The 98,678-nt window shown below is 57.4% G+C and carries 102 protein-coding genes, 1 tRNA gene and 7 pseudogenes (1 of these 110 running past the window's edge); 51 read left to right on the top strand and 59 right to left on the bottom strand.

Features of this window, described 5'->3' with window-relative positions; translation table 11 throughout:
* On the bottom strand, positions 1 to 410 hold a 410-nt coding region (locus AB4O41_RS28910; protein WP_460145668.1), incomplete at its 3' end, for a Bax inhibitor-1 family protein.
* A 123-nt stretch (positions 411 to 533) separates the two neighbouring features.
* Between AB4O41_RS28910 and AB4O41_RS28905 the strand changes: the two genes are divergently transcribed.
* The 7 genes and pseudogenes from AB4O41_RS28905 (at position 534) to AB4O41_RS28875 (ending at position 4,770) form a co-directional block, all read left to right on the top strand.
* Positions 534 to 621 (top strand) — tRNA-Ser (locus tag AB4O41_RS28905).
* A 111-nt stretch (positions 622 to 732) separates the two neighbouring features.
* Entirely contained in the window at positions 733 to 1,620 is an 888-nt protein-coding gene (locus tag AB4O41_RS28900) for a DUF6538 domain-containing protein (RefSeq protein WP_460145667.1), read from the top strand.
* An 85-nt stretch (positions 1,621 to 1,705) separates the two neighbouring features.
* Positions 1,706 to 2,095, top strand: a complete 390-nt coding sequence (locus tag AB4O41_RS28895; protein ID WP_460145665.1) for a site-specific integrase — start codon at positions 1,706 to 1,708, stop codon at positions 2,093 to 2,095.
* A 52-nt stretch (positions 2,096 to 2,147) separates the two neighbouring features.
* Positions 2,148 to 2,687 carry a site-specific integrase gene (locus AB4O41_RS28890; protein ID WP_460145663.1) on the top strand — a complete coding sequence of 180 codons (540 nt, stop codon included), beginning with the start codon at positions 2,148 to 2,150 and terminating at the stop codon, positions 2,685 to 2,687.
* A 146-nt stretch (positions 2,688 to 2,833) separates the two neighbouring features.
* Entirely contained in the window at positions 2,834 to 3,403 is a 570-nt protein-coding gene (locus AB4O41_RS28885; protein WP_460145662.1) for a hypothetical protein, read from the top strand.
* A 117-nt stretch (positions 3,404 to 3,520) separates the two neighbouring features.
* Positions 3,521 to 3,733, top strand: a pseudogene (locus AB4O41_RS28880) (replication endonuclease); the annotation flags it as partial.
* A gap of 80 nt (positions 3,734 to 3,813) precedes the next feature.
* Entirely contained in the window at positions 3,814 to 4,770 is a 957-nt protein-coding gene (locus AB4O41_RS28875) for a hypothetical protein (protein ID WP_460148465.1), read from the top strand.
* Between the two features lie 531 nt (positions 4,771 to 5,301).
* Here AB4O41_RS28875 and AB4O41_RS28870 read toward each other — a convergent pair.
* The gene (locus tag AB4O41_RS28870) at positions 5,302 to 5,655 is read right to left on the bottom strand and encodes a hypothetical protein (RefSeq protein ID WP_460145661.1); all 354 of its coding nucleotides are present in this window, start codon (positions 5,653 to 5,655) and stop codon (positions 5,302 to 5,304) included.
* 490 nt (positions 5,656 to 6,145) lie between these two features.
* Here AB4O41_RS28870 and AB4O41_RS28865 point away from each other — a divergent pair, with 490 nt between their 5' ends.
* The 4 genes from AB4O41_RS28865 to AB4O41_RS28850 all read left to right on the top strand — a co-directional run bounded on the left by AB4O41_RS28865 (position 6,146) and on the right by AB4O41_RS28850 (position 8,519).
* A complete protein-coding gene (locus AB4O41_RS28865) occupies positions 6,146 to 6,313 on the top strand; it encodes a hypothetical protein (protein ID WP_460145660.1) in 168 nt (55 codons plus the stop codon).
* 121 nt (positions 6,314 to 6,434) lie between these two features.
* Positions 6,435 to 6,806 (top strand): plasmid mobilization protein, encoded by a 372-nt coding sequence (locus AB4O41_RS28860; RefSeq protein WP_460145659.1) that lies wholly within the window; start codon positions 6,435 to 6,437, stop codon positions 6,804 to 6,806.
* Positions 6,787 to 8,226, top strand: a complete 1,440-nt coding sequence (locus AB4O41_RS28855) for a hypothetical protein (RefSeq protein ID WP_460145658.1) — start codon at positions 6,787 to 6,789, stop codon at positions 8,224 to 8,226. The genes AB4O41_RS28860 and AB4O41_RS28855 overlap by 20 nt, the downstream gene beginning before the upstream one ends.
* Positions 8,227 to 8,261: 35 nt before the next feature.
* Positions 8,262 to 8,519: a hypothetical protein gene (locus tag AB4O41_RS28850; protein ID WP_460145657.1), complete on the top strand. Its 258-nt coding sequence runs from the start codon at positions 8,262 to 8,264 to the stop codon at positions 8,517 to 8,519.
* 367 nt (positions 8,520 to 8,886) lie between these two features.
* On the opposite strand, the gene AB4O41_RS28845 is transcribed toward AB4O41_RS28850, so the two are convergent.
* Positions 8,887 to 9,336 (bottom strand): hypothetical protein, encoded by a 450-nt coding sequence (locus tag AB4O41_RS28845; RefSeq protein ID WP_460145656.1) that lies wholly within the window; start codon positions 9,334 to 9,336, stop codon positions 8,887 to 8,889.
* A 34-nt stretch (positions 9,337 to 9,370) separates the two neighbouring features.
* Positions 9,371 to 9,820, bottom strand: coding sequence for a hypothetical protein (locus tag AB4O41_RS28840; RefSeq protein WP_460145655.1), 450 nt, complete (start codon positions 9,818 to 9,820; stop codon positions 9,371 to 9,373).
* 144 nt (positions 9,821 to 9,964) lie between these two features.
* Here AB4O41_RS28840 and AB4O41_RS28835 point away from each other — a divergent pair, with 144 nt between their 5' ends.
* Positions 9,965 to 10,390 carry a helix-turn-helix domain-containing protein gene (locus tag AB4O41_RS28835; RefSeq protein WP_460145653.1) on the top strand — a complete coding sequence of 142 codons (426 nt, stop codon included), beginning with the start codon at positions 9,965 to 9,967 and terminating at the stop codon, positions 10,388 to 10,390.
* A gap of 397 nt (positions 10,391 to 10,787) precedes the next feature.
* Here the strand turns inward: AB4O41_RS28835 and AB4O41_RS28830 are convergent, their stop codons facing one another.
* From AB4O41_RS28830 to AB4O41_RS28820, 3 genes are all read right to left on the bottom strand, one after another.
* Positions 10,788 to 11,342, bottom strand: coding sequence for a DUF2971 domain-containing protein (locus AB4O41_RS28830; RefSeq protein WP_460145651.1), 555 nt, complete (start codon positions 11,340 to 11,342; stop codon positions 10,788 to 10,790).
* A gap of 18 nt (positions 11,343 to 11,360) precedes the next feature.
* Positions 11,361 to 12,224 carry a hypothetical protein gene (locus tag AB4O41_RS28825; protein WP_460145650.1) on the bottom strand — a complete coding sequence of 288 codons (864 nt, stop codon included), beginning with the start codon at positions 12,222 to 12,224 and terminating at the stop codon, positions 11,361 to 11,363.
* 80 nt (positions 12,225 to 12,304) lie between these two features.
* Positions 12,305 to 12,925, bottom strand: coding sequence for a hypothetical protein (locus AB4O41_RS28820; RefSeq protein ID WP_460145649.1), 621 nt, complete (start codon positions 12,923 to 12,925; stop codon positions 12,305 to 12,307).
* Between the two features lie 857 nt (positions 12,926 to 13,782).
* On the opposite strand from AB4O41_RS28820, the gene AB4O41_RS28815 reads away from it, so the two are divergent.
* Both AB4O41_RS28815 and AB4O41_RS28810 read left to right on the top strand, forming a co-directional pair.
* Entirely contained in the window at positions 13,783 to 13,992 is a 210-nt protein-coding gene (locus AB4O41_RS28815) for a hypothetical protein (RefSeq protein ID WP_460145648.1), read from the top strand.
* A 95-nt stretch (positions 13,993 to 14,087) separates the two neighbouring features.
* Positions 14,088 to 14,522, top strand: a complete 435-nt coding sequence (locus AB4O41_RS28810; protein ID WP_460145647.1) for a type II toxin-antitoxin system HicB family antitoxin — start codon at positions 14,088 to 14,090, stop codon at positions 14,520 to 14,522.
* A 103-nt stretch (positions 14,523 to 14,625) separates the two neighbouring features.
* On the opposite strand, the gene AB4O41_RS28805 is transcribed toward AB4O41_RS28810, so the two are convergent.
* Positions 14,626 to 15,240 carry an FMN-dependent NADH-azoreductase gene (locus AB4O41_RS28805; RefSeq protein WP_460145646.1) on the bottom strand — a complete coding sequence of 205 codons (615 nt, stop codon included), beginning with the start codon at positions 15,238 to 15,240 and terminating at the stop codon, positions 14,626 to 14,628.
* 139 nt (positions 15,241 to 15,379) lie between these two features.
* Here AB4O41_RS28805 and AB4O41_RS28800 point away from each other — a divergent pair, with 139 nt between their 5' ends.
* Positions 15,380 to 16,279, top strand: a complete 900-nt coding sequence (locus tag AB4O41_RS28800; protein WP_460145645.1) for a LysR family transcriptional regulator — start codon at positions 15,380 to 15,382, stop codon at positions 16,277 to 16,279.
* Positions 16,280 to 16,527: 248 nt separating this feature from the next.
* Positions 16,528 to 16,722 (top strand): AbrB/MazE/SpoVT family DNA-binding domain-containing protein, encoded by a 195-nt coding sequence (locus AB4O41_RS28795; protein ID WP_460145643.1) that lies wholly within the window; start codon positions 16,528 to 16,530, stop codon positions 16,720 to 16,722.
* Positions 16,723 to 17,049: 327 nt separating this feature from the next.
* On the opposite strand, the gene AB4O41_RS28790 is transcribed toward AB4O41_RS28795, so the two are convergent.
* A complete protein-coding gene (locus AB4O41_RS28790; RefSeq protein WP_460145641.1) occupies positions 17,050 to 17,265 on the bottom strand; it encodes a hypothetical protein in 216 nt (71 codons plus the stop codon).
* 276 nt (positions 17,266 to 17,541) lie between these two features.
* Here AB4O41_RS28790 and AB4O41_RS28785 point away from each other — a divergent pair, with 276 nt between their 5' ends.
* On the top strand, positions 17,542 to 17,772 hold the full coding sequence (locus AB4O41_RS28785; RefSeq protein ID WP_460145640.1) for a hypothetical protein: 231 nt from the start codon (positions 17,542 to 17,544) through the stop codon (positions 17,770 to 17,772).
* Between the two features lie 9 nt (positions 17,773 to 17,781).
* Here the strand turns inward: AB4O41_RS28785 and AB4O41_RS28780 are convergent, their stop codons facing one another.
* Positions 17,782 to 19,104: an aminotransferase-like domain-containing protein gene (locus AB4O41_RS28780; protein WP_460145639.1), complete on the bottom strand. Its 1,323-nt coding sequence runs from the start codon at positions 19,102 to 19,104 to the stop codon at positions 17,782 to 17,784.
* A 128-nt stretch (positions 19,105 to 19,232) separates the two neighbouring features.
* On the opposite strand from AB4O41_RS28780, the gene AB4O41_RS28775 reads away from it, so the two are divergent.
* The 3 genes and pseudogenes from AB4O41_RS28775 to AB4O41_RS28765 form a co-directional block, all read left to right on the top strand.
* On the top strand, positions 19,233 to 19,643 hold the full coding sequence (locus AB4O41_RS28775; RefSeq protein ID WP_460145638.1) for a VOC family protein: 411 nt from the start codon (positions 19,233 to 19,235) through the stop codon (positions 19,641 to 19,643).
* Positions 19,637 to 20,266 (top strand): LysE family translocator, encoded by a 630-nt coding sequence (locus tag AB4O41_RS28770; RefSeq protein ID WP_460145636.1) that lies wholly within the window; start codon positions 19,637 to 19,639, stop codon positions 20,264 to 20,266. The genes AB4O41_RS28775 and AB4O41_RS28770 overlap by 7 nt, the downstream gene beginning before the upstream one ends.
* 110 nt (positions 20,267 to 20,376) lie before the next feature.
* Positions 20,377 to 20,487 (top strand): annotated as a pseudogene (locus AB4O41_RS28765) (type II toxin-antitoxin system RelE/ParE family toxin); the annotation flags it as partial.
* Here the strand turns inward: AB4O41_RS28765 and AB4O41_RS28760 are convergent.
* From AB4O41_RS28760 to AB4O41_RS28725, 8 genes and pseudogenes are all read right to left on the bottom strand, one after another.
* Positions 20,477 to 20,869: pseudogene (locus tag AB4O41_RS28760) on the bottom strand (LysR substrate-binding domain-containing protein); the annotation flags it as partial. The pseudogenes AB4O41_RS28765 and AB4O41_RS28760 sit on opposite strands and share 11 nt — an antisense overlap.
* A 673-nt stretch (positions 20,870 to 21,542) precedes the next feature.
* Positions 21,543 to 22,049: an AMP-binding enzyme gene (locus AB4O41_RS28755; RefSeq protein WP_460145635.1), complete on the bottom strand. Its 507-nt coding sequence runs from the start codon at positions 22,047 to 22,049 to the stop codon at positions 21,543 to 21,545.
* A 36-nt stretch (positions 22,050 to 22,085) separates the two neighbouring features.
* A pseudogene (locus AB4O41_RS28750) lies at positions 22,086 to 23,215 on the bottom strand (NAD(P)/FAD-dependent oxidoreductase).
* Entirely contained in the window at positions 23,208 to 24,830 is a 1,623-nt protein-coding gene (locus tag AB4O41_RS28745; RefSeq protein ID WP_460145634.1) for a methionine--tRNA ligase, read from the bottom strand. Before AB4O41_RS28745 ends, AB4O41_RS28750 begins: the two are co-directional and overlap by 8 nt.
* Before the next feature lie 4 nt (positions 24,831 to 24,834).
* Entirely contained in the window at positions 24,835 to 25,962 is a 1,128-nt protein-coding gene (locus tag AB4O41_RS28740) for an NAD(P)/FAD-dependent oxidoreductase (protein ID WP_460145632.1), read from the bottom strand.
* Positions 25,959 to 26,312 carry a cupin domain-containing protein gene (locus tag AB4O41_RS28735; RefSeq protein ID WP_460145630.1) on the bottom strand — a complete coding sequence of 118 codons (354 nt, stop codon included), beginning with the start codon at positions 26,310 to 26,312 and terminating at the stop codon, positions 25,959 to 25,961. Before AB4O41_RS28735 ends, AB4O41_RS28740 begins: the two co-directional genes overlap by 4 nt.
* Before the next feature lie 16 nt (positions 26,313 to 26,328).
* Positions 26,329 to 27,669: a lysine N(6)-hydroxylase/L-ornithine N(5)-oxygenase family protein gene (locus AB4O41_RS28730; RefSeq protein ID WP_460145629.1), complete on the bottom strand. Its 1,341-nt coding sequence runs from the start codon at positions 27,667 to 27,669 to the stop codon at positions 26,329 to 26,331.
* 98 nt (positions 27,670 to 27,767) lie between these two features.
* Positions 27,768 to 29,141: an MFS transporter gene (locus tag AB4O41_RS28725; RefSeq protein WP_460145628.1), complete on the bottom strand. Its 1,374-nt coding sequence runs from the start codon at positions 29,139 to 29,141 to the stop codon at positions 27,768 to 27,770.
* Positions 29,142 to 29,281: 140 nt separating this feature from the next.
* On the opposite strand from AB4O41_RS28725, the gene AB4O41_RS28720 reads away from it, so the two are divergent.
* The gene (locus AB4O41_RS28720; protein WP_460145627.1) at positions 29,282 to 30,010 is read left to right on the top strand and encodes an ArsR/SmtB family transcription factor; all 729 of its coding nucleotides are present in this window, start codon (positions 29,282 to 29,284) and stop codon (positions 30,008 to 30,010) included.
* Between the two features lie 15 nt (positions 30,011 to 30,025).
* Here the strand turns inward: AB4O41_RS28720 and AB4O41_RS28715 are convergent, their stop codons facing one another.
* The 3 genes from AB4O41_RS28715 to AB4O41_RS28705 are packed head-to-tail and all read right to left on the bottom strand — an operon-like array spanning position 30,026 to position 32,617.
* Positions 30,026 to 30,682: a glutathione S-transferase family protein gene (locus tag AB4O41_RS28715; protein WP_460145626.1), complete on the bottom strand. Its 657-nt coding sequence runs from the start codon at positions 30,680 to 30,682 to the stop codon at positions 30,026 to 30,028.
* The gene (locus tag AB4O41_RS28710; protein WP_460145625.1) at positions 30,679 to 32,166 is read right to left on the bottom strand and encodes an FAD/NAD(P)-binding protein; all 1,488 of its coding nucleotides are present in this window, start codon (positions 32,164 to 32,166) and stop codon (positions 30,679 to 30,681) included. Before AB4O41_RS28710 ends, AB4O41_RS28715 begins: the two co-directional genes overlap by 4 nt.
* A 16-nt stretch (positions 32,167 to 32,182) precedes the next feature.
* Entirely contained in the window at positions 32,183 to 32,617 is a 435-nt protein-coding gene (locus tag AB4O41_RS28705; protein ID WP_460145624.1) for a nuclear transport factor 2 family protein, read from the bottom strand.
* 175 nt (positions 32,618 to 32,792) lie between these two features.
* Between AB4O41_RS28705 and AB4O41_RS28700 the strand changes: the two are divergent.
* Positions 32,793 to 33,060: pseudogene (locus AB4O41_RS28700) on the top strand (MFS transporter); the annotation flags it as partial.
* A 288-nt stretch (positions 33,061 to 33,348) separates the two neighbouring features.
* Here the strand turns inward: AB4O41_RS28700 and AB4O41_RS28695 are convergent.
* Complete coding sequence (locus AB4O41_RS28695) at positions 33,349 to 33,609, bottom strand: hypothetical protein (protein ID WP_429580580.1); 261 nt, start codon at positions 33,607 to 33,609, stop codon at positions 33,349 to 33,351.
* A gap of 165 nt (positions 33,610 to 33,774) precedes the next feature.
* Between AB4O41_RS28695 and AB4O41_RS28690 the strand changes: the two are divergent.
* The 3 genes and pseudogenes from AB4O41_RS28690 to AB4O41_RS28680 form a co-directional block, all read left to right on the top strand.
* A pseudogene (locus tag AB4O41_RS28690) lies at positions 33,775 to 33,843 on the top strand (transcriptional regulator); the annotation flags it as partial.
* Positions 33,844 to 33,861: 18 nt separating this feature from the next.
* Positions 33,862 to 34,062, top strand: a complete 201-nt coding sequence (locus AB4O41_RS28685) for a hypothetical protein (protein WP_460145623.1) — start codon at positions 33,862 to 33,864, stop codon at positions 34,060 to 34,062.
* Positions 34,063 to 34,116: 54 nt separating this feature from the next.
* Positions 34,117 to 34,281 (top strand): hypothetical protein, encoded by a 165-nt coding sequence (locus AB4O41_RS28680; RefSeq protein ID WP_460145622.1) that lies wholly within the window; start codon positions 34,117 to 34,119, stop codon positions 34,279 to 34,281.
* A gap of 579 nt (positions 34,282 to 34,860) precedes the next feature.
* Here the strand turns inward: AB4O41_RS28680 and AB4O41_RS28675 are convergent.
* A complete protein-coding gene (locus tag AB4O41_RS28675; RefSeq protein WP_460145620.1) occupies positions 34,861 to 35,199 on the bottom strand; it encodes a hypothetical protein in 339 nt (112 codons plus the stop codon).
* 249 nt (positions 35,200 to 35,448) lie between these two features.
* On the opposite strand from AB4O41_RS28675, the gene AB4O41_RS28670 reads away from it, so the two are divergent.
* The 4 genes from AB4O41_RS28670 (at position 35,449) to AB4O41_RS28655 (ending at position 38,513) form a co-directional block, all read left to right on the top strand.
* On the top strand, positions 35,449 to 35,982 hold the full coding sequence (locus tag AB4O41_RS28670; RefSeq protein WP_460145619.1) for an HD domain-containing protein: 534 nt from the start codon (positions 35,449 to 35,451) through the stop codon (positions 35,980 to 35,982).
* Positions 35,983 to 36,080: 98 nt separating this feature from the next.
* A complete protein-coding gene (locus AB4O41_RS28665; RefSeq protein WP_460145618.1) occupies positions 36,081 to 36,872 on the top strand; it encodes an XRE family transcriptional regulator in 792 nt (263 codons plus the stop codon).
* A 108-nt stretch (positions 36,873 to 36,980) separates the two neighbouring features.
* Entirely contained in the window at positions 36,981 to 37,526 is a 546-nt protein-coding gene (locus AB4O41_RS28660) for a hypothetical protein (protein ID WP_460145617.1), read from the top strand.
* Between the two features lie 312 nt (positions 37,527 to 37,838).
* A complete protein-coding gene (locus tag AB4O41_RS28655; RefSeq protein ID WP_460145616.1) occupies positions 37,839 to 38,513 on the top strand; it encodes a polysaccharide lyase family 7 protein in 675 nt (224 codons plus the stop codon).
* A 105-nt stretch (positions 38,514 to 38,618) separates the two neighbouring features.
* Here the strand turns inward: AB4O41_RS28655 and AB4O41_RS28650 are convergent, their stop codons facing one another.
* A complete protein-coding gene (locus AB4O41_RS28650; protein ID WP_460145615.1) occupies positions 38,619 to 38,864 on the bottom strand; it encodes a DUF3079 domain-containing protein in 246 nt (81 codons plus the stop codon).
* 213 nt (positions 38,865 to 39,077) lie between these two features.
* Between AB4O41_RS28650 and AB4O41_RS28645 the strand changes: the two genes are divergently transcribed.
* From AB4O41_RS28645 to AB4O41_RS28630, 4 genes and pseudogenes are all read left to right on the top strand, one after another.
* A complete protein-coding gene (locus tag AB4O41_RS28645) occupies positions 39,078 to 39,608 on the top strand; it encodes an iron transporter (protein WP_460145614.1) in 531 nt (176 codons plus the stop codon).
* Positions 39,609 to 39,941 carry a cupredoxin domain-containing protein gene (locus tag AB4O41_RS28640; RefSeq protein ID WP_008067071.1) on the top strand — a complete coding sequence of 111 codons (333 nt, stop codon included), beginning with the start codon at positions 39,609 to 39,611 and terminating at the stop codon, positions 39,939 to 39,941. It begins immediately after the preceding gene.
* A 21-nt stretch (positions 39,942 to 39,962) separates the two neighbouring features.
* Positions 39,963 to 40,817: an FTR1 family iron permease gene (locus AB4O41_RS28635; RefSeq protein WP_460145613.1), complete on the top strand. Its 855-nt coding sequence runs from the start codon at positions 39,963 to 39,965 to the stop codon at positions 40,815 to 40,817.
* A pseudogene (locus AB4O41_RS28630) lies at positions 40,805 to 42,183 on the top strand (4Fe-4S binding protein). Before AB4O41_RS28635 ends, AB4O41_RS28630 begins: the two are co-directional and overlap by 13 nt.
* Before the next feature lie 39 nt (positions 42,184 to 42,222).
* Here the strand turns inward: AB4O41_RS28630 and AB4O41_RS28625 are convergent.
* The 12 genes from AB4O41_RS28625 to AB4O41_RS28570 all read right to left on the bottom strand — a co-directional run bounded on the left by AB4O41_RS28625 (position 42,223) and on the right by AB4O41_RS28570 (position 58,469).
* Entirely contained in the window at positions 42,223 to 43,842 is a 1,620-nt protein-coding gene (locus AB4O41_RS28625; RefSeq protein ID WP_460145612.1) for a methyl-accepting chemotaxis protein, read from the bottom strand.
* 94 nt (positions 43,843 to 43,936) lie between these two features.
* Positions 43,937 to 44,632 carry an anaerobic ribonucleoside-triphosphate reductase activating protein gene (locus AB4O41_RS28620; RefSeq protein ID WP_460145611.1) on the bottom strand — a complete coding sequence of 232 codons (696 nt, stop codon included), beginning with the start codon at positions 44,630 to 44,632 and terminating at the stop codon, positions 43,937 to 43,939.
* On the bottom strand, positions 44,629 to 44,796 hold the full coding sequence (gene nrdD / locus AB4O41_RS28615) for an anaerobic ribonucleoside-triphosphate reductase (protein WP_460145610.1): 168 nt from the start codon (positions 44,794 to 44,796) through the stop codon (positions 44,629 to 44,631). Before nrdD ends, AB4O41_RS28620 begins: the two co-directional genes overlap by 4 nt.
* Before the next feature lie 32 nt (positions 44,797 to 44,828).
* Positions 44,829 to 46,844 (bottom strand): ribonucleoside triphosphate reductase, encoded by a 2,016-nt coding sequence (locus tag AB4O41_RS28610; protein ID WP_460145609.1) that lies wholly within the window; start codon positions 46,842 to 46,844, stop codon positions 44,829 to 44,831.
* Between the two features lie 144 nt (positions 46,845 to 46,988).
* Complete coding sequence (gene moaA, locus AB4O41_RS28605) at positions 46,989 to 47,981, bottom strand: GTP 3',8-cyclase MoaA (RefSeq protein ID WP_460145608.1); 993 nt, start codon at positions 47,979 to 47,981, stop codon at positions 46,989 to 46,991.
* A gap of 25 nt (positions 47,982 to 48,006) precedes the next feature.
* The gene (locus AB4O41_RS28600; RefSeq protein WP_460148451.1) at positions 48,007 to 48,882 is read right to left on the bottom strand and encodes a peptidylprolyl isomerase; all 876 of its coding nucleotides are present in this window, start codon (positions 48,880 to 48,882) and stop codon (positions 48,007 to 48,009) included.
* Positions 48,883 to 48,975: 93 nt separating this feature from the next.
* Positions 48,976 to 49,656: a respiratory nitrate reductase subunit gamma gene (gene narI / locus AB4O41_RS28595; protein ID WP_367375201.1), complete on the bottom strand. Its 681-nt coding sequence runs from the start codon at positions 49,654 to 49,656 to the stop codon at positions 48,976 to 48,978.
* Positions 49,649 to 50,404: a nitrate reductase molybdenum cofactor assembly chaperone gene (gene narJ, locus AB4O41_RS28590; protein WP_038982853.1), complete on the bottom strand. Its 756-nt coding sequence runs from the start codon at positions 50,402 to 50,404 to the stop codon at positions 49,649 to 49,651. The genes narI and narJ overlap by 8 nt, the downstream gene beginning before the upstream one ends.
* Before the next feature lie 2 nt (positions 50,405 to 50,406).
* A complete protein-coding gene (gene narH, locus AB4O41_RS28585; protein WP_038982852.1) occupies positions 50,407 to 51,945 on the bottom strand; it encodes a nitrate reductase subunit beta in 1,539 nt (512 codons plus the stop codon).
* A 1-nt stretch (position 51,946) separates the two neighbouring features.
* Positions 51,947 to 55,720 carry a nitrate reductase subunit alpha gene (locus tag AB4O41_RS28580; RefSeq protein WP_460145606.1) on the bottom strand — a complete coding sequence of 1,258 codons (3,774 nt, stop codon included), beginning with the start codon at positions 55,718 to 55,720 and terminating at the stop codon, positions 51,947 to 51,949.
* A 69-nt stretch (positions 55,721 to 55,789) separates the two neighbouring features.
* Entirely contained in the window at positions 55,790 to 57,187 is a 1,398-nt protein-coding gene (locus tag AB4O41_RS28575) for a NarK family nitrate/nitrite MFS transporter (RefSeq protein ID WP_460145605.1), read from the bottom strand.
* Entirely contained in the window at positions 57,165 to 58,469 is a 1,305-nt protein-coding gene (locus AB4O41_RS28570) for an MFS transporter (RefSeq protein ID WP_460145604.1), read from the bottom strand. Before AB4O41_RS28570 ends, AB4O41_RS28575 begins: the two co-directional genes overlap by 23 nt.
* Before the next feature lie 304 nt (positions 58,470 to 58,773).
* On the opposite strand from AB4O41_RS28570, the gene AB4O41_RS28565 reads away from it, so the two are divergent.
* The 4 genes from AB4O41_RS28565 (at position 58,774) to AB4O41_RS28550 (ending at position 62,454) form a co-directional block, all read left to right on the top strand.
* Entirely contained in the window at positions 58,774 to 60,576 is a 1,803-nt protein-coding gene (locus tag AB4O41_RS28565; protein WP_460145603.1) for a HAMP domain-containing protein, read from the top strand.
* On the top strand, positions 60,573 to 61,220 hold the full coding sequence (narL, locus tag AB4O41_RS28560) for a two-component system response regulator NarL (RefSeq protein WP_048392499.1): 648 nt from the start codon (positions 60,573 to 60,575) through the stop codon (positions 61,218 to 61,220). Before AB4O41_RS28565 ends, narL begins: the two co-directional genes overlap by 4 nt.
* A gap of 86 nt (positions 61,221 to 61,306) precedes the next feature.
* The gene (locus AB4O41_RS28555) at positions 61,307 to 61,981 is read left to right on the top strand and encodes a Crp/Fnr family transcriptional regulator (RefSeq protein ID WP_367375195.1); all 675 of its coding nucleotides are present in this window, start codon (positions 61,307 to 61,309) and stop codon (positions 61,979 to 61,981) included.
* A 74-nt stretch (positions 61,982 to 62,055) separates the two neighbouring features.
* The gene (locus AB4O41_RS28550; protein ID WP_460145602.1) at positions 62,056 to 62,454 is read left to right on the top strand and encodes a putative zinc-binding protein; all 399 of its coding nucleotides are present in this window, start codon (positions 62,056 to 62,058) and stop codon (positions 62,452 to 62,454) included.
* Positions 62,455 to 63,027: 573 nt separating this feature from the next.
* Here the strand turns inward: AB4O41_RS28550 and ubiT are convergent.
* The 7 genes from ubiT to norR all read right to left on the bottom strand — a co-directional run bounded on the left by ubiT (position 63,028) and on the right by norR (position 69,812).
* The gene (gene ubiT, locus AB4O41_RS28545; protein WP_460145601.1) at positions 63,028 to 63,498 is read right to left on the bottom strand and encodes a ubiquinone anaerobic biosynthesis accessory factor UbiT; all 471 of its coding nucleotides are present in this window, start codon (positions 63,496 to 63,498) and stop codon (positions 63,028 to 63,030) included.
* Positions 63,492 to 64,382, bottom strand: a complete 891-nt coding sequence (locus AB4O41_RS28540) for a U32 family peptidase (RefSeq protein WP_460145600.1) — start codon at positions 64,380 to 64,382, stop codon at positions 63,492 to 63,494. The genes ubiT and AB4O41_RS28540 overlap by 7 nt, the downstream gene beginning before the upstream one ends.
* A 10-nt stretch (positions 64,383 to 64,392) precedes the next feature.
* The gene (gene ubiU / locus AB4O41_RS28535; RefSeq protein WP_052964423.1) at positions 64,393 to 65,388 is read right to left on the bottom strand and encodes a ubiquinone anaerobic biosynthesis protein UbiU; all 996 of its coding nucleotides are present in this window, start codon (positions 65,386 to 65,388) and stop codon (positions 64,393 to 64,395) included.
* 132 nt (positions 65,389 to 65,520) lie between these two features.
* On the bottom strand, positions 65,521 to 66,756 hold the full coding sequence (locus AB4O41_RS28530; protein ID WP_460145599.1) for a molybdopterin molybdotransferase MoeA: 1,236 nt from the start codon (positions 66,754 to 66,756) through the stop codon (positions 65,521 to 65,523).
* Positions 66,753 to 67,307, bottom strand: coding sequence for a molybdenum cofactor biosynthesis protein B (moaB, locus tag AB4O41_RS28525; RefSeq protein WP_008075064.1), 555 nt, complete (start codon positions 67,305 to 67,307; stop codon positions 66,753 to 66,755). The genes AB4O41_RS28530 and moaB overlap by 4 nt, the downstream gene beginning before the upstream one ends.
* A 249-nt stretch (positions 67,308 to 67,556) precedes the next feature.
* The gene (pdxH, locus tag AB4O41_RS28520) at positions 67,557 to 68,204 is read right to left on the bottom strand and encodes a pyridoxamine 5'-phosphate oxidase (RefSeq protein ID WP_460145598.1); all 648 of its coding nucleotides are present in this window, start codon (positions 68,202 to 68,204) and stop codon (positions 67,557 to 67,559) included.
* Between the two features lie 78 nt (positions 68,205 to 68,282).
* Positions 68,283 to 69,812, bottom strand: a complete 1,530-nt coding sequence (gene norR / locus AB4O41_RS28515) for a nitric oxide reductase transcriptional regulator NorR (protein ID WP_038982827.1) — start codon at positions 69,810 to 69,812, stop codon at positions 68,283 to 68,285.
* A 154-nt stretch (positions 69,813 to 69,966) separates the two neighbouring features.
* Here norR and ytfE point away from each other — a divergent pair, with 154 nt between their 5' ends.
* The gene (ytfE, locus tag AB4O41_RS28510; RefSeq protein WP_460145597.1) at positions 69,967 to 70,641 is read left to right on the top strand and encodes an iron-sulfur cluster repair protein YtfE; all 675 of its coding nucleotides are present in this window, start codon (positions 69,967 to 69,969) and stop codon (positions 70,639 to 70,641) included.
* Between the two features lie 75 nt (positions 70,642 to 70,716).
* Here the strand turns inward: ytfE and AB4O41_RS28505 are convergent, their stop codons facing one another.
* Positions 70,717 to 71,154 carry a hypothetical protein gene (locus tag AB4O41_RS28505; RefSeq protein WP_367375187.1) on the bottom strand — a complete coding sequence of 146 codons (438 nt, stop codon included), beginning with the start codon at positions 71,152 to 71,154 and terminating at the stop codon, positions 70,717 to 70,719.
* 28 nt (positions 71,155 to 71,182) lie between these two features.
* Entirely contained in the window at positions 71,183 to 72,373 is a 1,191-nt protein-coding gene (locus AB4O41_RS28500; protein WP_460145596.1) for an NnrS family protein, read from the bottom strand.
* A 592-nt stretch (positions 72,374 to 72,965) separates the two neighbouring features.
* Between AB4O41_RS28500 and AB4O41_RS28495 the strand changes: the two genes are divergently transcribed.
* Both AB4O41_RS28495 and AB4O41_RS28490 read left to right on the top strand, forming a co-directional pair.
* Entirely contained in the window at positions 72,966 to 73,649 is a 684-nt protein-coding gene (locus AB4O41_RS28495) for a Crp/Fnr family transcriptional regulator (RefSeq protein WP_008075049.1), read from the top strand.
* Positions 73,646 to 73,846: a protein DnrP gene (locus tag AB4O41_RS28490; RefSeq protein ID WP_460145595.1), complete on the top strand. Its 201-nt coding sequence runs from the start codon at positions 73,646 to 73,648 to the stop codon at positions 73,844 to 73,846. The genes AB4O41_RS28495 and AB4O41_RS28490 overlap by 4 nt, the downstream gene beginning before the upstream one ends.
* 23 nt (positions 73,847 to 73,869) lie before the next feature.
* On the opposite strand, the gene AB4O41_RS28485 is transcribed toward AB4O41_RS28490, so the two are convergent.
* From AB4O41_RS28485 to AB4O41_RS28460, 6 genes are all read right to left on the bottom strand, one after another.
* Complete coding sequence (locus tag AB4O41_RS28485) at positions 73,870 to 75,711, bottom strand: VWA domain-containing protein (RefSeq protein WP_460145594.1); 1,842 nt, start codon at positions 75,709 to 75,711, stop codon at positions 73,870 to 73,872.
* Between the two features lie 78 nt (positions 75,712 to 75,789).
* A complete protein-coding gene (locus AB4O41_RS28480) occupies positions 75,790 to 77,217 on the bottom strand; it encodes a cbb3-type cytochrome c oxidase subunit I (RefSeq protein WP_460145593.1) in 1,428 nt (475 codons plus the stop codon).
* A gap of 3 nt (positions 77,218 to 77,220) precedes the next feature.
* Complete coding sequence (locus AB4O41_RS28475) at positions 77,221 to 77,661, bottom strand: c-type cytochrome (protein ID WP_030130714.1); 441 nt, start codon at positions 77,659 to 77,661, stop codon at positions 77,221 to 77,223.
* Between the two features lie 174 nt (positions 77,662 to 77,835).
* Positions 77,836 to 78,093, bottom strand: coding sequence for a cytochrome C oxidase subunit IV family protein (locus AB4O41_RS28470; protein ID WP_460145592.1), 258 nt, complete (start codon positions 78,091 to 78,093; stop codon positions 77,836 to 77,838).
* Positions 78,094 to 78,104: 11 nt separating this feature from the next.
* Entirely contained in the window at positions 78,105 to 78,692 is a 588-nt protein-coding gene (locus AB4O41_RS28465; protein ID WP_460145591.1) for a cytochrome c oxidase subunit 3, read from the bottom strand.
* On the bottom strand, positions 78,676 to 79,467 hold the full coding sequence (locus AB4O41_RS28460; RefSeq protein ID WP_367375180.1) for a CbbQ/NirQ/NorQ/GpvN family protein: 792 nt from the start codon (positions 79,465 to 79,467) through the stop codon (positions 78,676 to 78,678). Before AB4O41_RS28460 ends, AB4O41_RS28465 begins: the two co-directional genes overlap by 17 nt.
* 199 nt (positions 79,468 to 79,666) lie before the next feature.
* Between AB4O41_RS28460 and nirS the strand changes: the two genes are divergently transcribed.
* The 11 genes from nirS to AB4O41_RS28405 all read left to right on the top strand — a co-directional run bounded on the left by nirS (position 79,667) and on the right by AB4O41_RS28405 (position 88,700).
* On the top strand, positions 79,667 to 81,349 hold the full coding sequence (nirS, locus tag AB4O41_RS28455; RefSeq protein ID WP_460145590.1) for a nitrite reductase: 1,683 nt from the start codon (positions 79,667 to 79,669) through the stop codon (positions 81,347 to 81,349).
* A 24-nt stretch (positions 81,350 to 81,373) separates the two neighbouring features.
* Positions 81,374 to 81,691 carry a c-type cytochrome gene (locus tag AB4O41_RS28450; RefSeq protein WP_460145589.1) on the top strand — a complete coding sequence of 106 codons (318 nt, stop codon included), beginning with the start codon at positions 81,374 to 81,376 and terminating at the stop codon, positions 81,689 to 81,691.
* A gap of 16 nt (positions 81,692 to 81,707) precedes the next feature.
* The gene (locus AB4O41_RS28445; RefSeq protein WP_460145588.1) at positions 81,708 to 82,034 is read left to right on the top strand and encodes a c-type cytochrome; all 327 of its coding nucleotides are present in this window, start codon (positions 81,708 to 81,710) and stop codon (positions 82,032 to 82,034) included.
* Positions 82,031 to 83,209, top strand: coding sequence for a cytochrome D1 domain-containing protein (locus tag AB4O41_RS28440; protein ID WP_460145587.1), 1,179 nt, complete (start codon positions 82,031 to 82,033; stop codon positions 83,207 to 83,209). The genes AB4O41_RS28445 and AB4O41_RS28440 overlap by 4 nt, the downstream gene beginning before the upstream one ends.
* 1 nt (position 83,210) lies before the next feature.
* Entirely contained in the window at positions 83,211 to 83,669 is a 459-nt protein-coding gene (locus tag AB4O41_RS28435) for an Lrp/AsnC family transcriptional regulator (RefSeq protein WP_460145586.1), read from the top strand.
* Entirely contained in the window at positions 83,666 to 84,181 is a 516-nt protein-coding gene (ahbB, locus tag AB4O41_RS28430) for a siroheme decarboxylase subunit beta (RefSeq protein WP_460145585.1), read from the top strand. The genes AB4O41_RS28435 and ahbB (AB4O41_RS28430) overlap by 4 nt, the downstream gene beginning before the upstream one ends.
* Positions 84,174 to 84,617, top strand: coding sequence for an Lrp/AsnC family transcriptional regulator (locus tag AB4O41_RS28425; protein WP_460145584.1), 444 nt, complete (start codon positions 84,174 to 84,176; stop codon positions 84,615 to 84,617). The genes ahbB (AB4O41_RS28430) and AB4O41_RS28425 overlap by 8 nt, the downstream gene beginning before the upstream one ends.
* The gene (ahbB, locus tag AB4O41_RS28420) at positions 84,592 to 85,095 is read left to right on the top strand and encodes a siroheme decarboxylase subunit beta (protein ID WP_460145583.1); all 504 of its coding nucleotides are present in this window, start codon (positions 84,592 to 84,594) and stop codon (positions 85,093 to 85,095) included. Before AB4O41_RS28425 ends, ahbB (AB4O41_RS28420) begins: the two co-directional genes overlap by 26 nt.
* 26 nt (positions 85,096 to 85,121) lie before the next feature.
* Positions 85,122 to 86,300: a heme d1 biosynthesis radical SAM protein NirJ gene (gene nirJ / locus AB4O41_RS28415; RefSeq protein WP_460145582.1), complete on the top strand. Its 1,179-nt coding sequence runs from the start codon at positions 85,122 to 85,124 to the stop codon at positions 86,298 to 86,300.
* Between the two features lie 70 nt (positions 86,301 to 86,370).
* Positions 86,371 to 87,210, top strand: coding sequence for a uroporphyrinogen-III C-methyltransferase (gene cobA / locus AB4O41_RS28410; protein ID WP_460145581.1), 840 nt, complete (start codon positions 86,371 to 86,373; stop codon positions 87,208 to 87,210).
* Positions 87,207 to 88,700 (top strand): cytochrome D1 domain-containing protein, encoded by a 1,494-nt coding sequence (locus tag AB4O41_RS28405; protein WP_460145580.1) that lies wholly within the window; start codon positions 87,207 to 87,209, stop codon positions 88,698 to 88,700. Before cobA ends, AB4O41_RS28405 begins: the two co-directional genes overlap by 4 nt.
* 900 nt (positions 88,701 to 89,600) lie before the next feature.
* On the opposite strand, the gene AB4O41_RS28400 is transcribed toward AB4O41_RS28405, so the two are convergent.
* From AB4O41_RS28400 to hemN, 8 genes are all read right to left on the bottom strand, one after another.
* Positions 89,601 to 90,344, bottom strand: coding sequence for an SDR family NAD(P)-dependent oxidoreductase (locus AB4O41_RS28400; RefSeq protein WP_460148449.1), 744 nt, complete (start codon positions 90,342 to 90,344; stop codon positions 89,601 to 89,603).
* A gap of 127 nt (positions 90,345 to 90,471) precedes the next feature.
* Complete coding sequence (locus tag AB4O41_RS28395; RefSeq protein WP_460145579.1) at positions 90,472 to 90,999, bottom strand: nitrous oxide reductase accessory protein NosL; 528 nt, start codon at positions 90,997 to 90,999, stop codon at positions 90,472 to 90,474.
* A 31-nt stretch (positions 91,000 to 91,030) separates the two neighbouring features.
* The gene (locus tag AB4O41_RS28390) at positions 91,031 to 91,861 is read right to left on the bottom strand and encodes an ABC transporter permease (protein WP_063340241.1); all 831 of its coding nucleotides are present in this window, start codon (positions 91,859 to 91,861) and stop codon (positions 91,031 to 91,033) included.
* Entirely contained in the window at positions 91,858 to 92,781 is a 924-nt protein-coding gene (locus AB4O41_RS28385) for an ABC transporter ATP-binding protein (protein ID WP_460145578.1), read from the bottom strand. The genes AB4O41_RS28390 and AB4O41_RS28385 overlap by 4 nt, the downstream gene beginning before the upstream one ends.
* Positions 92,778 to 94,070: a nitrous oxide reductase family maturation protein NosD gene (locus AB4O41_RS28380; RefSeq protein WP_460145577.1), complete on the bottom strand. Its 1,293-nt coding sequence runs from the start codon at positions 94,068 to 94,070 to the stop codon at positions 92,778 to 92,780. Before AB4O41_RS28380 ends, AB4O41_RS28385 begins: the two co-directional genes overlap by 4 nt.
* 27 nt (positions 94,071 to 94,097) lie before the next feature.
* A complete protein-coding gene (gene nosZ, locus AB4O41_RS28375) occupies positions 94,098 to 96,017 on the bottom strand; it encodes a TAT-dependent nitrous-oxide reductase (RefSeq protein WP_460145576.1) in 1,920 nt (639 codons plus the stop codon).
* Positions 96,018 to 96,072: 55 nt separating this feature from the next.
* On the bottom strand, positions 96,073 to 98,253 hold the full coding sequence (gene nosR, locus AB4O41_RS28370) for a transcriptional regulator NosR (RefSeq protein ID WP_460145575.1): 2,181 nt from the start codon (positions 98,251 to 98,253) through the stop codon (positions 96,073 to 96,075).
* A 109-nt stretch (positions 98,254 to 98,362) separates the two neighbouring features.
* A protein-coding gene (gene hemN / locus AB4O41_RS28365; protein ID WP_460145574.1) for an oxygen-independent coproporphyrinogen III oxidase crosses the window boundary here: on the bottom strand, positions 98,363 to 98,678 show its end. Its footprint extends 1,073 nt past the window's final position; 316 of the gene's 1,389 nt are visible here — the last part of the coding sequence; the start codon falls outside the window, past its right edge — the gene reads right to left on this strand; the stop codon is at positions 98,363 to 98,365.

Below are 98,678 nucleotides of genomic sequence, written 5' to 3'. Positions count from 1 at the left end.
AGGAAGCTCATGTCCTTGCGGGTAATCAGCACGTAAGCCGACAGACCACCAAACACCAGCGCAGTCATCGCGAAGGCCGAACTGACCACCTCAGCGCCGCCCTGCATACCCAGGTAACGATTGAGGATAGGGCCGAGCAGGAAACCCATGAAACCGGTCAGCGCGAACGCAGAAACCAGGCCCCACGCCGAGTCACGGAGTTTGTTGGTGAGAAAGAAAAGGCCGTAGAAGCCAATCAGCACCACGAAGATATTCGGGTAGCCGACACGCATCTGCTGCGCGACAAACGCCATCACGCCGCTGAATGCGAGGGTGAGAGCGAGTAAGCCGTAAGTGTTGCGCAGGACGCGGCTAACCTCTAGCTGCTCAGCCTGCACGCTGTTATTAACTGCGTAATCCTGTTCGCGCATGGCGACACTCCTGTTGGTTTGAAACGTTCAGTCGCAAAGATCATAACAGACGCCCTGTAACAAGCTACGCAGAGAGTTTGACAGTGTGTTTCATTCAGGTATTATGGCGCCCGCAACGCAAACGGAGGTGTGGCCGAGTGGTTTAAGGCAACGGTCTTGAAAACCGTCGACTGTAACAGGTCCATGAGTTCGAATCCCATCGCCTCCGCCATCTTTAGAATAAGCCCTTGATTTTCAAGGGCTTTTTCGTTTCTGAAATTCAAGAAGCACACATCCGTGTGCACAGTTGTGACCACAGCCCCTGACCTCCGGAGCTGCTGCCATGTCACGACACCCTCGCCTTTCGCTCATTCGCAATTCGTATTATTTTCGTGCACGCCTTCCTGTGCGGCTTCGTCGTGCGCTAAGGATCAGCGAGATTAGAGTCAATCTAAAAACAGACAGCCGCCGCGAAGCAGTCAATCGTGCTGGCCTCTATCATTTTTTGTTCGAACAAATGACCGGCCATATGACAGATTCTGAGCAGTTGCACATCCTTGAACAGGACATAGCACGTGGGGAGGCCGAATTCGACGAGCGATCTTCACAATTGAAGACGGCCGAAACCCAGCTAAAGCAGCTAATTTCATGGATAAAAAACATCAATGCGGAGCAAATCACATCCATCAGGCTTCAGGAGTATGCGAATTTCGTTAAGCATCACCTCAACGCCTCGCTGATGGAGAGTGAGGGCATTAAATCCACCGAAGTCCGAGCGCTCGTTCACTCGATGCGCTTAGCTATGGAATATCTGGAACCCGACGATGAAACTGACAGACAAACACCGTTAGACGAAGGTGAGCTAATAGCTTACAAACGGAAATTTAAAAGTGAATTCATGCAACTCTGGCAGAAGCAAGTTCAAAAAATCAAAGCCAATCGAGTTCCTGAATCAACGCTCGTATTGACGACGCCCCATCAAGTGAACTTGATGTCCTTGCCAACGCCAACTAAGCATGTAAGTTTCCTTCAACTTCACGAAGAAGAGCTTGCTTCAGAGCTAGTTAAATCGCTAAACCGCCAAAACTCGACGAACGGGGAGTATTATAGATACGCCGAAAAATTCGATATCCTGCTCGATGGCCTTAGCGTTTGCGAGCTGACCTTAGATCGAATTAAATTTCTTTTACAAAGACCTGCTAACGTTAAAAAAAAGCAAAGGGACCACTAAGCGCTACACTACTCGTGATGACCTGATCACTTTAGACCCGGAAAAAACGCTAGCACTCGAAACGATAGTAAAGCACGCCATCAGGTTGAATACACTTCTCGCATTTGCAAATCAGAACAATTACATTAATTTGGATTTGAATAAGGTTGATAAAGCCTCACTCGGCTCGTTGATAAACGCTAAAACAAAAACCGAAAAACACGATGATGAGGATAATGCAGCCCCTTTCACAGATGATGAAATCGCGAAAATATTCGACAGCTATTTATACAGCAAAGAGAAATCGCGGAATATCAGGACAGTATTCCCCTATCAGTACTTTTTTCCGTTTTTGGGCGCATTCACAGGCTGCCGCATAAACGAGCTTGCTCAGTTAGACGTAGATGACATAGTCACAGATAGCCCATATCCACATATCAAAATCGAAGGAGACATTGATTCGAATGTTCCTGGCTCCCGATCACTAAAAAAATGAGCCAAGTAAAAGAAAAATACCCATCCATCCGAAACTCATTGAAATAGGTTTTTTGGATTACGTCGCGCAAAGAAAAGCTTCTAAAGAAAAGAAGCTTTGGGATGGATTAAGCTGGAAAGAAAAAGGCCATTACGGAGCACTTGCTACACAGTTTTTTTGCAGACTGGACGGCCCTGGTGGATATCTTCATCACTTAGGCATCCACCAGATGGCCAATGATAAAAAGAATTTTCACTCATTCAGGCACACGCTAATCACCAAGCTACGCAATGAAGCCATTATTAATTTAGATAGTAAGAACACCGAAACGCTTATCGAATCAATTACCGGGCATGCTGCGAAGCTTAGAAACACTTCTGACGATTACGGAATTCATACACTTGAACGAAAACTGGAGGTCATCAGTAGAATTTCGTATGGAAGTGAGATGAATGTGATGAACTATGCATCATTCTACAGACGCTACAAGACGTTAATTACCCATAGCGTCGCGAGATTCAAGAGAGGGCCACGACCAAAAGCTCGCCCGACTAAAGATCAAGCCAACCTACAAATAAAGCAAAATGAAAAAATTTCAATTAATTTAATTTAATATCAATAATACCACCAGCAAAATACTACTGAAAAGGCGCTTACACAGCGCCTTTTCCATTACTTAATAATTAAAATATTTCAAGCATCCCAGAAAAATAAACATCACAGAATAGGTTACAATAATGAAAACAATAAATAGACCTTATGAACCTCAACCCAATCCACCCACCAACCGCTTCCAATATCCAGCACCTGCTAATCGATGAAGATTCAAAGCAAAAGCTTATTGCAAGTCGCCTATTCACAGACGAAGAGATATCTCTGCTGTCAGATGGAATTCTCCCTGAAGCTCCGTCCAACAATAAGCCACTCGGATTACGCTTGTGCAATCCACAGCAGATAGCGGGGATCACAAACGATATCGTACTGGCTAACAGCCGTGAAATAGACCGATTGAACTTTATTGAGATGCTCAATCTGATTACACCGCAAGAGCTGGCAGCACGCCAGGAGTCCTTTGTTAAAAACTTACATATCAATGAAAGCAATGAATCTAAACGAGGAATTTCTTTTGCGTTGCCCACACCGCAAGCCATAAAACGCGCCTGTGATTTTCGCGCCGTAAAAAGACAGCTGGTGAAGATCGCGAATGAAGAACGCATTAATGAAGAAGCTATTTCGCGCAGGTTGGTGGCACGACCAACCAACCCTATTGTTCAGACAGAACACTCGCTTTTCGTAAGCAGCAACAGGAAATCACAGAAGAAACCCTGAAAAAAATGTACATCAGTGGAAAACACACTGATCAGTTAATTACGCTTGCAGATTTAGCAAAAACCAAGAACTACAAAAATTCAGCAGACTTTATCACCTTACAAAAACATTGAACAAATGGCTGATGACGCTGGGTTTACCGGGTATTTCATTACATTCACCGCCCCAGCGAACTTTCATCCAAACCCGTTGATGGGCAAGCGCAGCTACGACCAGTCGAATATTAGAAATGCTCATACCTACATTCAGAATGGCTGGAAAATGCTTCGTGCAAGGTTAGCAAAAGCAGGTATTCCACTTTCCACGACCACTTTCTTTGGTCTACGCACTGTAGAAATGCATAAGGATGGCTGCGCTCACTGGCATCTCATGGTATTTACTACTCCAGAATTTTTTCGACCTTTTGTGATTTGGCAAATCAGATATTCCCAAATTACAATCAATGGGATTATAGAACTATCGACAAATCCAAAGGTAATGCGGCCAGCTATATTTTCAAATATATCGCAAAAGCAGTTGACAGTTCCCAATTCAATCACGAGAAACTCAAGGGAGATGATTATGACAATGAGCGGCTCGAACTGGATCAGTCCGATTTGGTTCATGCTGCGCGAGTAAGCGCGGCCCTAAAAGCGCAGAGAATCAGACAATATCAATGCTTTGGCGTAGGCAACGCGCTAACAAAATACCGTCTCATCAACAAAATACAAGAACACATTGACACATTCGAAAGTGACATTGTCAGAACCACCCTAATTGCATGCAGAATGTATAACGACGGCACACGAAACAAGAACGGAAGAAACCTGCTCGGTTTCAAAAACTTAGTAAATACTTTCACTGATAAAATACGATTAGTGAAAGAACAGTATGTTAACAGATTTGGGGAAACCGCACTGCGGGTCACAGGGATACAATTTTCTTGCGACTACATATATGAGCTTCCCCGCTATGAAATACACACCAGTCTGCCCGACTTTATAGAATCAGAAGTGATGAAGCTGTACGATTCCGCCCCCATTCTTGCTGCAATAAGAGACAGCAGAGCGATGGATGAAGAGCTTGACAACTTGGAACGAGAAACTTTTAGGATGAGTATGCATGCAGCAAATGACGACGATGTAGATAGCGATTATTTTAAAGAGCATGAAGACGCATTAGTTACAGTTATTTATAGTGATCCAAGTAAAGCTTACCGCCCACAAGGGGCGAATGATAAACGCCCCACAGCTTCTGACCTACTCAAGATTGTCAAAGAGACAAACACCAGACGATATAATGTCAATTACATTGACGTTCCGGCCATGCCAATTCACAAACCACCATTAGACAAAGACGAAATCTTAGCTCTTTTGTCAAACTGGTAAACATTGTCAAAGACACTGACAGTTACCGCCCACTCCGCTGGGCGAATTCGACCAGTATGGGCGGTTTTTTACCTACAGGAATTCCACTGAGCGTGTTCAACTTCGACATCAGTGCGACACGCACAAAAAGCATGGTCATGTAAAGACCATGCTAGATCGCGATTACGATGAAGAGCATTAAGTGAAGTGAGAGTACTGCTTTTTCATTTCTAAACCACCTATGCGGCGGTGCGAATTTCTAAACCACTTATTCAGCGGTCAAGGCAGCTCTCACTTCCTTAATACTCCTGATTTCTGATGCCTATGCTAGTAACCGTTTTCAGAGATTGCCAATTGAATGTTCGGATCAAATCAGCCATTGACATTGATAAGATCTATGTCAATCACACAAACAATTTATTTCATCTATACATCGATGCAAACACCTCTGGGGGCTTCTCCCCTGCCCCCCGATAGCACCACAGCAACAGGTGGCCGAAAGCCCGGCCACCCGTCGCTGAGGTGCTCTACAATAAGAGCATTGCGACACACTCAGGTACTCAGGGTCATATGAGACTTATAGTCGCTGACCATCCGGAAAAGCTCTCGATCCGTCGCGAGAACCTCCCTCAACAGCCGTGTGACGTGTGGAGTAGTGGCCGGGCAAAGGCCGATAAAATCGCGCATCTCCGTACACAATTCCTGAGCCACTATCATCTGATCCCACCAATCATTCACGGCTTTCTCCGACGCCTTCAGATCCGTGAGGTGCAGTTCGCCGGTGGTATGCATGCCAACCCCACACATTCCAGCAATGAAAGCATAGACATCTGCTCGTGTTGTTAAAAGACTACGGCGTGTCTCAGCCAACGTGAACGGTGGATTCGCTTCGAATTCCACATTCACCGGTCGCAGCTCCCGAACGTTGGATTCTCGCCGAATAAGGGAAACGACCTCACGCACCCTTCGAGAATAAAACCCATCCAGAACGAGCGTTCGCACCACGAAGCCCTTGAGCTTACTGCTCAGCCCCCAGGTAATGGCTTTAGACCACTGTCCGCCATCTCCTTACTCAGTAAAATCTCACAAAACCTTTTTACTATCAATAAATTGCCCGTGACAACAAATAACTCTTTAGCCACGGAAAACGTGCAGAGGTAACGATCATCGATCAACTCTATATTCAATCCGGGAACTATCGCGCTCATTACCTACCCCCTTATTAGATGACTCAATATAGGAGCCTAAACTTTAAATGCCCAATGAAAACTTTTATCTGCAACTAAGAAATCGATAGCAGGGCTCTATGTCAACCATACAAACAATAGTCGCAGCAAATAATATGACGAAAATGGTGATATAATAAGATCATAAAAATAATAAGAGCTAAAAGATTATGGCCAAAGACTTGAAAGACAAAGAAACCATAGACATGTTTGATGTTCTATATCCAAAATTAAAGCCCGGAAGAAAAGCCTTGTTCGGCGAGCCTATGTCAGCAGCACAGCGGTCGCGAAAATACCGGGCAGAAAAAAGAAATCGAGATGAGGCGTTATCTTCATGAACAAGGCTACTCACTGCCCGTACTACGTACGGTTCGTGATGCCTCGCTAGGGTTTCACCCTAGGACCCCTACAAATGGGGTTCCCCATGCCCCTATAAAAACAATAAAAAACGGGTAAACCATGAAAATTGAAAGCCGCAACACGTCTGAGCGGATTGAGATCCGAGTAACATCAGAGCTGAAGCAAATCCTCAAGGAAAAGGCGGAGGAGGCGTATATGTCCGTCTCTCAGCTATTAATCCAAAGCGCACTGCACTCGAAAATCAGGATTACGGTTTCGTCCAAACCAGAAAACACGACCGAGATTCTGAAACTAACGGCTGCCGTCAATAAACTTGGCGCTCAGCTCAACATTATTGCGAAGCACTGCAATTACCACAAAGCCGCTTCGGATACCGACTTGATACTCCGGGTTCTGATCGTTATCGAAGGCGAGATGCTGAAGCTCAGAGACATCGTACTGGGGGAGCCGAATGCTGCACGGCTTCAGTAAATACGGCACCGGAGGCGGTGCAGGGCCAGTTGAATACTTTTTGGGCGCGCAGGCATACGACAAGGAGAAAGGTGCCTGGTACAAGCGCGATCCGCTGCCTGAAGTGATTGAGGGTGATCCGCAGACGATGGTCCGGATGATTGACGCTCTTCCTTACGTGCACAAATACACAAGCGGCGTTCTGTCATTCACTGAGGCCGATGCAGAGCGTCTCAAGGCGCTGGAGGGGACTCGCTTCGAGGAAGCCATTTATGACATTACGTCACGCTTCAAGGACATGCTCTTTGCTGGCATCAGAGAAGAGCACCGGCACATTCTTATCGTTGCTCAGATGCATCTTGGCCGTCTCGAAATGCACTACGTCACACCACGCTGCAATTATGAGATAGACCGAGCTTGGAACCCTGCTCCTCCAGGCAAGAAGAAATTCGAACAGATGGACGCGTTCGTTGACGTTGTAAATGTGAAGTACGGCCTCGATGATCCAAGAGACCCACTAAGAACTAGAGTAATTAAGCTCCCTCAATGGTTACCAGATGGAGAAAAATACACGCGTGAGAAACTGCACAGCGTTTTTAAACAGGCGGTAATCGATGGAGTTATTGAAAGCAGAACAGAACTATTGGAACTATCAAAAAAAGCTGGATTCGAGATTACGCGCATAGGTAGCAACTACATATCTATGAAGCCACCTGGACATGAAAAAGCATTTAAATTCAAAGGAGAAATATACGATGCCAAATTCACTAGCAACACTCAGTTTGGAAGTACAAAAGCAGAAAGCGCAAAACGAAAAGCTTTTCTTGCAAAACCAGCAGTTGCTGCAAGATATAAACAAGCAGTCAGCGAACGTCGAACTTTTGTCGAAGAGCGCTTCAAAAAAATACTCGCAACTGTTAGAGCTAAAGAAGACAATCAAGTATCACAATCATTTGGGCGCGCTTCACTTACGTCTTTCAAGGGTCTGTATGATCGTAAACTCTCTACTATCAGTGATGTTCCTCACGCTAATAGCTTGCATCGTAGGGACCATAAATTAATCCAATCTGGTAAAGGAAACAGTCGCACCGTTAGAGATTCGGACCTCAGAGGTTATGATGAAAATTACACAACTATGCATGGCTCTGGACTTACTTTGGATGGAGCTACACTCGATAAGATCGGAACTGAAGCTGCTACATTGGCTAAGCAACCAAACTTAATCCCCATAGTGGTTTTTCCCTCAGAATACTCTTCAGTCCCCCCCACACCAGCTGACATTGGTGCCGTGAATGGAAGTATGGATAGTGGTGATTCTGAAGCTGATAAGATCGTAAATAAAAAAAGATCTGAATTCGGATCACTGAACAACAAATTGAGACAAATAGAAGCAGCGAATAAAAGAATAGCGGCGGTTATTCTCCAATCTGAGCTGCGTTAAGTCCGACAATATAATAACAAGAAAAGGTGTGCGATATGACAAGCGTTCCATTAGAAGTAAGTGTTGCTGAGTTTGCAAAGGGAGTTGATGATATTTTTGAACGACAACTGAAGCTTTTGGATGAACTTCGCGAGTCGTTTAGGCTCATCGCGGAAGCTATGCAGAAAAGCTTGCATCCCCAAGAGCTGCCACCTCTGGAAGAAATCGGAGTAAACAACAATTACTTCCATAGAAAAGTCACAACTTCGGAAGTTAGTAGAACAAAATCCCCGAGCCCGCCCGTTCAGTTCTAAGCGATAGACCTCTCACTAGATCTCGAAACCAAAAGCTAATCGCGCCTGGAAATCATCGAATAAAAAAAGCCCCGTCAACAGGCAGGGCTGTGCGCTTTACAGTCACGCTATGTATTATCGACCGTGCTCAGCCATCTTGTTGCGAGGGTCGGTCGCAACGCCTTTGTTCGCCGGATCAAGTTCATCCGCACCAGCATAGGCTTGTGCCGCGCTGATTGGGCGACCGGAACAACCTACCGAAGGCAATATAGCCCAGGCCAAGGAAAGCGACTGCCAGCAGAGATTTAAGTGTTTTCATACGATCTAACGTTTCTTCCTTAGTTGTGATTGTAACGCTTTCTGTGAGGTTTAATAAGGTAAATACCAATTAACTTGAAGGGTCACCAAACGCAAGCCGCGCCTTGAAATGATCCTTTAATATTAAATATGCTGCGCTGAGTCCAATCAGAGCAAATACAACGACTGACATTAATATTGAGTGTGTAGCTTTCAAAATCACGATAAAGAAAGGACTCATCAACAGCGCAATGGCAAGTCCAAACATGCAAACCAAAAAAATCGGCCATGCCCTGCTCTCACTGATCACTTCACCATCTTCAAGCTGAATCGCATAAAGAGTGTGCGTTCCAAAAACTCTACGAACGAGTGCTAACTTTACCTTCGCACCGACTTTCAGAAATGATCGAGTATAATCATTGCAACTTACATTTTTAATACGCTTACCATTTATCTTCACAAACGAAAGCGTTCTTTCGCCTTGATCATAACTCCCAAACCCGATTTCTTCGATTAAGCCATCACAAATCACGAGTGCCATATTACCCCCAATGCATACTGACGTCTGTTGTTACTTACTTGCAAAGCAACGCATTCACTTTATCGAACCCCTCGACTTTAAAAACGTACCCGACAGGTGATTTTCGACCCACAATACCTTTGGTAGTGATCACCAAATCACGCGCTCCCTGGAGGGAAGTTGCGAGCCTACTACCAATAGGGGCTTGTAACTCGGCTCGCTTCAAGTCTAGCGACCATGTTTCGGTGAACTCTGGCTTGCGGTCGATTTTGAATGTCAGATCGAAAACCTTGTGGTTTCCGTTTGCAAACCCAAGCATGTAGGGCAAAGCCTCAAGATTCATGGCGCGCTCACCGATGAAACATGAGATTGATAGCCGAGGATTTCCATAATTGGGAACACCCAATGTTCCGATGGCAGGCGTCATCGCGGAGCTGAAGTAACCTTTTTTTCCCCGGCTTGGCTGAGTAGCCGTTTCCGGTTTTGGTGCGAATCCAATTACCAAAGATGGTGCCTCCCATGCTAGTAGCCTTCGCACGACATGAGGGGGCAGCTTTACCCGCCAAGATATCGCAAGCATCAGCAGATGCCGGGGACGGGACCACCAGTACCCCGATAAAAATGGGAGCCAGGTAAGCAGTTATTTTCAATGATGCCTTTAAATGGAATAGCACCGAATCACCCTTATTCACGTCCGGATGTCGAATCTGTAGCCGGATGCTTAGGAGAAGCCGCCGCGCTAATTGTCATCAGCTCACAGCGGTTGCCCAGGCCTATCGCCAATGATGGCCATACGCAATCATCGCACAAAAACCCGTTTTGGGATAATCCTTTTTCAGGATTATTAAGTAGGTCAGCCCACTCACGACGCCCCCAAGTGACCTCGACCTATTCAGATTCCTATCAGCTATTGCTTAAGCACCTTTTTGACGCGCGCAAGAAAGCAGGACTCACACAAACAATGCTCTCCGAGCGTTTGAGCAAACCACAGTCATTCGTGTCGAAATACGAGCGAGGAGAACGCAGGCTGGATGTAATTGAGTTTTTGAGAGGTGTGCCAACTACTTGGGGCTGACCCTCACGAGATGATCCGGAACTTGATGGAATAATCTTAAGTGATTGGAGTGCGTCAGCTCTACATGAGCGGCAACCACCGGCTTGGGAGGTTACCGCTCAATGGAAAGCTCAGTTCTCGACTACATGAGGCCTGAGTTCCCTTTCATTCTCTCAGCCCCAACTTTTTCGCCCGCAAATACGACGTATAGGTGAACTCTTCAAAAGGACTCGGAACTCAGTTGTGCTTCTGGAGCCTTGGTAAAGGCGGACGCTTTCGTTCCTGACCTGCCAGGACAAGGCACACAATTTCTAATGACTCCTTGTCAATATCGGGGCCAAAGTAGACGCCTTTAAGTGCTTCGACAGGATAGATGTACTGAGTTCCCGCTACGCTATGCAGCGCTCGCCATTCATTTTCATAGCACCATGGTTTCGACTTTGTACAAGAAGAGTTCGGCCACGTGGTCGAACTCTTTGTTCAGTAGGATGCTCGCGACATCAAGTTGAGGGAGGGTCGACAAATACCTTACAGGCTTTACTCTGGAGAATGGTTCGAATCTTGTATCAAACTCAAGACAGATTCCTCGATATTGACTTCCATAGTGCGACCACATCAGTAGATCGTCGTTTCTCTCAGAGAAGCAGGTGACCCCGCGATTCTTAAGGAATGCGTCAGTTGCTTGTTTGATCGCATCATGCGCTGCGCGCAGCAGCATCTCGCGTAGTTCCTGAGTGGTCTTCGTCTTGAACTCGCGCCGCGCTTGGTCGGTGATCCTCTCTTGAGATAGATAGGCAGCCCGCACAGCCTCCGTTTCTTCGTTTGTCGGTGACTTGATGTTGGGCGTGAGTGCGCAGTCGTACGGATCATTGAAGGATAACGGCGATCCAAAGTACAAGATCTGCCCTTTGATATTCTGCAAAGTCCGCACTGTGAGCGGTTCATACTTATAGAGACGCAACGGTGTCGGCATTCGGGGCCTAACGTCAAGTTAAGGGGCCGCGGAATGCGGCCCCGGTGAGCGAAACGAACGACTTGGATCGTTTGTGCTGCTTATGATCTCTTTGGTTGAATATGTAATAAAACTCAATAAAGAAAAGCATTTCAGAGAATTTATTTCTGTGCCGTAATCCAAGTGCTTTCGATGACCATGAACTATGCCGTTTCTATTTGGGGCTTTGCTTTTAGTCTGGGGGGTGCTTTTCGATATTCCAACGTTGTGGTGATTTTTTAGCTTGAACGGCTCTAGAAACACATCCGTCAGTATACTTGTTTCGATCTGTCCACTGTCCACTAGCGCCTTTATTTTTTCCTCAGTTTTATTCTCGGCAAACAGAAAGCTTTTCAATGACTCACAGCAAATCCCGTCGGCCTGAGCAAGAAATAACGGTATGGAAGCTATATAATTTCCTGACTTGTGCAGATCAAAAGCGGCTTCTAATATGTGCGTACGATTTTGGCAGAGCCCCAGTATTTTTTGTGTTATGTCTTCCCAATTTTCATTTAAGTGCATACTCATTAGCTCATCGATTGAGCTTGGTTCTGTTTCGGGCGTGTAGAAGAAAGTAAACCAGTTTGGATACCAGCCGTTCTCTGCCATCACTGTTACATCTTCTTTCCGTGCTTCTTGCCAGCGCTGCGCCGCCTCTAACACTTTTGCGAGAGCGGTGTTAACTTGCTTAAATAATGGCTGATAAGCCGTGGAGATTTGTTTAACAGCGGATTGCATGACCTCATTATGCCTTTGAATATATGGCGGTATGGCCATATTTAAGCGTTTGGTTATCTGCCGTATAGGAGCTGTAATTCGCTCAACCCGTTCAATTCGCTCAAAGAACTTTTCAAAATTTTTCATAACTTAAGACACATAACGTTTAGGTTAATGGCCCGCAATAGGCGGTCCCAAAAAGCGAAGCGAGCGATTTGCACCGCTTGTTAGACCTTACCTGCATTAAGTGACAGGACAACGCTGTGCTTTTGAATAGTTTGACTGTCGTACCACAGCACTTCCATGCCGGCGTCATCCCGCAGCTTCAAGAAATAACCAGTAGATGGATGAACGTCACTGGAGGAGTGACTAGTGATTAGTGCCGATAACTGCGGCAAGTGATAGATAAATAAAGCTATTTCTATCTCGGATAGCTCAGCATCAGCTTTTGATAGCCGTAGGCTAGTGCCAAAGTATTCGTTTGGTATAGGGATGAAGAGAACGATCTCGGTTTTGCTCTTAAGCTTGCGCCCCAATTGCCCTATAGCTCCCACGAGGCGTTTAATTTTTGTACCTGCTGCTACGACCGCTGAGATTGCTTTAGCGCGACCACGCCATGAGTCTTTAGCAGACTCTTTTACGATCTCCGCAACGTAAAGAGCTGCATAAGCCATTAAGCCTTGCTGCCACCAAGAAAGGTCGCCCACAAGCTTGATCCACGACGGTGGATCTACGGATTTGAACTCGTAAAGGCTGGAATCAACTTCAACGGCGAAATCTTCAGACAGCTCAGCCTTGAAAGCCTCAATAGCGTCATCTGGAATATCGGTGGTTCTTAGGATCTTCATGCAAGGGCCTAACTACCATTAGGTGACATTCCATGTCGCGCTTCTTATCGCGAATGGCGTGTCGTATAACATTCCTTGTCGTCCTGTAAGTCCTTGTCTAGCTTAGAGATGGTCGCGGCAAATGCGACATCGCTCAGGGAGAAACGCGACGTAGATGACGGCAAGCCCTGCTGCCCTTTAGAGTCAAAAGCAGTTCAGCGATGCTACCCATTTGCCATTACCGTGTCCACCGTTCACTTTTGGTTTCTCTGCTGGTCGTTACTACGGCATGTACTGGTCAAGTCGAATGCAAACGGTTGGTCAGCACGAATGCAATTGACTAGGCAATGGTGATGCAAATTCTGGTCGAGTGCGATGCAAATACGCACCTTGGCATTCGGAAGGGTGAATTTCCCGGCTCCCTAGTCAGCAGAAAAACAGCCGTAGGAAAAAAGTCGTAGTCATTCTTTGGCAGCGCCATTAGCTGTCATTTGTTCCGTCACGCTGGTGCTTGATGATTAGGCCAATCGAGGCGTAGTATTGGTCCGTTTTCGACCCACAGATGTGGGCACAATTGTGGTCACACCTTGCTTTTTACGAGCGCTACGCAATTGATTTTAAAGGGTTTTTATTTTTTATGGCAGAGGTGTTCGAATCCCATCGCCTCCGCCATATTTGTACCGACAAAGCCCTGATTATTCAGGGCTTTGTTGTTTCTGGGGTTTGAGCGGCACCCCTTGTTTTTAGCATGCGTTACAAAACTATTTGGTAACCGTTACAAAACTTTCCAATTTTCGCCCTCCTCCGGCGTCCTGCCGATCATTAAACATCCTTCATGTAACGCGATGCTACGCTGTCCTCAAAACAGAGGATTTGCGATGCCACATTCAGACCTATCCCCCTCCCTGCTGTACAAGATCAACGAAACCCAACTCGCCCTCGAAGCCGCCATCATGGAGCTTTCGAGTTGGGTCGAAGCCCGCGGCTCGGCTGACGTCGCCGACAACGTGCGCGGTGCCCTGGAAACGATCAGCAAGAACGAGGAGTTCGTCACCATGACTCTAGCGATGCTAATGGCACCGGAGTGATCTACCCCATGGTCCGTATGCCTACCTGAAGGACGTTCTCACGTGCCTACCGACGCGCGCGAGTGAAATTACTGCGATTACTCCGAGGAGTAACCATGCACGACTATGCAATCCGCTTCGAGGAAGACAGTGCTCCAGGACTTGCCACGTTTTGCCGCGACCTTCCAGAGCTCAATAGCTATGGCGATGATCGGGAGAGCGCAATCAGCGAAGCCTTGGACGCGATCGAGACAACCCTATCCATTTACGTTGATCAGCGACGAGTCATACCAGTAGCGTCTGCGCCGGAGGCTGGTGAGCACGTAGTCCGCTTGCCAGCGGTAACCGTGGCGAAGATCGCGCTATGGAACGCCATGATGGAGCGAGATATGCGCAAGGCTGACTTGTGCCGGTTGCTCGGCGTGCACCAGGCCCTGGGTGATCGCCTAGTGGACTTTTTACACACATCAAAGATTGAACAATTAGAAGCGGCTTTGAAAGCTTTTGACTTACGCCTCTTGGTAACCGTGCAGCCGTACCACATCCGCTAGGTCAAATACATCCGGAATGGAGAGTGCAAGAGTTTCGAGTGCTTGTCTGTTTAACCACACGAGGTCGATTGAGCAGAATCGTATGGGCTATGAGAATTGCTTTCTAAACCAGCGACTGTTGAATTTGATGATCAAATGTATCTAGAAAATCGTGCATGCCGATGTCTCCGAGATCTACAGCTTTAGCGCCGCCGGCCGCAATAAAGGTGACGTCAGTGATACCCAGGACGTTCAGTATCAGTTTCAAATATTGGGTCGCAATATCACGGTCTCTAATCGGGGAGTCGTTGGTGTATACACCTCCCGAGGCGAGCAGCACCGTTGCCTTTTTACCGGTCACCAGCCCTTTACCATCAAAGCCCAACGTCAGGCCTTTACGTACCACGTGATCCACCCACGCCTTGAGCGCCGCAGGGACGTTATAGTTGTAGACCGGCGTTGAAATAACCACGTGATCGGTTCCCAGCAACTCGGCCGCAAGCTCATCGGATAGCTGCAACACGGCTTTCATTTCAGGCGAATGTTGGATTTCCGGAGTGAAGTAAGCCTGTAACCAGGGGGCCGTCACGAACGTTAGCGAAGTGTCCGCTAGATCCCGTATTTTGATGGCGCCCTTAGGGTGTGCAGCTTCCCACGCAGCCAAAAATCGGCGAGTGAGTTGCCGGGAGATTGAAGCATCCCCACGTGGGCTGGTTTCAATGGAGAGAAGCCTGGACATGAAAGTAACTCCTGCGCGGTGACGCGGCGGTATGTTTTGCGTTGTCGCTTTAAGCGATGTGCGACACACTCTACCCAATGCGATCTCTACGCAGGAGTGATGTAAATATGATTGAATCCATCTGTTTAAGTGATGGGTCATGATCGGAAATCTCAGCTTGGATCAGTTGCGGATCCTTGTAACCATTGCTGATACAGGCAGTTTCTCGGCAACGGGACGTCACCTGCGGCGTGCTCAATCTGCCATTAGCCAGTCGATTTCCACACTTGAGTCAGTTCAAGGTGTGAGGCTGTTTGATCGCAGCGGCCATCGTCCAACACTCACTGAGGTGGGTAGAGTGCTAGTGGTTCAAGCACGCGCAGTGCTGGCAAGCGCTGCTCAGTTTGAAGCAATGGCCGCAAGCACGGCAGCAGGGGTTGAGCCGGAGTTGGCTCTTGCAATAGACCCTTTAGTCCCTAGCGCACCGCTCATCGAAAGCCTGCGCGCTCTCCGTGAGGCTTTTCCGCATCTGGCAGTGAGTTTTTCTACAGAAGGCTTAGGTGGCGCAGAACGCCGATTGCGCACCGGCGATGCGGCACTGGCGCTTTGCACGTTGATTCCGACAGTGCCCGACGATGTCACCGCACGGCCGCTGCTCAGCGTCGACTTGAGGGCAGTAGTAGCCAGCGGGCATCCCTTGGCCATGTTAGGCCGTCTGGCAACAAGTGCAGACCTCAAGCCTTATGTGCAACTGGTACTTTCCGATCCTGTTTCTCCTGACGGCCCTAGCTATGGGGTGACGGGCATTCACCAGTGGCGGTTTGTAGATTTGGCACGGCGGCTGGATTTTTTACTCGCCGGGTTCGGTTGGTGCCGAATGCCAGAACATTTGATTGCGGATCATCTGGCCTCAGGACGCCTCCTGCCGCTTGAGTTAACCGCCGAACTTCAGCGCACACCAGACTCACTTACGATCTACGCAGCGCACATGCAAAATCGCGCTTTAGGGAAAGCAGGCCGATGGCTTCTGAACGATCTGACCCGTCGTCTGTGCATGTGATGATACGAAGACGACTAACATCAGCGCTTTGGTTATCCCGTTGGCCAAGGGCTGATGCGGTTCATCGAACCGATTGTGCAGGGACTGCCCGGGTCGTGATCGTCTGTGCGTGTTTCGCAAGCCAAGGTGTGATGCCTGTCCGCTTACAGTACCTCTGAGCGTGTGCAACTCGAACGTTGCTCGCTGCGCTCTGAGCCTATAAGCAAAAACACGTTACCATTGCCGACTCAAAGCAATGGACACCACACGTGAGAAAGCCATTTATGAAAATCGTCATCGAAGAATGGGATGGTGACGGTGCAATCCGAATTCCCGATGAGGCGTTGCAGGAATTGGAGCTTGATGTTGGCGACACGCTGTATTTGATAGAGGCATTTGTCGGCAACACGCGCTGCCTCGTCCTATCAAAAACACCTCAAACTTCGACCCCTATCGCAATGTGATCTACCTACTACTCACCCGGAGCTGTTGACGCCGATGCCAAGTTGACCCGCGTGCCGACGGTCTCGCTAGCATGTGCGTACCCGCACCTGAAACCGCTGCATGCCTAAGCAAACTGCAGGTGGCATCTGACGCCTATCATTCAGGATCATCTACGGGTAGCAGCCCTCCTCTTATGCAGCCTGTCGATGCAGGGTCAGGATGACTACTCCGAAGCAGATGAACCGAGCCAACTACCCGGTGACCCGCCGGGATAGCTCGGGACGGGTCAACACACCCTTGGCCCAAGAGACCAGTGCGGCATGACTAAGAAACGTCACCGAGTCCAATCACGCGAGCCTTATGGCTCCGCCCTGGATATCGTCGCGCGCCATTCGTAGGTCAATAGCGTCCTGGTTGAGTCGGTGAATCATGTTGAGCAACCGTTGGCGTAGCACTTCGTCTTGGAGCTGCTCAGCAGCACGCATCACATCAAGCGCCGCTGCCTCATTGTTGGTGGCAACGGCGTCGAGCAGTTTGCGCATGCTTCTTGATGGTCGATTCATCTCCAACTCCCTGGATTTCAGTGACGCGAATCATATGGCCTGAATGTTTCATCAGTATTTCAGCTGCACGAACTGGCTTGAATCACCAGCTCGGGCTCATTTGATGCTAGCAGGAGGGATAAAGCATGCATTCATGTGGCGTGTGCAGATCAGTCGTAGAAGGACAGATCACCCACGATAGTCGCTCTGCTGCTACTTTTAAAAAAGCTGGTGAGAATCGAGAACGTTAGGGAATATTTTTCTACACCTCAGACGACCAGGGGTGGAGTCAGAAAAATGCGCTATTTAATAATTCTGATGTTACTGCTGAGTTCCTCATTGGCTTGTGCTGGTGGCCGCGATGATAATTGGTGGATTCGCCAAAGCTACGAACTGAAGCTCACCTTCATGGTGGGCATGATTGATGGAGCCCAGACCGGAAGCACATTTTCTGCGGGGGTCGTAAACGAGAGCTTAGCGCACGTCAGTAGCAATAATCCCACGTGGCGAAAGAACATGATGGTATGAAAACTCGAACTAATAGCCGCAGGCAACTCTCACTTTTTTCAGGGCGAGTTCAAGCGTTTCAACAGGCACCGATCCCAGCGCCACGCGCAGCGCATTAGGCGCATGGGATGCAGCAGAAAACGGCTCTGCTGTCGTGACCAAAATGTTGTCGCGCCGCAATGCAGAAGCAATGCTCTCGGCCCGCATGTCTCCGGGCAATGGTAGCCACAGGAAGTAGGCGTTTGGATGCGCGACCAGGTTGATGCCGCCGAAAATGCGGCGCGCAAGTCGTTGTCTATTCGCGGCGTCTTTGCGCTTCAATTCTTCCAGGTCATCCACCACGCCTTCTTCGATCCAGCGACACCCCAGTTCGACGGTGATCGATGGCGAACTCCATGTGGAGGCTCGCACGGCTTGCTCGAGCGCAGGGATGAGCGATACAGGCGCTGCGATGAATCCGATTCGCAAGCCCGAGGCGACGCTTTTGGAAAGGCCGGAAACGTAGATCGTGCGATTCGGTGCGAGCATGAACAACGGCTTCGGTGCTGGTTCGGCTAGAAACGCATAGGCGCCGTCCTCGATCAGCGCAAAATCGTGTTCCTCGGCCAGCGCAACCAAACGCTTACGGTCGGCGGCCGGCATGATCGATCCCAGCGGATTGTGTAGGGTTGGCATTGCATAAAACGCGCGTACCGGACGCCGCTTGCAACTTGCCGCGAGCGCGTCGAGATTGGTCTTGCCATCAGCCAACGGTATAGGCAGAAGCTCAATGCGATGGGCGACGGCCAGCGCTTTAATGCCCGGGTAGGTGAGCGCGTCGACAGCGAGTACATCGCCCGGCTTGAGCATCGCCATCATCGCGAGCGCCAGCCCTTGCTGCGCGCCATTCACGATCAACACCTGCGATCCGGGGACTCGAATCCCTCGATTGCGAAGATGTTTCGCAGCGATTTCTCGTTCATGCGGACGCCCGCCATGGGGGGCGTTGCGCAACAAGGCGTCCAGATCGCCCGACGATGCGAGGCTGCGCAGTGCCTGCCTCAGCATCTCTGCTTGCCCGGGAACCGCTGGATTATTGAAGGTCAGATCAATTATTCCAGCTTCGGATGCCGGTTGCAGACCGAGGTCGCGTGGAAGAGATGTGTCGCGCACGAAGGTGCCACGCCCCGTTTCACCCACCACCAGGCCCATCGATTCCAACGTGCGGTAAACGCGAGCTGCTGTCGCAAGCGCAATGCCATGTTCGTTCATCAATGTGCGTACCGTCGGGAGTTGGGTTCCAGGGCGCAAACGTCCGCTACGAATGTTTTCCGCTACCTGATCAGCAATGGTTTTGTACCGTGGCATCGTCATTGAATGTACCTAGAACAATTCTTTGTGTGTATCAAGTGGCGAGCGTAGGCTCCACTACCTCACAAAACAAGGAGGCGAGCTCGGCGCGCAGGACGTAACCGTTCCAGTGGCGTCGAATCGATTGAGACATGTTCAGTCACGTTACTGTGGGATGCACCGACCTCGAAAGAGCATCGGCGTTTTATGACGCCGTGCTTGCGCCACTCGGGCTGATCCGCCGCGCGGTGACCCCGGACGGAGGCCCCGCCTCGGCTTGCTGGGTGCATCCGACGCGCACACTGCCCAGGTTCTATGTCTACTTGCCGCGTGATGGCCTTGCGGCCACGCCGGGCAATGGCAGCATGCTCGCGTTTCATGCCGAAACGCCCGACAGCGTACGCGCGGCCTACACAGCGGGGATTCTGCAGGGTGGTACTGATGAAGGCACTCCCGGTGAGCGGCCCTGGTATGGCGAGGGCTACTACGGTGCCTACCTTCGAGACCCTGATGGCAACAAGCTTCACATCGTCTATCGCGGCGATCTGGAGCACACATGGTAGATCTATCGACGCTACTGCTGTTTGCGGGGGCGGTGTTGCTGTTGCTGATGTCTCCCGGCCCCAACATGGCCTTCGTGATTGCGCACGGCGCGAGCTACGGTTGGCGTGGCGGCGTCGTTGCTGCATTGGGAATTGGCGCAGCTGACCTCGTATTGACCGCGCTCACCGCAGCCGGTCTCACGGCCGCAATAGCGCAGTGGCCACCGTCGTTCGACCTGATCCGCTGGGCCGGTGCGTTCTATCTGCTCTGGATGGCCTGGAAGGCCATACGGGTTCGTGCCGGACTTCCACTACACTCCGCCATCCAGGCCTCGCTAATGTCGGTGTTCATACGTGCGATGCTGAACTCTTTGCTCAACCCGAAAGCGCTGCTGTTCTTCATGGTGTTTTTGCCGCAGTTCGTTGTTCGGGGCAATTCTCCGGTCGCACAGCAAATCGTGACGCTGGGGCTGGTGTTGACACTGATCGCGACCTTTTTCCACGTCGCGCTGGGCCTGGTGGGGGGAATGATCCGGGGTTACGCGTCCCACAAAGGCGAGTCCGCGAAGTGGCAGTCGCGGGGCCTGGCATTCGTATTGGTGTTGCTCGCGGTTCGACTGGCGTTCACGTCGCGGCCGGCATGAATTCTGAGTCGGACAGGGATGAGCCCATGCAAAGCCTTAACATTAAGCACACTGACAGGCAGCGCTGGTTAGCGCTGTCCAGGATCAACACGCTCTCGGCGTTATCGCAGATCGTGCAAATCGGTACGATTGACATCCTCAGGCTCTCCCAGGCGCAGTTCGGCGATCAAGCACGCCAGCGCTACCAGACACTGATCCTCGCGGCGCTGCGCTGTAGAGCAAATCATCGATGTAACTGACAAAGCTGTGTTCACGCAGATCTTCGCGATTGTGAATCGTTGGATGAAGAGTCAGGTACTCCGGTGACGCATACAGTTTGAGTACGTAATCGGTGAGCTTTGTGATGATAAACGGGCCGCGCTCCGGGCGCTCCAGCGTGATGACAATGTCGGCCTAACGTCGAGACAGATGCACCATGCGTGGTATCGCCAGCAGATCGATCCCAAGGTTTGGATAGCGTCGAGTCAATTCCGCGAGTTGCGCCGCCAGCATTAATGAGCCATAGCCCTCAGTTGCCCCAATTCGAGCATGACCGGACAGAGTGTCGGTCTGCTCGACGCGCTCACGCTCAATGGCTGAGCAGGCACTTTCCATCGCCTCCGCCATATTTGTACCGACAAAGCCCTGATTAGTCAGGGCTTTGTCGTTTCTGGGTTTTGGAAAAACCTGCTAACCCACACTTCAGCCCACCCCCTGGATGAAGTTTTGCTTTTCGACCAGCGGCTAGTTTTCGAATGACCTCTCGCTGCTTCATCTACGGTCGGTTCAGACCCGCTAACACGGGAAGCGCCGGAACAAAAGTACAGATAGCACTCCTGGATCAGGCCGAACGGCTACAAATGTCGCCAAGCGACACCAGTGTCTACCTAGAACGCCTGAGTTTCAGCGAAGAGGACCAGACCGTGGAGTTCGACCAGGAATTCTGGCGCCCCGATGCGCTGTCAATCGCAATGGAAATCCGTTGCCCAGGGATAGCCTGAGGCTTATCGAGCTGCGCGAGCTGCTCCCGAAACGCCGCCAGTAAACGGACCAAATAATCCTCCTGACGGTCAGGCGCCTGCCTTGGCACTCTCCTTAAGGATCTGGCTGGTTGGCATCCGTTTATGAGCAACCAGCCCTGAGTCCTGGAAGCAGCACCTTCATCAGGTCACAGAGGGTTCGAGCTCCTGTTCTACGATGGCAAGCGCCTCTGCAATCCGCGTCGGAATACATGACTCCAAAACAAGGGCACCGGAAACTTTTAGCTTCAGTTTTGCACTGAGCAAGCCAGCCGCCATCACCACAAGGGCTGAGTTTCCCCCAAGTCGAAAAAATCATCCCTATGATCAAAATGCTCACGCCCCAACAATTGGGCAAAGACTTGGCAAATCTGCGCCACCCGCAACCTGTGCTCTTGCAGGGAAACAGGAGCAAACACCGATGGTTCAAGTGCGCGCCTCTCACTGCTCAGCGTATTGTCACGAGATGGGGCGGGAAGATTCGACCGATCAAACTTGCCATTGGGCAGCAGTGGAAAACCCGACAGCACGATATAGAGATCAGGAATCATATATGCCGGTAGCTGCTGACTCAGCATCTGGTGCAACTGATCTTTATCAAAAGGCCTGCTGACCACTATGTAAGCTGCCAGCATCTCCTCCCCTTGGCCTTCAAAGCTGCGCGCCACGACCACCGCCGCATCGATTCCGTTGATACTTTCCAGCTCACGCTCCACCTCGCGAGAACCGATACGGTTTCCACGAATTTTCAGTTCGGCCTCCCCTCGGCCAATCCATTCCAGCAAGCCTCCCTCATGCATTCGGACCTTATCAGTCAGCGCCTACCGCAGGAATCGCTCCATCGCGAAAAGCGCCAACGACTGGGGCACCTGCCCTTTCATCACCCAATGCGCAATGCCCTGCCCAAACAGCGGGGCAAATTTGAAGCCATGCCCGCTGAGCCCGGCCGCCACGATCAATCCAGGCATTCGCGGATCGGCACCGACAATCGGGTTACCATCGGGTGTGCTATCAAAGAACGACACTCGACGCCCCAAGGGTTGCGCGCCCTCCAGTCTGCCCAATCGCCTGACTGCCCTATCTCGATAACTACGCACAGTGGCGTCACTCATGCGGCGATCAAAAGCGTCCGGATCGATTGCATAACTATCGGACGCTAGCAACGAGCCGATGAAGTAGGTTCCCGGACTGTCCGGGCGCAGGTAAAACCCCGCACTGCGATCACCGTATCCCGGCATAAGCTGATCTTGATCTGGGGACGCCACGGTGACAATGCCCACGCATTGTCGCGTGGCGCTGATTGGCAGCGGTACCCTGCAATCCGCCGCCAGCACGGCCGCCCAAGGTCCGGCGGCATTGACAACATTACTGCTGGCGATAAACCCGCTGTCCGTTTGCACCCCAGCCACTCGCCCCGCCCGGCAGACAATCCGTCTTACTGCCCGGCCCTCTTCGATTACCGCTCCGCGGCTGCGCGCGCCTGTCGCGAAGCTTTGGGCGGTCCGAATCGGGTCACAATATCCAGCATCAGGCTCATGCACCACTCCTACCAAGCCATCCGTCCGCAGGTCAGGAACCAGCACTTGCGCCTCGGCCGGTGATAGCCATCGCACCGCAGCCCCATGCGCTTGCAATAGCGCAACATTAGCCTCGGTCGCCTGTTGCTCTTGCCTGGAAATCGCGGTCAAGAAACCTGTTGGTCGATAGCCGCACTCCCCGGATAGTGTTGCGACCAATCACGGTAAGCCCGTACGCCTTGGGCTGCCAGCTGGCTCAGTGCCGGGTCGGCATAGTATTGGCGCACGATCCCCGGCGAAGCGCCTGAAGACCCCGAGGCAATTGCACCTTTGTCTAGAAGGCGAACTGAAAGTCCAGCCTGTACCAGATGCCAGGCAATGCTGCAGCCGGTGGTCCCGGCGCCTATCACGATTACATCGGCATATTCATGCATCGTTGGTCGCGCGCTCAAGGACCACGCTATGTGGCAAGCAAGGGTGCAACAACGCCGGGGACAGCGGCAGGAAGCGGCTACGTGACAGGGTGGACTCCCTAGGCTGCGATGCGGCGAACAATGACTGCAGGGCCGGTAATCCATCATGGCCCAAACATTGCCACAGATACTCGGACAGTCGCGGCATGATCGGGGCCCCCAGGTAAGCCAAACCTTTGAGCCAGGCATAGGCCTGCTCCTGTTGCATGACATCCAGGTCCGGTCGCTGCATCCACTGGTGCAGCACTTCCCAGGCATTGCGCACCGAAACCGCATCCAGTTGGAGTGCTTGATCCAACTGGGCGACAGCCGTCTCAAGGGCCGGCCGCAACGCCGATGGGATCGTCAGCATTTGCCCGGCACCGATGCTGGCCAACGCCATGTCGATTCGGCCGTCGAGCGCCCCTGCCAAGTCCACGTTGACCACCTCGACAAACTCTTCCACAGCGAAGTTAGTCTCACCACTTTCAGGGCTTTCGCGACACAGGAAATACCGCACGCCGTCACTGCTGGCCGGGGTCTTTTCCACAATGTCAGCGGCCCAGACCACATGCAGGCGGCTGGTGGAAAACTTAGTGCCCTGCAACTTGTAGAAATAGTTAGTGAGAACGTAATCAAACGACTGGTGATCCTGCAGGGCGTCCATGACTGCGACACTACCGGCCAGCAACAACACCGCATTGTCGATACCGAAACTGACCAATGTCGTGAAATCGCTGTTGCACAGCATAGCGTGGCCGTGATCAGGATCCTTCTCCTGGGAACAATCAGCGCAGGTCAACGCATATTCCCAGCCAGACTCAAACAAAACCCGAGGGTTGGCAAAGCGATCCGGGCTCCAGGCGACGCCCCAGTCACCCGGTGCGGTCAGGCGGATCAAATTGTTTTCCCGTTCCAGGAACCGTGAAATCACCTCGATAATCGACGGCGGCGCACCCGATGCATGCATACGCCGCAGCAGGTTGTCCGGATTCGCTACCTTCAGAAACAGACTCTCTACCTCGACCCATTTCAGGGGGCTGTCGCCCATACGCGGCTGAGGATTGAGCATGGCTTCCGGGCGGAACAGCGCACCACAGGCTTCGCAGAAGTAACCACCGGCACCTGCCTGGCAGTATGGGCACTGCCCCAGCAACCAGGCGCCGGCCAAATAGCGGTTGGTTTCAGGGCAATACAGTACCCGTTCAGTCACTGTCTCAGTGACGCCCGACGCCACCAGACGCTCAACTGTGCGCTGAGCATTGCGGGCGTGACGTTGCGCATAAGGGCCTTGTACCAGATCCAGAAAGTCGTCGACCTGCACATCCATTGCCCGCAGATCGTTTGCAATCTGCCGGTGATAGTCGCGAACAACCTCTTCCGGCGAGCGCTGCTCTTGCAAGCCCTTCCAGAGAACATAGGAGTCGAAGCCGTCGACCGCCGATACGACGTCGACACTGTGGCCCTGAGTCCGCAGGTAGCGACCCAGTATATCCATGCGCAGATAAGGCCCGGCAATGTGTCCCAAGTGAAGGCGACCATTTGGGGTCGGCGGAATCGGCATCAGGAAGAATTTTTTTGCAGTGATAGGCATCATCTTTTCAGTCCATAAAAACAGGCGGATGTGTTTGGCCATGGGCAGTGACACGGTCGGGACGATGGGCGACGATCAACTCAAGGGCCTCGCTGGCAATCCCAGGGGCCAAGCGAAATCCCGCTCCGCTGCCGGCACCGGCAACGACCACATTGGTCGCGTAGTCCAGAGTCACCAGGGATTCGCCGCCAGGGCTGTAGCTGTCGCAGAACACCCGGCCACCCCGACACCGACCAACGAGGTCGGGCAGATACTTCGCCAGGACGGTTTTAGCCACCTGAACATCGTGGTCGTTGATCTCCAGTTGATGTTTGCGCGGCGCAACATCCCACTCATCGCAGCGAAAGCTGAACAACCATTGATTACGCGCCGCAAGCGGCATCAGGTAGGCATCGGACTGTGGGAGAAACAATGCCGCAGCGTCAGGAGGTGGAGTACCGTCTATATGCAGGGCCACCACCTTCTTGACCCGAAGCCCGTGTTGGGCGGCAATCGACCCAAAGGGGGACTCGTTGATCCAAGGGCCCATCGCCACCAGGGTTCGCTGGGCATAGATGATGGAATCGTCTGACAAGGTGAGCCGCGTCGTCCCGCTGTCGACGTTATCGATATGGCTGACGCCCAACCCTTCGATACAGCTGACATTAGCCGATGCAAGGCTGTGACTAATCAACATCCGCGCGATCAAGGGCGGCTCGTAGCTTTCGGCCGAACCGCCACTCAAAAGGCTTTGCGCGGCGTCGACATTGAGCCTTGACCCCAGGCGATCGCCCAGCGCAAGCGCTGACACATCGGCAGACTTGACGTCGAAATCGACTACCGCACGCTGAATATCGGCCGCAAACCCGCCATCGGCGAGCCAAAACACCGGCGCTTGCGTGGTACGGATGGAAAACCGGTCGCGAAACGCCCGGTAAAGCCTGGCACTCTGCCCGGCTAGCCGACGTTCCCGCTCCGATCTTCCGGTCGCCAGCAGCACGCCTGCCGAGTGAGAGGTTGCACCGTCGCCGATCCGGTAGCGGTCAATCAACAGGATTTTCCAGTCGGGGTAGCGCTGCACTGCATGGTGCAGGGTCCAAGCACCAATAATGCCGCCACCGATGATCACTAGATCGAAATCTTGCGTCATGCTCATGCCCACCACACTGAAAATACCTGAACTTGGCCCGCGCCGTTATTGCGTGCGAAGTGCGGCTTAAAGGGTGAAAAATAAAGGCTCTCGCCGTTTTTCACCCTATGCCAGATGCCGTCATAGAAGACATCCAGATCACCTTGAGAAATGAACCAGATCTCACTGACGGCGTGCTTGTCTTCCTCCGTCCCGCAACCAGGATCAAGGGTGAAACGTGACGACAGCATGGGCGCGTTGGCCAGTTTGCCAGCGTAGTTGTGCATGAACAGACGTACGCCTTGCTGTGTTACCTGTTCTTCGGTTTCGCGAATCACCGGGGCATTGCCCTTGGGGGTTAGTGTTATCGGGTCCATTGATAAGCTCCTGGATCTAGTTGGCCACCGCGCTCAGGCGGTCAAAGCGGGCATCCGTGACCTCATCAAAGACCTCACTTGCTCCCCATTGAACAAAGGCCTCAGGTTCGACAAGGTCATACAGGGCTTGCCCGCAAATGCTGTTGATGATTTTCGCGCAACGCCAAGGGATTAACCCCAGGTTCGGGTCGGCAATGCCCTTTTGACTGCGGGCGGCGTTTTGCACATAGATGGCCGAACCCTGGGGGCCATCCCACGCGATGGAATAGTCATCCTTGACCACGTATTCGCCCTCACGTCTGGTAATCCGCGCCTCAAGCCCCGCCAGGCATTCAGGCACCTGATAGGCGTAGCCCGTACACAGCACTGCAGTGTCAGCGCTCAGTTCTTCGCGCACCTGACTGTGCCCATGGATCATCGCCAGGCTCCAATGATTGTGGCGCTGGTGAATAGCCGTCAGCTCGCGGCCCGGCAATAGGCGGATCTTGCAGGGGTGCTGCAACACGTTTTGAAGTTCGTACATACGCCGATAAATAGACTGCAATAGCGATTGCGAGATGCCGTCACTGGCCAGTTTCTGTTCGGCCAGCAGTGGCTGGCGCACATGCTGGGGCAACTCGAAGAAGTGGTCGCTGTACTGCGGGGTGTACAGCTCGTTGGTGAAAGGCGATTCATCCAACGGGGAAAAATTCCAGCGCCGCGACACCCAGGTCACACTGGCTGGCAGCGCGCTGGTATCGGACAGCAGGTGCTGGATGATCTCCGCCCCGGTCTGGCCGCCACCGATTATCACCACGCGCTTGTCTTTGAGGGAGCGATTACGGGTCATATATTGCGACGAGTGAAAAAGCGTGTCCCCGACAAAAGGTTTCGCGCATTCCGGTACCAACGGCTGCTGCCCGGTGCCCAGCACCAGGTTGCGTGCCGGCTGAACCCAATGGTCGCCCTTGAGCATAAACAGACCATTTTCAAATTCAACTGAGCGCACGTCGCTATTGAATTGCAGGCTTGGCAATTGGCTGCTGGCCCAGCGGTAGTACTGGTTGAATTCGCGCCTGAGCACTTGATCAAAATTGGCGTTGATAAAACTCAGCAGCTGCTTTTTCTTGGCAAGATAGGCAAGAAATGAAAATGGATTGGACGGATCCACAAGACTGACCAGGTCTTTGAGGTAGTGAACTTGCAACATCGCCTCAGGCACCATCATCCCGGAGTGCCACTGAAATTCGCTGCTGCGCTCAAAGAACTTAGCCGTTATTTTCGGATACGGTTGAGCCAGCGCAGCCAGGCTCAAATTGGCTGGCCCAATACCGATACCCGCCAGATCTATTACTTCAGCCGCAGAGTGCAAGCTCATGATCATTATCCCTAGTGATGATGTTTTTCAGGTGCAGCAACGCCTCACGACATTCGCAGACGCGTGCTGAGCGACTTCTGTTTACAGGTGGAGGTAAATCAGCTTCCCACGGTTTGGGCCGCCGGTGTTTTCAGCACCAATGCGGACACCGCCATGGCCAGCAACGACAAGCCAATCGCAACGCTGACTGCGATATAGATGGCCTCGTTGAGCGGTTGGATCGAGGTCAGCAACGCGCCGAATATCGCGACGCCGAACGCGGAGCCACTCTGTCGACTGGCATTGAGCGTACCGGCCGCCACCCCTGCCTTAGCGCGGTCAACCACGCTCATCAGTGCCGAAGTGGCGGCCGGGGTGATGATCCCGGCGCCAAAACCCACGGCCGGGTAACACAGTGCGATCCGCCAGTACAGCGCGTCACTGGCCAGGGCGAACAGCCCGATGAATCCCAAGGTGTACAACCCGAACCCGGTGCATAGCACAGCTCGGGGCCCATAGGCACGGGTCAACCGGCCGCAGGTGAAACTGCCGAGAGTGACCATTGCCGTCAAGGGCAGGAATGCCAATCCGGTATCCAGGGGCGACCATCCGCGATTCGTCTGGAAATACAGGCTCAACAGAAAGAACAGGCCGTAGAACACCAGCGCGGAAATCAACGACAGAAAGGTTGCACCTGTGAACACCGGGTTGCGGAAATAGTGCAACGGAAGCATCGGATCCTTATGCCGGCTTTCAGTCACCAGGAATACACACCAAGCTGCACAGGCCAGGATTACGCCCGCATACACCCATTCGGAATTCCACCCCAGCTTTGCCCCTTCGATCAGCACCGCCACCGAAGTGGCCAGGGCGACGATGGCGGCGACCTGGCCGGTGAAGTCCAGATGGCGATTAGGTGCCAATGGAGGCGAAGGAGGAATACGCGACGTCAGCCATACGCCGACCAGAGCGATGGGCACATTGATCAAAAAGATACTGCGCCAGCCAAACAACTCGATCAGCACGCCGCCAACAAGAGGCCCGGCCGCCATGGCAATACCACCACAACCTGCCCAGACACCGATGGCACTCGCCCGTTGATGGGTCTGCGGGTAGGCATTGTTGATCAGCATCAGTGAGCATGGCACCAACATGGACGCACCCACCCCCTGCAGCACTCGGGCAGCAACCAGTTGAAGCAGGTCAGTTGCCAGACCACATAGTGCAGAAGCAACCGCAAACAAGACCAGACCAAGGCCGTAGATCTTTCTTGCCCCGCAACGGTCGCCCAATAAACCGCCCGTCAGCAGTAAACTGGCGAACGTCAATGTATAAGCGTTGATCACCCACTGCAACCCGGTGATATCCGAATCAAATGTCTGAGAAATGGATTCCAGTGCCACGTTGACGATTGAAGTATCGAGAATGACAACGACGTAACTGAGGCTTGTAGCGATCAGAACCTGTCGTTGGTAGCTACTCTTGATTTCCATGACTTCGCATTTCCTTTCCCTGGCGGCGGATTGACTATAAGCAGCTTTTTGCAAAAAATGCTTCGGGGCGTGTCGAACTGTGTCTAGTTATGTCATCCTGAAAGCCGAGGTGATCCGACACACCCATGGAGTTCAAAGGAATGACCCAGCCTAAAATTTCTTCCATCGCCTACTTAATCGCTGAACCCGTGCGGGCGGTCATCCTGATCACCCTGTCCGACGGTGGCTCGTTGTCAGCCAGCGCACTGGCGGACGCCGCCGGTGTCACACCACAGACCGCCAGTTCGCACTTGGCAAAACTGCTCGATGGCGGACTGCTGACTGTTGAGATAAAGGGGCGCAACCGTTTCTATCAATTGGCAGGCCCCGACGTTTCCCATGTATTGGAAAGCCTCGCAGCCGTCTCCCCACAAACCAGTTCCTGGCGCAGCCTGCCCAACCGCGCCGCCCATGAGCTGCGTTTTGCCCGTTGTTGCTACGATCATCTGGCCGGTCAAGTTGGCGTCGCGGTGGCTCAAGGCATGCTTGAGCGCGAGTTCATCGTCGAGTGCAATGAGCGTGAATATGCGCCTACCCCTCGCGGCATTGAATGGATGCAATCCCTCAATCTGGACAGCAGCGAGCTGTGTTTAGAAGCTCATGGCCAGGCTCGCCGATGCCTGGACTGGACCGAAAGGCAGCACCACATAGCCGGACCGCTGGGTGCACACCTGCTGGATACCTTCTGCAACCTGGGCTGGATGCGCCGATCCACAGGCACTCGCGCCGTGACCATCACCGGTGATGGCTGGAGAGCGCTCAAGCACCATTTAGGAGTCCAACACTTGCATGATCTTGAAACGCTGGCGCGCCCGCTTGTTTCTGCCTGAAACCGGCTATGCAAACTACTGCGCAGGCGAAAAAAACCTCTCGATTTCGCGGATGCGGCGCTCTTGGTCCAACCCTGTCGCCTGCCACGCCACAATGTTGTTCACTCGCTCATACCACGCAGCAACGTGGGGATACTCAAGAAAGGGAGCCTGGGTGCGCGGGATATGGCTCAACGGCGCGGCCAGATCGAAATCCGCCAGCGTCAATGCATCGCCCACCACGAATTGCCGAGTACGCAGATGCTCATCCAAAACAGAGGTATAGCGATTGATTGCCCGCAATGCTTCCCCAACCAGCGATTCATCCTCGACATGCCCTTTGAGGCGCTCCATGAAACGTTGCTCAATCAGTACCGTTGGCCCGCGGCGGAAATGCTCGGCAGCCCAGAACATCCACTTTAGGGTTTCGTACTTCGCGTTGCCCGCGGGCAATAAGGGCGCCCCCACCTTCTCTGCCAAGTAAATCATGATTGCAGAGGCCTCGAACAACACCACGTCGCCGTCGACGAATGTTGGGATCGTGCCGTTCGGATTGAGCGCCAGATACTGCGGCGTGCGGTTCTGTCCGCTGAACAGATCGAGGAAGACGAACTCGACTTCCAGGTCCAGGTAAGCGGCCGTCGCCAGAACGCGACGGGTATTGCTCGAACCTCTGTCGCCATACACCTTCATACTGCTGCTCCCACTGCGCACTGATCCATTGGCCTTGTACTGTCTTGCAAATCACTAATCATCTGTGCCGTCTCGCTGGCTTGGCGCACTGATTGGTAAACCGAGTTGACCATGGGTGCCGCGAGATAGGAAGCCACACCCAGCATCCAGACTCTTTCCGGGCGGCTGGATCCTGGCAGGCTGACTTGCAGCTGCGCCGATACATAGGGCGGTGTGCACGGCATCAACGGGTCCACCTGCAATTCAAGGCCGTCGTGGGTGGCATGGAAGTGCTGTTTGTGAAAACCAGTGGCGCATACCACGGCATCCACCTCTTCAATACCATCATGGCTGTCGTAAACCCGCCAGTTGCCCTGCCACTCAAGTTTCTGCGGCACCTGCGAGGCAAGTTGCAGGAGACCTTCATCGATGAATCGCAGCAAAGTGGTTGCCGTTTGCAGCGGTACGGCAAATAGATAGCGGCCAACCGCCTCCCAGCAATTTTGCAAGGCGGCAACCCGCACCGTCGGCGGGGCATTGCGCAGCTTCATATCGGCAAGATCCATGCAATGCACCAGAAGGTTTTGCCAGTCTGTCGCGCCACCGCTGGCCAAGGCCACTTCGCCGCGCAATCGTTGCGTCGGGTCAGTGGCCCGATCAACCTGCTCGCGTAGCGAGCGGCCGCTGATCGCCTTGGCAGAGCGCGCCACAATGCGCAGTAAATGCCAATACAACCGAGGACTCTCAAGGTTCAGCTGCGCAAAACGCACTTCATCCAAGGCCACTTTGCAGACCCGCGGTGTGCCCGTGCGCACCCCGGGCAAGCGTCCGGATGGCGAGGCCATCAATACTTGGTGGCCGGCTCCGCACAGTAGCAACGCGCTGTCGATCGCCGAAAGCCGGCTGCCCAGGACCAATACCCGGGAGGGACGCTGGAAGAAATCAAGCAAGCGTTTTGCGGGATAAGGCGTGGAAAAAATACCTGGCGCACCGGCCTGCGCACTGACTAGGGGCGGCACGAAGGCAGTGCCATTTCCCGTGCAAATCAGCACGTCCGACGCCTCGATAGCGTCTCCTTCGTCCAACTGTAACTGATAGTTGCCCTGGGCAATCACCTTGATACGACGCACCGCAGAACAAATGACCCTGTGCTCGATGCCCCTGACCTGGGCGAGATCGCGATACTGGGCATACCGCTCCCTCAGGTAATCCGAGACCCAGGAGCGCGGAACAAAAGCATCTTCGTCGACAGTGATCCCCTGCTCCTGGAGATAGTGCAGGAAGTCATTCATGTCCTCGTCAAGAACCGACATGGTCTGCACCGAGGTATTGCACAAGAAAAGGTCATGGGACGTGTTGAAGGCCATCGAGTTGGCGATGCCGTCGGAGTCGACGATCTCGATGCTGCTGACCGTGCCTGACCGTACAAGCTTGATAAAAGCGGCTACACCGGTCACTGCCCCACCAATAATGGCTACTTTTTTGCCGCTCGGATTTTGATGCATAGCTGTCCCCTGCACCCTAGAGCGCCTGCGCCTTGGCCAGTGCCGGCAATAGCAATCGTATGCCATACCAACCCCAGTACACACGGTGACAGGTGATCAATCCGTTATCGATTTCCATCATCTCCATGAGGTCGATCTGTTCGCCCTTAGGGGTTTTCCGCGGGTATTCCCAGGTCAGTTGCCTGCCGTTGATGAACGCTTTATCACTGCGATACCACTCGGCGAGGTCACTGGGGAATCGACGCACACTGTCCTCCATGAACCTTTGTATATTGGCGCGCCCCATTAGTATGCCACTGCCATGTTCGGGATAGACCGCCAGCACCAGCGGTGTTTCGAATACCGCGTCCTCAGCGTACAGGGCCGCTGTCGCAGTTAGATCGCGAACTCGGACCGTTGCGTGCCACGCTTCATAGATATGGATTAATCCGGGATCGATGGACGAGGTCATGGTCTCTCCTGAGATGACGGGCAGCGCTGTAAGATGGCAGGACTATAATTGCCTCCAGGTGCTATATGTTTCGACCTGGCCCGAAGTGTCATGTCCGAGGCGCTGGCTGGTTGCACCCTATGCAACAGGCCTTTGTCATTCAGAAGCTTTTCAGAAAGCAACAGTTTGACTTAACGAAACGGTCACGCACGTCAGTGTTTCCATGCTGTCGCTGATGTTGCTCATCCTGGGTCTGGCGGGCCTTGCGGGAACTTTCCTTTGAAGCGTTCTTGAAAAATAGCCTGCATCGAACCCTCGTCGTCATCCCTATCTTGATGGCGGTGATTGCACTGGCGCTTGTTTCATTCGGTAGGTCGGCGGTCACCACGACTGTCTTGCTGGGCTTCTGGGGACTGGTTGCGACTGCTGCGCCCGTGGGATGGTGGACATGGCTGGCAAGAACGTAAGGCCGCTCTACCAATAAGCTCATTTCTACTTCCTTGTGATCTAGCACTGCTCCGAATCATCAAGCAATAGCCCACAAATACACTTCACGCCAGCCGACGAGGATTCCCTATGTCCGCGCATCAGAAGTTACCCAAGTTCATCCATGTCCAGCCGAGAGCAGTGGCTACCGATCAACAAGGCAGACCAGGTGCGGCTGATCGGCAACAGCGTCTGTCCGGACGAAGCCGAGGCACTTGTCGCCGCCAACTCTGCCCACATCACAGTGCTACAAACCCTCACCTTTTTCACGTGCTCTCCACAATTAGTTGATGCTTTGTAGTCTCGTCACGCGTAATCGCAGGTACTACGCCCGGCCGAGAGTGGATCATCAAGTATTGCTGGGTGCGCTCGGTATCAAAGACCTGATTTGCTGCCTCCATTTCCTCTATCAACTGCCCATTGACTGAGTAGTAGCCACAGTTCGGGCATTTAAACTCATCGAAACTGCCTACGGGAAAAGCTTTCTCGGCGGTATCACCACAAACAACGCAGACAGCGATGCTCATACGCACCTCCTTTTAAATCATCTATCAACTGTAGCTGTGCCCCATCATTCCCTCCACTACCCGGGTATGACCCGGCATAAGCGGCTGAAGCCCTCCTCCCCACCGGCACCTCTACCCGCACAGAGCGTACTTCCGGTCTCGGCCGGCGCGCGCCGGTCTCATGCAGACGATATCGTCGACGGCGACATGTACGCGATCAACCACAACGGTCAGCTTCGCGTGAAGCTGGTCTACCTGAAGAAGGGTTGATCAATGCCAAAGAAACATCAGGAAAGCAAAGCAGCGACTGCTGCTGACATTGAGCGCTCTATCCAGGCGCTGAACAAAATGGCTGAACGCCTCTGGGGCGATGGCCGGGAAGCTGAGGCGAAAGCCCTCCTTAATGCCTTGGATGCGTTAAACCGGGCGTTGGATCGGATCAGGATTGGAGAGAGCCGCAAGGTTCTTCATTGAAACGCACACGTCCCGGCTGAAGGCCGGATGTATACACAGCGAGGTAGATGGCTGATGGGGCTGCTCGAATTTTTATCCGACCTTCTCGGTGGGCTCGCTAATCTTCAGCCTTACGAAAAGCCTCGCAGGGTCTTCACGCGCGGCTTTGTTGCATTCTGCGTGCTAGTGGCTGTTTTTGAGCTGATAGCGTTGAACCAGTTCTATGGCACGGGCGGCTGAATCATTGCCGCCCCTGAGGTTGTACGGCTTCGAAAACATACAAACAAATTAAAAGGATTTTAAATGCGATTCACCCCAGTACTACTAGCGCTTGCCCTTGCAGGTTGCGCCGGCAAGCCTCCCCAGCTTTCCGAGGGTGCTCAGGCGAGGCTGGATGCGCCCATGCCCAGATCTGAAAAGCAGCGCGTTTGGGAGTGCGCGGGAACGAGTAACGTAATCGAAGGCCAAAAGTTCGTTCTCAAATTGCAGGGCAGACCAGTAGATTCGGCCGGCGAAATCTGGTCGACCCGGGAACGAGCGAAGCGCTTGGGCTGCACTCAGGCAGAGATGGACGCGCCGGATATGGGGAGATGGTCGAGCCCGTCAGTGTCTCCTCGCCCGCGCTGATCGGAGATCTGCTAGCGGCTCCTGCGGATAAGGTGAAGGAGGGATCGTCTATAGGGACTCGGTGAGCGAGAAGTATCCGCTTACTTATCGACTGACAGATTGACCGCCATTGAGCCCGCCGTCGGCCTATAACCGCCCACCTGCATCACCAAAGCGAATCGTGAGCAACGAGCGCCAGCAAGGCGAACCGAACTACTTTGGGCCGTAGCTTTTGCACATATCCTGCGCCATGGCCGCCATACCCGAGCTGTTCAGGGATTGCATCATAAGTCCGACCTCACCTTTGTAAGCAAGGTCTGAGCTCACTTTTCGGATTTCGGCCCTGGTTGCTTCGTCCATCTTGGGATCGCTGGCCATAGCATTTTCGATAGAGCCATTTAAGCCAGGGTTTGCCTTATTGCAGAGCTGCCCCATTGCAACAAGCGTTACGGCAACTTGATGCGTATCAACGGTTTGATTCGCGAAAGAGCTGCTGGCGAAGCCAAAGCTCACAAGGGACATGCACAGCGTTGCGTTCCTTAATGAAAACATTCAACAGCTCCTGGGACGTTCAAATAAATAAGTATGTTCTAGGCCACCCTGGAGGCGCGCATGTCAGCACAACGCAAGGCTCAGTTCCAATTCTGCCGCCTCCGGCGAGCGAAGACGACCTTGGCTGAGATTGATTGGCTGGAAGCGAAGGCGGAAAACCTGATGCGGCTTCGTCGTCAGTTGAGGTATCCGTGCAGATGCGCGTCCAAGCCTATAAAGTAGCCACCTCCAAACAAGGAGGATGGAATATTGCTCATCAAAATTGAGCTGCTGGACGAGCTGCTTCAGCGCTACGCCGGGTACCTCGGCAATGACTTCACCGGATACCGAAATCATGTGTACCGAGTCATCAACTTTTGTTGCTCGCTCAACATGCTGGATGCTGTAGACCTGGAAAAAATAGTTGTGGCCGGGGTATTTCATGACCTTGGCATATGGACGGCCAAGACGTTTGATTATTTGCCCCCGTCAGAGCAATTGGCAAAAGACTTCCTTCGGGAAATCGATAAGCTGGGTTGGGCGGAAGAAATTATCTCGATCATTCACAACCACCATAAAATAACTCGGTCCCATACCGATCCACAGAACCTTGCAGAGGTTTTTCGGAAAGCCGACTGGATCGACGTATCCCATGGAGCGGTTACTTTTGGACTCTCGCGACAGAAGCGACGTGAGGTGTTTTCGGCCTTTCCTGATGCAGGATTTCACTTTCGCTTAGTTCAGCTTTCGCTCAAGCGACTGCTAACGAACCCACTGAGTCCACTGCCAATGATGCGGCTCTGAATGTAGTCATTCACTCCACCCTTGATAGCAGCAGCGCTGCTCCCACTGGCAACAAATTACCAGCAGCGCTATTTGCTGAAATATCATACCCTGTCGCCATGAAAACACGCCGCCCCCTCACCCCTGAAGAAGTCGCCGAAAGCATCAGGCTCAAGGCTATTTACGACCAGCGAAAGTCTGCTGCCAAAGCGGCTGGATCAAACCTCACTCAAGCGGACGTGGCTGAGGCCTGCGGATGGTCTGGCCAAAGCGCCTTCAGTCAATATGCAACCGGCAAGGTTCCACTGAACGTCGAGGCACTCCTGAAACTGGCAAAAGCCTTGCGCTTCGATGCCAATGAAGTGAGCCAACGCCTGATGTCGACCGTTGCCAGCGTCCAGCCTTCCGAGCGCATCCAGCCCAGCGTATTGATGTCGGACATCCAACCTTGGGATGACGACACTCCCCTGGATGACGATGAGGTCTACGTTCCCTTCTTACGCGAAGTGGAACTGGCGGCCGGATCAGGCCGTTTCGTGATTGAGGAAAGTGACAGCGCCCGGCTGCGCTTTTTCAAGAAAGACCTTCGCCATAACGGCGTTCAGTTCAGCAACGCGAAGTGCGTGGTTGTCAGCGGCAACAGCATGCTGCCAGTACTGCGTGACGGCGCGACTGTAGGCATTAACGTCGGCAAGAGCTCACTGGGCGATATCGTTGACGGCGACATGTACGCTATCAACCACAACGGTCAGCTACGGGTGAAGCAGGTTTACCGCCTACCGATGGGCATCCGCCTGCGCAGCTTCAATCGCGACGAGCATCCGGATGAGGACTATACCTTCGCAGAGATCCAGGAACAGCAAATCGTGATCCTGGGCCACGTGTTCTGGTGGGGGATGTTTGCCCGCTGATTGGCGTTCACATGCCCGGTAGGCGATGTATACGCAATGATGCACCCGGACTGGCAACGGTCAGCAGTTTTATGAAAGCAACCCACTCTTTATGGATACGGAAATTCAATGAAAAACCCTAAGCTTTTGTTCTCCCTGTCATGCGCCATTGCCATCTCGCTGCTGAGCGGCTGTGCAGCTTCCGTAAAAAGCGGCGGCACTGAAACGCTGGCTATCCAGGAATCAGCCAAGCAAAACCTGGTCGTTAATTTCCAAGGGAATAGCAAGGTTCAGCAGAACGAAGACTGGCCTCGCTTAAAGCAGGAATGGAATGCGGCCCTGCAAAACGAAGCCGCTCGAGCGGGCTACAGCCTTTCCGAGACTCAGGCATTAAGCCCCTCCGGCAAAGACGGTGTTGACATCAAGATCAACGTGACCAACTTTCGATACCTGACGCCAGGTGCGCGTTACGGCGCCGGCGTGATGGTCGGTAACGCCTGGGTCAACTCAAGCGCAGATTACTCAGACTTGAAGTCGGGGCGCCTGATTGGCACCCGGACCTATGACACGTCATCGTCTGCGTGGGAGGGTGTCATGTCAGCCATGACCAAAGAGCAGGTTGAAGCTATTGCGCAGCAAATCATAAGCGACATAAAAAACGCCAAGGCGAAGTAACCCTCGCGCTCGACATGTGTTTGAGGTTGCAGCTAAAAAGCCGAAGCATCGAAAACCCGCCTGGCGCGGGTTTTTTTACGCCCAGCAAAAATATTATTAGCAGCGCTATTTACATAAAATATAAGCACTGCTACTTTTACCTTCAAGGATCGAAACGAGGTGTTAGCTGAACGGACACATGACCCGGAACGCGAGCAACGATGAAAGCATCACTTCTGTCCATTCATCGAGTGGGCAGTGGGATGTAGGCCTACATCAAATGTAAGGCTCAACTGAGCACAGGGTGACATCAAATGAAATAGGGAAATGACCATGACCGTAGACATCAGCAACTACACAATCGCTACACCGCTTCCTATCTCCGACACCAACCCCATCGCACTTGAGCTCATCGGCTGGAGGGCGCTGCTTGAATGTCCGGAAGTCATTTCGATGCTTCCAGATGGCACGCTGCAAATGACGGCGCCGACGCTCGGCGCTTCGAGCAAAAGCACGCAGCGCACGCGCTGCGAGTGGAAGGAGCCGGGTTATTGGCTGTTCGCCAGCGCTGCCGACCACTGGAACCGACAAGAAATGCGGCTGACGAAGGTCAACTCGCTGCAGAAGGTCGTGATCAGCCAGATTCATGTGCAGGGTTCAGAGCGACCACCTGTAAAGGTGTTCTGGAACAAAGGCCGGATCACCATGGGGTTCCGGTCGAGCTATCTTCAAGAAGACCCGGTGAACACGACGGTTCTGGAAGACGTGCCGCTCGGGGCACTGTTCAAAATCAACATTCACGCCAATTCGAGCGGCGCAGTGTCCGTTTCGGCGAGCTGTAACGGGGTCAAATCGACTTCCGCAATCATGCGTCTCGACAACACCTGGGACACGAAAACGCTGGCCTTCCACGGAGGTGTGTACAACCAGATCGACTACTCCGACACCACCGACCCCGAAGACGGTTCGGTGTGCATCATCAGCGACCTTTCCATCACCCACGCTTGATATGAAATCGGACCTGTAGGAGCCAGCGGTGCGGCGATCCGACTTGCCGGCGAAGGCGTCCTTAAGCGCGCCTTCGCCGGCAAGCCTGGCTCCTACAAAAACGGATCAACTCTTCGCGGGCAGCGCATCATCGGGCAGTGATTGGAAGCCATCCGCCGCCTTGTCTGTAGTAATGACCGCATCAATGCCCCAATCGCTTGGCAGGTGCCAATCCTCTCCAAACATCTCCGCCGGATGCATCGTCCGTTCGGAACCATTGCCGCACGCCAGGGACTTAGCCGGACAATACAGGTCGCATCCCCAACAGATCCGCTCGGGGTGCTTGGGGTTGACGGGGAAGTTCTTGGCCATACCGATCTCCGATCATTGAGTGGCGTTCTTCCAACCTACAGCCCTTGCGCAACACCAGCCTTGATACATATCAAGAATCGATATCGAGCCCCTGCGCAATCCCGAACACGCCAATGTCAGTTCTAAATGCTCAAAACTTGATAACAATCATTATTGTTCGCAGCAAAGCTTCCTAGACTCGGGCTCCTACTCGTCAGTGTTCAGGAAGCTATTATGCGTACCCCTTTTTCGCTATCACTCGCCCTGCTCTTGCTCACACCACTGGCTCACGCCAAGGAATACCCGATCGGGGAGCCACAGTTGTGTCCCGGGCTGGAAGTCGGGGCGGTGTATTTGCAACCGATAGAAATGGCACCTGCGGGGATGATGCGCGCGACCGCGGATTCCGACGTCCACCTGGAAGCCGATATCCGGGCCACTGCGGACAATCGGCAGGGCTTTCAGGAAGGTAGTTTCGTGCCCTACCTGAACGTCTCTTTCAACCTGAAAAAACAAGGCAGCGACCCCGAGATCAAGGGCGATTTCCACGCCATGGTGGCCAATGACGGTCCGCACTATGGCGATAATGTGAAGCTGCTTGGCCCCGGTAAATATCAGCTGACGTTCACCGTCCTGCCACCTGGCGGTCATGGCTCCCTCGGGCGCCACACCGATAAGGAAACCGGTGTAGCACCCTGGTTCGAACGCTGTGAACTGCACTACGAATTCATCTACGCCGGCATCGGTAAAAAAGGCGGCTATTGAATGAAGCGCCTGCGCATTGCCTGGCTGATCCTCGCCGGAGCCGTCGTGCCTGTGACGGCTTATGCCCAGTTACCCAGCTTTGAGCTGAGCCTGCGCGATGGTCACTTCACACCGGCCTTGCTCGAGGTGCCGGCCGGACAGCGTTTCAAGATCGTTCTGAAAAACGTCGGCCAAGGGCCGGCCGAGTTCGAGAGCACGCCGTTGCGGGTTGAAAAAGTCCTGTCGCCGGGTGTGACGACCTTCGTGGTCATTCACCCTCTGAGGCCCGGCCACTACCCTTTTTTCGACGAATTCAATCCGCAATTGCCCGAGGGCGGCATCCTCGCGAAATAACTGTTAGCGCATGGAGTTTTCATGAATCAATCAATGTTCATCGTCTGGCGCGAAAGCGTCGAGGCGTTGCTGGTGATCGGTATTCTCCAGGCCTGGGCCAGCCAGCAAGGCCAACGTAATCGTCTGGTCAAATTCCTCTGGGCGGGTGTGGTGCTGGGGTTGATGCTCTCAGGCCTGCTGGCGGCGTTGATTCTGTTTGCCGGTGAGGCCATGAGCGGGTCAGCCAGCGAATGGTTCCAGGCCACCCTTGCACTGGTTGCCAGCCTGTTGATGGTGCAGATGGTGAGCTGGATGCGCCGCCACGGGCGCAGCCTCAACCACGATCTGCGACGACATGCCGATAGCCACCTGGCCCGGCAAGGTGGCGCAGGTTTATTACTGTTGGCCATGCTCGCCATCAGCCGTGAAGGCAGCGAAACGGTGGTATTTCTCTATGGCGCCGGCGCCCGGTTGCGAGGTCCGCAGCTCGGTTTGTTTGCTGTCGGCGGCGTATTGGGACTGGTGCTGTCGGCGCTGACCATCACGCTACTGCACAGCAGTCGCCGATTCATTTCATGGCAGCGATTCTTTGCCATCAGCGAAGTCATCTTGCTCATGCTCGGCGCGGCGTTGCTGGTCAGCGGCACCGAGCGAATCGGCGGCCAATTGCTCGCCCTGGATTTGCCGGACGTGGTTTATCGCATCGTTGGCGAAGCGCTTTGGGACAGCAGCACATTGCTGAGCGACAGCCATGGATTGGGTGGCTTTCTTGCAGGTTTTGCCGGTTATCGGGCAAGCCCCAGTGGCCTGACCTTGTTGGTGTGGATCGGTTATTGGCTGGCTGTCGGTGGCTGGCTACGGCAACGGACTGCGGAAAATCTGCCATGCCCGACCTGAGCCGACGCAATCAATGGCTCCAGCGCCTGGGTGACGGGATGCGTCGCCATGCGCCCGTCATCCGTGCGGTGCAGTGGGCTGTTGTAGTGTTTTACGCGGTGCTGTTGGTGACCCCGGCGCTGTTGCCGCTGCCGGACAGCCAGGCGCGGATACTCGACAACCTGACCTTGCTCGCGCAGTTTCTATTCTGGGGGATCTGGTGGCCGTTCGTGTTGCTGTCGATGGTGTTCTTCGGCCGACTCTGGTGCGGCGTACTGTGCCCGGAAGGTTCGCTCAGCGAATGGGCCAGCCATTACGGTAAAGGCCTGGGTGTGCCGCGCTGGTTACGCTGGGGCGGCTGGCCAACCTTGGCGTTCTGCCTGACGACCCTCTACGGCCAGTTGATCAGCGTCTATGACTACGCCCAGGCCGCGCTGTTGATTCTGGGCGGTTCGACCGTGGTAGCGGTCGTCGTCGGGTTGTTGTTCGCCCGGGGCAAGCGGGTCTGGTGCCGTTACCTGTGCCCGGTCAGCGGCGTCTTCGCCCTACTCGCAAGGCTGGCTCCGGTGCACTTCCAGGTCGATGAGCAACGCTGGCTAGAAAACGCCGCACCGCGCCTGCCGCCGCCCAACTGCGCCCCTCTTCTCGATATCCGACGACTGCAAGGCGCCAGTGATTGCCACGCCTGCGGACGCTGCAGCGGGCAACGCGGGGCCGTTCAGCTGATCGCCCGCTCCAGCAATCAGGAGATTCTTCACGCGACGGCGCAGACGCTGTCCCCTTGGGACACACGCTTGCTACTATTCGGCGTGATCGGCTTGGCCATGGGCGCGTTTCAGTGGACGGTCAGCCCATGGTTTGTTGCCCTCAAACAAACCCTCGCCCAATGGCTGGTCGAACACAACCAGTTCTGGGCCCTGCAGGACAACGCCCCCTGGTGGCTGCTCACTCATTACCCGCAGCTCAACGACAGCTTCACCTGGCTCGACGGTTTCAGCATCGTCACTTACCTGAGTTTGAGTTCGATCGTGCTCGGCACGGCGTTGATGCTGCTTCTGCGTCTGACGGCCCGACTGGCGCGAGATCGCACTTTGTATCAGCCCTTGGCATTGACACTAACGCCACTAGGGGGGCCGGACTGTTTCTCGGGCTGTCGGCAACCACCGTCAAATTGCTGCGTTATGAAGGTCTGCTACTGGAGTGGGTGCAACCGGCCAGGGCCTGTCTGTTATTGGCGGCGATTGGCTGGAGCCTGCTACTGGGCTGGAAACGGCTGGATCGCGAAGCCATTTCCCGGGTTCGGCGCTTGTCCGGTGGCGTTTGCCTGATCCTCGCCAACGGATTGATCGGGTTTGGCTGGTGGTTGCAATTCTGGGGCTGGGCCTGAGCGCTTCGGCGTCCTTATCCAATCACCAGCCCGGAACAACTATACTTTAAAACGTGCCACTGTCTGGTGCAGAGCCCCCGCCATTTGTGCCAAGTCGTGGCCGGCGGTGTGAGTATGTCGGGCACCCAACAAGACCTGCTCAGACAAATTACGAATGCCCATCAGGTTGCGATCCACTTCACGCGCGACCAATGCCTGCTCCTCCGTGGCACTGGCAATCATCATGTTGCGCTCGTTGATCTGTGAGATTGACCGAGTAATTTCATCCAGGGCGTCGCCCGACCGTCGCGCCACTTCAAGGGTGGCCCGCACCAGGTGACTGCTGCTTTGCATGGCGGTCACTGCATGGCCGGTATCCAGACGAATGTTGCCAATCATCTGCTCGATTTCCTGCGTTGACTCCTGAGTGCGATGGGCCAGGGCGCGCACTTCGTCGGCGACCACGGCAAAGCCGCGTCCGGCATCACCGGCCCGCGCCGCTTCAATCGCCGCATTGAGGGCTAACAAATTGGTTTGCTCGGCAATGCTGCGGATCACATCCAGCACCTTGCTGATGTCCTGCACCCTGCCGGCCAGTTGCTCAATGCGCAGTGAAGTATCGGTGACGCCATCAGCCAGTTCGCCGATGGAAACCACTGTTTCCTGAACCTGTTCACGCCCGCGCTGCGCGGTTTGCTCGGACTGTCGCGAGGCCTCTGAGGTGCTGACCGCATTACGCGCCACCTCATCCACCGCCGCCGTCATCTGGTTCACGGCCGCAGCCGCCTGTTCGATCTCAAGCCCCTGCAATTGCAGATTGCTGCTGGTCTGGCTGCTGACCGCACTCAGTTCTTCGGAGGAACTGGCCACCTGATCAACCGAGGTCGCGATGTGCTTGACCATGGTATTCAAGCTTTGCTGCATCTGGTGCATGCTCATCATCACACTGGCGCCGGCACTTGAACTCACCGGCACCTGAATCGTCAGGTCGCCCTCGGCAATTTGACTCAAGACTCGTGCCGCATCATCGGGCTCGCCACCCAGTGGCCGAGTCACGCTGCGTGTGACGATGACTGCGGCGGTAATGACCAGCGCCAGGCAGAACAAGAATAATCCGAGCATGTTGCGTCGCGCATCGCTGTACAGTTCTTGCGCCGAGTGTTCACGGTCGGCGAATATTTTTCCTTGCAGCGCCATCAGCTCATCCAGGCTTTTGTAAACGTCGGATTCGGCCGGAATGACCTTTTGTTTCAGCTGCGCCATGGCGTCATCGACAGCCCCTTGCCGGATCAATATCTGCACTTGAGTGAACGCCGAAACATAAGCCTCGCGATTCTTTCTCAACGCGGCATAAGCGGCTTTGCCTTCGGGTAAATAGAACAACGGCTCAAGCGTTTCGAGTGCCTGAGTAATCCGTTTCCTGGTGGTGTCGATGGACTGCTGCACTTGCTGGTTGTCTTTATTGATCAGCAAATCCCGGGTGTTCCTGGCGTTATCGCGCACGCCGGTGGCAATGACCATGATCGGTTCGATCTTCGGCCAGTCCTGTTTGACGATCACAACGGACTGATCCTTGAGCGTTGCCAGATCGTGCAACGCGTAAAACGCCATGCCCATCAGAGTCAGCGGTGCAATTGCAAAACCGATGATAATCCGTTGTGCCGTACTTAATTTGGCCATATCAAATGCTCCCTGTTTAATACCCGCCTGTGAGGCAGTGCATTTGAAAACCGTAAGGGTGAGTATCACGTCCAACGCTGATCCGCAGCCTCGGTTACCCCCGCAACACGAATGTTGGAAACAACTCGCGCATGGAGTCCCAAAGATCCGGCAACAAGGCTTGTGCCGAAACGCTCGGCAGCAGTGGATCGAACATCCGCTCGGTGCGAACCAGTTGCACGGCGAAGCGTTTGACGCCAAGCGCATTCAAGCGTTTTGCCAGAGTCAGAAGACGCGCCGGTTCGAACAGATGCCAATGCACGGTGGTGCGACATTCGTAGTCGACACCACTGGCCAGCAGATGTTCGAGGCTGCGCCAATTGGCGGTTCCACTGCCCTCGACCCGGGTGATGGCCTGGCAATCCTCGGGCAACGCCTTGACGTCGAAACCGACCCAATCCGCGCCGGTCAGTGCCTTGGCGAACGCGGAAGGTTTGATCCCGGCGCTGTGCAGTCCGATGCGAAATCCCATGTCCCGCACTTCATCCATGGCACCGAGCAAGCAGTCCTGCAAGGTTGGCTCACCGCCGCTGAACACCACGGCATCGAGGAGGTCCTGACGACGTTGCAGAAACGCCAACACCCGCCGCCAATCCACTTCCTCACTGCCACGAGGGGGAATCAGCTGCGGGTTATGACAATAACGACAACGCCAGGCGCAACCCTGGCAAAACAGCACGCAGGCGAGCTGTCCCGGATAGTCGATAGTGGTCAGGGGCACCATGCCCCCGACCCGAAGCATTCGACTCATTGGCGCCCGGCCAGTGCCGCGCTTTCAGTGAAGTGCGCCCGCTCACGGTGCTCCGACTGTTTGCCCGGATTGAACGCCGACACAGGACGGTGATAACCCATTACTCGGGTCCAGACTTCGCAGCGTTGACGTTGAGTCTGGGGCAGTGTTTGCGATGCAGTCATGGTGAAGCTCCTTGCGGTTGAGTGGATAAAAATCAATGAACGGCGCCGGCTTTCTGTTCTTGCAGCAACAGAACCTCGTCGCACTTGGGGCAGAACTCATGTTCGCCATCGAGGTAGCCGTGCACCGGGCAGATGGAGAAGGTCGGGGTCACGGTCAGGTACGGCAGGCGGAAGCGGCCAAGGGCTTTGCGCACCAGTTGCTTGCAGGCCTCGGTCGAAGAAATTCGCTCGGCCATGTACAGGTGCAAGACCGTGCCGCCGGTGTATTTGCATTGCAGCTCGTCTTGAAGTTCCAGCGCCTCGAAGGGGTCTTCGGTGTAGCCCACGGGCAGTTGCGAGGAGTTGGTGTAATACGGCGCTTGCACACTGCCGGCCTGGAGAATATCGGGATAGCGCTTGAGGTCTTCCTTGGCGAAGCGGTAAGTGGTGCCTTCTGCCGGTGTCGCTTCCAGGTTGTACATGTGGCCGGTTTCTTCCTGGAAACGCAGCAACGTGGCACGCACATGATCGAGCATCTTCAGGGCAAACTGCCGGCCGTGCTCGGTGTGCATGCCCTCCTCGTCGCCGGTGAAATTGCGCAGCATTTCATGCATGCCATTGAGGCCGATGGTCGAGAAGTGGTTACGCAGGGTTCCCAGGTAACGCTTGGTGTACGGGTACAAACCGGCATCCATGTGGTGCTGAATGACCTTGCGCTTGACCTCCAGGCTTTCCATCGCCAGTTCCATCAGCGTGTCCAGACGCTGCAACAAACCACTGGTGTTGCCCTTGAACACATAGCCCAAACGGGCGCAGTTGATGGTCACCACGCCGAGTGACCCGGTCTGTTCCGCCGAGCCGAACAAACCGCCACCGCGCTTGAGCAACTCGCGCACATCCAGTTGCAAGCGACAGCACATCGAACGTACCTGATTGGGCAGCAGGTCCGAATTGAGGAAGTTCTGGAAGTACGGCAAGCCGTAACGCGCCGTCATCTCGAACAAACGGTCGGCGTTTTCGCTGTCCCACGGAAAGTCATGGGTGATGTTGTAGGTCGGGATCGGAAAGGTGAACACCCGCCCTTTCGCATCGCCGGCCTGCATTACCTCGATGTAGGCGCGGTTGAGCAGGTCCATTTCGACTTGCAGGTCGCCATAGGCAAACGGCATTTCTTCCCCGCCGATGACGGGTATCTGCTCACGCAAATCCTGCGGGCACACCCAGTCGAAGGTCAGGTTGGTGAACGGCGTCTGAGTACCCCAGCGCGACGGCACGTTGAGGTTGTAGATGAACTCCTGAATCGCCTGCCGCACCTCCTGATAACTCAGCTGATCCTTGCGTACATAGGGCGCCAGGTAGGTGTCAAATGAACTGAACGCCTGAGCACCGGCCCATTCGTTTTGCAGGGTGCCGAGGAAATTCACCATTTGCCCTAAAGCGCTGCTCAAGTGCTTCGGCGGACCGGCTTCGACACGCCCCGGCACACCGTTGAGCCCCTCGTGCAACAGGGTGCGCAGCGACCACCCGGCGCAATAACCGGCGAGCATGTCCAGGTCGTGCACATGCAAATCCGCCTCGCGGTGGGCCTGACCGATGGCCTCGCTGTACACCTCGTCCAGCCAGTAATTGGCAGTGACCTTGCCCGACACGTTCAACACCAACCCGCCCAGGGAATACCCCTGATTGGCGTTGGCCTGAACCCGCCAGTCTTCACGGTCCAGGTACTCGTTCATCGAGGTCGCCACTTCGACCATGGTCCGGCGGTCACGACGCAAACGCCCGTGTTGTTCGCGGTAGACGATGTAGGCGCGCATGGCGAAGAAGAAACCGGCGTCCATCAATACCCGTTCAACACGGTCCTGGATCTGCTCGACATGCAGCCTTGGCAGTCCGTCCAGCCGAGCGAGTACCGCCTGAAGCAAACCTTCAACCTCAACCTCGGTGTACTCCCCGGTTGCCTTGCCGGCGGCAATCAACGCCTGGCGGATCTTGTCGGCATCGAAGGCGACCAGACTGCCATCGCGCTTGTGCAAGCGGTTACATCCTACTGAGATCAGCGTGCTCTGCATTCGGCCTCCAGATACTACATATAGATGTTTATAGACAAACAAACACAACATGCAGTGAAGACTACGGACAAAGGGCTGATCTGCAATTGATCGATATCAAGATTTGGCGGTGAAAAAAACATCCCAAAGACGGCGAGGATCAGCTCAACCGCCACTCATGTTCATGAACCGCACTATCTGCACCTCCCCTTCGGGGCTGAAGTCGTGGCGCAACGGCTTGCCGCGCAAGGCCTTCTGCACCGCATTGATCAGCGGTTGATCATCCAGCGGATAACGCCGCAGCAACCCTCTTAAATCCAGAGCATCGTCCTGCCCCAGACAAAGCAACAGCTTCCCTTCCACAGTCATCCGCACCCGATTACAGCTGCCACAAAAGTTGTGACTGTTGGGTGAAATGAAACCGATCCGGGTATCGGGATGGCGTTCCAGGCGCACGTAGCGTGCCGGTCCGCCGCTGTTTTCAGTGCTGTCGAGTAACCGATGCTGGCTGGCGATCAGCGCCCGCACTTCTTCGCTGGAACAAAACGATTCGCCCCGGGAACGGCCGACGTCGCCCAAGGGCATTTCTTCGATGAAGCTGATATCGATGCGCTGATCGATGGCGTATTGCACCAACGCCGGGACTTCATCGAAGTTGCGCCCTTTCATCACCACGCAGTTGAGTTTGATCCGCTCAAACCCCGCATCCCGCGCCGCTTCGATGCCGTTGAGCACCTGATCGAGATCGCCGATGCGAGTGATCGCGCGGAATTTCTGCCCGTCCAGGCTATCGAGGCTGATGTTCATCCGCTTGACCCCCGCCTCTGCCAATGGCCGGGCCAGGCGGCTCAGTTGCGAGCCGTTGCTGGTCATCACCAGTTCGCGCAAACCGGGTAGCGCGGCGATGTTGCGGCACAGTTCGACAATGCCCGGACGAATCAGCGGCTCGCCGCCGGTCAGGCGGATTTTGCGTACGCCCAACCCGACAAACAGCGTTGCCAGACGCTGCAACTCTTCCAGCGTGAGCACCTGCTGACGCGGCAGGAAGGTCATGTTTTTCGCCATGCAATACACACAGCGAAAATCACACCGGTCCGTCACCGACATCCGCAGATAATCGATCTGCCGTCCAAAGCCATCCTGCATTACAGCGTTCATCACATCTCCCGGTTTGCCTCGATGCTCACTGCACCAGCGGTGAGTCGGCGCCCTGCAAGTGGATGCCGCGAATATCCGCTGCACCGATCAGGGTTTGCAGGTATTGCACCAGGGCTTTTTGCCAGACGCCTTGCTGCAACTGCGTGCGGATCGCCGTCGACACCACTTCATAGGGCAACGGCATGCCTTCGATCCGCTGGTCGACACTGACCACATGCCAGCCGTAGCGACTTTCCAGCGGTTTGCTGGCCAGGCCCGGCGCCAGAGTGAACAGCTGACGTTCCAGTTCGGGCACGGTCTGGCCCTTGCTGATTTGCCCCAGGGAACCACCCTGAGCCTTCGACGGACAGGCCGAATATTTCACGGCCAGCTCGGCGAAACTGCCAGGGAAATCCTCCAGACGTTGCAGCAGAACTTTCGCCTGATCATGCGCAACGGCGCGCGCCTCTACATCATCCGGCGCACACTCGAGCAGGATGTGCCGAACCGCCAGCAACGGTGCGCTGTGAAAGCGCCCACGATTATTTTCGTAGTAGCGCAGACTGGTTTCCTCGTCGCACTGCGGCACGTGCACCTCGCGTTCGAGCAACAAGCGCGTGGCCGCTTCTTCTTCGTTTTCCCCCGCGCCGATCTCCAGCGACACGCCGAGTTCGACAATGCGCTGCTGCAACAGCTCGCGGATCACCAGCGCCCGGGCGGCCAGATAGACCGCCTCTTCGCGGCTTTCGGCCGGGTGATATTGCAGCTCCTGGGCCATCGCTTCCGGGGTGATCGACACCTCATTGACGCTGATGATCGGCCACTCCTGTTCGCTGCTGGCGATCAACTGCGCCGGAGCATCACCGGCAGCCGCCGGCTCAGTCGGGAGTGCTTCAAACTGCGCCTCTGCGACCGGCGCGATGTCGAGAACGTCCTCGGCTTTTTGGAAGATCCGCAGCCACCGCTGCCGCCGTTACCACCACCACATCCACATCCACCTGACATGATTGTCTCCTCAGTACTTCTGACGAACGATTTGATAACGACGCCCCAGGTACCAGATCGGTGCGCTGATCATGTGTACGAGACGGGTGAAGGGGAACAGCACAAACAGGGTCAAACCGAGAAACACGTGCAACTTGTAGGTCAGCCCGACCGGTGCGATGGACGCCGCCGCTTCCATCGGCCGCAACAGCACGGTGTTCTGCGCCCAGTTGGCGAGCATCACCATCACCGAGCCATCCATATGCGCGGTGGATGCCGCAATCGTTAGCAGACCGAGCAGTAACTGCGCCAGCAACACCAGCAGAATCAGAATGTCCGAAGGGCTGGAGGTGGCACGGACCCGAGGATCGGTGAGCCGCCGATTGACCAGCATCAGCAAGCCGATCAAGCACAGCAGGCCAAAGAATCCGCCGGAGACCATCGCCAGCAACTGCTTGTTCTCAGTGCTGATCACGTGGTGATAGACCGACGCAGGCGTCAGCAGCCCGACGAAGTGCCCGGCCAGCACGAACAGCACACCGACATGGAACAAGTTGCTCGCCACGCGCATCCCGCGCTGATTGAGCATCTGGCTCGAACCTGCCTTCCAGCTGTATTGCGACAGATCGAAGCGTGCCCAACTGCCAATCAGGCAAATGGCCAAAGCGACATAGGGATAGATCCCGAACAACAACAGGTTCCATTTAGACATTGCCTACCTCCTTGGCTGGCGCGGCGGCCAACCCTTCATGCTGAAAATCCACCCAGTGCAACGGCACCGCGCTTTCTTCCCGAGCCTTGCCCGGTGCGCTTGGCAGTCCACTGCAACGGTCCTGCTGTTCGGCCTGGAGGAAGTCCACGGCCTCCTCTTCCCAAATCTTGTCGAGGGCTTCGAGGGAGTCGTCGCGCGGTTCCGCCGCCACCTGCGCTCGCAGGTCGGCCACCGCCTGATGCGGTTCGGCCCCGGCAATTTGCAGCAACGCCCGGAAGCAGCTGGCATAGGCGCTTTCGCGCTCTTCCAGACGTGCCGCGAGCAAGGCCAGCAAGTGCGAAACATCCGCCAGGCCCTCGCGGGCCTCGATGTCTTCGCGGGTAGACAGGAACTCCAGGTACAGCGGGATGTAATCGGGCAGCTCTTTGACGCCGATGGCAAAACCGGCTTCTTCGTATTGCGCCATCATGTCGACCATCGCCTGACCACGGTCGCGGGACTCGCCGTGCACATGCTCGAACAGCAGCAGCGACAGCGAACGCCCTCGGCCGAACAGCGCACCGTAGTGCTCCTGCCCGTCCATCAGGTCATTGGCGCAGATCAGCTCGAGCAATTCGAACAACGCGCCGCGTTGCTTGGGGCTGATTTCCCGGGACTGGATAATCGCCTGCTCCAGTTCGTCGCGACCGCCAATCAGCGTCTCGGTCGGGTAATCGAGCAGCAGCGAAATCACTTTGAGAATTTGCATGCTCATTCCTCCCACAACTGGACGGTTTTCAGGATGTCGCGGCGGTTGGCTTTCTTCGCACCAAACATGTTGGTGTCGGAACTGCCGCTGCAGCCGCTGCCGAAACTGAAGCCGCAACCGGAGCGCTCGGCAAAGGCGTCACTCATGGCGTCTTCACGGTGCGCGCTCGGTACCACGAAGCGGTCTTCATAGTTGGCAATCGCCAGGTAGCGATACATCTCCTCGACCTGGGCCACACTCAAGCCGACATCCTTGAGCACTTGCAGGTCCTGAACGCCATCGACTTGCTCGGAACGTTTGTAGGCGCGCATCGCCAGCAAGCGTTTAAGCGCACGCTTGACCGGTTTTTCATCACCGGCGGTCAGCAGATTCGCCAGGTACTTGAGTGGAATACGCAGGCTGTCGACGTCCGGGATCACCCCGTTCATGCCGACGGTTCCGGCAGTGGCGGCGTTCTGGATCGGCGACAGCGGCGGTACGTACCAGACCATCGGCAAGGTGCGGTATTCCGGGTGCAGCGGCAGTGCGAGTTTCCAGTCCACGGCCATTTTGTAGACCGGCGAGCGCTGGGCGGAATCGATCACCGACTGCGGTACGCCATCGGCCAGGGCCTGACGAATCACCGCCGGGTCATTCGGATCGAGGAAAATCTCCAGTTGTTTCTCGTACAGGTCCTGCTCGTTGGCGGTGCTCGCCACTTCGCTGATGCGATCGGCGTCATACAGCAGCACACCGAGGTAACGGATGCGCCCGACGCAGGTTTCCGCGCAAACGGTCGGCATCCCGGCTTCGATCCGCGGGTAGCAGAAGATGCACTTCTCGGACTTGCCACTCTTCCAGTTGAAGTAGATTTTCTTGTACGGGCAGCCGCTAATGCACATCCGCCAGCCACGACATTTTTCCTGGTCGATCAGGACAATCCCGTCTTCTTCACGCTTGTAGATCGCCCCGCTCGGGCACGACGCGGCGCACGTCGGGTTGAGGCAGTGTTCGCACAGGCGCGGCAAATACATCATGAAAGTGTTTTCGTATTCGCCGTAAATGTCCGCCTGGATCTTGTCGAAGTTCTTGTCCTTGCGACGCTTGGCGAATTCGGTGCCGAGGATCTCTTCCCAGTTCGGGCCCCATTCGATTTTTTCCATGCGCTTGCCGGAAATCAGCGAGCGCGGACGTGCAGTCGGCTGATGCTCGCCCAGCGGCGCGGTGTGCAGGTGCTGGTAATCGAAGTCGAACGGTTCGTAGTAATCGTCGAGGCTCGGCAGATCCGGGTTGGCGAAAATGTTCGCCAACACGCGGAATTTACCGCCGATGCGCGGGTTGATCGTGCCGTTGGCATTGCGGATCCAGCCGCCCTTCCACTTGTCCTGGTTTTCCCATTCTTTCGGGTAGCCGATCCCGGGTTTCGATTCAACGTTGTTGAACCAGGCGTATTCCATGCCTTCGCGGCTGGTCCAGACGTTTTTGCAGGTGATGGAACAGGTGTGGCAACCGATGCATTTGTCCAGGTTCAGAACCATGCCGATTTGTGAGCGAATCTTCATCTCAGTTCTCCTCGATATCGGTCGGCAGTGGACGCGGCAGGTCATCGCCACTTGAACCATCGAGCCAGTCGACTTTGGACATTTTGCGCACCACGACGAATTCATCGCGGTTGCAACCGACCGTGCCGTAATAGTTGAAACCGTAGGCCTGCTGGGCATAGCCGCCGATCATGTGGGTCGGCTTGAGCACGACGCGGGTGACCGAGTTGTGGTGGCCGCCACGGGTCTTGGTGGTTTCCGAACCTGGCACGTTCACGATCCGTTCCTGTGCGTGATACATCATCACCATGCCGTCCTTGACGCGCTGGCTGACCACCGCACGGGCGGTCAGTGCACCGTTGACGTTGAAGCATTCGATCCAGTCGTTGTCCTCGATGCCGGCGCTTTTCGCGTCGTTCTCCGAGAGCCAGACAATTGGCCCGCCACGGCTGAGGGTCAGCATCAGCAGGTTGTCGCTGTAGGTGCTGTGGATGCCCCATTTCTGGTGCGGAGTGATCCAGTTCAGGACGATTTCCTTGTGGCCGTTGCTGCGCTTGCCTTTCACCCCTTCGATGGTGCGGGTGTTGACCGGCGGGCGATAACTCATCAGTTGCTCGCCGAACGCCTGCATCCACGGGTGATCCTGGTAGAACTGCTGGCGACCGGTGATGGTGCGCCATGGGATCCCTTCGTGAACGTTGGTGTAGCCGGCGTTGTAGCTGACGTGATCGTCTTCGAGACCCGACCAGGTCGGGCTGGAAATGATCTTGCGCGGCTGTGCCTGAATGTCGCGGAAACGAATCGCCTCGTGGGCCTTGGACAGCGCCAGGTGGCTGTGGTCGATGCCGGTGAATTCCGACAGCGCGGCCCAGGCCTTGACGGCAACATGGCCGTTGGTTTCCGGCGCCAGGGACAGAATCACTTCGGCGGCATCGATTGCCGTGTCGATTTTCGGACGGCCGTGGCTGATACCGGCATTGCCTTCTTTGTGATTGAGTTCACCGAGGAATTTCACTTCGGTTTCGGTGTTCCAGTTAATGCCCTTGCCACCGTTGCCGTGTTTTTCCAGCAATGGCCCGAGGGACGAGAACTGTTTGTAGATGTTCGGGTAGTCACGCTCCACCACGTGCAGGTTGGGTGCGTTTTTACCCGGTTCCGGGGCCACGCCAGCACTTTTCCAGTCGGTGCCGCCAAACGGTTGGGCCAGTTCGCCAACGCTATCGTGCATCAGCGGGATGGTCACCAGGTCCTTCTCAACGCCCAGATGCCCTTCGGCCATGCTGGAAAACGCCTTGGCGATGCCTTTGTAGATTTCCCAGTCGGAACGCGATTCCCACGCCGGGTCGATGGCGGCCGACAACGGGTGAATGAACGGGTGCATGTCCGAGGTGTTCATGTCGTCTTTTTCGTACCAGGTTGCGGTCGGCAAGACGATGTCGGAATAGACGCAGGTCGACGACATGCGGAAGTCCAGCGTGGTGACCAGATCGAGCTTGCCGATAGCGCCCTCGTCCACCCATTCGGCTTCTTCGGGTTTGCAATCGCCGACCTGGCCGATGTCTTCGTTCATCACTCCGTTCTTGGTGCCGAGCAGGTACTTGAGCATGTACTCGTGGCCCTTGCCCGAGGAGCCCAGCAGATTGGAACGCCAGATGAACATGTTGCGCGGGAAGTTGACCGGGCTGTCCGGCTGTTCGCAGGAGAAGCGCAGCGAACCGTCCTGCAGCGACTTGACCACGTAGTCTTTCGGGTCCATGCCGGCCGCAGCCGCATCACGGCAAATGTGCAAAGGGTTAGTGTTGAGTTGCGGTGCGCTGGGCAACCAACCGGCGCGTTCGGCGCGGATGTTGTAGTCCAGGGCATGCTCGGGAAACTGTGATTTATCGGCCAGTGGCGAGAGCACGTCGTGCATGCTCATCTTCTCGTGGCGCCATTGCGAACTGTGGGCGTAGAAGAAACTGGTGCCGTTCATTTGGCGAGGCGGACGGTTCCAGTCCAGGCCGAATGCCAGAGGCAGCCAGCCGCATTGCGGACGCAGTTTTTCCTGACCGACATAGTGCGCCCAACCGCCACCGGTCTGGCCGACACACCCGCAGAGCATGAGCATGTTGATCAGCCCGCGGTAGTTCATGTCCATGTGGTACCAGTGGTTCATCGCCGCGCCGACGATGATCATCGAGCGACCCTTGGTCTTGTCGGCGTTGTCGGCGAACTCACGGGCAATCTGGATCGCTTTCTCACGGCTGACGCCGGTGATCTGCTCCTGCCAGGCCGGGGTGCCCGGCACCGAGGCGTCGTTGTAATCCTTGGCCACGTTATCGCCGCCGAGGCCGCGGTCGATGGCCAGGTTGGCAGCCGACAGGTCGAATACGGTGGCGACTTTGGCTACGCTGCCGTCCGCCAGGACCACGTTATGCACCGGCACGCGGCGGTATTGCACGGCATCGCCGGCCACGTGCTGGAAGTGCTCGTGGGATTCGCCGGCAAAATACGGGAACGCTACTTCGGCAACGTCATCGCCGATCAGGCTCAGCTTCAGATCGATCTCACGGCCTTCGCCGCCTTCACGCGGCAGGATGTTCCACTTGCCCTTCTCACCCCAGCGATAACCGATGGAGCCTTGAGGGGAAACCAGTTCGCCGCTGACATCCAGCGCGATGGTTTTCCATTCCGGGTTGTTTTCCTGGCCGAGGTTGTCGGTCAGGTCACTTGCACGCAGGAAGCGATCCGGCTGGTAACCGGCGCCCGGTGCCTTGTCGACCATTTGCTTGAGCAGCACCAGCACCGGCAAATCGGTGAAGCGCTTGGCGTAGTCGGTGAAATAGGCGCTCGGTTTGTCCAGGTGGAATTCTTTGAAGATCACATGGTTGAACGCCTGCGCCAGCGCCGCGTCGGTGCCCTGCTTAGGGTTCAGCCACAGGTCGGTGAGCTTGGCGACTTCCGAGTAGTCCGGGGTGATCGCCACAGTCTTGGTGCCCTTGTAGCGGACTTCGGTAAAGAAGTGCGCATCCGGGGTCCGGGTCTGCGGAACGTTGGAGCCCCAGGCAATGATGTAGTTGGAGTTGTACCAGTCGGCCGATTCCGGCACGTCGGTCTGCTCGCCCCAGACCATCGGCGAGGCCGGTGGCAAGTCGCAGTACCAGTCGTAGAAACTCAGGCACGCGCCACCGATCAGCGACAGGTAACGCGCACCTGCTGCGTAGCTGACCATCGACATGGCCGGAATCGGCGAGAAGCCGACGATCCGGTCGGGGCCGTACTGCTTGATGGTGTAGACGTTGGCCGCGGCGATGATCTCGTTGACTTCCTCCCAGTTGGAACGAATGAAGCCACCCATGCCACGCTTGCTTTTATAGGAGTCGGCCTTGGCCTTGTCCTCGACGATGCTGGCCCAGGCTTCCACCGGCGCCATGGTCTGCCGCGCATCGCGCCAGAGCTTGAGCAACGGCTTGCGGATTTTCGGGTACTTGAGCCGGTTGGCGCTGTAGATATACCAGCTGTAACTGGCACCACGCGGGCAGCCACGGGGCTCATGGTTAGGCAGATCGTTGCGGGTACGCGGGTAGTCGGTCTGCTGGGTTTCCCAGGTGATCAGGCCGTTCTTGACGTAGATTTTCCACGAGCAGGAGCCGGTGCAGTTCACCCCATGGGTGGACCGTACGATCTTGTCGTACTGCCAGCGAGAACGGTAGACGTTCTCCCAGTCGCGCGACTCTTTTCGGGTCTCTCCATGACCGTCGGAAAACTCGTTTTGCTTACGGTTGAAAAACCGCAATTGATCCAGTAAATGACTCACGGTGTAGTCCTCTCAGGCTTTGTCGCGGAGTCTGTGCCCCGCCCACGCAATGGTTGAATTCGGGTCGTATCAGCAGGGTGTCGCGGCGCCTTTGCGCGCGTACCACCACCAGGTCACCACGATGCAGCTCAGGTAAAAGCCGACGAACATGTAGAAGGCCATCTCCGGGCCGCCGGTCAGGGCCATCGAAGAGCCGAAGGATTTGGGAATGAAGAACGCACCGAAGGCGCCCATGGCCGAACTGAAGCCCAGGACCGCAGCTGATTCCTTGCCGGCATCCTTGAGCGCCTGTTCGCGCACTGCCGGTGGTTTTCCGGCCGCGGCTTTTTCATGTTGGGTGCGGAAGATCACCGGAATCATCCGGAAGGTGGAGCCGTTGCCGACGCCAGTGGTGATGAACAGCAACATGAACAGGCCGAGGAAGCCGTAGAAGTTGCCGCCGGTACCGTTCTGCGGCAGGAAGTGCATGACGCCGAAGACCATCGCGATCATCGCCACGAAGTTCCACAAGGTCACTTTCGCGCCACCGAGCTTGTCGGCCAGCCAGCCGCCCAATGGACGTACCAGCGCACCGACCAACGGGCCGAGGAAGGCAAACTTCAAGGCAATCACATCAGGGAAGGAGGTTTTGATCAGCAGCGGAAACGCGGCGGAAAAACCGATGAACGAACCGAAGGTCGCCAGGTACAACCAGCACATCAGCCAGTTGTGTTTGCGCTTGAAGATCACCGCCTGTTCGCTGAAGGAAGCGCGGGCGCTGGACAGGTCATTCATGCCGAACCAGGCCAGCACGGTCACCAGGACAATAAACGGCACCCAGATGAAACCGGCGTTCTGCAACCACAACTGACCACCGTCCGGCAGTGCTTGCGGCGAGCCGCCCATGAAGCCGAACACACCGAAGGTAATCACCAGCGGTACACAGAACTGCATCACCGAGACGCCCAGGTTACCCAGCCCGGCGTTGAGGCCAAGGGCCGTGCCCTGCTGCGACTTGGGATAGAAGAAGCTGATGTTGGACATGCTCGAGGCAAAGTTGCCGCCACCAAAACCGCAGAGCAAGGCAATCAACACGAACACGCTGTAGGAGGTGCTCGGGTCCTGCACGGCGAAGCCCATCCAGATCGATGGCAACAGCAGCGACGCGGTGCTCAGGGCGGTCCAGCGACGGCCACCGAAGATCGGCACCATAAAGGAATAGAAGACGCGCAAGGTTGCACCGGACAACCCCGGCAACGCCGCCAGCCAGAACAGCTGGTCAGTGGTGAAGGTGAAGCCGATGGCGTTCAAACGCACGATCACCGTGCTCCAGACCATCCACACCGCGAAGGCCAACAACAGCGCAGGAATGGAAATCCACAGGTTGCGAGTGGCGGTCTGTTTGCCGCTACTTCCCCAGAACGCGGGGTCCTCGGGGCGCCAGTCATGAATGACCGGGCCTTTGTCAGGCTTTTGCAGAACGGACATGTTCTTCTCCTAGGGCAATACTGGAAATCGGGGACGGGGTCAGCAGCGGCGCTTTACCCAGCACCGGGCTTTTGCGTATTTCGCTGAAGTACATCCAGGTGAGGGAGACCCAGACCACGCCGTACATCAACATGAAGCAGGAAGAGCGCACGCCGGTGAGGTCCACCAGGGCGCCAAACAGGATCGGCAGCACAAAACCACCCAGGCCACCGGCGAGGCCGACGATGCCGGACACCGCACCCATGTTTTTCGGGTAGTCATTGGCGATGTACTTGAAGACCGAGGCCTTGCCGAACGCGAAGGCGATGCCCATGACGAACAGCAGCACGGTGAACAGCGCGGGATTGAGGCCGATGTGGAAATCCAGCGGGCCGTTGATGGTCTGCACTTGCAGTTGAGTTTGGGGATACGAGAGCAGGAACAGGCAGATCCAGCTGACCCACAACACCCACCAGGTCACGCTTTGCGCGCCCCAGCGATCCGACATCCAGCCGCCGACGGCGCGCAGCACGCCACCGGGCAGGGAAAAACAGGCCGCCAGCAGCGCCGCGCTTTGCAGGCTGAAACCGTATTCCTGCACGTAGTACTTGGTCATCCACAGTGCCAGGGCGACGTAGCCGCCGAAGACGATCGAGTAGTACTGGCAGTAGCGCCACACCGCAGGGTCTTTCAGCGAGCGCAGTTGTTCACGCAAGCTGGCGCCGGTGGCACTGCGGTGATCCTTGTTTTCGGCACTGAGGAACCAGAACAGCAGCGCGGTAATGAAGAGGATCGCGCTAAAGACTTTCGGCACCAGTTGCCAGCTGCCGACAGCAATCAGTGCCGGGGCGAGAAACTTGGTCACCGCAGCCCCGGCGTTACCGGCGCCGAAGATGCCCATGGCGAAGCCTTGATTCTCCTTGTCGAACCATTTGGCGACGTAAGCAATCCCGACCGAAAACGAGCCGCCGGCCAGGCCGACGAACAAGCCCAGCACCAAAAACTGCCAATAGGCGGTGGCGTGGCTGATCAGGTACAGCGGTGCGACGCAAGACAGCATCAGCAGGAAGAACACGCTGCGCCCGCCGAAGCGGTCGGTCAGCAAACCCAGCGGTAAACGCACCAACGAGCCGGTCAGCACCGGGGTCGCGGCCAGCAGGCCGAACTGGGTTTCGTTGAGCTGGAGCAGTTCCTTGATCGGCACCCCGAGCACGGCAAACATCATCCAGACCATGAAGCACACAGTGAAGGCCAGCGTGCTCATGCCCAGCACCAAGCCTTGTCGTACACGCGGTTGGTTCACAATGCTCTCCAGTCAGTTAGCCATGCCGGCAGACTAGAGAGGCCAACCCCGCAAAAACTTGATCCATGTCAACGAAGCCCTAGGGGGCATAGGCCTATGCTTGTGCGGTCTACCTCTAAGGAGGTAGTTCGAGACAACCTTAAAACCCTTTATTTATCAGCTTGTTAAGGGTTTTAACCGATGCTTTTGCTGACAAGGAACCGTCGGCAACTCTTTAGAGGTAGCGCGCCCGGGATCGGCGGCAAAAACCCACTTTGGTGCTGCACATGCTCTGCTTTCCTTATTTCTTCCGGGACCTGCGCTGATGATGCGCTGGTTGCGCAGCTCCCTGCCCGCTCGCGCCGGGCTGGCGGTAATCCTGATCGCCGTGCTGGCGCTCGCCAGTTCGTTGAGCGCCGGGCTGATCGCCTGGTTCAGCCAGGGTGATGCCGCCGCCATCAACACCGCAGGCTCGGTGCGCATGGAGACCTATCACCTGAGCTGGAAACTCGCCGCGGGTGCAACGCCCTCAGAAATCACCGCCATCACCGACAGCCTGCAAACCCGTCTCACCAGTCAGTCACTCAAGGCCGTGCTGGAAGATGGCCCGACCGCCGCCCTGCAAGTCAGCTATGGGCAAATCCAGCAACAATGGAACGAGAATTTACGCCCGGCACTTGAGCGCGACGATGCTGCGGCCTTTCAGGTCCAGGCCCACTCCTTCGTTGAGCAACTGAACCAATTCGTCAATCTGTTGCAGCGCCAGAGCGAACAAAAGCAAGGCTGGCAACAGGCGATCCAGGGCATGGCCCTGTTCACCACCATGATCGTCCTGCTGATCGGGTTATATGAGTTGCAGTACGGCGTCGTCACCCCTTTGAAAGAGTTGGTGGATGCAACCCAGCGCTTTCGTCGCGGCGACTTCAAGGTGCGGGTCAACCATCAATCCCAGGACGAACTGGGTCAGTTGGCCATGAGCTTCAATAGCATGGCCGAGACCATCGAAGAGTCGCATCGCACTCTGGAAAGTCAGGTCCTGCAAAAAACCCTGAACCTGCAACAAGCCAATGCCGCCCTGGAGCTCCTGTATCAAACCAGCCGAAGCCTGGCCACACGCCTGGCCAATGCCGAAGGCCTGGATGAATTGATTCGACGCTTCCAGCAACGCCTGCCCGGCTTGCGCCTGTCGCTGTGTCTGCAAGGCCAACTGCAGGCACCGGCCCAGCAGTTGCTCGCCCTGCATGGCGCGAGCATCCGGGAAGTCTGCGCCAGTAGCGACTGTGCAACCTGCGAGCGGCACCCTAAAACTAACCCGCAAATCTTCAGCATCAGCAACCAGGGCAGTGAACTGGGTGAACTCAAGGCGCACTTTGTCGACAGTCATCCTATGCAAGCCTGGGAAACCCAGCTGATCCAGGCCCTGGCCAATCTGATCGGCACCTCGCTCACGCTCAAGCGCCAACGGGAACAGGATCATCGCCTGCTGCTGCTCGAAGAACGCACGATCATCGCTCGCGAGCTGCATGATTCACTGGCCCAGGCCCTGTCCTACATGAAGCTGCAAGTCAGCCGAATGCAGACCCTGATGCGCCGGGGCGAACCGACCCAGACCCTGGAAAACGTCACCGCCGAATTGCGCGAGGGACTGAACAATGCCTACCGCCAGTTACGCGAGTTGCTGACCACGTTTCGCTTGCAGATTCACGACGCGGGACTGGTGCAGGAACTCAAGGACACCGCCGAAGAGTTCTCCCGGCGCGGCGAGTTTCAGATGCATCTGCACGTCGACACGCTGGCCTTTCAGCTATCGGCCAGTGAACAGATCCACATTCTGCAGATCACCCGCGAGGCGCTCTCCAACTGCCTGCGCCACGCCCATGCGCAAAACGCCTGGCTACAACTGCGCCAAGACGGCGAGACGGTCAGATTGTCGATCGAAGACGACGGTCGCGGCTTCAGCGGCAACGTCGACCAACGCGAACACCACGGCCTGAACATCATGGATGAGCGGGCTCGCAGCTTGCACGGCCAGCTGCAGATCATTTCCAGGGAACCCCAAGGCACCCGTGTCCAACTGGAATTCCACCCGGAATTTCTCGGACAGCAAACAGAAGGCAGCACCCCATGAACCCGTCCCCACAACACAGAATCCTGCTGGTAGACGACCATCCGATGATGCGTCACGGCATTCGCCAGATGCTCGAACTCGAAGATGATTTCCTGATCGTCGGCGAAGCCAGCCAGGGTGAAGAAGCACTCGGCCTGATTGAGCCGCTTCGACCGGATCTGGTCTTGCTCGACAACAACATGCCGCAAATGAATGGCATCGAAACCCTGCGCCGACTACGGGCCATGCACTACACCGGCAAAGTGCTGCTGTTTACCGTGTCGGACGCCGAAGACGATATTCGCGATGCGCTGCGTCTGGACGCCGACGGCTATCTGCTCAAGGACATGGAACCGGAACTGTTGATCCAGTACATCCGCGATGCCTTGAACGGCGCCTTGGTGATCAGCCCGGGGCTGACCCAAGTGATGGCGCAGGCGCTACGTTCTCCGCCACGCCAGGCCGTGGTGGAATTGACCGAGCGTGAACGTCAGGTGTTGAAAACCATCGCCAGCGGCTTCAGCAACAAGGTCATCGGGCACAAGCTGGGCATCACCGAAGGAACGGTCAAGGTCCACGTGAAAAACCTGCTGCACAAACTCGGCTTGCGCTCGCGGGTAGAGGCGGCGGTGTGGGCCATGGAGCATCTGCGCAGTGCGGGCTGACAGGCATTCCTCTTTGGAGGTAGGCCTGCAGAGGCATAGGTCATTTGGCCTGCGCTCTCTACTATGACGGTCAGCGGAGGTACGCCATGCTGACCCACCCTTCCATCGTTTTAACGTTACGCCGTCATCATCTGTTCAGCCAACTCCCGGAGAAAATCTTCGAGGAAGTCTGCAGCCTGGCCATGCTCAAACGCCTGAGTTGTCACAGTACGCTCATGCATCAAGGGGATCCGGCCAGGCGTTTTTTCCTGCTGGTCAGCGGCCAGGTCAAGTTGTACCGGCTCACCGGCGAAGGCCAGGAAAACCTGGTGGAGATCATCCAGCCCGGCCAGACCTTTGCCGAAGCCCTGCTGTTCAGCCAGGCCCGGCTCTACCCGGTGAGCGCCACCGCACTGAAGGACAGCGTGCTGGTGAGTATCGAGGGCAACCATTACCGCAATGCCCTGGAGGACCAGCCGAAAGTCTGTCTGGCGATTCTCGCGAGCATGAGCGTTCACCTGCACCTGCGTCTGCGTGACATCGATACCTTGACCATGGCCAGTGCGAGCCGTCGGGTGATCAATTTTCTGTTCCAGGAACGCCATCCGGTTACCGGCCAGATTGTCTTGCAGGTGTCCAAACGCCTGGTGGCGTCGAAGCTGGGGATTCAGCCGGAAACCTTCTCGCGGATTTTGCATCGCCTGGTGGAGTGCGGCCTGATCGCCATGGAGCGTCGCCATATCAGCATCCTCGCTGAAGAGGAGCTGGCGGCTTTTCAATAGTCGGAATTGACCATCATCAAGGCGCAATGCCACGCACCTTGCACACTGGCAGAGCCCATCCACGGAGAGTGCAAATGCCCCGTTCAACCCTGCCTTTGGTTTACTCCTGCTCAGGCTGTTCCAACGTTGCTCAACTGGCCAATTCCCTGGCGGTGCGACTGGACCGCAGCGGCCTGGCTGAAATGTCCTGCATCGTCGGTGTTGGCGGGCATGTGGCGGCGTTGGTCAACAAGGCACGCTCGGGGCGCCGGATCTTCGCGCTGGATGGCTGCCCGTTGCAATGTGTTGAAAACTGCCTCAAGCAGCATGGGCTGCATGCTGATGTGCATCTGATTCTGAGTCAGTATGGGCTGCGCAAACGCTATGGCGAGGACTGCACGCAGGCGCAGAGTGATGAGTTGTTTGAAGGGATCAGCCAGTTGATTGCCAGTGATGCTCGCCAGCATGTAAGCCGCCGGGAAACGATGGCCTGAAGAACAACAAAAACCCTGTGGAGGCGAGTACCGCAACAGCAAAAGCGAGGCGGCCTACCGGCCGGCCTGCTTCCTCGACACCTGCGCGTACACCTGATCATTCCCACGCTCCGCGTCACCCGTGCGCAGGACTCAAGTCTTGCGTCGCGAGCGGAACGCGGAGCGTGCCCGGCGGCATTCCCACGCAGAGCGTGGGAACGATCAGTGTGGGAACGACTCCTGTTGCTTTGGCTCTGGCTGTTGATCTGGCTTTGGCTTTGGCTTTTGATCTTGATCTTGACCTGCCCCATCGGAAGGCCGAGCGCAGGTTCTGCGCAGTGGGCACCGCGGCAAGGATGCCGCGGTAGCCGCCCCCGGCCATGGATGGCCGATGGCGGCGGGCCCACGGAGCAGGACCGGAGTGAGGGTATGGCGAGCCTAGGCGAGCCATCGTACGTCAGGGGCGAAAAGCGTTTGGTTACTTGGCGCTTTTCCAAGTGACCCGCCGTAAGGGCGGAACCATTAGCAGCCGTTACCGCAGAAATGGATATGTACGGGAGCCGCGAGCCAGCGCCCACAGTTGAACCACGCCGATTACCCCGCCGCCAATCCCTTCCCCGCCCGCTCCAGATTGCGCCACAACCAAACAGGCAACACATCAGGATCCAGACTGTCGATCAGATTCTTCAACGCCAACCCCAACTCCGTATCCCCCTCAATCACCAAACGCCGGCGGAAAAACAATGTATCCGGATCTTCCTGACGACTCGCCAGCAATAAAAACTCCCGCCAATTACCACTGATCGTCACATGCGCCATGGCATGCTCGGCAATCCGCAACCCTTTACCACTGAGCGTCAGATACCAGGACAACCCCAAATCCGGAATCCGCAAACACAACCAACGCCCACGCAACACCTCGAACTCACCATCGCGCAACGGCCCGGCAAGACAACGATTCAGCGCCTGTTGCAACCCCAGACGCTGCACGGCAAAAGGCACCCGGCGCACCAACGGCAACAACCGGTCAGCACCTTTCAACAGCCATTTTTTCCGATTCAACACAGGCCGACCTCCTCGACGCGCAGCATGCCGGCCTGGCCATGCCAATAACCATTGCACCCTTCGACGAACAGCGGCGGTGTCTCGCCCAGACGAACCCGTTGATACGCCTCGACCACTTCGGCCATGCCCTGGGCACGAGGACTCAAGCGCAACAGATCGGCACCGCAGGCCACCAGCCCGGAGTAATCGGCCAACAGATTGGTCACCTCGGCCGACATCGTTTGAATACCGTTGATGGTGAACAGCGCCTGCCCTTCCTGACTGGTCAGTGGCAGGCCGTCGGGGTAGTTGATGCAGCAAAACTGGCAGTCATCCTTGGGCCGGTTTTCCGCCCGAGCCGTAAAGCAGCGGGCAGAATAGGCCAACGGCAAATGCCCATAGGCAAATATTTCAACTTCCGGCACTGCATGGCCCAGTTCGCGTACCTGTTCGATCACATCACCAATCAGCGCCGCCGAACATTCCACGGGCGGCACCCAGCGAGTCATGCCGCTGTCGAGCAATTGCGCCAATGAGTGACCGTTGTACAAATTGAGAGCCGGGCCACCCACGAATGGCAACTTGCGCTCGGCCAAAAACTGCACCGCGCCCATGTCGTTGGCTTCCACCAGCAATTGGCCGTTGTCGCACAGCCGGCGCAGGCTAGAGAGTTCGGACGCCGCTTCGATCAGCGTCAGGCTGGAAAGCACCAGTTGTGCCTGGCTGCATTCCTGCAACTCACGGCCCAACCCCAGCCATTGATCCAACGAAAAAGCCCGACGTTTCGAGCACACGGTTTCCCCCAGGTAAATCACATCCAGGGGCAAGGTCGACATCTCGGCGTAAAAGTTGCTGAGTTGCTCTTTGTCCCAATAAAACAGGACCGGTCCCAGGCTGAGTTTCATGTCGAATCCCTCATTGCCATGATCGATGGTAAGCACCCAGAGTGGTCTGGCTGCCTTCGGACAAACCGGCCAGCACCTGACGCCATTCCTCCTTGACCCGAAAACTGCCTGGTGCGCCACGATGGGCGTCCAGTGCCGCGCGCCAGACACGGGTGACTTGTTCGACATAGGCCGGGCTGCGTTGACGACCCTCGATTTTCACCGCTTCGACGCCGATGGCCGTCAGTTCCGGCAGTAAGTCCAGGGTGTCGAGGCTGGTGGGTTCTTCCAGCGCATGAAAGCGTTTGCCGCCGACCAGGAAACGGCCTTTGCACAGGGTCGGGTAACCGGCGGGTTCGTCAGGTGTGTAACGGTCGATCAGCACTTCACTGAGCCGTGCGCTCAAGCCTTCAGCGTCTTCGCTCCAGCGCACCGCTTTGGCCGGCGAACAGACGCCACAGAGGTTCGGCGACTCGCCGGTGATGTAGGAAGACAGATGGCAACGCCCTTCGGCCATGATGCACAAGCTGCCGAAGCCAAACACTTCGATGGGCACCGGGCTGCTCGCGGCGACCTGGCGCACTTGCGCCAACGACAACACTCGCGGCAGCACCGCGCGTCGAATGCCATAGCGCTGCGCATAAAATTCCAGCGCCGCAGCATGGGTCGCCGAGCCCTGGACCGACAGGTGCAAGGCCAGTTGCGGGTGACGCTGGCTGGCGTAGTTGAGCACCCCGGGGTCGGCGGCGATCAGCGCATCGACGCCGAAATCGGCGGCGCGATCGACCGCCCGCTGCCAACGTTCCCAGCCCTTGGGTTGCGGGTACGTGTTGACCGCGACGTAGAGTTTGCGTTGATGTTGGCGGATGTGAGCGACGGCGGCGTCGAACTGTTTGTCGTCCATGTTCAGCCCCGCGAAATGCCGGGCGTTGGTGTCATCGCGAAAGCCGACATAAACGGCATCGGCGCCTTGGCGCACCGCCGCTTTAAGCGCAGGCAGGTTCCCTGCCGGGCAGACCAGTTGCATGGGTAATCCTCATGAAAAAACGCATCCGGGCCATCGCCTGATGCCCATGACGCGAAGGTCCGGGGCGATCAAAAAAGGCGCTGCCAGTCTAGCCAGACCGGCAGGCACGGCCTTGACGGCAATCAATTGCCATCAATGCATCAGGTCGGCGAAGGACAGGAACATCACCTTGTCGTGCTTGAGCACTTGCTGCTCGCACTCGATCACCGCCAGCCCATCGGCCCAGCACGCGGCGGTCAACATCGCCGAGCTTTGCTGAGGGTGCAGTTCCACGCTCAACTGGCCGTCGGCGCCGGGCGTCAATCGGGCCCGCAGGTACTGCCGACGCTTGTTACGCTGCAGCCAGTCGAACCCGGCTGGCACGGCCAACGGCACCGGCAGTACGTCAGTCACGCCTTGGGCCCTGAGCAGGAACGGACGCACCACCACCAACGCGGTGATCAGCGCCGCCGACGGATTTCCCGGCATGCCGATCCACGGTTTACCGGCCACTTCGCCAAACGCCAGTGGCTTGCCCGGCTGGATGGCCAGCCGCCAGAAATCGACGTTGCCCAGTTCCTCGATCGCCTGTTTGAGGTGATCTTCCTCGCCCACCGACACGCCACCGGAACTCAACAGCAAGTCGCATTCCGAAGACGCCAGACTCAAGGCATGCCGGCTGGCAGCCAGCTCATCGACCATGACGCCATAGTCATGCACCTCAACGCCCCAGCCGCGCAACAACGCGGCAAGGCAATACCGATTGCTGTTGTAAATCTGCCCCGGCGCCAACGAATCGCCCGGCTCACGCAGTTCATTGCCGCTGCTGAGCAGGCACACCTGCAGCGGCCGATAGACCTCGACCCGCGCGATCCCGGCGCCGGCCAGCAACCCCAGTTCTTGTGCGCGCAGACGTTTGCCGGCCTTGAGCAATAGATCCCCGCGACGAACTTCCTCGCCCTCCTTGCGCACGTGATCGCCCACGGACACCGACGGGAACCAGACGCGCTCGCCCTCGACCCGACAGCGCTCTTGCGGCACTACGGTATCGGCGCCCGGTGGCAATGGCGCGCCGGTAAAGATCTGCACCGCGTGCTGCGCGAGCAAGGGCGAGCTCGCTTGATCTCCCGCCGCAATGCGCCCGCCAATCGACAAAGAGCCTCCCGCCTGAGGCAAGTCAGCCGCCCTGAGGGCATAGCCGTCCATGGCACTGTTGTCCCAGGCCGGCAGGCTCACCGGGGAATGAATGTCCGCCGCCAGCACCCTCCCTATGGCTTGATCCAGACGAACCATTTGCGCCAGGGGTGGCGGCGGTGCCTGGTCCAGCAGACGGCTGATGGCCTCGTCCACCGGCATCAGGTTGCCCATGTCGCACACCCGCCCGGTCATGAGCGTGTCCCGCAGGCGTCGATGACCCGCTGCGCTTGCGGTTTCAAATGCGGGGCGAAATTGCACGGGCCGGTGCGACTGTCCAATTGTTCGAGCAGGATTTTGTTCCAGGCCGTCCGGCAGGCACCCGGCGAGCCTGGAACGCAGCACACCAGCACGCCGTTACTCATGCCGGCCAATGCCCGGGACTGCAGGCTGGACATGCCGATCTCCTCCAGAGACACCTGGCGGAACAGTTCGCCGAAGCCTTCCACATGTTTGTCCAGCAATGGCAAGACTGCTTGCGGTGTGTTGTCGCGAGCGGTGAAACCGGTGCCGCCGGTCATCAAAACCACTTGCACCGTGGGGTCGGCGATCCACCGGGAAACGGTGGCGCGGATCTGATAAATGTCGTCCTTGACCAGATCGCGATCGATCAACACATGCCCGGCCGTTTGCAGCAAATCCGTCAGGGTCTGTCCCGAAGTGTCGGTGTCAAAAGTGCGCGTATCGCTGATGGTCAGTACAGCAATGTTCAGGGGTTCAAACGTGCGTTGCGCCAGATGGGCCATATCCAGGTCTTCCCGTAGATGAGGGTATGGCCCAAAGCCTGAACCGGAATAGCGAGCGAGCCTATTCCTCCAAGGAGGTACCTCGTCGGGGACATAGAGAGAATGTGCCGGGCACACAAAACCTGTGGGAGCGGGCTTGCTCGCGAATGCGGTGTGTCAGACAACATTGATGTCGACTGACACACCGCATTCGCGAGCAAGCCCGCTCCCACATTGTCCTCCATCGCTACAGGTTCTGCGCAATGGGGCTTAAGGCGCCAACCGGCTGCGTTTCCACAGACCATCACGCAACCGGTAATCGAGTCGATCATGCAAGCGGTCAGCCCGCCCCTGCCAAAACTCCAGACGTTCAGGGCGCAGGCAGTAGCCGCCCCAGTGCTCGGGGCGCGACACAGTCTGGCCAACGAAGCGCTTGATGGTTTCAGCCAGCATGGATTCCAGCGCTGCACGACTGGCCAGCGGGCGGCTCTGCGGTGAAGCCCAGGCACCCAGGCGACTGGCCATGGAACGGGAATCGAAGTACGCATCCGACAACGCCGGATCGAGCCTCGACACCTGCCCTTCGATACGCACCTGACGCTCCAGTCCCGGCCAGAAAAACGTCATTGCGGCGTAGGGATTGGCGGCCAGTTGCTGCCCCTTGTCGCTCTGGTAATTGCCGAAAAAAGTGAAACCTTCATCGCTCAACCCCTTGAGCAGCAGAACCCGGCAGTGCGGCCGCCCTTCAGGGTCGACCGTCGCCAGCACCATGCTATTGGCCTCGACAGGTGCGCACTCGGTGTCGCGGGCTTGTTGCAGCCACTGCCGGAACATCGCCAGCGGATCGTCCAGCGCCGCCTCATCTTGCAGGCCATTGAGGGTGTAATTACGGCGCATCTGAGCCAGGGAAAGCGGCATGACGGTGATCTCCGAAAGGTTTTACGCAGTGTGCGAGGCACTGCGCAAAGCCACCTTGACCGCCATCAACACTGTCGCCTACTTGAGACGCAGACGCCGCGCCAGTTTGTGCAGGTTGCTGGGGTCGACTTCCAGAATCCGCGCGGCGCTGGCCCAGTTTTCCCCGGACAGGCTCAGGGCCTGGAGGATTTTCTTGCGCTGGTAATCGTCGACGGCTTCGCCCAAGGGCTGGAACGGCAGATCTGCCGTCACGTCCGGGGATGGCTCGACCACCGCCCCCGATGCCGCCATCGCGCTGTCGAGATCGAGAATTTCAGGCTCCAGCGTCATGATCAACGCGCGACTCGTCCCGCGACTGAGCTGCTTCAACGCCGCTCGGCTGATTACATGTTCCAGTTCGCGCACATTGCCCGGCCAGGTATAAAGCAGCAGCGCGCGTTCGGCCGCCGGCGACAGGCGCAAACCACGCAGGCCGAGCCGCGCCCGATTGAGCTCAAGGAAATGCCCGGCCAGCATCAACACATCGTTACCGCGCTCGCGCAGGGGCGGAATCGGCACCGGATACACCGAGAGCCGGTGATACAGATCGGCGCGAAACAAGCCGTCGCGGATGCTGTCCGGCAGGTGTCGGTTGGTGGCGGCGATGATCCGCACATCGACGTGCAGCGGCTTGTCGGCACCGAGGCGCTGGATCTCGCCGTTCTGCAGAGTGCGCAGTAACTTCGCTTGCACGGCCAATGGCAACTCCCCGACTTCATCGAGAAACAGCGTGCCTCCGTTGGCGGCATCGAAGCGTCCGGCACGGTCACTGGTGGCGCCGGAAAAGGCGCCTTTGACATGCCCGAACAACTCACTCTCTGCCAGCGACTCCGGCAAAGCGGCGCAGTTAACGTGTATCAGCGGTTTGTGATGGCGCCTTGAAAGGCGATGCAAGCGCCGGGCGAACAGCTCTTTGCCGACGCCGGTCTCGCCCAACAGCAATACCGGCAGATCGGAGTCGGCCAGTACATCCAGCTCATTGAGCAACTGATGCAACACCTCACTCTGCCCGAGGATCTCGCCCTCCTCGACCGGCATTCGCAAGTCCTGGGGATCGCTGCGGGACAGACGCAAGCTGCGGTTTTCCTGCTCGAGCCGCGTGACCCGCACGGCGGCTTCGATCTGCAAGGTGCAGCGCTTGAGCTCTTCCCGCGCCCGGCTGTCGAAGGTCCCGGCGTGCAGCGCATCGAGGGTGATCGCGCCCCAGATCCGTCCCTCGACATACAGGCTCACGCCCATGCAGTCATGCACCGGCAGCGGTTCGCCGACGTGGTTGTCGAGCAAGCCGTCGTAGGGGTCCGGCAAGCGACTGTCGGGTTCGAACCAGGTCGGCTCGCGCGACGCCATGATAGCCGCCAGCCGAGGATGCTGGGCGATGACGAACCGGCGCCCCAACGCTTCATGGACCAGCCCCACCGTCGCAACGGGCCTGAGGCTGTCGTCATCCAGACGCAACAAGCCCACGGCACCACTGTTGAAGTATTCGCGCAGGGTCTGGACCAATCGTTGCAATCGTACGGCATTGGGCAACTCGACGATCAGGTCGGCTGCCAGGCTTTCTCGCAGCATGGTAGTAAACACCCTCTATGGTTGGATTCACCCTAAAGCGTCAGGGTGACTATCACCACAACTAAAAAATAATCGATGCTTTTCAATCACTTAAATATGGCATGCCGGATGCAATGGATCAGGGGAACCGTTGAAACCCAAACAAGGAACCCTGATGAGCCAGACCCTATTGGAACAAAGCCTCGGCCAACTGGCCTGCGACATTCCCGGTGCCACCCGGATCTTCCATACCTTCAAACTGGACTTCTGTTGTGGCGGGCATAAAAGCCTGCGTGAAGCGGCCCTTGGCAAAAACCTCGATCCGGTCCTGATTGCCGACGCCCTGAACATTCTGCAAGACGCCGGCGAAACCCAGCACGACTGGCGCAACGAACCTTTGGAACTGCTGATCGCCCACCTTCTGACGCGCTACCACGCCCGTCATCGCGAGCAACTGCCGGAACTGATCCGTCTGGCTCGCCGCGTCGAGCAGGTTCATGGTGCGCGTAGCAGTTGCCCCAACGGCCTGGCCGATCTCTTGACCGACATGCAGCAAGAACTCGAAGGCCACATGCTCAAGGAGGAACAAGTGCTGTTCCCGATGCTGCAACAAGGCATCGGTGCTCAAGCGGCTCCGCCGATCCAGGTGTTGCGCTTCGAACATGATCAACATGGCGAGGCACTGGAGAAAATGCTCGCCCTGACCAATCACATCATCCCGCCTGCCGATGCCTGTAACACCTGGCGCGCCCTCTATCGCGGGCTGCTGGAATTCAAAGATGACCTGATGCAACACATTCATCTGGAAAACAATGTGCTGTTCATCAACGCCCTGAACCCTCGTCACTGATCGATCGCCAGTTACACCCAACCCGCGCCAGCCCACCGGTTGACGCGGGTTTTGTTTATCCGGGACTGCATACGATCAGCCGTGCCAATAGAACATCGCCTTGGCCAGGATCACGATCAACACCATGTGTCCGAGAATGCTGCGGCGAATCCAGCTTGCACGCGTCGCGGTCAGGCGCGCATGGGTCAGCCAATAGGCCAGCAGCAAGTAATGACCGATGATACTCAGGGCCAACAGGATCTTCAGGCTCAACAACGTGCCAAAGCTGCTGGCCAGCGGCTGGCTCAATGCGCCTCGGTACTGCCACGCCAGGCCGATGCCGGCGCCATACAACAGCAACACCACGCCATGCAGGACCTTGCGCGAGCGCACGGCAATCGCCTGATCCGCCGTGGATTGCGCGGTATCCGCCAACTGCTGACGGGCGCGATGCCAGATAACCACCTCGAAAAACAGCGTGCCGATGAAGGCAATCGCTGCCAGCAAATGCGTGACCAGTAAAAAGGGATACATCAGCGCCAGCCTCTGTCAGTTCGCGTGCTCATCCCGGATGACCGTCGACCCGGGTCCGCAGCAGCATCGGTCCATAGCGCCAGGCATACAGCGCAAATGCCAGCGCCCAGCACAGACCGGCCAGCCACAATGCCGGCAAGGGAAAGAACTCGATCAACACGACCCGGCTCAGGCACGCCAGATTGAGCAAGATGAACGCCAGGGTCATCCCCGACGGCGGTTCGAGCGCACGGCCGGTATGCCCGAGGCTGACTCGGGCGATCATCGCCAGCACCAGGCCGCCCATGGCACCGATCGTCAGGCAATGCACCGCCAGACTCGGGTTGATCGGCGCGCCGAAATGCCACAGCGCCATCCCGAGACACGCCACCGCCAACCAGCCATAAGCCAGGTGCAGCGACCACAGCAACGGTACGTGCCAGAGTGCCCGGTCATGCCAGCGCACCAGTCGCACCAGATGTCCCGCCGCCAGCACCGCGAACAGCAGGCCCACCCAGACATTGGGGTTAAGCGCAGGCCCTGCGGCATATAACAACGCCACCAGCGGCGAGCCTACCAACAACAATCGATCCAGCCAGGGCCAGGCGGCAACGCCTTCAACCCGACCAAGGCCACGCTGGGTGAAGAACGGAATCACCCGCCCACCGATCAACCCCATCATAGCCGCCACCAACCAAATGCCGGTCAGCACGCCTTGGCGCTGCCAACCTTCATGCCCCTCGACCAGGCCGTACAAGGACAACCCGTCGGCCACGGCCAACAACAGCAGAACCACCACAATCGGGTAGTTACGTTTCTGCCGCACCTTCCACAGGGTGAAGCCCATGAGCACCGCCACCGCCAACGGGAACGCCATTTCCAGCACCGCGAGCAACGGCCACGGCACATTGGCCAGCCAGGCCACGCGCGCCAATAACCACAGCAGCGCCAGAGCGGCCAACGGTTTGCCGCTGAGGCCGGGGCGACCGGTCCAGGTCTGCACGGCCGTCAGCAGAAAGCCCGCGATAATCGCCAAGCCGAACCCGAACAACAATTCATGCCGATGCCAGCCCAGCCAACCGCCTGCCGGCTGCCAGTCGGATATCGAACCGCTGAAGGCGGCCAGCCATAGCGGAATGGCCAGCACCGCCAACAGGCAGCCAGCGAGGAAAAACGGCCGAAAGGCCAGCCGTAACAGCGGCGCGATTGCCATCGCTTTACGGCGGTCAAGCACTTGCATAAAGCCACTCCTCTACCTGTTTGCTGACCTGGCGCCAACCCGCACGCGCCGAGGTAAATCCAGGGCCAATCATCGGGTATTACCGATCCATTGCCTTTGTCACAGATCAAGTGTGCAAGGGACGTGCCCCGATGCCGAGCGCGCGCCCTTTGTGGCGAGGGAGCTTGCTCCCGCTCGGGTGCGCAGCAGCCGTAAACCGGCTGATGCGTTGTATCTGAAGCATTGCGATGGCCGGTGTTGGGAGCGCTTCGCACTCCAGCGGGAGCAAGCTCCCTCGCCACAAGTTACCCCCGACCAGGGTATAAATGACCCTTTGATGGTCATTTAAACCCTAAACCTCACGGTATTTTTACCCTGATCGCTGCCCCCTCCAATAAACAAGGGCCTCCAAGTCTGGCCCGCGTCTTGCTCTGCATGGGCAACCTTTTAGAAATCCTGGATCCCTCTCGATTACCTGGAGTCGTCATGAAAAAAGTCATCCAGCCACTGGCCTGGTTTGTTGTGTTGACCTCAATCCTGGCCTTGGCCAGCGGCGTTTCCCTGGTTCTCGTCTGACTTGATCCCCCCTTCTCTATCTTCAGGATGAATTCTCATGGTGCTTCATCGCGTCCATCACCAGATTCTGCGCAGTCATCATTTGTTCGAGCCGTTGAACGAAGAACAGCTGGATGAACTGATGAGTACCAGCCACTTGCTGAGCATCGACAAAGGCGAGCCGTTGTTCCGTCAGGGTGAGCCAGCCGATTCGTTCTATTTCATCATTGCCGGCGCGGTGAAAATCTACCGGCTGACACCCGATGGGCAGGAGAAAGTGTTCGAGGTCATCAGCGATCGGCAAACCTTCGCCGAGGCGATGATGCTGATGGACACCCCGAACTATGTGGCCTCGGCCGAAGCGATCTGCCCCACCCAACTCTACCGGTTATCCAACAGCACCTACATGCGCCTGCTGCAGAGCAATAGTCGGCTGACCTTTGCACTGCTGGGCAAGCTCTGCGTTCGCTTGCATCAACGGGTCAACGAAATCGAGACCCTGTCACTGAAAAACGCCACCCACCGGGTCGTGCGTTATCTGCTGACGCAACTGGTGCGCCAGCAAACCGTTGACAGCCAATTCGAGCTGCCGATGGCCAAGCAGCTGATTGCCGGGCATCTGTCGATCCAGCCAGAAACCTTCTCGCGGATCATTCGCCGCTTGATCGATGAAAACATCATCACTCAGGACGGCCGTCAGATCGCCATTCTTGATCGCTTGCGCCTGGAACAGTTCGAGTGAGTGCCATGCCCGTCTGCCTGTATTGCCAACACTCCAACCCACCACAAGAAATCGAGTGCCGCCAATGCGGCATGCCCCTGCCGGCATTGGCCGCACACGCGGCGCAACGTCGGTTGCGCCGATTCAAGTGGTTCTGCATCGGCCTGACAATCTTCTGCGTGACGATGTTTTTCTGGCTGCCGCGCAGCATCAGCTGATGCTGCGTTGATCGAACCGAGGTTCAAGGTTGAGTCAGCTGGCGGTACAACTGCGGCAAGCGCAGAGGTAACTGCTCAGGCTGACGGATCAAGGTGTAGCCATTGGCGCCAAACATGTACGGCAGGTAATCCCCGGCCTCGCGATCGATCGTGATACAGAACGGCGTCAGCCCCTGACGCCGGGCCTCCAGCACCGCCTCACGGGTGTCTTCAACACCGTAGCGCCCTTCATACAGATCCAGATCATTGGGTTTGCCATCCGTGAGCAGCAGCAACAGTTTGCTGCGCCGCTTGCTCGTACCCAATAGTTGCGTGGCCTGGCGAATGGCCGCGCCCATGCGCGTGTAATACCCCGGTTTGAGCCCTTGAATGCGACCTCGAGTGTTGTCGTCATAACGCTGGGTGAACGCCTTGAGTTCCTGCATGCGCACTTGCTGACGACGCAGCGAGGAAAACCCGTACAGAGCGAAATCATCACCCAGCACCGACAAGGTTTCGCCGAACAGCAGCAGGCTGTCGCGGATGACGTCGATGACACGATGCTCATCGTTCAGGTGCGCGTCGGTAGACATCGACACGTCGGCCAGCAACAGGCACGCCAGGTCGCGGCGGGTCTGCCGCTGCTCCATGAACAGACCGCGTTCGGCACACTGGCCATGCTCGCGCTCAACGTGAAAATCCAGCCAGGCCTGCATGTCCAGCTCTGAGCCCTGGGGTTGTTGGCGTAACCACTGGCGATCATTGCGCAGGTGCTCGAACTGGCGCCGCAAGCGGTGCGCCGAGGCCTTCAGCCGTGGCGGCAGTGGCTGCGCCTCGCAGTCGCGGGGCACCATCATCTGTAGATTGACGAAGCTGTCCTGCATCTGTTGTTTACGGTAGTCCCACTCCGGCAACTTGATGCCCTCGCCGAGGGGAATATCGTCGACATCGGCCGGTGGCAAATCCAGGTGCAGCTTGAGACCACCGCCCTTGCGCAGACGGGTGCGCGATAGCGTCAGTTCATCCAGGTCATCGGCAACTCTGGCGGCGTCCGGGTCTTCGCTGTCGTCCGACCAGCGATCCAGGTCGACGTGTTCGGTCCAGCTGAACAGGTTCTCCAGGCGCACGATTAACAACCCGCCGTCGCGGCTGTCTTCATCGATTCGCGTCGCGCGTTTACGCCCGCTTTTCTGTTCGCCGGGCGGCGTGGTCAACGACTCTTCGGATTCATCGCCCAGATCGGCAGCCTGTGGGCTGGCGAGGTTTTGTGGCGGGTACAACCACAGCGGCAGCGGCCACGCGGCCCGTTCGCTACGAGGGAAATGCTCAACACTGCCGGGTTCGCGTAGCGCCTGGCATAACGCCCGTTCCAGTGCTGCTTCGCTGGCGTTCAACGAGGCCGGATCGGGGCGCAATTGCAGATGGGCATCGACCAGTCGTTTGTAACGAGCACGCAGCGCGGGATAGCGTCGCAACAGCTGTTGCGTCCAGCGTTGATTGTCCCGCCCCCAGTGACGCATCTGCCCGGCCTGTGCCGCCAGCAATGCGAGCCAGCGGTAGAGTTCCTCATTCAGTGCGACTTCAGGAAACACCGCCAGGCTCGATGGCAGCCGCAGATTACTCGCGTCACACCACGCCAACGGCACTTGTTTGCAGGTGCCGGCGATCTGCTGCAACACGTTTCGGCGCAGCAGCAGGTCGCGGTCACTGGCGGCTTCCACACCGACGCCATTGGCACCGCCCATGGCACGAAACAACAGCGCCAGCGGGCGTTGCTGGCTGGCCAGTTCAACCCGTGCTTCAGGGAAGTCCGGGCTGGCACGCCGGGTGATGAAACGATGCCAGACACTGCCTACCCACTCTTCCAGTTCGACGGTAAACGCCATGATGCTTGCCCTTCCTGGAAACCAAAAAAACGGCCCGCTGTATCAGCCGGGCCGACCTTTTCTAGCCATTGCACACGTTCATGAAGGTACAACCGCAGCCGGGGCGCGCAAGGCTGCGCGGCCACGTTGCTTGAAGCTGAGCAGGTAACAGAGCAAGCCTGCGAAGAACCCGAGACCGGCGCCCAGACGCGCCCAGAACAGCACCTGCAGATGTTCGACCGTGGACATGAATGGCAACGCAATCCCGTCGGCCTGCCAGCGTTGCAGGTAAACCTGGACGACACCGGCAGCGGTCAGGAACAGCGTGATCATCACCATCGATAGGGTCATCAACCAGAAGCCCCAGATTTCGAAGGTCTGCGAACGCTCGTCAGCGGCCTCACCCAGCCCGCGCAAACGCGGCATGGCGTAGCTGATCAAGGTCATCACGATCATCGCGTAAGCACCGTAGAAGGCCAGGTGACCGTGCGCCGCCGTCAGTTGCGAACCGTGGGTGTAGAAGTTGACCGGCGCCAGGGTGTGCAGAAAACCCCAGACGCCCGCACCGAAGAACGCGGTGACCGTGGTGCCCTTGGCCCACAGTGTAGCGGCGCGGTTCGGGTGTTGCCGGCGACGGTTCTTCACCATGCTGAAGGCGAAGATCACCATGGCCAGGAACGGTAGCGGTTCGAGTGCCGAGAAGATCGAGCCGACCCACAACCAGACCTCAGGCGCACCGATCCAGAAGAAGTGGTGACCGGTACCGATGATCCCGGTAATCAGCGCCATGGCGATGATCACGTACAGCCATTTCTCCACGACTTCCCGGTCTACACCGGTGATCTTGATCAGGACAAAAGCGAGCATCGAACCCATGATCAGTTCCCACACGCCTTCCACCCAAAGATGCACCACCCACCACCAGTAGAACTTGTCGCGGGCCAGGTTGCCGGGGTTGTAGAAGGAGAACAGGAAGAACACCGCAAGGCCGATCAGCCCGGTCATCATCACCATGCTGATCGTGGTCTTGCGACCTTTGAGCAGGGTCATGCCGATGTTGTAAAGGAAGCCCAGGCACACCACTACAATGCCCATCTTGGTGATGGTCGGCTGCTCCAGGAACTCCCGACCCATGGTCGGCAGCAACTCATTGTGAGTCAGTTTGGCCAGGCCCGCATAAGGCACCAGCAGGTAGCCGAGGATCGTCAGCACGCCTGCGGCGGCGAATACCCAGAACAGGATGATCGCCAACTTCGGACTGTGCAGCTCGCGGTCGGCCTCTTCCGGAATCAGGTAGTAGGCAGCGCCCATGAAGCCGAACAACAGCCAGACGATCAGCAGGTTGGTGTGCACCATCCGCGCCACGTTGAAGGGAATGATCGGGAACAGAAAGTCTCCGATCACGTATTGCACCCCCATGATCAAACCGAACAGCACCTGACCGAGAAACAGCATCAGGGCAAACACGAAGTACGGTTTGGCCACGGCTTGCGAGGCGAATTTCAGATGCGGATTAGCAATGCTCATCGCTTAGCCCTCCTTGTTTGGCGGCCAGCCATTGGTGTTGATGTTCGAACTCCATTTGAGGAACTCGGCGATGTCATCCACCTCCTGCTCGCTCAACTTGAACTGCGGCATCGCTCGCCGGCCCGGTACGCCCAGCGGCTGCATTTTCATCCAGGCATGTAGAAAGGGTTTGAAGCCCGCCTCCCCGCCGCGCCGCTGAAACACATTGCCCAGCTCAGGCGCAAAGTAGGCGCCCTCGCCCAGCAGCGTGTGACAGCCGATGCAGTTGTTCTGCTCCCAGACCGTCTTGCCGCGGATCACTGATTCAGTTAACTGCGCTTCATTGCTGCGCACTGGAAAGGTCTGTTCCGTGTGATAGGTCAAGGCCAGGAATATCAGGAAGAAGAAGATGCTTCCCCCGAAGTAGATATTCCTGGCCATGCCTTTGGTGAAGGTCTCTGACATGGTCGCTTCCTCTTTGCTTGGCGTGCCCATGATAGAAAGCGAAGGGTTGAAACCTGCTTGATGGCGATCAAGAAAGGCAGATGGTTTTGGTCGGGTATAGATCGTATGGCTGACGGAGATCGAATGTGGGAGCGGGCTTGCCCGCTCCCACATTAGAATCGCGCTGTTATTCCTTCAGCGGAACAACACCAGCGTCAGCCCCACAATGGCCGCCAACACCAGCGCCCAGCTCACCATCAACCGGCGCCACAATCGCGGGGCATGGCGCATTTCCATAAAGCCATCGGCAATCAGCCAGGCCTTGCCAACCGCCACCAGCAAAATGGCCACCGACAGCAGCCACGTCGCGCCCGCCTGTGCCAGCACCACCGTGCACACGCTTAACGTGGCCAGTGCTGCCCAGCAGACCAGCAAAAACCTGGAAGCGGACATCAGAACCTCCGTCAATTCAGAACGTAGACCAGCGGAAACAGCACGACCCAGATCAGATCGACCATGTGCCAATACAGCACACCCGATTCAAGCCCGCTGCGGTTGGCCGCGTTGTACAGGCCACAACGGCAACGCTCGGCCAGCCATCCGAGGATGACCATGCCGAGCAGTACATGGAGAAAGTGAAAACCGGTGAGTATCCAGTAGAGGGTGAAAAACGTGTTGTGCTCCATGCCCAGCCCCGAGGCCAGCAAGTGCCGGTATTCCGTGATTTTCAACACCACGTAGACACTGGCGGCGAGCAAGGCTGCCAGCAGGTAGACAGCGCCGTGGCGAGACCGAGAGCGCTTGACTTGCTCCTGGGCCAGCGCGGCGAACAGCCCGGCGGTGAGCAGGCTCAGGGTCATCGCCAGGCCGGTAGAGGTATTGAGCAACAGACGGCTTTCACCGAACAGCTGCGGCTTGAGTGCCTGGGTCACGGCGAACGCCAGAATCAGGATGGCGAACACCGACAGCTCGGCCAGAATGAAAAACCACATCGCCAGATCGCCCGGCAAGTGACCCGGCGCAACGCGTCTGGACTCAGCCAAAGTGGACATCAACCACGCCCATCAGTGCCGCAACCGTCAGCGGATCATCGCTCAGCGGCTCGGCCAGGCAGGCCATGCACGCCTCACGCGGGCTCATGCCGGAGCGGATCATTCGCGCAGTAAAAATCAACAACCGCGTCGAGGCGACTTCCTCCAGGTCATGTTGATCCAGCCTTCGCAGGGCCTGCCCCAACCTCACCACTTGCGCCGCCAGCGCGGTGTCCACCTGCGCTTCCCGGGCGACAATGCGCTCTTCGTCGGCCACCGGCGGATAGCCGAAACGCATCGCCACGAAGCGTTGTCGGGTGCTGGGTTTCATGCCTTTAAGCAGGTTCTGGTAGCCGGGGTTGTACGACACCACCAGCATGAATGATGGCGGCGCCTGCAGCACTTCGCCGGTGCGCTCCAGGAACAACTCGCGACGATCATCGGCCAGCGGATGCAGTACAACCACCGTGTCCTGGCGCGCCTCGACCACTTCGTCCAGATAACAAATGCCGCCTTCACGCACCGCGCGGGTCAGTGGCCCGTCCTGCCACCAGGTGCCCTGGGCACCGATCAAATGTCGGCCGATCAGGTCGGCGGCGCTCAGATCGTCATGGCAAGCCACGGTATACAGCGGCAGTTTCAACCGATGGGCCATGTGCTGGACGAAGCGGGTCTTGCCGCACCCCGTCGGGCCTTTGATCAGCACCGGCATGCCGTGCCGCCAGGCTTGCTCGAACAGCGCCTCCTCATTATTGAGCGGTTGATAGAAGGGTTCGCAAGACTGGATTCGGTCCATGGGCTGTCTGTTCCAAAAGCGGATTCAAGCCACACGCTACGGGCCCCTGCGACAACCTGGCAAGTGACATGGCCGGCAAACTTGATCGCGGTCAAGCGAGCATTGGCCTGCTCGGGCATAGCCTTGCACGGCACTAAGAACCTGCGTTCTGCGCTGCCGTTTCAGCACATCGCAAAGGTCTTGCCTGAGGAGAAATGGAATGCTGATCAGCAATAGAAAAACGTTTGCTCTGACTGTCGCCACATTGTGTTCGGCGCTGGCCCTTGCGGTGACTCACGCGGCTAGAGCCGACGAGCCTGCTACCACACCACCCATGGTCAAAACCGCTGGCGCTCCCGACATGAGCCAAGCCGAGTTCGATTCATCCAAGGAAATCTACTTTCAGCGTTGCGCCGGCTGTCACGGCGTTCTGCGCAAAGGCGCCACCGGCAAACCACTGACGCCAGACATCACCCAGTCCCGCGGGCAACCGTTTCTGGAGGCGTTGATTACCTACGGCTCACCGGCGGGTATGCCGAACTGGGGGACGTCAAATGCGCTGACCAAGGATCAGATCACGTCAATGGCCAAGTTCGTTCAGCACACGCCGCCGACGCCACCGGAATGGGGCATGGCCGAGACGCTGAAAACCTGGAAAGTGCTGGTCAAGCCTGAGGACCGTCCGAAGAAGCAACTGAGCAAACTCAACCTGCCCAACCTGTTTTCGGTGACGTTGCGCGATGACGGCAAGATTGCCCTGATCGACGGAGACAGCAAGAAAATCGTCAAGCTGATCGAGACCGGTTATGCGGTGCACATCTCGCGAATCTCCGCCTCCGGTCGCTACCTCTTGGTGATTGGACGAGACGCGCGGATCGACATGATCGACCTGTGGCCAGTGGAGCCGACCAAGGTCGCCGAAGTCAAAGTGGGCATCGAGGCGCGCTCGGTGGAGACCTCCAAGTTCAAGGGCTACGAAGACAAATACACCGTCGCCGGCTCCTATTGGCCGCCGCAATTCACCATCATGGATGGCGAAACCCTGGAGCCAAAACAGATCGTCTCGACTCGCGGCATGACTGTCGACAAGCAGGAATATCACCCCGAACCCCGAGTCGCGGCGATCATCGCCTCCCACGAATGGCCGGAGTTCATCGTCAACGTCAAGGAAACCGGCAAGGTCATGCTGGTCAACTACCAGGACATCAAAAACCTCACCATCACCTACATCGATGCCGCACCCTTCCTGCATGACGGCGGCTGGGACAGCACCCACCGCTACTTCATGACCGCCGCCAACAACTCCAACAAAGTCGCCGTGATCGACTCCAAAGATCGCAAATTGGCAGCCTTGGTGGAGGTCGGCAAAACCCCTCATCCGGGACGCGGCGCCAACTTCAACCACCCGACCTACGGCCCGGTCTGGGCGACCAGCCACCTCGGTGATGACGGCATCTCGCTGATCGGCACCGACCCGGTCAAACACCCGCAATACGCCTGGAAACAGGTCGCCTCACTCAAGGGCCAGGGCGGCGGATCGCTGTTTATCAAAACCCACCCTGACTCCCGTCACCTGTATGTCGACACCACCCTCAACCCCGACGCCAAGCTGAGCCAGTCGGTGGCGGTGTTCAACATCGACAAACTCGACGCCGGCTACACCGTGCTGCCCATCGCCGAATACGCCGGCATCAAGCAAGGCGCGATGCGAGTGGTACAGCCGGAATACAACAAGGCCGGCGATGAAGTCTGGTTCTCAGTGTGGAGCGGTCAATCAGACGAATCGGCGCTGGTAGTGATCGACGACAAAACGCTGAAACTCAAATCAGTCATAAAGGACAAACGACTGATCACCCCCACCGGAAAATTCAACGTCTATAACACCCAACACGACATCTATTGAGCTCCATCAATGCAAGGAATCCCCATGAAAAATATTCTGTTTTCACTGTTCGCCCTGACCGCTGCGCTGAGTGTGCAGCCGGCCATGGCTGCCGAGGACGGGCCGGCGCTGTTCAAGAGCAAACCCTGCGCCGCCTGCCATTCCATCGATACCAAGATTGTCGGCCCGGCGCTCAAGGATGTCGCGGCCAAGAACGCCGGCGTGGCCGGGGCCGTGGACACCCTGGCCAACCACATCAAGAACGGTACGCAAGGCAACTGGGGCCCGATGCCCATGCCGGCCAACCCGGTGACGGATGAAGAAGCGAAGACACTTGCAACCTGGGTCCTGAGTCTCAAATAGCCAACTGGAGGGCGTCATGAAGGTTTATCGACACGCTGCGATTCTGGCGGCCCTCCTCCTCTTTTGCGCGACCTCGGTTGCGGCGCCTGACGCCAAGCGTCAGGCGCAACTTGAACACCTGCTGGCCCAGGACTGTGGCGCCTGCCATGGGCTGCACATGACCGGCGGGCTAGGTCCCGACCTGACCCGCGCAACGCTGGCGGGCAAGTCCAGGGACAGCCTGATAGCCACTGTCAGTCAAGGCCGGCCCGGCACCGCGATGCCCGGTTGGGCCCCGCTGCTCAGCCAGGACGACATCCATTGGCTGGTCGATCTTCTTCTCCAGGGATACCCCGCACCATGATCCGATCAACCCTGCTTTTAGCGGCGACCGGGCTGTTGTTGTCCGCGTGTGTTCAGCCACCGTTGCGTGGTACCGGCGATCTGGGCGTGGTGGTGGAGCGCGCCACCGGTAGCGTGCAAATCATCGAAAGCGACACTCGCACGGCACTGGTCCGACTCGACGGTTTGGGCGATCTGTCCCATGCCTCGGTGGTGTTTTCCCGCGACCAGCGTTATGCCTATGTGTTCGGCCGCGACGGCGGGCTGAGCAAGATCGACCTGCTGACCCAACGCATCGATCAACGGGTGATACAGGGAGGCAACAGCATCGGCGGCGCGATCAGTCAGGACGGCAAACTCATCGCCGTGTCCAACTATGTGCCCGGCGGGGTCAAGGTGTTCGATGCCGAAACCCTGCAACTGGTGGCCGATATTCCGGCCACGCCCCTGGCCGATGGCACCAAGCGCTCACGGGTGGTCGGCCTGGTCGATGCGCCCGGTCAGCGTTTTGTGTTCAGCCTGTTCGATACCGGCGAGATCTGGACCGCCGATTTCAGCCAGGGCAACACGCCGCGGATCAACCGTTTCACCGACATCGGCCAGCAACCCTACGACGCGTTGGTGACCCCGGATGGTCGCTATTACATGGCGGGACTGTTCGGCGAAGACGGCATGGCGCAACTCGACCTCTGGCATCCGGAGCGCGGGGTGCAGCGAGTGCTCGGTGATTACGGACGCGGCCAGGCGAAACTGCCCGTCTACAAGATGCCGCATCTGGAAGGTTGGGCCGTTGCCGACAATCAGGCCTTCGTGCCCGCAGTCGGTCGCCATCAAGTGCTAGTGATGGATTCGCGCACCTGGCAGCAAACCGCTGCCATTCCGGTGGCTGGTCAACCAGTGTTCGTCACATCGCGGCCGGACGGTCGGCAACTGTGGGTCAATTTCGCCTACCCGGACAACGATCGGGTTCAAGTCATCGACAGCGAAACCCATGCCGTGGTCGCCGATCTGCGGCCAGGGCCAGCGGTGCTGCACATGGAATTCACCGCACGTGGCGACCAGTTGTGGCTGTCGTTACGCGATGGCGATCAGGTTCAGGTCTGGGACCCGTACAGCCTGAAGCAACTGAGCACCCTACCCGCCACCGCGCCGAGCGGCATCTTCTTCAGCAGTCGCGCGCAAAAAATGGGCTATTGAAATGAACCTCGACCTGCTCAGCCGCCAATTGATCGACCGCTTCCAGCACGGCATGCCGCTGTGCGCGGAACCTTACAAAGAGATGGCGCGGATTCTCGGTTGTCGCGTGGCCCAGGTGATGGCTTGCCTGGAAGAAATGGATCAGGCCGGCACCCTCTCACGGATCGGCCCGGTGTTCGAACACAGTCGCGCCGGGGCCAGTACCCTCGCCGCCCTCGCCGTGCCCGCCGAACGTTTGCAACAGGTCGCCGAGCACGTCAGCCAATATCCCGAGGTCAACCATAACTACGCGCGGGAGCATTTCTACAACCTGTGGTTTGTGCTGACCGGCCCTGATCGCCAACACATCGAATGCGTTCTCGAACAACTCGAGAAAGACACCGGCCTCATGCCGTTGGATCTGCCGATGTTGACCGCTTATCGCATCGACCTCGGTTTTGCCCTGGGAGAAAGCCCATGACGCCGGGGTTGAGTCCCAAACAGGCACTGGCGCTGCGTCGGCATCTGGAAGGCGGATTGCCGTTGGTATCGCGTCCCTATCAGGCCCTTGCCGAACGGATAGACGCCGACGAAAATCAGGTGCTCGCGCAAATGCACCAGTGGCATGAGCAAGGGCTATTTCGCCGGATCGGCCTGGTGCTCAACCATCGCGCACTGGGCTTTACCGCCAACGCCATGCTGGTGCTGGATATTCCGGACGCGCTGATCGACGAAGTCGGCCAGCGCCTGGGCCGGGCGCCCGGCATCACCCTCTGCTACCAACGGCCGCGACGCCTGCCGCAGTGGCGCTACAACCTCTTTTGCATGGTTCATGGGCGCCAACGTGAGCGGGTCGAAGCGCAGATCCAGACGTTGCTGGAAGAACACCTGCTGAGCGACCTGCCCCACCAACTGTTGTTCAGCACTCACGCGTTCAAACAGTGCGGCGGACGCTTTGCCCCCTCACCAACCGGAGCCCCCACCCATGGATGATCTCGACCGTCGGCTGATCAACCGCCTGCAACTGGGCCTGCCGCTGGTGCGCCACCCGTGGCAGGCACTGGCCGCCGAACTGAAGAGCAGCAGCACCGAACTGCTCGACCGCCTCCATGATTTGCTGGAAGACGGCATGCTCACGCGCTTCGGCCCGATGTTCGACATCGAACGCCTGGGCGGCGCCTTCACCCTCGCGGCGCTGGCGGTACCGGAAGAACGTTTCGACGAGGTCGCCGAGCAACTGCACGCCCTGCCTGAAGTGGCGCACAACTACCGACGCGAACACGCCTGGAACATGTGGTTCGTGCTCGGCTGCCCGACCGAACAAGGTATCGCCGAGACCCTGCAGCACATCGAAACCCTGACCGGCCTGCCGCTGCTCAACTTGCCCAAAGAGGAGACCTACCATGTCGGTCTGTACTTCCCGGTCTGAAGACACCCTGGCTCAGCGTCTGATCGAGTTGACCCAGGCCGGCCTGCCATTGCTGGACGACCCGTGGGCCTGGCTCGCCGAACAGCTGGAGCTGAGCATCGAATCCACCCTGGACTTGCTCAAGCGCTTGCAGGCCGAGGGCGCCATCCGGCGCATCGCCGCCGTCCCCAACCACTATCGCCTGGGCTATCGCTACAACGGCATGACCGTCTGGGATGTGCACGACACGGACATGCCGCGTCTCGGCGCGCTGATCGGTGCGCAGCCTTTTGTCAGCCACTGCTATCGACGCCCGCGACGAACCGCGTGGCGTTACAACCTGTTCGCCATGGTCCACGGTCGCAGCCGCGAGGAAATCGACAGCTACCGCGAACACCTGCGCTACTTGCTGGGCGATGCCTGCACCGCCGACGAGATGCTGGTGAGCAGCCGCATCCTGAAGAAAACCGGTTTGCGGCTACCACCAGCGCCACGCTGAACACGCGTTTGCTCAAGGAGATTTGCATGTTGAGGATCAGCCAATACCTGCGCGCCCTGACCGGCCAGGCGCCTGCCCCCAGAACCAGCCCACCGGGCAGCAACCGGCCACCGGTGGTGATCTGGAACCTGCTCAGGCGCTGCAACCTGACCTGCAAACACTGTTACGCCACGTCCGCCGACAGCGTCTTTCGCGACGAACTGGATACGCCCGCCGCGCTGACCGTGATCGACGATCTGCACGATGCCGGGGTGAAGGTATTGATTCTTTCCGGCGGTGAACCGCTGCTGCGCGACGATCTGTTTGTGCTCAGCGACTACGCCCGCGACAAGGGTTTCTTTGTGGCGTTGTCCACCAATGGCACGCTGATCAATGAGAGGAACATCACGCAAATCCGCGCGGCGAATTTCGACTATGTCGGGATCAGCATCGATGGTCTGGAAGCCACCCATGATGCATTCCGCCAACTCAAGGGCAGTTTCGCCAGTTCCATGCGGGCGATCCGGCTCTGTCGTGAACGAGGCATTCGCGTCGGCCTACGCACTACCCTGACCCAAGAGAACTATCAGCAACTGCCCCAATTACTGGCGCTGATGCGTGAGTACGACGTGCAGAAGTTTTATCTGTCGCACCTCAATTACAGCGGTCGCGGCAAACGCAGCCGCAAGCTCGATGCCCGGCAACAGATGAGCCGCGAGGCGATGACGCTGATCTTCGAACAGGCCTGGGAAGACATCCAGCACGGTCGCGACAGCGATTTTGTCAGCGGCAACAACGATGCCGACGCGATTCTCTTGCTGCAATGGGTGGGCCTGCGTCTACCCGAACATTACCCGCGCCTGGAACACATGCTCCGGGCCTGGGGCGGCAACGCCTCGGGCAGCGGCATCGCCAACATCGACAACACCGGCGAAGTGCACCCCGACACCTATTGGTGGCAGCACTCGGTGGGCAATGTCCGACAAACGCCGTTTCGCACGCTCTGGCTGGACCAGCCGGACGCCTTGTTGCAGCAGCTGCGCGCGCATCCTCGCGCCGTCGGTGGCCGTTGCGGCCAATGCCGCTGGCTGAACATCTGCAACGGCAATACCCGCACCCGCGCCTGGGCCGAGGGAGACCTCTGGGGTCAGGACCCCGGTTGCCACCTCAGCGATGAAGAAATCGGTATGCCGCCATTAATGACCATCCCTTGCGTCATGCACTGAAACACCCGCCTGGCGAGCCATCTGGCAAAGGATGGAGCCGGCCCACCTGATGAAGAACCAAGGACGTCCCATGCACCCATCGATTGTTTTACCGGCCGCACTTGCGTCCCCGTTCAGACCGGGCGAAGTGGCTCTGGTCGGCGCCGGCCCCGGTGATCCACGCCTGCTGACCCTGCGTGCCTGGAGCCTGTTGATGCAGGCTGACGCCGTGGTTTATGACCGCCTGATCAGCCCCGAGCTGCTGACGTTGATCCCCCTCACCTGCGCCCGGCATTACGTCGGCAAGGCCAGCGGCTGCCACAGTCTGCCCCAGGAACAGATCAACGAACTGCTCGCCGACCTCGCCGATCAGGGGCAGCGCGTGGTCCGGCTCAAGGGCGGCGACCCGTTCATCTTCGGCCGTGGCGCCGAGGAGCTGGAGTATCTGCTGCAACGCAACATTGACTGCCAGGTAGTCCCGGGCATTACCGCCGCTTCCGGCTGCAGTGCTTATGCGGGCATTCCGCTGACCCACCGGGACCTGGTCAACTCCTGCCGCTTCATTACCGGGCATTTGCAGCGCGATGGTGAGTTGTCGCTGCCCTGGAGCAGCCTCGCCGACAGCAGCCAGACCCTGGTGTTTTACATGGGGTTATCGAACCTCGGGATTATCGCCCAGCGCTTGATCGAAGCCGGAATGGCCGCCGATACACCGGCGGCGCTGATCAGCAATGGCACACGTCCCGACCAACACGTCGCGCGAGGCATGCTGCACCAGTTGCCGACCCTGGCGCTGGATTGCCCACCAGGCATTCCGACGCTGACGGTGATCGGCAAAGTGGTCGATCTGTTCGCTACCCAACAGCAGGAATACCCGGCGCGCTTTTACTCCGCTCCCGTGTTGCAACGCCACGGTAAGGTGGCGATATGAGGCGCATGCTGCTTGCCCCATTGTTATGGATCGGTGCAGCCCATGCCGGTGTAGCGCTTCCATCCTCCGACGCGGCCGCCGACCTCTACCAACAACATTGCCAGCGCTGCCATGGCGCCAACCGTTTCGGCGGTACGGGGCCGGCCTTGCTGCCGGAGAGTTTGAGCCGGATCAAGCCCGATGAAATCCGTAGCGTCATCCAGAACGGCCGCCCCGCAAGCCAGATGGCCGGGTATGCCAACGTGTTCAGTCCTGCGCAGATCGATGCGCTGGTGGACTACCTTCAGCAACCACCCGCCACTCCACCCACCTGGAATAACGACGACATTCGCGGGAGTCATTCCATCCTCGCCGATATCAGCAAACTACCCGACACACCCCAGCATGGCGCCGATCCGCTGAACCTGTTTGTGGTGGTGGAAGCCGGCGACCATCACATCGATATCCTCGACGGCGATCGTTTCGACGTGCTGGCGCGATTTGCTTCACACTTTGCGGTGCATGGCGGGCCGAAGTTCTCGCCGGATGGACGCTTCGTCTACGTCGCCTCACGCGATGGCTGGGTCAGCCTGTATGACTTGCACAACCTGAAGCTGATCGCCGAAGTCCGCGCCGGGCTCAATACCCGCAACCTGGCGGTGAGCAAAGATGGCCGCTGGGTGCTGGTGGGCAACTATCTGCCGGGCAATCTGGTGGTGCTCGATGCCCGCGATTTGTCGCTGGTCAAAACCATCCCGGCAATCGGCCAGGACGGCACCGCATCACGGGTCAGCGCGGTCTACACCGCGCCACCACGGGACAGTTTCATCGTGGCGCTCAAGGATGTGAAGGAAGTCTGGGAGTTGTCGAGCGCCGGCACACCGGACTTCGAACCACGACGGATCCAGGCCGAAGACGTGCTGGACGACTTTTCCTTTTCACCGGACTACAAGCAACTGCTGGCCACATCGCGCAAGGCCAAGGGCGGTCAGGTGATCGACCTCGACAGTGGCAAGGTGGTCACCGACATACCGCTGCCGGGCATGCCGCACCTGGGGTCGGGGACCTACTGGAAACGTAACGGTGAGTGGGTGTTCGCCACGCCGAATATCAGCAAGGGACTGATCTCGGTCATCGATTTCAAGACCTGGACACTGATCAAGGAAATTCCGACCCTGGGGCCGGGCTTCTTTATGCGCAGTCATGTGAATTCGCGTTATGCCTGGACCGATGTGTTCTTCGGGCCTGATAACGACGCGATCCACTTGATTGACAAGCAGACTCTGGAAATAGCCCATACCTTGCGTCCGATGCCTGGCAAAACGGCTGCCCATGTTGAGTTCACTCGCGATGGTCGCTACTTGTTGCTGAGTGTCTGGGCCACCGATGGCGCGTTGATTGTGTATGACAGTAATACGCTTGAGGAGGTTAAGCGCATTCCGATGAACAAGCCGTCGGGCAAATATAACGTGGGGAATAAAATTGAGTTTGTGGAGGGGACTTCGCATTAGGTCTTGGGCTTGAGCTTGAGCTTGAGCTTGGGTGTATATCCGTTTCTGCGGTAACGGCTGCTATTGGTTTCGCTTTTACAGCGAGTCACTTTCGAAGAGCGCGAAAGTAACCAAAGCGCTCATGCCCCTTTCGTTCGGTGCCTCGCTAAGGCTCGGCATGCCCTCGCTCCGGTCCTGCTCCGTGGGCCCGCCGCCATCGGCCATCCATGGCCGGGGGCGGCTAACCCGGCATCCATGCCGGGTTGCCCACTGCGCAGAACCTGCGCTCGGCCTCTCGAGGGGGCGTGCACCGCAACAGCACCGCGAGGCGGCCTACCGGCCGGCCTGCTTCCTCAACACCTACGCGTGTTGATCGTTCCCACGCTCCGCGTGGGAATGCATCCCGTGACGCTCCGCGTCACCAGTGCGCAGGACTCAAGTCTTGCGTCGCGAGCGGAACGCGGAGCGTCCCCGGCGGCATTCCCACGCGGAGCGTGGGAACGATCAGTGTGGGAACGGCTCCTGTTACTTTGCTTTGCTTTGGCTTTGGCTTTGGCTTTGGCTTTGGCTTTGGCTTTGGCTTTGGCTTTTGATCTGCCCCGTCGGAAGGCCGAGCGCAGGTTCTGCGCAGTGGGCAACCCGGCATGGATGCCGGGTTAGCCGCGCACGGCCATGGATGGCCGATCGCGGCGGGCCCACGGAGCAGGACCGGAGTGAGGGTATGGCGAGCCTAGGCGAGCCACCGTACGTCAGGGGCGAAAAGCGCTTTGGTAACTTTCGCGCTTTTCGAAAGTGACCCGCTGTAAGAGCGGAACCATTAGTGGCCGTTACCGCAGGAATGGATATGTACTCAGTCAACAAACCACGGACCGTCTTCGCAACCCAAGTGTGTGTGTGTGTGTGTGTGTGTGCGTTCACCCATCACCCCAAGGTATAACCGTTATCAACCTTCCAATCCTGCCCATAGACACCCCGTGCGCCTTGGGACAATTGAAAAATAATCACATTAGCCACCGCCGACGCATCAAGGAAATGACCCGGCAACAGACGCTTGCCAAGGGTATCAGCGACGTCATCGAGTTCCCCATCGCTCAACCCCAGGCTATCCCACATCGAGGTCGCGGTCGGTCCCGGCGAGACCAGATTGATGCGCACGTCATAACGCGCGAACTCCACCGCCAATGTGCGCGCCTGAGCCGCCAGCGCGGCCTTGCTGGCAATGCAGGCAGCCAGACCGGGAAAGCTCGAGCTGGTCAGAAAACTACCGACAAACACCACCGAGGCAGGGTTCGCCAACTCACCGCGCAACGCCGCCAGCGTGTTCAGCGCCCCGGCACCGTTGACCGCCCATTGGCGCTGGAAGGCCGGCATGTCCAGGCTGTCGGCCATTTCGGCAATGCCCGCGTTGGGCACCAGATAATCCACCCGCCCTAGCGCCGCCGCCCTCCGGGCCAGCCCTTGCAAGTCCTCCTCGCACGTGACGTCCCCGGCACACCATTGCAGCCGTTCGCCGTAGATCTGTTGCAACGCGGGCAATTCACCGACGGTGCGTGACATCGCCAGCACCTTGACCCCACGCGGCAACAGCGCGGCGCACAACGCCAGGCCAATCCCGGAGCTGGCGCCGGTGATCACCGCCAGACGATCCTGAAACTCGGTTTGCATCATGTTCTCCTGGGCATCGTTAATGCCAAGCACTGGTGACGTGTGAGCCCCTATCTTTGAACAGACGCAGAAATACCGACTTGACGGCGATCAGATTTTCTCAATGACCCGTCGGATAATCGGCCGATCAATGAGTCGAGTGCGACATCGCTGTCTGCTGCTGAAGCACCGCCTGATCGATCTCGCTGAACCGCAGCACACGACCGCCCTGGTCGGCGGCCAGTTTTTCCGCAGCCTGCTGGCTGGAGAAAGACGCCAACACCACACCCATGGCGCCTTTGAGTTGGGTGCCGACCACGTAAAACGCATCCTTGGCATCGATCAGATGGGCATCATTGGGGGCGTTCCACGGACTGCGGCCCATGTCGTGGACATACAACCGGGCTTCGCCATGATGATTTTCCGGTTGCAGCCACCAACCGATCATCTCCGCCGTGGAGCAGAATTTCTTGATGCCGCTGCGCTCGACCACTTCGCCCTTGGGCCCGGGGAAGCCGTCGATGATCATGCCGCAAACATGGCATTCATCGCTGGGATGGAAGGCAGCGGCGGCGTCGCTGTAGGTGGCTTGCACCGGTTTGTCACAGGCCGCCAGCAGCAGACAAACCATCAGGCCCGCCGCGGCGCGTACCGTCGTCGAATACAGATTACTCATCGTCAGATGCTCCAAAAACCAAGGTGTGAATTCATGTCGCCCGTCGACGGAACAGCAACCAGGCCAAGCCCAAAGGCACCGCCACCCATAGCAACAGGCACAGCCAGAGCATCGAGCCCGGTACAGGCAAATCGCTGCCCAGGGTCAGCACGCCAGCGCTGCCGGCGCCGGGCTCGAAACCGGAAAGATTGATCAGCCGATAGACATCGGCGGGGTTGAGCAGCAGTAACCACGGCAGCACCTTCGGGTTGAACTGACCTTCGCTTAGCACCAGCAGTGCCAACAGCGCCAGGTCGAACACCAGCACGAAGAAGAACCACACCCCCAGCGCCAGCCCGGCGGCGGTGGATTTCTCGGCAGACACACTGCTTAGCACATAGGCCAGCCCAAGAAAGCCCCAACCCAGTAACGTCGATGACAGCATGAATCGTCCAAACGCCCAGAGCAGCAGGTTCAGTTCGACGTCCTCCACCAGCACGGCAATCGCGAGCATCGCGCAGCCGAAACCGATGAGGGTCGCCAGCGCCAGGATCAATCCGTGGCCGACGAACTTGCCGAGCAGGATGTGCCCGCGCCCCAGCGGATAGGTCAGCAACAGCAGCAACGTGCCGCTTTCGTCTTCACCGACGATGGCGTCATAGGCCAGCAGCAAGGCAATCAGCGGCATCAGGAACGTCGCCAGGCTGGCCAGGCTGGCGATGGTAGCGGGCACCGAAGTGAAGCCCAATTGCCCCGAAGCCGCCGCCCCCAACCAGGCGATGCCGGTCGCCAACACGGCGAACAACAGGCTGATCGCCAACAACCAGCGGTTGCGCAAACCGTCATTGAATTCCTTGCGGGCCATGTTCCAGATCGGATTCATACGGTCTCTCCAGTGGAGGTCGCGCCGGCCCGGCCCATGTAATAGCGGTAGATGTCCTCCAGGGACGGTGGGTCGATTTCCACGTCGGCCGGCTCGTGTTCATTGAGCAATTGGCGCAACAGGTCCAATTTGTTGCCATTGATCGCAGCCACTTCAAGGCCCTCCACGCCCCAGCGCTGAGTGATGTGCCCGGCGTTGTTCCAGGATTGCTGCAAGGGCCCGGCGTGCTTGAGGCCGTTGGCGCGAATCAGCGTCGGCAACCCGGCTTCCTCGCGCAAACTGCGCAGACTGCCGAGGGCCAGCAGGCGCCCCTGGGTCAGAATCGCGGCACGGTTGATATGCGCCTCGACGCCCGGCAATACGTGGGAACAGAGAATGATGCTGGTGCCCTGGCTGCGCAGCCGGTCGAGTAACCGATAGAGGTCTTGAGTGGCTATCGGATCGAGGCCGACGGTAGGCTCGTCGAGCAGCAACAAGCGCGGCTCGCCGAGCAAGGCTTGCGCCAGTCCCAGTCGCTGGCGCATGCCCTTGGAGTAGGTTTTAACCCGTCGATGTGCCGCGTTCGCCAGGCCTACTTCCTCCAACAGCATGTCCACCTGCGCGGGCGCTGCGCCTTTGAGTCGGGCGAAATGCCGCAAGGTCTCCAGCCCGCTCATTTGCGGATAGAAGGTCACGTTTTCCGGCAAATAGCCCAGCAAACGCCTTACGTGCGGATCACTGGGCAAGCGGCCGAATACCCGGACCGAACCTTCACTGGCTTGAAGCAGGCCGAGCACCAGTTTCATGCTGGTGGTCTTGCCCGCGCCGTTATGCCCGAACAAGCCGAGCACTTCGCCTTCGCCCAGGCTCAGGTTCAACTGATGCAACACAGTGGTGTACCCATAGCGCTGGCTGACGCCTTCCATGTCGATGACGTTCATGCGGTGGGCTCCTGGGTCAGGGGTCGTGTGGTGGGATTCATCAGCGGATGGCTGTCCAGGACGCCCGGCGATTTCATCACCGGAAAGGCCCGTTGCACCCAACGCAGCAATTCAATCCCGGGGCTGTTCATCAACAGCCGCACCTGCGGATACAGCCACAGCAAGCGGTCGACGTTGTCGTTAGGTTCGTAGGCGATATCGCCCAGGCCATCGTTGTTGCGATCCCAGCCCAGGTAATCGCTCCAGTAATTGCCCCGGCCATCCACCGACCATTCCTGCAAGCGGGTGGCGACGTATTTGACCTGCCGTTGGTTGCCGACAAAGGCGTTGTCGGCGATGCGGTTGTCTTCGGAGCCGGCCGTGAGGTGAATGCCCACGGCGCTGTGCTCGAAGTGGTTGTGTTCGATGCTGTTGAACAGCGAGTTGTAGATGAACAGCGCCTTGCCCTCGGCGCCGCTGATCATGCTGTCGCCGGTCGAGCCGTCGCGCACGTCCGTGACGAAGTTGTCGCGCAAGGTTGAATAGGTGATGTAGTTCATCAGGATGCCGTAGTTCTGATCCTGTTCGGAGCGGTTGCCGATCACCGTCAGCTTGCGGCTTTGCATCAAGGCGTAGCCGGTGCGGGTGCGGCGCGTGGTGTTGTCGATCAGCCGGTTGTCGTTGGCGAACATGTAATGCACGCCGTAACGCAGGTCTTCCAGGGTGTTGCCCTGCAGCAAATTGCCGTTGGAGGTGTCGATGTAGATGCCATCGCGGGTGTCGCGCACCTGGTTGCCGATGACCTTGGCGCCATGCACCGCATACAGATGAATACCGTTGCCGCGATCTTGGGAGCGTAGCGCCGGATCCCCCTGGATGCGGTTGTCGATCAGGCTCGCATCCTGCGTGCCGTCGACCCAGATACCGAAACCCTGGCCCTGCATGCGATTACCTTTGATCACCGCGCCACGGGCCTTGGGCTGGAGGAACACCGCCGCATTCATGGCGGTAAGGTCGTGCCCCCAATCCAGGAAGGTGCAGCCCTCGATCCGCACATCGGGCGCGCTGACGATCACCCCGTTACCCTGCCCTTGCGCCTGAAACACCGCGCCGGGCTCGCAGACAATTTGCATCGGTTGATCGACGCTGAACGAGCCACGGTACTCGCCCGCCGGCAGATGCCAGCGTTGTTGCGCGTCAACCCGCAACGGCAACGTGGTGATCGGTTGCACCGCCGCCAGTGCGCCGCCTGATATCAACAGGAGCACAAGGGCAATGGCCTTCACCGGACTTTCCTCGATATCGGTCATCGGCCTGCTCCCGTTGATTGGCAACCGTCAGGCTCGCTCGACCTTCATGCGGCCGACCATTTCCATGTGCAGCGCATGGCAGAACCAGCTGCAGTAGTACCAATGCAGGCCGGCCTTGTCGGCGGTAAAGGTGATGGACGAGGTTTGCTGCGGGCTGATCTCCATGCTGGCGCCATGGTTGGTCATGACGAAACCGTGGGTCACGTCTTCAATCTGGTCGATGTTGGTGATGGTCACGGTGACCTCGTTGCCCTGCTTGACGGTGAACTCGGTCAGACCATAGGCCGGCGCCATGGAGGTCATGTAGACCCGCACATGATTGCCGTCGCGGATGACTTTGTTGTCGGTCTCCAGATTGATCCCGTCTTTCTTGGCCAGCTCCACGGTGGCGGCAAAGAACGGGTCGTTGCGGTTCCAGATCTTTTGGGTCTTGATCTGGTCCCGGCGCGCCAGGATGCAATCGTGAGGTTCGGCAAACGCAGGGCCGTCATGCACCAGCTTCATCTCTTCGCCGGAAATATCGATCAACTGGTCATTTTCCGGGTGCAGCGGCCCGGTCGGCAGGAAGCGGTCCTTGGAGAATTTGCACAACACCACCAGCCACTTGCCATCCGCTTCACTGGTTTCGGTCAGCGAGGCGTGGTTATGGCCAGGCTGGTACTGCACGTCGAGCTTCTGCTTGATGTAATTGACCTTCTCGCCCTTGTAGGCGCGTATCGCTTCCTCCATGTTCCACTTCACCACCTGACTGTCGATGAACAGCGTGGTATAGGCGTTGCCGCGACCGTCGAAGGTGGTGTGCAAAGGCCCCAGGCCCAGTTCCGGCTCGGCGACGATAACCTCGCGCGGGTCCTTGAATTTATCGGCGAACAGGTCATCCAGCCGGTCGATGGCGATCATCGAGACCGTTGGCGACAGCTTGCCGTTGGCAATGAAGTACTTGCCATCGGATGAGGTATTGAGGCCGTGGGGGTTCTTCGGCACCGGGATGTAGCGAGTGAACTCGGAGTCCTTGCCGTCGGTTTTACGACCGTCGACCACCGGCACTTTCGAGTCTTCCAGGGTAATGAACTTGCCAGCCTTGATCGCAGCCTCGATGCGCGGGATGTTGAACACCACGACCCAGTCGCGCTCGTTGCGCATCATGCCGCCAAGGTCGTAAGCCTTCTCCGAGTTGTAGCAGGTGGACGCGGCGTACTTGCCGGTGTAATCAGCGTCGGAGTTGTCCAGGTTGCCGTCGACGATCACCTGGAACGCCATCTCCATTTTCTCGGCATCGATGGTGTTGAACATGGTGAAGCTGTTCTTGTCTTGCAGATCGAAGGTGCGGCCGTCATTGGGGTGCGGGATGACGAACTCGGCATTGGCGAACACGTACTTGGTGTAAGGCACTTTTTGCAGACGCAGGCCGTGAATGGCTTGCACGTTCGGCACGGTGAGGATCTTGTCGCACTTCATGATGTCCAGGCGGATGCGCGCGACACGGGAGTTGGCCTTGTCGTTGATGAACAGGTACTTGCCGTCGTACTTGCCATCAGTCATGGAGATATGCGGGTGATGGCAATCGCCATTCTGAAACTTTGCACTGTCGCCCAGGATCCGCTTGCTTTCGTTGGTCAGGCCCCAGCCGGTGGCCGAGTCGACGTTGAACACCGGAATACGCATCAACTCACGCATCGACGGCACGCCCAGCACCCGCACTTCGCCCTGATGACCACCGCTCCAGAAGCCGTAGTATTCGTCCAGCTCACCGGGGCCAACATGGATTTTCGCTTGTGCATCCTTGACCGCTGCCGCCCACGACTCGCGGCTGAACACTGCACCGCCCAACGTCGCGGCACCCGCCAGCACCGCACCGGTGACGGCACTGCTGCCCAGAAAACCGCGCCGACTGAGTCCGGTCTGTTCCTCTTCCGGCATGGCTTTTTTGGATTCTGTGTCAGTCATGTTGCGTACTCCTTGAAGAGATAAAACGGTCACTGCGGACGTGCGCTCGCAAGCTTCATTCAGCAGCCGGCACTTCCACGACAGGTATCAGTTGCACCGCCACGGGTGCCGGTTTGCCGCGCTTCTTGCGCTTGTTGATCAGCGGCGGGCATTTGTCATCGTTGTGGTAGGTCATCTGGCAATCGAGGCAGTAGTGGCACTCGTTGGCATTGATCCGGCCATCCGGGTGAATCGCCTGGATCTCGCATTCCTTGGCGCACAACTGGCAGGGACTGCCGCACTCCTTGCGGCGCTTGAGCCAGTCGAACAGGCGCAATTTGGTCGGGATCGCCAGCGCCGCGCCCAAAGGGCAGATGTAGCGGCAATAGACTTTGCGCGTGAAAATGTTGATAACCAGCAGCCCCACCGCGTAGAGCACGAACCACCACTGGCGGTCGAATTTGAGGGTGATGGCGGTCTTGAAGGGTTCCACCTCGGCGAACAGTTCGGCGGTGGACATCGATTCCAGGGAGATACCGAAGAGCAGCAGCAAAATGATGTATTTGATCGCCCACAGCCGCTCATGCACCGCAAAGGGCAATTCGTATTGGGGAATTTTCAATTTGCGCGCGGCTTCGTTGATCAACTCTTGCAAGGCGCCAAACGGGCACAGCCAGCCGCAGAACACGCCACGGCCCCACAGCAGGATGCTCGCGGCGGTGAAGACCCAGAGCATGAAGATCAGCGGATCGGTGAGAAACAGCTCCCAGCGAAAGTGCTCGAACAGCGCATGAACAAAGGTCAGGACATTGACCACCGACAATTGCCCCAAGGCATACCAACCCAGAAAGACCACGGTAAAGAGCAGGTAACCACGACGCAGCCAGTGCAGAAAGCGTGGCCGGCGGGTGAGTTTGTCTTGCAGGAACAGGATGGCCGTCAGCAGCAACAGCGCACTCGCGAGGACGGCGATCTGGAAGTGTTTCTGGTACCAGATGTTCAACCACATCGGCCGGCTGGCTTCCTCGATGGCCGCCCGTTCCTCGGCACTGGGCGCAGGTCGCTCAAGGTAGGGCTCGGGCAGTTGATACGGCAGTTCGAAGCTACTGAAGGTGCCGCTGACCGGTCCCGTCTGACGCCGCACCAGGAGCTCCAGCGACCAGGGCGATCCCGGATCGAATCCGGCCGGTTTGCGCACAATGAAAATCGACATTTCATTGAACTCGGGCATGCCCTTGGCAAATACATCGGAGAGCCGCTGATGGTCCATGTCGCGAAAGCTGATGACATTGCCGAACTGGCGCAATTGCACCCGATCGAAAATCCCGCCGCGCACATAACCCGAGCCTTTATAGGAAAACAGCCCACGACCCAGCACCACGATGGCTTGCTCGCCGGGTTTGAGTTCCTGCATGAGGAAGCGATATTGATTGTCGCCCAGCAACGCGCGGCCAATGGTCGGTGGGTTCAAGTCGGCGGTGTACAGCTCGATAAAGGTGTCATCGACTTGATCCGGGCCGGCGTTGTCGACGCCTTCGGCTTCGGTGCCCTTGAAGGCTGCATCGACCTGCCCACGGGTCAGGTTCAACCGGCGAATGGAGCCATTTCCGGTCAGTTGCTCCCAGGTGGCGGGCTCGTAAAAGTCCTGGCGCACGGTGGCGGGTTTGTTCACCACCCCGCCCGTGTCCTCGATCAGCTTCAGCGACACGGCCACCTCATGGGCGGCACGCATGATGACCTCATTGACCACCATGGCGGTGACCGTTGCGCCGGCGATGGCATCCACGGTGACCGCGCTCGGGTCGCTGGAATGGCCGACCACCACCCGCTGGCTGACCTTGATCCCTTTGTATCGGGCGCTGAAGCCATGGAGTTTTTCTTCGGGAATGCCGATCAGCAGAATCGGCTCGTGGTGCTCCAGCACATAGGCGTCCTGAATCACCCCAGCGGTGTCGAGGATCACCTGGGTGTTGATGGGTTTGCCCGAGTAGGCCGGAATATCCACCACATCCAGGCTCTGGAACACATACCCGATAACCTTGCCGGCCGCCGACAGCGTGCGCACCTTGAACTTGCCTTCGGCTGCGGACACCGAATCGGTTTGCGGGAAGACTTTCTCGATGCGCTGCTGCTCGATGTCGCCGTATGACTTGGCCTGCACCGTCGCGAACGCTGCGATCATCAGCAAGACCACCACCACCAGCCCGACGCTCCAGATGCGCAGGTTGCCATGTATCGAAGGCTGATGGATTGTCATGAGCTCGCTGATTTCAAAGGGGCTTGAGGCCATGTTAGGGAGCGTTGTGTGCCCCGCCCTTGATTGAAATCAACTCGATAAAATTCCTCGCGCCAGAGCGCCAGAAGCCTCAAACGGTGCGGGAAAACCGGCCTTTTTGCTCCCCTCCCAGATAGGCGTCAAACGCCATCGCGGCACTGCGCATCATCAAATGCCCTTGCGGTAACAGCACCAATTCGTCGCTGTGAATCTGCAACAGTCCGTCACGCACCTGCTCGTCCAGTTGCGCCAGCGCATCGGCAAAATACTCGGTGAAACAAATGCCATGACCTGCTTCGAACTTGGCGAAATCGATCCTGCCGTGGCACATCAGGTCGCTGATCACTTCGCGGCGCAGCAAGTCATCGGCGCTCAAGCGATAACCACGATGCACCGGCAACAACCCC

The organism is Pseudomonas sp. S2_A02 (assembly GCF_054668495.1).
This window is presented reverse-complemented; position numbering and strand designations above follow the sequence as displayed.

What these genes read in the sequence shown, in the direction of transcription:
- AB4O41_RS28900 (WP_460145667.1), top strand. Translation starts at nt 733, where the DNA reads ATGTCACGACACCCTCGCCTTTCGCTCATTCGCAATTCGTATTATTTT.
- AB4O41_RS28885 (WP_460145662.1), top strand. Translation starts at nt 2,834, where the DNA reads ATGAACCTCAACCCAATCCACCCACCAACCGCTTCCAATATCCAGCAC.
- AB4O41_RS28865 (WP_460145660.1), top strand. Translation starts at nt 6,146, where the DNA reads ATGGCCAAAGACTTGAAAGACAAAGAAACCATAGACATGTTTGATGTT.
- AB4O41_RS28860 (WP_460145659.1), top strand. Translation starts at nt 6,435, where the DNA reads ATGAAAATTGAAAGCCGCAACACGTCTGAGCGGATTGAGATCCGAGTA.
- AB4O41_RS28855 (WP_460145658.1), top strand. Translation starts at nt 6,787, where the DNA reads ATGCTGCACGGCTTCAGTAAATACGGCACCGGAGGCGGTGCAGGGCCA.
- AB4O41_RS28850 (WP_460145657.1), top strand. Translation starts at nt 8,262, where the DNA reads ATGACAAGCGTTCCATTAGAAGTAAGTGTTGCTGAGTTTGCAAAGGGA.
- AB4O41_RS28845 (WP_460145656.1), bottom strand. Translation starts at nt 9,336, where the DNA reads ATGGCACTCGTGATTTGTGATGGCTTAATCGAAGAAATCGGGTTTGGG.
- AB4O41_RS28835 (WP_460145653.1), top strand. Translation starts at nt 9,965, where the DNA reads ATGATGCCTTTAAATGGAATAGCACCGAATCACCCTTATTCACGTCCG.
- AB4O41_RS28830 (WP_460145651.1), bottom strand. Translation starts at nt 11,342, where the DNA reads ATGCCGACACCGTTGCGTCTCTATAAGTATGAACCGCTCACAGTGCGG.
- AB4O41_RS28825 (WP_460145650.1), bottom strand. Translation starts at nt 12,224, where the DNA reads ATGAAAAATTTTGAAAAGTTCTTTGAGCGAATTGAACGGGTTGAGCGA.
- AB4O41_RS28820 (WP_460145649.1), bottom strand. Translation starts at nt 12,925, where the DNA reads ATGAAGATCCTAAGAACCACCGATATTCCAGATGACGCTATTGAGGCT.
- AB4O41_RS28815 (WP_460145648.1), top strand. Translation starts at nt 13,783, where the DNA reads ATGCCACATTCAGACCTATCCCCCTCCCTGCTGTACAAGATCAACGAA.
- AB4O41_RS28810 (WP_460145647.1), top strand. Translation starts at nt 14,088, where the DNA reads ATGCACGACTATGCAATCCGCTTCGAGGAAGACAGTGCTCCAGGACTT.
- AB4O41_RS28805 (WP_460145646.1), bottom strand. Translation starts at nt 15,240, where the DNA reads ATGTCCAGGCTTCTCTCCATTGAAACCAGCCCACGTGGGGATGCTTCA.
- AB4O41_RS28800 (WP_460145645.1), top strand. Translation starts at nt 15,380, where the DNA reads ATGATCGGAAATCTCAGCTTGGATCAGTTGCGGATCCTTGTAACCATT.
- AB4O41_RS28790 (WP_460145641.1), bottom strand. Translation starts at nt 17,265, where the DNA reads ATGAATCGACCATCAAGAAGCATGCGCAAACTGCTCGACGCCGTTGCC.
- AB4O41_RS28785 (WP_460145640.1), top strand. Translation starts at nt 17,542, where the DNA reads ATGCGCTATTTAATAATTCTGATGTTACTGCTGAGTTCCTCATTGGCT.
- AB4O41_RS28780 (WP_460145639.1), bottom strand. Translation starts at nt 19,104, where the DNA reads ATGACGATGCCACGGTACAAAACCATTGCTGATCAGGTAGCGGAAAAC.
- AB4O41_RS28775 (WP_460145638.1), top strand. Translation starts at nt 19,233, where the DNA reads ATGTTCAGTCACGTTACTGTGGGATGCACCGACCTCGAAAGAGCATCG.
- AB4O41_RS28770 (WP_460145636.1), top strand. Translation starts at nt 19,637, where the DNA reads ATGGTAGATCTATCGACGCTACTGCTGTTTGCGGGGGCGGTGTTGCTG.
- AB4O41_RS28745 (WP_460145634.1), bottom strand. Translation starts at nt 24,830, where the DNA reads ATGATGCCTATCACTGCAAAAAAATTCTTCCTGATGCCGATTCCGCCG.
- AB4O41_RS28740 (WP_460145632.1), bottom strand. Translation starts at nt 25,962, where the DNA reads ATGAGCATGACGCAAGATTTCGATCTAGTGATCATCGGTGGCGGCATT.
- AB4O41_RS28735 (WP_460145630.1), bottom strand. Translation starts at nt 26,312, where the DNA reads ATGGACCCGATAACACTAACCCCCAAGGGCAATGCCCCGGTGATTCGC.
- AB4O41_RS28730 (WP_460145629.1), bottom strand. Translation starts at nt 27,669, where the DNA reads ATGAGCTTGCACTCTGCGGCTGAAGTAATAGATCTGGCGGGTATCGGT.
- AB4O41_RS28725 (WP_460145628.1), bottom strand. Translation starts at nt 29,141, where the DNA reads ATGGAAATCAAGAGTAGCTACCAACGACAGGTTCTGATCGCTACAAGC.
- AB4O41_RS28720 (WP_460145627.1), top strand. Translation starts at nt 29,282, where the DNA reads ATGACCCAGCCTAAAATTTCTTCCATCGCCTACTTAATCGCTGAACCC.
- AB4O41_RS28715 (WP_460145626.1), bottom strand. Translation starts at nt 30,682, where the DNA reads ATGAAGGTGTATGGCGACAGAGGTTCGAGCAATACCCGTCGCGTTCTG.
- AB4O41_RS28710 (WP_460145625.1), bottom strand. Translation starts at nt 32,166, where the DNA reads ATGCATCAAAATCCGAGCGGCAAAAAAGTAGCCATTATTGGTGGGGCA.
- AB4O41_RS28705 (WP_460145624.1), bottom strand. Translation starts at nt 32,617, where the DNA reads ATGACCTCGTCCATCGATCCCGGATTAATCCATATCTATGAAGCGTGG.
- AB4O41_RS28695 (WP_429580580.1), bottom strand. Translation starts at nt 33,609, where the DNA reads ATGAGCATCGCTGTCTGCGTTGTTTGTGGTGATACCGCCGAGAAAGCT.
- AB4O41_RS28685 (WP_460145623.1), top strand. Translation starts at nt 33,862, where the DNA reads ATGCCAAAGAAACATCAGGAAAGCAAAGCAGCGACTGCTGCTGACATT.
- AB4O41_RS28680 (WP_460145622.1), top strand. Translation starts at nt 34,117, where the DNA reads ATGGGGCTGCTCGAATTTTTATCCGACCTTCTCGGTGGGCTCGCTAAT.
- AB4O41_RS28675 (WP_460145620.1), bottom strand. Translation starts at nt 35,199, where the DNA reads ATGTTTTCATTAAGGAACGCAACGCTGTGCATGTCCCTTGTGAGCTTT.
- AB4O41_RS28665 (WP_460145618.1), top strand. Translation starts at nt 36,081, where the DNA reads ATGAAAACACGCCGCCCCCTCACCCCTGAAGAAGTCGCCGAAAGCATC.
- AB4O41_RS28660 (WP_460145617.1), top strand. Translation starts at nt 36,981, where the DNA reads ATGAAAAACCCTAAGCTTTTGTTCTCCCTGTCATGCGCCATTGCCATC.
- AB4O41_RS28655 (WP_460145616.1), top strand. Translation starts at nt 37,839, where the DNA reads ATGACCGTAGACATCAGCAACTACACAATCGCTACACCGCTTCCTATC.
- AB4O41_RS28650 (WP_460145615.1), bottom strand. Translation starts at nt 38,864, where the DNA reads ATGGCCAAGAACTTCCCCGTCAACCCCAAGCACCCCGAGCGGATCTGT.
- AB4O41_RS28645 (WP_460145614.1), top strand. Translation starts at nt 39,078, where the DNA reads ATGCGTACCCCTTTTTCGCTATCACTCGCCCTGCTCTTGCTCACACCA.
- AB4O41_RS28640 (WP_008067071.1), top strand. Translation starts at nt 39,609, where the DNA reads ATGAAGCGCCTGCGCATTGCCTGGCTGATCCTCGCCGGAGCCGTCGTG.
- AB4O41_RS28635 (WP_460145613.1), top strand. Translation starts at nt 39,963, where the DNA reads ATGAATCAATCAATGTTCATCGTCTGGCGCGAAAGCGTCGAGGCGTTG.
- AB4O41_RS28625 (WP_460145612.1), bottom strand. Translation starts at nt 43,842, where the DNA reads ATGGCCAAATTAAGTACGGCACAACGGATTATCATCGGTTTTGCAATT.
- AB4O41_RS28620 (WP_460145611.1), bottom strand. Translation starts at nt 44,632, where the DNA reads ATGAGTCGAATGCTTCGGGTCGGGGGCATGGTGCCCCTGACCACTATC.
- nrdD (WP_460145610.1), bottom strand. Translation starts at nt 44,796, where the DNA reads ATGACTGCATCGCAAACACTGCCCCAGACTCAACGTCAACGCTGCGAA.
- AB4O41_RS28610 (WP_460145609.1), bottom strand. Translation starts at nt 46,844, where the DNA reads ATGCAGAGCACGCTGATCTCAGTAGGATGTAACCGCTTGCACAAGCGC.
- moaA (WP_460145608.1), bottom strand. Translation starts at nt 47,981, where the DNA reads ATGAACGCTGTAATGCAGGATGGCTTTGGACGGCAGATCGATTATCTG.
- narI (WP_367375201.1), bottom strand. Translation starts at nt 49,656, where the DNA reads ATGTCTAAATGGAACCTGTTGTTGTTCGGGATCTATCCCTATGTCGCT.
- narJ (WP_038982853.1), bottom strand. Translation starts at nt 50,404, where the DNA reads ATGCAAATTCTCAAAGTGATTTCGCTGCTGCTCGATTACCCGACCGAG.
- narH (WP_038982852.1), bottom strand. Translation starts at nt 51,945, where the DNA reads ATGAAGATTCGCTCACAAATCGGCATGGTTCTGAACCTGGACAAATGC.
- AB4O41_RS28575 (WP_460145605.1), bottom strand. Translation starts at nt 57,187, where the DNA reads ATGTCCGTTCTGCAAAAGCCTGACAAAGGCCCGGTCATTCATGACTGG.
- AB4O41_RS28565 (WP_460145603.1), top strand. Translation starts at nt 58,774, where the DNA reads ATGATGCGCTGGTTGCGCAGCTCCCTGCCCGCTCGCGCCGGGCTGGCG.
- narL (WP_048392499.1), top strand. Translation starts at nt 60,573, where the DNA reads ATGAACCCGTCCCCACAACACAGAATCCTGCTGGTAGACGACCATCCG.
- AB4O41_RS28555 (WP_367375195.1), top strand. Translation starts at nt 61,307, where the DNA reads ATGCTGACCCACCCTTCCATCGTTTTAACGTTACGCCGTCATCATCTG.
- AB4O41_RS28550 (WP_460145602.1), top strand. Translation starts at nt 62,056, where the DNA reads ATGCCCCGTTCAACCCTGCCTTTGGTTTACTCCTGCTCAGGCTGTTCC.
- AB4O41_RS28540 (WP_460145600.1), bottom strand. Translation starts at nt 64,382, where the DNA reads ATGAAACTCAGCCTGGGACCGGTCCTGTTTTATTGGGACAAAGAGCAA.
- ubiU (WP_052964423.1), bottom strand. Translation starts at nt 65,388, where the DNA reads ATGCAACTGGTCTGCCCGGCAGGGAACCTGCCTGCGCTTAAAGCGGCG.
- AB4O41_RS28530 (WP_460145599.1), bottom strand. Translation starts at nt 66,756, where the DNA reads ATGACCGGGCGGGTGTGCGACATGGGCAACCTGATGCCGGTGGACGAG.
- moaB (WP_008075064.1), bottom strand. Translation starts at nt 67,307, where the DNA reads ATGGCCCATCTGGCGCAACGCACGTTTGAACCCCTGAACATTGCTGTA.
- pdxH (WP_460145598.1), bottom strand. Translation starts at nt 68,204, where the DNA reads ATGCCGCTTTCCCTGGCTCAGATGCGCCGTAATTACACCCTCAATGGC.
- norR (WP_038982827.1), bottom strand. Translation starts at nt 69,812, where the DNA reads ATGCTGCGAGAAAGCCTGGCAGCCGACCTGATCGTCGAGTTGCCCAAT.
- ytfE (WP_460145597.1), top strand. Translation starts at nt 69,967, where the DNA reads ATGAGCCAGACCCTATTGGAACAAAGCCTCGGCCAACTGGCCTGCGAC.
- AB4O41_RS28505 (WP_367375187.1), bottom strand. Translation starts at nt 71,154, where the DNA reads ATGTATCCCTTTTTACTGGTCACGCATTTGCTGGCAGCGATTGCCTTC.
- AB4O41_RS28500 (WP_460145596.1), bottom strand. Translation starts at nt 72,373, where the DNA reads ATGCAAGTGCTTGACCGCCGTAAAGCGATGGCAATCGCGCCGCTGTTA.
- AB4O41_RS28495 (WP_008075049.1), top strand. Translation starts at nt 72,966, where the DNA reads ATGGTGCTTCATCGCGTCCATCACCAGATTCTGCGCAGTCATCATTTG.
- AB4O41_RS28485 (WP_460145594.1), bottom strand. Translation starts at nt 75,711, where the DNA reads ATGGCGTTTACCGTCGAACTGGAAGAGTGGGTAGGCAGTGTCTGGCAT.
- AB4O41_RS28480 (WP_460145593.1), bottom strand. Translation starts at nt 77,217, where the DNA reads ATGAGCATTGCTAATCCGCATCTGAAATTCGCCTCGCAAGCCGTGGCC.
- AB4O41_RS28475 (WP_030130714.1), bottom strand. Translation starts at nt 77,661, where the DNA reads ATGTCAGAGACCTTCACCAAAGGCATGGCCAGGAATATCTACTTCGGG.
- AB4O41_RS28470 (WP_460145592.1), bottom strand. Translation starts at nt 78,093, where the DNA reads ATGTCCGCTTCCAGGTTTTTGCTGGTCTGCTGGGCAGCACTGGCCACG.
- AB4O41_RS28465 (WP_460145591.1), bottom strand. Translation starts at nt 78,692, where the DNA reads ATGTCCACTTTGGCTGAGTCCAGACGCGTTGCGCCGGGTCACTTGCCG.
- AB4O41_RS28460 (WP_367375180.1), bottom strand. Translation starts at nt 79,467, where the DNA reads ATGGACCGAATCCAGTCTTGCGAACCCTTCTATCAACCGCTCAATAAT.
- nirS (WP_460145590.1), top strand. Translation starts at nt 79,667, where the DNA reads ATGCTGATCAGCAATAGAAAAACGTTTGCTCTGACTGTCGCCACATTG.
- AB4O41_RS28450 (WP_460145589.1), top strand. Translation starts at nt 81,374, where the DNA reads ATGAAAAATATTCTGTTTTCACTGTTCGCCCTGACCGCTGCGCTGAGT.
- AB4O41_RS28445 (WP_460145588.1), top strand. Translation starts at nt 81,708, where the DNA reads ATGAAGGTTTATCGACACGCTGCGATTCTGGCGGCCCTCCTCCTCTTT.
- AB4O41_RS28440 (WP_460145587.1), top strand. Translation starts at nt 82,031, where the DNA reads ATGATCCGATCAACCCTGCTTTTAGCGGCGACCGGGCTGTTGTTGTCC.
- AB4O41_RS28435 (WP_460145586.1), top strand. Translation starts at nt 83,211, where the DNA reads ATGAACCTCGACCTGCTCAGCCGCCAATTGATCGACCGCTTCCAGCAC.
- ahbB (WP_460145585.1), top strand. Translation starts at nt 83,666, where the DNA reads ATGACGCCGGGGTTGAGTCCCAAACAGGCACTGGCGCTGCGTCGGCAT.
- AB4O41_RS28425 (WP_460145584.1), top strand. Translation starts at nt 84,174, where the DNA reads ATGGATGATCTCGACCGTCGGCTGATCAACCGCCTGCAACTGGGCCTG.
- ahbB (WP_460145583.1), top strand. Translation starts at nt 84,592, where the DNA reads ATGTCGGTCTGTACTTCCCGGTCTGAAGACACCCTGGCTCAGCGTCTG.
- nirJ (WP_460145582.1), top strand. Translation starts at nt 85,122, where the DNA reads ATGTTGAGGATCAGCCAATACCTGCGCGCCCTGACCGGCCAGGCGCCT.
- cobA (WP_460145581.1), top strand. Translation starts at nt 86,371, where the DNA reads ATGCACCCATCGATTGTTTTACCGGCCGCACTTGCGTCCCCGTTCAGA.
- AB4O41_RS28405 (WP_460145580.1), top strand. Translation starts at nt 87,207, where the DNA reads ATGAGGCGCATGCTGCTTGCCCCATTGTTATGGATCGGTGCAGCCCAT.
- AB4O41_RS28400 (WP_460148449.1), bottom strand. Translation starts at nt 90,344, where the DNA reads ATGCAAACCGAGTTTCAGGATCGTCTGGCGGTGATCACCGGCGCCAGC.
- AB4O41_RS28395 (WP_460145579.1), bottom strand. Translation starts at nt 90,999, where the DNA reads ATGAGTAATCTGTATTCGACGACGGTACGCGCCGCGGCGGGCCTGATG.
- AB4O41_RS28390 (WP_063340241.1), bottom strand. Translation starts at nt 91,861, where the DNA reads ATGAATCCGATCTGGAACATGGCCCGCAAGGAATTCAATGACGGTTTG.
- AB4O41_RS28385 (WP_460145578.1), bottom strand. Translation starts at nt 92,781, where the DNA reads ATGAACGTCATCGACATGGAAGGCGTCAGCCAGCGCTATGGGTACACC.
- AB4O41_RS28380 (WP_460145577.1), bottom strand. Translation starts at nt 94,070, where the DNA reads ATGACCGATATCGAGGAAAGTCCGGTGAAGGCCATTGCCCTTGTGCTC.
- nosZ (WP_460145576.1), bottom strand. Translation starts at nt 96,017, where the DNA reads ATGACTGACACAGAATCCAAAAAAGCCATGCCGGAAGAGGAACAGACC.
- nosR (WP_460145575.1), bottom strand. Translation starts at nt 98,253, where the DNA reads ATGACAATCCATCAGCCTTCGATACATGGCAACCTGCGCATCTGGAGC.